Annotated in this window: 107 protein-coding genes and 1 pseudogene (2 of these 108 cut by a window edge); 41 read left to right on the top strand and 67 right to left on the bottom strand. The window is 66.6% G+C overall.

Annotated features, from left to right (window positions below; translation table 11 throughout):
* From secY to ACSQ3O_RS24360, 18 genes are all read right to left on the bottom strand, one after another.
* Window positions 1-194, bottom strand: partial view of a preprotein translocase subunit SecY gene (gene secY / locus ACSQ3O_RS24275; RefSeq protein ID WP_063462384.1) — the 5' end (the start) only. The gene continues 1,126 nt to the left of window position 1, outside the view; 194 of the gene's 1,320 nt are visible here — the first part of the coding sequence; it begins with the start codon at window positions 192-194; the stop codon falls past the left edge of the window.
* A gap of 24 nt (window positions 195-218) precedes the next feature.
* On the bottom strand, window positions 219-650 hold the full coding sequence (rplO, locus tag ACSQ3O_RS24280; protein ID WP_137747545.1) for a 50S ribosomal protein L15: 432 nt from the start codon (window positions 648-650) through the stop codon (window positions 219-221).
* Between the two features lie 10 nt (window positions 651-660).
* The gene (rpmD, locus tag ACSQ3O_RS24285; protein WP_063462383.1) at window positions 661-843 is read right to left on the bottom strand and encodes a 50S ribosomal protein L30; all 183 of its coding nucleotides are present in this window, start codon (window positions 841-843) and stop codon (window positions 661-663) included.
* A gap of 14 nt (window positions 844-857) precedes the next feature.
* On the bottom strand, window positions 858-1,376 hold the full coding sequence (rpsE, locus tag ACSQ3O_RS24290) for a 30S ribosomal protein S5 (RefSeq protein WP_034711783.1): 519 nt from the start codon (window positions 1,374-1,376) through the stop codon (window positions 858-860).
* A 17-nt stretch (window positions 1,377-1,393) separates the two neighbouring features.
* Window positions 1,394-1,759 carry a 50S ribosomal protein L18 gene (gene rplR, locus ACSQ3O_RS24295; RefSeq protein WP_005793639.1) on the bottom strand — a complete coding sequence of 122 codons (366 nt, stop codon included), beginning with the start codon at window positions 1,757-1,759 and terminating at the stop codon, window positions 1,394-1,396.
* An 11-nt stretch (window positions 1,760-1,770) separates the two neighbouring features.
* Window positions 1,771-2,304 (bottom strand): 50S ribosomal protein L6, encoded by a 534-nt coding sequence (rplF, locus tag ACSQ3O_RS24300; RefSeq protein ID WP_137747544.1) that lies wholly within the window; start codon window positions 2,302-2,304, stop codon window positions 1,771-1,773.
* Between the two features lie 25 nt (window positions 2,305-2,329).
* Window positions 2,330-2,725 (bottom strand): 30S ribosomal protein S8, encoded by a 396-nt coding sequence (gene rpsH / locus ACSQ3O_RS24305; protein WP_008906523.1) that lies wholly within the window; start codon window positions 2,723-2,725, stop codon window positions 2,330-2,332.
* A gap of 20 nt (window positions 2,726-2,745) precedes the next feature.
* Window positions 2,746-3,051: a 30S ribosomal protein S14 gene (gene rpsN / locus ACSQ3O_RS24310; RefSeq protein WP_007861712.1), complete on the bottom strand. Its 306-nt coding sequence runs from the start codon at window positions 3,049-3,051 to the stop codon at window positions 2,746-2,748.
* 8 nt (window positions 3,052-3,059) lie between these two features.
* A complete protein-coding gene (gene rplE / locus ACSQ3O_RS24315) occupies window positions 3,060-3,599 on the bottom strand; it encodes a 50S ribosomal protein L5 (protein WP_063462381.1) in 540 nt (179 codons plus the stop codon).
* A gap of 9 nt (window positions 3,600-3,608) precedes the next feature.
* A complete protein-coding gene (gene rplX / locus ACSQ3O_RS24320) occupies window positions 3,609-3,929 on the bottom strand; it encodes a 50S ribosomal protein L24 (protein WP_108618710.1) in 321 nt (106 codons plus the stop codon).
* Window positions 3,930-3,938: 9 nt separating this feature from the next.
* On the bottom strand, window positions 3,939-4,307 hold the full coding sequence (gene rplN, locus ACSQ3O_RS24325; RefSeq protein ID WP_007861702.1) for a 50S ribosomal protein L14: 369 nt from the start codon (window positions 4,305-4,307) through the stop codon (window positions 3,939-3,941).
* Between the two features lie 195 nt (window positions 4,308-4,502).
* Window positions 4,503-6,095: an FAD-dependent oxidoreductase gene (locus ACSQ3O_RS24330; RefSeq protein WP_436140741.1), complete on the bottom strand. Its 1,593-nt coding sequence runs from the start codon at window positions 6,093-6,095 to the stop codon at window positions 4,503-4,505.
* A gap of 183 nt (window positions 6,096-6,278) precedes the next feature.
* Window positions 6,279-8,012, bottom strand: coding sequence for an ABC transporter substrate-binding protein (locus ACSQ3O_RS24335; protein WP_137747542.1), 1,734 nt, complete (start codon window positions 8,010-8,012; stop codon window positions 6,279-6,281).
* A 136-nt stretch (window positions 8,013-8,148) separates the two neighbouring features.
* A complete protein-coding gene (locus ACSQ3O_RS24340; RefSeq protein WP_137747541.1) occupies window positions 8,149-8,457 on the bottom strand; it encodes a DUF2160 domain-containing protein in 309 nt (102 codons plus the stop codon).
* Between the two features lie 12 nt (window positions 8,458-8,469).
* On the bottom strand, window positions 8,470-9,282 hold the full coding sequence (locus tag ACSQ3O_RS24345; RefSeq protein WP_137747540.1) for a carbohydrate ABC transporter permease: 813 nt from the start codon (window positions 9,280-9,282) through the stop codon (window positions 8,470-8,472).
* On the bottom strand, window positions 9,275-10,171 hold the full coding sequence (locus ACSQ3O_RS24350) for a carbohydrate ABC transporter permease (RefSeq protein WP_137747539.1): 897 nt from the start codon (window positions 10,169-10,171) through the stop codon (window positions 9,275-9,277). Before ACSQ3O_RS24350 ends, ACSQ3O_RS24345 begins: the two co-directional genes overlap by 8 nt.
* Window positions 10,168-11,244, bottom strand: coding sequence for an ABC transporter ATP-binding protein (locus tag ACSQ3O_RS24355; protein ID WP_436140742.1), 1,077 nt, complete (start codon window positions 11,242-11,244; stop codon window positions 10,168-10,170). The genes ACSQ3O_RS24350 and ACSQ3O_RS24355 overlap by 4 nt, the downstream gene beginning before the upstream one ends.
* 1 nt (window position 11,245) lies before the next feature.
* The gene (locus ACSQ3O_RS24360; RefSeq protein ID WP_436140743.1) at window positions 11,246-12,337 is read right to left on the bottom strand and encodes an ABC transporter ATP-binding protein; all 1,092 of its coding nucleotides are present in this window, start codon (window positions 12,335-12,337) and stop codon (window positions 11,246-11,248) included.
* Window positions 12,338-12,530: 193 nt separating this feature from the next.
* On the opposite strand from ACSQ3O_RS24360, the gene ACSQ3O_RS24365 reads away from it, so the two are divergent.
* The 3 genes from ACSQ3O_RS24365 (at window position 12,531) to proC (ending at window position 15,978) form a co-directional block, all read left to right on the top strand.
* Window positions 12,531-13,295, top strand: a complete 765-nt coding sequence (locus tag ACSQ3O_RS24365; RefSeq protein WP_137747536.1) for a DeoR/GlpR family DNA-binding transcription regulator — start codon at window positions 12,531-12,533, stop codon at window positions 13,293-13,295.
* A 194-nt stretch (window positions 13,296-13,489) separates the two neighbouring features.
* Window positions 13,490-14,983, top strand: a complete 1,494-nt coding sequence (glpK, locus tag ACSQ3O_RS24370; RefSeq protein WP_436140744.1) for a glycerol kinase GlpK — start codon at window positions 13,490-13,492, stop codon at window positions 14,981-14,983.
* A gap of 158 nt (window positions 14,984-15,141) precedes the next feature.
* Window positions 15,142-15,978 (top strand): pyrroline-5-carboxylate reductase, encoded by an 837-nt coding sequence (gene proC, locus ACSQ3O_RS24375; RefSeq protein WP_436140745.1) that lies wholly within the window; start codon window positions 15,142-15,144, stop codon window positions 15,976-15,978.
* Between the two features lie 96 nt (window positions 15,979-16,074).
* Here proC and ubiA read toward each other — a convergent pair whose 3' ends face one another.
* The 5 genes from ubiA to recG form a co-directional block, all read right to left on the bottom strand.
* Entirely contained in the window at window positions 16,075-16,965 is an 891-nt protein-coding gene (gene ubiA / locus ACSQ3O_RS24380; RefSeq protein ID WP_436140746.1) for a 4-hydroxybenzoate octaprenyltransferase, read from the bottom strand.
* A gap of 118 nt (window positions 16,966-17,083) precedes the next feature.
* Window positions 17,084-17,587 (bottom strand): Dps family protein, encoded by a 504-nt coding sequence (locus ACSQ3O_RS24385; RefSeq protein WP_063462452.1) that lies wholly within the window; start codon window positions 17,585-17,587, stop codon window positions 17,084-17,086.
* A gap of 116 nt (window positions 17,588-17,703) precedes the next feature.
* Window positions 17,704-19,446: a dipeptidase gene (locus ACSQ3O_RS24390; protein WP_436140747.1), complete on the bottom strand. Its 1,743-nt coding sequence runs from the start codon at window positions 19,444-19,446 to the stop codon at window positions 17,704-17,706.
* Window positions 19,447-19,600: 154 nt separating this feature from the next.
* Complete coding sequence (locus ACSQ3O_RS24395; RefSeq protein WP_094290364.1) at window positions 19,601-20,566, bottom strand: LysR substrate-binding domain-containing protein; 966 nt, start codon at window positions 20,564-20,566, stop codon at window positions 19,601-19,603.
* Window positions 20,567-20,607: 41 nt separating this feature from the next.
* The gene (gene recG, locus ACSQ3O_RS24400) at window positions 20,608-22,764 is read right to left on the bottom strand and encodes an ATP-dependent DNA helicase RecG (RefSeq protein ID WP_436140748.1); all 2,157 of its coding nucleotides are present in this window, start codon (window positions 22,762-22,764) and stop codon (window positions 20,608-20,610) included.
* Window positions 22,765-22,864: 100 nt separating this feature from the next.
* Here recG and ACSQ3O_RS24405 point away from each other — a divergent pair, with 100 nt between their 5' ends.
* The 4 genes from ACSQ3O_RS24405 to ACSQ3O_RS24420 all read left to right on the top strand — a co-directional run bounded on the left by ACSQ3O_RS24405 (window position 22,865) and on the right by ACSQ3O_RS24420 (window position 27,318).
* Window positions 22,865-24,142 (top strand): HD-GYP domain-containing protein, encoded by a 1,278-nt coding sequence (locus ACSQ3O_RS24405; RefSeq protein WP_436140749.1) that lies wholly within the window; start codon window positions 22,865-22,867, stop codon window positions 24,140-24,142.
* 51 nt (window positions 24,143-24,193) lie between these two features.
* Window positions 24,194-25,156 (top strand): 1-phosphofructokinase family hexose kinase, encoded by a 963-nt coding sequence (locus ACSQ3O_RS24410; RefSeq protein WP_436140750.1) that lies wholly within the window; start codon window positions 24,194-24,196, stop codon window positions 25,154-25,156.
* 90 nt (window positions 25,157-25,246) lie between these two features.
* Window positions 25,247-26,416, top strand: a complete 1,170-nt coding sequence (queA, locus tag ACSQ3O_RS24415; protein WP_436140751.1) for a tRNA preQ1(34) S-adenosylmethionine ribosyltransferase-isomerase QueA — start codon at window positions 25,247-25,249, stop codon at window positions 26,414-26,416.
* Window positions 26,413-27,318 (top strand): DMT family transporter, encoded by a 906-nt coding sequence (locus tag ACSQ3O_RS24420; RefSeq protein ID WP_436140752.1) that lies wholly within the window; start codon window positions 26,413-26,415, stop codon window positions 27,316-27,318. The genes queA and ACSQ3O_RS24420 overlap by 4 nt, the downstream gene beginning before the upstream one ends.
* A 76-nt stretch (window positions 27,319-27,394) precedes the next feature.
* On the opposite strand, the gene ACSQ3O_RS24425 is transcribed toward ACSQ3O_RS24420, so the two are convergent.
* Window positions 27,395-28,996 (bottom strand): gamma-glutamyltransferase family protein, encoded by a 1,602-nt coding sequence (locus ACSQ3O_RS24425; protein WP_436140753.1) that lies wholly within the window; start codon window positions 28,994-28,996, stop codon window positions 27,395-27,397.
* A gap of 145 nt (window positions 28,997-29,141) precedes the next feature.
* Window positions 29,142-30,125: a Bug family tripartite tricarboxylate transporter substrate binding protein gene (locus tag ACSQ3O_RS24430; RefSeq protein ID WP_436140754.1), complete on the bottom strand. Its 984-nt coding sequence runs from the start codon at window positions 30,123-30,125 to the stop codon at window positions 29,142-29,144.
* Between the two features lie 152 nt (window positions 30,126-30,277).
* Between ACSQ3O_RS24430 and ACSQ3O_RS24435 the strand changes: the two genes are divergently transcribed.
* On the top strand, window positions 30,278-31,228 hold the full coding sequence (locus ACSQ3O_RS24435) for a LysR family transcriptional regulator (protein WP_436140755.1): 951 nt from the start codon (window positions 30,278-30,280) through the stop codon (window positions 31,226-31,228).
* Here the strand turns inward: ACSQ3O_RS24435 and ACSQ3O_RS24440 are convergent.
* The 3 genes and pseudogenes from ACSQ3O_RS24440 to ACSQ3O_RS24450 all read right to left on the bottom strand — a co-directional run.
* Window positions 31,194-31,913: pseudogene (locus ACSQ3O_RS24440) on the bottom strand (HD-GYP domain-containing protein); the annotation flags it as partial. The gene ACSQ3O_RS24435 and the pseudogene ACSQ3O_RS24440 overlap by 35 nt on opposite strands.
* A gap of 21 nt (window positions 31,914-31,934) precedes the next feature.
* Entirely contained in the window at window positions 31,935-32,426 is a 492-nt protein-coding gene (locus ACSQ3O_RS24445) for a DUF3391 domain-containing protein (protein ID WP_436140756.1), read from the bottom strand.
* Between the two features lie 76 nt (window positions 32,427-32,502).
* A complete protein-coding gene (locus ACSQ3O_RS24450) occupies window positions 32,503-34,194 on the bottom strand; it encodes a methyl-accepting chemotaxis protein (protein WP_436140757.1) in 1,692 nt (563 codons plus the stop codon).
* A gap of 504 nt (window positions 34,195-34,698) precedes the next feature.
* Here ACSQ3O_RS24450 and ACSQ3O_RS24455 point away from each other — a divergent pair.
* A complete protein-coding gene (locus ACSQ3O_RS24455) occupies window positions 34,699-35,520 on the top strand; it encodes a helix-turn-helix domain-containing protein (RefSeq protein WP_436140758.1) in 822 nt (273 codons plus the stop codon).
* 42 nt (window positions 35,521-35,562) lie between these two features.
* On the opposite strand, the gene ACSQ3O_RS24460 is transcribed toward ACSQ3O_RS24455, so the two are convergent.
* The 7 genes from ACSQ3O_RS24460 to trpE form a co-directional block, all read right to left on the bottom strand.
* The gene (locus tag ACSQ3O_RS24460) at window positions 35,563-36,279 is read right to left on the bottom strand and encodes a uracil-DNA glycosylase (RefSeq protein WP_436140759.1); all 717 of its coding nucleotides are present in this window, start codon (window positions 36,277-36,279) and stop codon (window positions 35,563-35,565) included.
* Between the two features lie 69 nt (window positions 36,280-36,348).
* The gene (gene trpC / locus ACSQ3O_RS24465) at window positions 36,349-37,149 is read right to left on the bottom strand and encodes an indole-3-glycerol phosphate synthase TrpC (protein ID WP_137747522.1); all 801 of its coding nucleotides are present in this window, start codon (window positions 37,147-37,149) and stop codon (window positions 36,349-36,351) included.
* Between the two features lie 22 nt (window positions 37,150-37,171).
* Window positions 37,172-38,212 (bottom strand): anthranilate phosphoribosyltransferase, encoded by a 1,041-nt coding sequence (gene trpD, locus ACSQ3O_RS24470; RefSeq protein ID WP_298456136.1) that lies wholly within the window; start codon window positions 38,210-38,212, stop codon window positions 37,172-37,174.
* An 18-nt stretch (window positions 38,213-38,230) separates the two neighbouring features.
* Window positions 38,231-38,902, bottom strand: coding sequence for a LysE family translocator (locus tag ACSQ3O_RS24475; RefSeq protein WP_298456139.1), 672 nt, complete (start codon window positions 38,900-38,902; stop codon window positions 38,231-38,233).
* On the bottom strand, window positions 38,899-39,486 hold the full coding sequence (locus ACSQ3O_RS24480; RefSeq protein WP_298456142.1) for an anthranilate synthase component II: 588 nt from the start codon (window positions 39,484-39,486) through the stop codon (window positions 38,899-38,901). Before ACSQ3O_RS24480 ends, ACSQ3O_RS24475 begins: the two co-directional genes overlap by 4 nt.
* Complete coding sequence (locus tag ACSQ3O_RS24485) at window positions 39,483-39,830, bottom strand: chorismate mutase (protein ID WP_298456145.1); 348 nt, start codon at window positions 39,828-39,830, stop codon at window positions 39,483-39,485. The genes ACSQ3O_RS24480 and ACSQ3O_RS24485 overlap by 4 nt, the downstream gene beginning before the upstream one ends.
* Window positions 39,827-41,326, bottom strand: a complete 1,500-nt coding sequence (gene trpE / locus ACSQ3O_RS24490; protein ID WP_436140760.1) for an anthranilate synthase component I — start codon at window positions 41,324-41,326, stop codon at window positions 39,827-39,829. The genes ACSQ3O_RS24485 and trpE overlap by 4 nt, the downstream gene beginning before the upstream one ends.
* A gap of 366 nt (window positions 41,327-41,692) precedes the next feature.
* Between trpE and ACSQ3O_RS24495 the strand changes: the two genes are divergently transcribed.
* On the top strand, window positions 41,693-42,280 hold the full coding sequence (locus ACSQ3O_RS24495; protein ID WP_436140761.1) for a chalcone isomerase family protein: 588 nt from the start codon (window positions 41,693-41,695) through the stop codon (window positions 42,278-42,280).
* Window positions 42,281-42,549: 269 nt separating this feature from the next.
* Window positions 42,550-44,193: a methyl-accepting chemotaxis protein gene (locus ACSQ3O_RS24500; protein ID WP_298456154.1), complete on the top strand. Its 1,644-nt coding sequence runs from the start codon at window positions 42,550-42,552 to the stop codon at window positions 44,191-44,193.
* Between the two features lie 22 nt (window positions 44,194-44,215).
* Here ACSQ3O_RS24500 and gph read toward each other — a convergent pair whose 3' ends face one another.
* From gph to ACSQ3O_RS24520, 4 genes are all read right to left on the bottom strand, one after another.
* Window positions 44,216-44,881, bottom strand: coding sequence for a phosphoglycolate phosphatase (gene gph / locus ACSQ3O_RS24505; RefSeq protein ID WP_436140762.1), 666 nt, complete (start codon window positions 44,879-44,881; stop codon window positions 44,216-44,218).
* Window positions 44,882-44,962: 81 nt separating this feature from the next.
* Window positions 44,963-45,265 carry a putative quinol monooxygenase gene (locus ACSQ3O_RS24510; protein WP_298458179.1) on the bottom strand — a complete coding sequence of 101 codons (303 nt, stop codon included), beginning with the start codon at window positions 45,263-45,265 and terminating at the stop codon, window positions 44,963-44,965.
* Window positions 45,266-45,317: 52 nt separating this feature from the next.
* Window positions 45,318-46,850 carry a hypothetical protein gene (locus tag ACSQ3O_RS24515; protein WP_436140763.1) on the bottom strand — a complete coding sequence of 511 codons (1,533 nt, stop codon included), beginning with the start codon at window positions 46,848-46,850 and terminating at the stop codon, window positions 45,318-45,320.
* A 5-nt stretch (window positions 46,851-46,855) separates the two neighbouring features.
* Complete coding sequence (locus ACSQ3O_RS24520) at window positions 46,856-48,199, bottom strand: SPFH domain-containing protein (protein ID WP_436140764.1); 1,344 nt, start codon at window positions 48,197-48,199, stop codon at window positions 46,856-46,858.
* Between the two features lie 237 nt (window positions 48,200-48,436).
* Here ACSQ3O_RS24520 and ACSQ3O_RS24525 point away from each other — a divergent pair, with 237 nt between their 5' ends.
* The gene (locus ACSQ3O_RS24525; protein ID WP_436140765.1) at window positions 48,437-49,135 is read left to right on the top strand and encodes a response regulator transcription factor; all 699 of its coding nucleotides are present in this window, start codon (window positions 48,437-48,439) and stop codon (window positions 49,133-49,135) included.
* Window positions 49,132-51,318 carry a sensor histidine kinase gene (locus ACSQ3O_RS24530; RefSeq protein WP_436140766.1) on the top strand — a complete coding sequence of 729 codons (2,187 nt, stop codon included), beginning with the start codon at window positions 49,132-49,134 and terminating at the stop codon, window positions 51,316-51,318. Before ACSQ3O_RS24525 ends, ACSQ3O_RS24530 begins: the two co-directional genes overlap by 4 nt.
* Before the next feature lie 29 nt (window positions 51,319-51,347).
* Here ACSQ3O_RS24530 and rpe read toward each other — a convergent pair whose 3' ends face one another.
* Window positions 51,348-52,031 (bottom strand): ribulose-phosphate 3-epimerase, encoded by a 684-nt coding sequence (rpe, locus tag ACSQ3O_RS24535; RefSeq protein WP_436140767.1) that lies wholly within the window; start codon window positions 52,029-52,031, stop codon window positions 51,348-51,350.
* A gap of 88 nt (window positions 52,032-52,119) precedes the next feature.
* Between rpe and apaG the strand changes: the two genes are divergently transcribed.
* The 4 genes from apaG (at window position 52,120) to ACSQ3O_RS24555 (ending at window position 57,070) form a co-directional block, all read left to right on the top strand.
* Window positions 52,120-52,527 (top strand): Co2+/Mg2+ efflux protein ApaG, encoded by a 408-nt coding sequence (gene apaG / locus ACSQ3O_RS24540; protein WP_094290389.1) that lies wholly within the window; start codon window positions 52,120-52,122, stop codon window positions 52,525-52,527.
* Window positions 52,524-54,524, top strand: coding sequence for a site-specific recombinase (locus ACSQ3O_RS24545; protein WP_436140768.1), 2,001 nt, complete (start codon window positions 52,524-52,526; stop codon window positions 54,522-54,524). Before apaG ends, ACSQ3O_RS24545 begins: the two co-directional genes overlap by 4 nt.
* Window positions 54,525-54,696: 172 nt before the next feature.
* Window positions 54,697-55,956 (top strand): cation:proton antiporter, encoded by a 1,260-nt coding sequence (locus ACSQ3O_RS24550; protein WP_436140769.1) that lies wholly within the window; start codon window positions 54,697-54,699, stop codon window positions 55,954-55,956.
* The gene (locus tag ACSQ3O_RS24555) at window positions 55,946-57,070 is read left to right on the top strand and encodes a YbdK family carboxylate-amine ligase (protein ID WP_137747690.1); all 1,125 of its coding nucleotides are present in this window, start codon (window positions 55,946-55,948) and stop codon (window positions 57,068-57,070) included. Before ACSQ3O_RS24550 ends, ACSQ3O_RS24555 begins: the two co-directional genes overlap by 11 nt.
* 41 nt (window positions 57,071-57,111) lie before the next feature.
* On the opposite strand, the gene ACSQ3O_RS24560 is transcribed toward ACSQ3O_RS24555, so the two are convergent.
* A complete protein-coding gene (locus tag ACSQ3O_RS24560; protein ID WP_436140770.1) occupies window positions 57,112-57,510 on the bottom strand; it encodes a tautomerase family protein in 399 nt (132 codons plus the stop codon).
* 56 nt (window positions 57,511-57,566) lie between these two features.
* Here ACSQ3O_RS24560 and ACSQ3O_RS24565 point away from each other — a divergent pair, with 56 nt between their 5' ends.
* The 5 genes from ACSQ3O_RS24565 to ACSQ3O_RS24585 all read left to right on the top strand — a co-directional run bounded on the left by ACSQ3O_RS24565 (window position 57,567) and on the right by ACSQ3O_RS24585 (window position 60,814).
* On the top strand, window positions 57,567-57,755 hold the full coding sequence (locus ACSQ3O_RS24565) for a hypothetical protein (RefSeq protein ID WP_436140771.1): 189 nt from the start codon (window positions 57,567-57,569) through the stop codon (window positions 57,753-57,755).
* 248 nt (window positions 57,756-58,003) lie between these two features.
* A complete protein-coding gene (locus tag ACSQ3O_RS24570) occupies window positions 58,004-58,921 on the top strand; it encodes a LysR family transcriptional regulator (protein WP_137747505.1) in 918 nt (305 codons plus the stop codon).
* A 36-nt stretch (window positions 58,922-58,957) separates the two neighbouring features.
* Complete coding sequence (thiL, locus tag ACSQ3O_RS24575) at window positions 58,958-59,932, top strand: thiamine-phosphate kinase (protein ID WP_137747504.1); 975 nt, start codon at window positions 58,958-58,960, stop codon at window positions 59,930-59,932.
* A 120-nt stretch (window positions 59,933-60,052) separates the two neighbouring features.
* Window positions 60,053-60,256: a YgaP family membrane protein gene (locus ACSQ3O_RS24580; protein ID WP_010466405.1), complete on the top strand. Its 204-nt coding sequence runs from the start codon at window positions 60,053-60,055 to the stop codon at window positions 60,254-60,256.
* A gap of 6 nt (window positions 60,257-60,262) precedes the next feature.
* Complete coding sequence (locus tag ACSQ3O_RS24585; RefSeq protein WP_137747503.1) at window positions 60,263-60,814, top strand: RNA polymerase sigma factor; 552 nt, start codon at window positions 60,263-60,265, stop codon at window positions 60,812-60,814.
* 23 nt (window positions 60,815-60,837) lie between these two features.
* On the opposite strand, the gene ACSQ3O_RS24590 is transcribed toward ACSQ3O_RS24585, so the two are convergent.
* The 3 genes from ACSQ3O_RS24590 to ACSQ3O_RS24600 form a co-directional block, all read right to left on the bottom strand.
* The gene (locus tag ACSQ3O_RS24590; RefSeq protein ID WP_436140772.1) at window positions 60,838-62,154 is read right to left on the bottom strand and encodes a ferredoxin reductase family protein; all 1,317 of its coding nucleotides are present in this window, start codon (window positions 62,152-62,154) and stop codon (window positions 60,838-60,840) included.
* A gap of 152 nt (window positions 62,155-62,306) precedes the next feature.
* Window positions 62,307-63,494, bottom strand: coding sequence for an Acg family FMN-binding oxidoreductase (locus ACSQ3O_RS24595; RefSeq protein ID WP_436140773.1), 1,188 nt, complete (start codon window positions 63,492-63,494; stop codon window positions 62,307-62,309).
* 32 nt (window positions 63,495-63,526) lie between these two features.
* Window positions 63,527-64,567, bottom strand: a complete 1,041-nt coding sequence (locus tag ACSQ3O_RS24600) for an NAD-dependent epimerase/dehydratase family protein (RefSeq protein WP_436140774.1) — start codon at window positions 64,565-64,567, stop codon at window positions 63,527-63,529.
* Between the two features lie 142 nt (window positions 64,568-64,709).
* On the opposite strand from ACSQ3O_RS24600, the gene ACSQ3O_RS24605 reads away from it, so the two are divergent.
* Complete coding sequence (locus ACSQ3O_RS24605; protein ID WP_436140775.1) at window positions 64,710-65,594, top strand: LysR family transcriptional regulator; 885 nt, start codon at window positions 64,710-64,712, stop codon at window positions 65,592-65,594.
* A gap of 127 nt (window positions 65,595-65,721) precedes the next feature.
* On the opposite strand, the gene ACSQ3O_RS24610 is transcribed toward ACSQ3O_RS24605, so the two are convergent.
* Window positions 65,722-66,192, bottom strand: a complete 471-nt coding sequence (locus tag ACSQ3O_RS24610; RefSeq protein WP_298458127.1) for a hypothetical protein — start codon at window positions 66,190-66,192, stop codon at window positions 65,722-65,724.
* A 164-nt stretch (window positions 66,193-66,356) separates the two neighbouring features.
* On the opposite strand from ACSQ3O_RS24610, the gene ACSQ3O_RS24615 reads away from it, so the two are divergent.
* From ACSQ3O_RS24615 to ACSQ3O_RS24630, 4 genes are all read left to right on the top strand, one after another.
* Window positions 66,357-68,003, top strand: a complete 1,647-nt coding sequence (locus tag ACSQ3O_RS24615) for a DUF4139 domain-containing protein (protein WP_436141171.1) — start codon at window positions 66,357-66,359, stop codon at window positions 68,001-68,003.
* A gap of 184 nt (window positions 68,004-68,187) precedes the next feature.
* Complete coding sequence (locus tag ACSQ3O_RS24620) at window positions 68,188-68,706, top strand: phosphatidylglycerophosphatase A family protein (protein ID WP_436140776.1); 519 nt, start codon at window positions 68,188-68,190, stop codon at window positions 68,704-68,706.
* On the top strand, window positions 68,706-69,236 hold the full coding sequence (locus ACSQ3O_RS24625) for a CinA family protein (RefSeq protein WP_436140777.1): 531 nt from the start codon (window positions 68,706-68,708) through the stop codon (window positions 69,234-69,236). Before ACSQ3O_RS24620 ends, ACSQ3O_RS24625 begins: the two co-directional genes overlap by 1 nt.
* Window positions 69,237-69,414: 178 nt before the next feature.
* Window positions 69,415-70,323, top strand: coding sequence for an alpha/beta fold hydrolase (locus tag ACSQ3O_RS24630; RefSeq protein WP_436140778.1), 909 nt, complete (start codon window positions 69,415-69,417; stop codon window positions 70,321-70,323).
* Between the two features lie 16 nt (window positions 70,324-70,339).
* On the opposite strand, the gene ACSQ3O_RS24635 is transcribed toward ACSQ3O_RS24630, so the two are convergent.
* The 3 genes from ACSQ3O_RS24635 to ACSQ3O_RS24645 all read right to left on the bottom strand — a co-directional run bounded on the left by ACSQ3O_RS24635 (window position 70,340) and on the right by ACSQ3O_RS24645 (window position 74,388).
* Window positions 70,340-71,302: a D-2-hydroxyacid dehydrogenase gene (locus tag ACSQ3O_RS24635; RefSeq protein ID WP_436140779.1), complete on the bottom strand. Its 963-nt coding sequence runs from the start codon at window positions 71,300-71,302 to the stop codon at window positions 70,340-70,342.
* Window positions 71,303-71,334: 32 nt separating this feature from the next.
* Window positions 71,335-73,317 (bottom strand): transketolase family protein, encoded by a 1,983-nt coding sequence (locus ACSQ3O_RS24640; RefSeq protein WP_436140780.1) that lies wholly within the window; start codon window positions 73,315-73,317, stop codon window positions 71,335-71,337.
* A gap of 183 nt (window positions 73,318-73,500) precedes the next feature.
* Window positions 73,501-74,388, bottom strand: coding sequence for a LysR substrate-binding domain-containing protein (locus ACSQ3O_RS24645; protein WP_436140781.1), 888 nt, complete (start codon window positions 74,386-74,388; stop codon window positions 73,501-73,503).
* A gap of 137 nt (window positions 74,389-74,525) precedes the next feature.
* Here ACSQ3O_RS24645 and ACSQ3O_RS24650 point away from each other — a divergent pair, with 137 nt between their 5' ends.
* The 8 genes from ACSQ3O_RS24650 (at window position 74,526) to ACSQ3O_RS24685 (ending at window position 82,001) form a co-directional block, all read left to right on the top strand.
* A complete protein-coding gene (locus ACSQ3O_RS24650; protein WP_436140782.1) occupies window positions 74,526-75,275 on the top strand; it encodes an SDR family NAD(P)-dependent oxidoreductase in 750 nt (249 codons plus the stop codon).
* 114 nt (window positions 75,276-75,389) lie between these two features.
* Window positions 75,390-76,382 (top strand): TRAP transporter substrate-binding protein, encoded by a 993-nt coding sequence (locus tag ACSQ3O_RS24655; RefSeq protein WP_436140783.1) that lies wholly within the window; start codon window positions 75,390-75,392, stop codon window positions 76,380-76,382.
* 63 nt (window positions 76,383-76,445) lie between these two features.
* On the top strand, window positions 76,446-76,973 hold the full coding sequence (locus ACSQ3O_RS24660) for a TRAP transporter small permease (protein ID WP_436140784.1): 528 nt from the start codon (window positions 76,446-76,448) through the stop codon (window positions 76,971-76,973).
* Window positions 76,974-76,991: 18 nt separating this feature from the next.
* Complete coding sequence (locus tag ACSQ3O_RS24665) at window positions 76,992-78,251, top strand: TRAP transporter large permease (RefSeq protein WP_436140785.1); 1,260 nt, start codon at window positions 76,992-76,994, stop codon at window positions 78,249-78,251.
* Window positions 78,252-78,279: 28 nt separating this feature from the next.
* Window positions 78,280-79,119: a transketolase gene (locus ACSQ3O_RS24670; RefSeq protein WP_436140786.1), complete on the top strand. Its 840-nt coding sequence runs from the start codon at window positions 78,280-78,282 to the stop codon at window positions 79,117-79,119.
* A gap of 16 nt (window positions 79,120-79,135) precedes the next feature.
* Entirely contained in the window at window positions 79,136-80,143 is a 1,008-nt protein-coding gene (locus ACSQ3O_RS24675; protein WP_436140787.1) for a transketolase family protein, read from the top strand.
* A gap of 11 nt (window positions 80,144-80,154) precedes the next feature.
* Entirely contained in the window at window positions 80,155-81,462 is a 1,308-nt protein-coding gene (locus tag ACSQ3O_RS24680; RefSeq protein WP_436140788.1) for a glycerate kinase type-2 family protein, read from the top strand.
* A gap of 47 nt (window positions 81,463-81,509) precedes the next feature.
* The gene (locus tag ACSQ3O_RS24685; RefSeq protein ID WP_137747495.1) at window positions 81,510-82,001 is read left to right on the top strand and encodes a nuclear transport factor 2 family protein; all 492 of its coding nucleotides are present in this window, start codon (window positions 81,510-81,512) and stop codon (window positions 81,999-82,001) included.
* On the opposite strand, the gene ACSQ3O_RS24690 is transcribed toward ACSQ3O_RS24685, so the two are convergent.
* Both ACSQ3O_RS24690 and ACSQ3O_RS24695 read right to left on the bottom strand, forming a co-directional pair.
* Window positions 81,998-83,509, bottom strand: coding sequence for a SulP family inorganic anion transporter (locus ACSQ3O_RS24690; RefSeq protein WP_436140789.1), 1,512 nt, complete (start codon window positions 83,507-83,509; stop codon window positions 81,998-82,000). The genes ACSQ3O_RS24685 and ACSQ3O_RS24690 overlap by 4 nt on opposite strands.
* Before the next feature lie 306 nt (window positions 83,510-83,815).
* Window positions 83,816-84,670: a UPF0149 family protein gene (locus tag ACSQ3O_RS24695; protein ID WP_436140790.1), complete on the bottom strand. Its 855-nt coding sequence runs from the start codon at window positions 84,668-84,670 to the stop codon at window positions 83,816-83,818.
* A gap of 217 nt (window positions 84,671-84,887) precedes the next feature.
* On the opposite strand from ACSQ3O_RS24695, the gene ACSQ3O_RS24700 reads away from it, so the two are divergent.
* Window positions 84,888-86,630 (top strand): FMN-binding glutamate synthase family protein, encoded by a 1,743-nt coding sequence (locus tag ACSQ3O_RS24700; RefSeq protein WP_436140791.1) that lies wholly within the window; start codon window positions 84,888-84,890, stop codon window positions 86,628-86,630.
* 8 nt (window positions 86,631-86,638) lie between these two features.
* Entirely contained in the window at window positions 86,639-87,466 is an 828-nt protein-coding gene (locus tag ACSQ3O_RS24705) for a hypothetical protein (RefSeq protein WP_436140792.1), read from the top strand.
* Window positions 87,467-87,558: 92 nt separating this feature from the next.
* On the opposite strand, the gene ACSQ3O_RS24710 is transcribed toward ACSQ3O_RS24705, so the two are convergent.
* The 4 genes from ACSQ3O_RS24710 to ACSQ3O_RS24725 form a co-directional block, all read right to left on the bottom strand.
* Window positions 87,559-88,107, bottom strand: a complete 549-nt coding sequence (locus tag ACSQ3O_RS24710; RefSeq protein WP_436140793.1) for a hypothetical protein — start codon at window positions 88,105-88,107, stop codon at window positions 87,559-87,561.
* A 79-nt stretch (window positions 88,108-88,186) separates the two neighbouring features.
* On the bottom strand, window positions 88,187-88,681 hold the full coding sequence (locus ACSQ3O_RS24715) for a putative toxin-antitoxin system toxin component, PIN family (protein ID WP_436140794.1): 495 nt from the start codon (window positions 88,679-88,681) through the stop codon (window positions 88,187-88,189).
* Window positions 88,671-89,963, bottom strand: coding sequence for a THUMP domain-containing class I SAM-dependent RNA methyltransferase (locus tag ACSQ3O_RS24720; RefSeq protein WP_436140795.1), 1,293 nt, complete (start codon window positions 89,961-89,963; stop codon window positions 88,671-88,673). The genes ACSQ3O_RS24715 and ACSQ3O_RS24720 overlap by 11 nt, the downstream gene beginning before the upstream one ends.
* A complete protein-coding gene (locus ACSQ3O_RS24725) occupies window positions 89,960-90,442 on the bottom strand; it encodes an acyl-CoA thioesterase (RefSeq protein WP_436140796.1) in 483 nt (160 codons plus the stop codon). The genes ACSQ3O_RS24720 and ACSQ3O_RS24725 overlap by 4 nt, the downstream gene beginning before the upstream one ends.
* Window positions 90,443-90,669: 227 nt before the next feature.
* Between ACSQ3O_RS24725 and ACSQ3O_RS24730 the strand changes: the two genes are divergently transcribed.
* Window positions 90,670-91,158 (top strand): glutaredoxin domain-containing protein, encoded by a 489-nt coding sequence (locus ACSQ3O_RS24730; protein WP_436140797.1) that lies wholly within the window; start codon window positions 90,670-90,672, stop codon window positions 91,156-91,158.
* Window positions 91,159-91,222: 64 nt separating this feature from the next.
* Here the strand turns inward: ACSQ3O_RS24730 and ACSQ3O_RS24735 are convergent, their stop codons facing one another.
* From ACSQ3O_RS24735 to argS, 6 genes are all read right to left on the bottom strand, one after another.
* Window positions 91,223-92,806, bottom strand: coding sequence for an RNA polymerase factor sigma-54 (locus ACSQ3O_RS24735; protein ID WP_436140798.1), 1,584 nt, complete (start codon window positions 92,804-92,806; stop codon window positions 91,223-91,225).
* Window positions 92,806-93,588 (bottom strand): LPS export ABC transporter ATP-binding protein, encoded by a 783-nt coding sequence (gene lptB, locus ACSQ3O_RS24740; RefSeq protein WP_137747484.1) that lies wholly within the window; start codon window positions 93,586-93,588, stop codon window positions 92,806-92,808. Before lptB ends, ACSQ3O_RS24735 begins: the two co-directional genes overlap by 1 nt.
* Window positions 93,585-94,241 carry a lipopolysaccharide transport periplasmic protein LptA gene (gene lptA, locus ACSQ3O_RS24745; protein WP_436140799.1) on the bottom strand — a complete coding sequence of 219 codons (657 nt, stop codon included), beginning with the start codon at window positions 94,239-94,241 and terminating at the stop codon, window positions 93,585-93,587. The genes lptB and lptA overlap by 4 nt, the downstream gene beginning before the upstream one ends.
* A 135-nt stretch (window positions 94,242-94,376) precedes the next feature.
* Window positions 94,377-95,024 carry a thiol:disulfide interchange protein DsbA/DsbL gene (locus ACSQ3O_RS24750; RefSeq protein WP_436140800.1) on the bottom strand — a complete coding sequence of 216 codons (648 nt, stop codon included), beginning with the start codon at window positions 95,022-95,024 and terminating at the stop codon, window positions 94,377-94,379.
* A gap of 67 nt (window positions 95,025-95,091) precedes the next feature.
* Window positions 95,092-95,745, bottom strand: coding sequence for an SPOR domain-containing protein (locus ACSQ3O_RS24755; RefSeq protein ID WP_298458081.1), 654 nt, complete (start codon window positions 95,743-95,745; stop codon window positions 95,092-95,094).
* Window positions 95,746-95,760: 15 nt separating this feature from the next.
* Entirely contained in the window at window positions 95,761-97,470 is a 1,710-nt protein-coding gene (gene argS, locus ACSQ3O_RS24760) for an arginine--tRNA ligase (protein ID WP_436140801.1), read from the bottom strand.
* Window positions 97,471-97,688: 218 nt separating this feature from the next.
* Between argS and ACSQ3O_RS24765 the strand changes: the two genes are divergently transcribed.
* The gene (locus ACSQ3O_RS24765; RefSeq protein WP_436140802.1) at window positions 97,689-98,033 is read left to right on the top strand and encodes a PsiF family protein; all 345 of its coding nucleotides are present in this window, start codon (window positions 97,689-97,691) and stop codon (window positions 98,031-98,033) included.
* A gap of 90 nt (window positions 98,034-98,123) precedes the next feature.
* Here ACSQ3O_RS24765 and ACSQ3O_RS24770 read toward each other — a convergent pair whose 3' ends face one another.
* On the bottom strand, window positions 98,124-98,570 hold the full coding sequence (locus ACSQ3O_RS24770; RefSeq protein ID WP_298458076.1) for a DUF2214 family protein: 447 nt from the start codon (window positions 98,568-98,570) through the stop codon (window positions 98,124-98,126).
* Between the two features lie 163 nt (window positions 98,571-98,733).
* Entirely contained in the window at window positions 98,734-100,104 is a 1,371-nt protein-coding gene (locus ACSQ3O_RS24775; protein ID WP_137747477.1) for a dicarboxylate/amino acid:cation symporter, read from the bottom strand.
* Between the two features lie 242 nt (window positions 100,105-100,346).
* Between ACSQ3O_RS24775 and ACSQ3O_RS24780 the strand changes: the two genes are divergently transcribed.
* Both ACSQ3O_RS24780 and ACSQ3O_RS24785 read left to right on the top strand, forming a co-directional pair.
* Window positions 100,347-103,022, top strand: coding sequence for a hybrid sensor histidine kinase/response regulator (locus tag ACSQ3O_RS24780; protein WP_436140803.1), 2,676 nt, complete (start codon window positions 100,347-100,349; stop codon window positions 103,020-103,022).
* A 225-nt stretch (window positions 103,023-103,247) separates the two neighbouring features.
* Complete coding sequence (locus ACSQ3O_RS24785) at window positions 103,248-105,896, top strand: hypothetical protein (RefSeq protein WP_436140804.1); 2,649 nt, start codon at window positions 103,248-103,250, stop codon at window positions 105,894-105,896.
* 84 nt (window positions 105,897-105,980) lie between these two features.
* On the opposite strand, the gene ACSQ3O_RS24790 is transcribed toward ACSQ3O_RS24785, so the two are convergent.
* The 5 genes from ACSQ3O_RS24790 to ACSQ3O_RS24810 all read right to left on the bottom strand — a co-directional run.
* Window positions 105,981-107,996: a sensor histidine kinase gene (locus ACSQ3O_RS24790; RefSeq protein WP_436140805.1), complete on the bottom strand. Its 2,016-nt coding sequence runs from the start codon at window positions 107,994-107,996 to the stop codon at window positions 105,981-105,983.
* Window positions 107,962-108,633: a response regulator gene (locus ACSQ3O_RS24795; protein WP_436140806.1), complete on the bottom strand. Its 672-nt coding sequence runs from the start codon at window positions 108,631-108,633 to the stop codon at window positions 107,962-107,964. The genes ACSQ3O_RS24790 and ACSQ3O_RS24795 overlap by 35 nt, the downstream gene beginning before the upstream one ends.
* A 38-nt stretch (window positions 108,634-108,671) precedes the next feature.
* Entirely contained in the window at window positions 108,672-109,316 is a 645-nt protein-coding gene (locus ACSQ3O_RS24800; protein WP_298458244.1) for a response regulator, read from the bottom strand.
* Between the two features lie 6 nt (window positions 109,317-109,322).
* Window positions 109,323-110,246 carry a LysR family transcriptional regulator gene (locus ACSQ3O_RS24805; protein ID WP_298458062.1) on the bottom strand — a complete coding sequence of 308 codons (924 nt, stop codon included), beginning with the start codon at window positions 110,244-110,246 and terminating at the stop codon, window positions 109,323-109,325.
* A gap of 143 nt (window positions 110,247-110,389) precedes the next feature.
* Window positions 110,390-111,427, bottom strand: the 3' portion of a protein-coding gene (locus ACSQ3O_RS24810; RefSeq protein WP_436140807.1) for an acyl CoA:acetate/3-ketoacid CoA transferase. The gene runs 888 nt beyond the window's last position; only the last 1,038 of its 1,926 coding nucleotides appear in the window; its start codon lies beyond the right edge, outside the window — the gene reads right to left on this strand; it ends in the stop codon at window positions 110,390-110,392.

Consider the following 111,427-nt stretch of genomic DNA (forward strand, 5'->3'; position numbering starts at 1 on the left):
AACATGTTGAACAGGTTCAGGATGCCGCCTTGCTGGCCGCTGAAAAGCTGCTGAAGCTGGGCTGGATCGATACCGGGCACAGGGATATGAGCCCCGATGCGATACACGACCAGCGCAAGCAACAGAAAAACCAGACGACGACGCAGGTCGCCGAACTTGCCGGTCTTTGCAATTTGAGCCGCGCTAGTAGCCACAGGTGCTTTCCTTCAGTGTCAGACTCAGGCGACGCTGCCGCCAGCAGCTTCGATGGCTGCCTTGGCACCTGCCGTAGCGCCCACACCGCTCAGCTTGACAGCCTTGGTGAGGGAACCGCTCTTGATCACCTTGACCACCTTGGCCAGCTCACCGATCAGACCGGCTTGCTTGAGCGCCAGGACGTCGACTTCGGCCAGGCCGAGTTGGTCCAGAGCAGTCAGCGTCACTTCTGCATTGAACTTGAGCAGGTGCGACTTGAAGCCGCGCTTGGGCAAGCGACGTTGCAGAGGCATTTGACCGCCTTCGAAACCCACCTTGTGGTAACCACCGGAGCGGGACTTCTGACCCTTGTGACCACGGCCAGCGGTCTTGCCCAGGCCGGAGCCGATACCACGGCCTACACGGCGCTTGGCATGCTTGGCGCCGTCTGCGGGCTTGATGCTATTGAGTTCCATGATCTATCTCTCAGACGATTTTGACCAGGTAGCTGATCTTGTTAATCATGCCGCGCACTTCGGGCGTGTCCTGCAGTTCGCTCACGCTGTTGAGCTTGCGCAGACCCAGGCCACGGACGGTGGCGCGGTGCGATTCCTTGGTGCCAATCGGGCTGCGCACCAGTTGAATCTTGACGGTTTGTTGCGTAGTCATATTCAAACTCCGGTTCAGGCGAAGATGTCTTCGACCGTCTTGCCGCGCTTGGCAGCAACATTCGACGGAGTGGTCGAATTGACGAGCGCATCGAACGTGGCGCGAACCATGTTGTACGGATTGGACGAACCATGGCTCTTGGCCACGATATCGGTCACACCCAGCACTTCGAAGACTGCGCGCATAGGACCGCCGGCGATGATACCGGTACCCTTGGGGGCGGGCGCCATCATCACAACAGCGGCACCATGGTGGCCCGTCACATTGTGGTGAATGGTGCCGTTCTTCAGGGACACCTTGACCATGTTGCGGCGGGCTTCTTCCATCGCCTTCTGCACAGCAGCAGGCACTTCCTTGGACTTGCCCTTGCCCATGCCAACGCGGCCGTCACCGTCGCCAACCACCGTCAGTGCGGCGAAACCGAGAATACGGCCACCCTTCACGACTTTGGTCACGCGGTTGACCGCGATCATTTTTTCGCGCAGACCGTCGTCTTGACCTTCGCTCTGCACTTTGGGTTGAAATTTAGCCATTTTGTATTCCGCTCCGCTTAGAACTGCAGGCCGGCTTCACGGGCTGCGTCGGCCAGGGCCTTGACGCGACCGTGGTAGGCAAAGCCTGCGCGATCAAATGCAACCTTCTCGACGCCTGCTGCCTTCGCCTTTTCAGCGATGCGCTTGCCGATGATCTGGGCTGCAGCGGCATTGCCACCCTTGCCCGAACCGCCGAGCGACTTGCGCACATCGGCTTCGGCAGTGGATGCGCTGGCCAGCACCTTGCTGCCGTCGCCGGAAATCACACTGGCGTAGATATGGAGGTTCGTACGGTTCACGGTGAGACGGGCCACGCCTTGCTGTGCAATGCGGATGCGGGTCTGACGCGAACGACGAAGACGCTGCTCTTTCTTGGTCAACATGTTGCAGCTCCTTATTTCTTCTTGGTCTCTTTGATCGTGATCTTTTCGTCCGCATAACGGATGCCCTTGCCCTTGTAAGGCTCGGGAGGACGAACAGCACGGATCTCAGCAGCGATTTGACCGACGCGTTGACGGTCAGCACCCTTGATCACCACTTCCGTGGGGGTCGGGGTAGCCACCGTGATACCAGCGGGCATTTCGATGTTGACCGGATGCGAGTAACCGACAGCCAGATTCAGCTTGGAACCCGAAGCGGCGGCCTTGTAGCCCACGCCCACCAAGCTCAGCTTCTTCTCAAAGCCCTTGCTGACACCGACCACCATGTTGTTGACCAACTGGCGAATCGTGCCGCTCATGGCATTGGCTTCGCGGGAGTCATTGACAGGCTCAAAGCTGAGCTTGCCTTCATTGCTCGACACCTTCACCAGCACGTTTTGTGCAAGCGACAGGACGCCACCAGAACCCTTGACGGAGATCTGGTCATCTTTCACGGACACATCCACACCTGCGGGGATGGTCACGGGCATTTTTCCTACTCGGGACATTTCAGTTTCTCCTCAATGCCGCGGGTTAGGCCACGTAGCACAGCACTTCGCCACCAACACCGGTAGCGCGCGCCTTGCGGTCGGTCATCACGCCCTTGGGCGTCGTGACAATTGCCACACCCAGACCGTTCATGACTTGTGGAATGGAATCACGGCCTTTGTAGACACGCAGACCAGGGCGGCTGACGCGCTCAATGCGCTCAATCACAGGACGGCCTGCGTAGTACTTCAGGGCAATTTCGAGTTCCGACTTGCCAGCTTCGGTTTTCACCTGGAAGCCGTCGATATAACCTTCGTCCTTCAGCACCTGGGCGATGGCGATCTTCACTTTGGAAGAAGGCACCAGAACCGTGGCCTTGGCGACCATCTGTGCATTACGGATGCGGGTCAGCAAGTCAGCGATGGGATCACTCATGCTCATGTTTAATCTCTCCTGCCTGCTTACCAGCTGGCTTTGGTGACACCAGGGATGTCGCCTGCAAAAGCCAGTTCGCGGATCTTGGCGCGAGCCAGACCGAATTGACGGAAGGTGCCGCGTGGACGACCGGTGATTTCGCAACGGTTACGCTGACGCGTAGGGTTGGCATTGCGAGGGAGCTTCTGCAGGCCCAGACGGGCTGCATCACGCTCTTCGTCGCTGCGCTTGGCATCGCCAGCGATCGCCTTCAGTTCCGCATACTTGGTTGCGTACTTGGCTGCCAGTTTTTCGCGCTTCAGTTCGCGCTGGATCAAAGCTACTTTAGCCATGCTTCGCCTCAGTTCTTGAACGGGAAACGGAAACCAGCGAGAAGCGCCTTGGCTTCTTCGTCGGACTTGGCCGTCGTGGTGATGCTGATATTGAGACCGCGCAGGGCGTCAACCTTGTCGTACTCAATTTCAGGGAAGATGATCTGTTCTTTGACGCCGATGTTGTAGTTGCCACGGCCATCAAAAGCGCGGCCAGAGATACCACGGAAGTCGCGAACGCGGGGCAGAGCCACGGTCACGAAACGGTCCAGGAACTCATACATCTGCACGCCACGCAGCGTGACCATGCAACCGATGGCCTGGCCTTCGCGGATCTTGAAACCGGCGATAGCCTTCTTGGCCTTGGTCACAACGGGCTTCTGACCAGCGATCTTGGTCAGATCGGCCACGGCGTTGTCCATCACCTTCTTGTCCGACACGGCTTCGCTCACACCCATGTTGAGGGTGATCTTAGTCAGACGTGGAACCTGCATGGGCGAGGTGTAACCGAACTGCTTGGTCAGCTCGGGGGCGACTTTGTCGCGGTAAATGTCTTGCAGTCGTGCCATGTTTACCCCTTAGGCCGCCTTGATTTCAGCGCCGCTGGACTTGAACACGCGAACGCGCGAACCGTCAGCCTGCACCTTGATGCCCACGCGATCAGCCTTGCCGGTAGCGGCATTGAAGATAGCCACGTTGGACTGGTGGATCGGCATTGCCTTTTCAATGATGCCGCCGGTCGTGCCCTTCATGGGGTTTGGCTTGGCGTGCTTCTTGACGAGGTTGATACCGTCGATGACGAGGTGAGAGTCATCTTTGCGCAGCGACACAGTGCCGCGCTTGCCTTTGTCACGGCCGGTCAGCACGATGACTTCGTCGCCCTTGCGAATCTTGTTCATGGCGCGTCCTTAGAGAACTTCAGGAGCCAGGGACACGATCTTCATGAACTTTTCGGTACGCAGTTCACGCGTCACGGGTCCAAAGATACGAGTGCCGATAGGCTCCAACTTTGCATTCAGCAACACTGCAGCGTTGCCGTCGAATTTGACGAGCGAACCGTCGCCGCGACGAATACCCTTCGCCGTGCGAACCACCACTGCGCTGTAAACCTCGCCTTTTTTGACGCGGCCACGTGGAGCGGCTTCTTTGATGCTCACCTTGATGATGTCGCCCACGCTTGCATAGCGACGCTTCGAGCCACCCAGCACCTTAATGCAAAGGACGGACTTGGCGCCGGTATTGTCGGCAACCTCTAACCGAGATTCTGTCTGGATCATTTCAATATTCCCAACTTGCACCAGAAGACAACAGCCCCAGAGAACTTCTCAAGGGCTGCAAATCAGCCAGTCAGTCTTGGGCCCGTCGTCCGCACCGCAAACCATTTGCAGCACTTCCCGCTGGGCAGAAACTTCACGCTTTGAACGCGAAGCCCTCGATTATGGCAAAGGACTTTTTCGAAGTCAAGTGCTCTATCACAAAGGAGCGTGCAGGTACTGCTGCGCCAGGGCCAGGAAGGCCTCCAGCTGGGGGTCGCCCCCCAGTTCCTCACGCAGGATGCCCGCCACTGACGGGGCCAGCTGGATGGCTTGGCGCGCATCCAGGAACAACAGCCTGGAGCGGCGGGCCAACACATCTTCCACCGTGCGGGCGTATTCATGCCGGGCGGCAAAGCGCACCATTGCCTCGGTCAAGCCACCGCCCAGCTCCGTCTGCGCCCCCGGAATCTCTTGGACAGCAGCCGCCTCGCTGCCATACGAATGCAGCCCCTGGGCGTCACTGATGCGGTGTTTGACAGGCCCCTGGGGCGTGCCCACCAGGGGCAGGTGGTTGGTTGCCCCCGCTGGCTTTTCCGGCAGCAGGCCCGTGGTGAAGCATTTTTGCAACACATCCTCGGCCATGGCCCGATAGGTGGTCCATTTGCCCCCGGTCACGGTGATCAGCCCGCTGCGACTGGCCAGCACGGTGTGCTCGCGGCTGATCTTCTTGGTGTTGTCGCCATCGTCGTCCTGCGGCTTCACCAGGGGGCGCAGGCCCACCCAGATGCTGCGGATGTCCTCGGCCTTGGGGGCACGGGTGAGATAGCGGGCGGATTCTTCCAGGATGAAGCGGACTTCCTCTCGGAAGGGCTCCGGCTCCCGCACGATGTCCTGGCGCGGACTGTCGGTGGTGCCCAGGATGAGCTTGCCCAGCCACGGCACGGCAAACAGCACCCGGCCGTCGGCCGTCTTGGGCACCATCAAGGCGTGGTCGGAAGGCAAGAACTCCCGGTCCACCACGATGTGCACCCCCTGGCTGGGCGCCACGATGGGCTTGACGGGGCGGCCAATCGCCTCGCCATCCATCTGGCGCAGGGCGTCCACCCACACGCCCGTGGCATTCACCACCGTGCGGGCGCGCACCGTGAACTGCTGCCCGCTGTCGGCGTCCTCGCACACAAAACCGGCGACCTTCCCCGCCTCGTGCACCAGCGCACGCGCCGGGCAGTAATTGACCACCAGGGCGCCCAGGCTGGCCGCCGTGCGTGCCAGCGCCAATGCCAGACGGGCATCGTCGAACTGCCCGTCCCAGTATTTGACCCCACCCTTGAGCCCCTCGGTACGGGCCGTCGGCAGGCATTCGATGGTGCGGGCGCGCCCCAGGAACTGGGTGGACCCCAGCCCGGCCTTGCCCGCCAGGGCGTCATACATCACAAGCCCTGCACCATAAAACGGCGTCTCCCAGAAACGGTACGACGGCATCACAAACGGCAGGGGCTGCGCCAGGTGGGGCGCGTTGTGCAACAGGGTCGTGCGCTCATGCAGCGCTTCGCGCACCAGGGCGATGTTGCCCTGCGCCAGATAGCGAACCCCGCCATGCACCAGCTTGGTGGCGCGGGACGAGGTCCCTTTGGCGAAGTCGTGCGAATCCACCAGGACCACGCTGAAACCGCGTGCCGCCGCATCCAGCGCAACCCCCAACCCCGTCGCCCCCCCGCCGATCACGGCGAGGTCATAGTGGTGCGGCTGGGCCAGACGGGCCAGCAGGTCGGCACGTCGCGTAGGAAGGGGGGCAGAGGCAGTGGTCATGGGGGTGATTGTCCATGGGCGGGGCAAGAATTAAGGGTTTACCCTTGAATTCTTGACACTTCCGGAGAGAAAACCCCCCTCGACGCAGAAACCGTCGAGGGCGGTATGGAGTGAAAAAGGCAGCCAGAGACCTTGTGAGCCCTGGCTGCCTGTGGAGATTGTCAAAACGCGGCGGTCACAGACTCAACGCGTCTTGCCATCCTTCCAAGCCTGCAACAGCGTGCCGTACGCAATCGTCTGGCCCTTTGGCTTCTCATTGGCCAACTTGGCCCATGGCGCCTGCTTGTCGCTCAGCCACTTGGCGTTGTCGCTCTTGGGGTTCAGCTTGGGTGCGCAGTGGGCCATGCCAGCGCGCTCCAGGCGGGCCATCACCTGGTCCATTTCGTCGGCCAGCGTGTCCATGGCGCCCTGGGGCGTCTTTTCACCCGTCACAGCCTGGGCCACGTTCTTCCACCACAGCTGGGCCAGCTTGGGGTAGTCAGGCACGTTGGTGCCGGTGGGCGACCATGCCACGCGGGCGGGGCTGCGGTAGAACTCCACCAGGCCACCCAGCTTGGGCGCCATGTCGGTCATGGCCTTGGACTGGATGTCGGACTCGCGGATCGGGGTCAGGCCCACCATGGTCTTCTTGAGCGAGGTGGTCTTGGCCGTCACGAACTGGGCGTAAAGCCAGGCGGCTGCCGTCTTGTTGGCGTCGTGGTCCTTGAAGAAGGTCCAGCTGCCCACGTCCTGGTAGCCGTTCTGCATGCCCTGCTTCCAGTAGGGGCCGTTCGGGCCAGGGGCCATGCGCCACTTGGGCGTGCCGTCGGCGTTCACCACGGGCAGGCCGGGCTTGGTCATGTCGGCGGTGAAGGCGGTGTACCAGAAGATCTGCTGGGCGATCTGGCCCTGGGCGGGCACGGGGCCGGCTTCGCCGAAGGTCATGCCCGTGGCTTCCTTGGGCGCGTACTTCTTCATCCAGTCCACGTACTTGGTCAGCGCGTAGACAGCGGCGGGAGAGTTGGTCGCACCACCACGGGCCACCGAGGCGCCCACGGGCGTGCACTTGTCGTCAGCCACGCGGATGCCCCACTCGTCGATCGGCAGGCCGTTGGGCGCGCCGATGTCGGCCGTGCCGGCCATGGACAGCCAGGCATCGGTGAAGCGCCAGCCCAGGGATGGATCCTTCTTGCCGTAGTCCATGTGGCCATAGATCGGCTTGCCGTCGATGTTCTTCACGTCGTTGGTGAAGAACTCTGCGATGTCTTCGTAGGCGCTCCAGTTCAGCGGCACGCCCAGGTCGTAGCCGTACTTGGCCTTGAACTTGTCCTTGATGTCCTTGCGGTCGAACAGGTCGGCGCGGAACCAATAAAGGTTGGCGAACTGCTGGTCGGGCAGCTGATACAGCTTGCCATCAGGGCCGGTGGTGAACTTGGTGCCGATGTAGTCCTTCAGGTCGATGCCGGGGTTGGTCCATTCCTTGCCCGCGCCACCCATGTAGTCGGTCAGGTTCATGATCTTGCCGTAGCGGTAGTGCGTACCGATCAGGTCCGAGTCCGAGATCCAGCCGTCATAGATGGACTTGCCCGACTGCATTGAGGTCTGCAGCTTCTCGACCACGTCGCCTTCCTGGATCAGGTCGTGCTTGACCTTGATGCCGGTGATTTCCTCAAAGGCTTTGGCCAGCGTCTTGGATTCGTATTCGTGCGTGGTGATGGTTTCGGACACCACCGAAATTTCCTTCACGCCCTTGGCCTGGAGTTTTTTGGCTGCGTCGATGAACCACTTCATCTCGGCCATCTGCTGGTCTTTGCTCAGCGTGGATGGCTGGAATTCGCTGTCGATCCACTTCTTGGCCTCGGCCTCGCCGGCCCAGGCAGCCTGCCCCATCGCCAGAGCCGCGGCGGCGAAAGCGATCGCCTTGAACTGCATCTTCATTGCTGTCTCCTCTCAGATTGAGACCCCCATTGGTAGACCGGCACCAACCCGGGGGGGAACCAGGCCAGGCCTTCGACACTACAAAAACAATAGCTACAAACGCTTACCCATCAGGCGCAAACGGCCATTTTTTGCATCAACCTTTGCGTAAAATCAGCCCCAGCAGCGCCATCGACACCACAAAGCTGATCCACACCGAGGGCTCGGCCGACAGGCTGAACCACTGGGCCAGCTTGCCGCTGATGCCCACAAAAATCAGATTCACGTAGGCCGCCGACAGCAGGCCGATAAAGAGCCGGTCGCCGCGCGTGGTCTCCAGGGGCAGGAAACCCTTGCGCATCGACGTGGGCGACTTGAACTCCCACACGGTCATGCCCACCAGCATCAACACGATGCAGACAAAGAACACCGCCACCGGCAATGTCCAGGCCATCCACTCGAACATGGCGATATCTCCTTAAACCCGGCCCATCGCGAAACCCTTCGCGATGTAGTGCCGCACAAACCAGATCACGATGGCGCCCGGCACGATGGTCAGCACTCCGGCCGCCGCCAGCGTCGCCCAGTCCATGCCCGAGGCGCTCACGGTGCGCGTCATGGTGGCCACGATGGGCTTGGCGTTCACGCTGGTCAGCGTGCGGGCCAGCAGCAGCTCCACCCAGCTGAACATGAAGCAGAAGAACGCCGCCACACCCACGCCGGCCTTGATCAGCGGCAGGAAGATGGTCATGAAGAAACGCGGGAAGCTGTAGCCATCGATGTAGGCCGTCTCGTCGATCTCGCGCGGGATGCCGCTCATGAAGCCTTCGAGAATCCACACCGCCAGCGGCACGTTGAACAAGAGGTGCGCCAGCGCCACGGCAATGTGCGTGTCCATCAGGCCCACCGTGGTGTACAGCTGGAAGAACGGCAGCAGGAACACCGCAGGAGGCGTCATCCGGTTGGTCAGCAGCCAGAAGAACACATGCTTGTCGCCCATGAACTGGTAGCGGCTGAATGCATAGGCCGCTGGCAGCGCCACGGTGAGCGAGATCACCGTGTTGATACCCACATAGATCAGGCTGTTGATGTAGCCCGAGTACCAGGACGCATCGGTAAAGATGGTCTTGTAGTTGGCCCAGGTGAAGTGCTGCGGAAAGAACGAGAAGCTCGACAGGATCTCCTCGTTCGTCTTGAAGCTCATGTTGACCATCCAGTAGATGGGCAACAGCGCAAACAGCAGGTATGCAATCAGGAACAGCGTGCGCTTTTGAAAACGTTTTTCATTCATGGCCGGCTCCCTCGTCGCTGACGGTGCCCACGCGTTGCATCCAGTTGTAGAGGATGAAGCACAGCAGCAGAATGATGAAGAAATAGATCAGCGAGAAGGCAGCCGCAGGGCCCAGGTCGAACTGGCCGACCGCCTTGGTCGTGAGGTACTGCGACAGGAAGGTGGTCGCATTGCCCGGCCCGCCGCCCGTGAGCACAAAGGGCTCGGTGTAGATCATGAAGCTGTCCATGAAGCGCAGCAGCACGGCAATCATCAGCACGCCGCGCATCTTGGGCAGCTGGATGTAGCGAAACACCGCAAACTTGCTCGCGCCGTCGATGCGGGCGGCCTGGTAGTACGCATCGGGAATGGAACGCAGTCCGGCAAACGCCAGCAGCGCGACCAGCGGCGTCCAGTGCCACACGTCCATCAGCAGCACCGTGAGCCAGGCCTGCGTGGCATTGCCGGTGTAGCTGTACTCGATGCCCGCCTCCTGCAGCATGCGCCCCATCAGACCGATGTCGGCCCGGCCATAAATCTGCCAGATGGTGCCCACCACGTTCCAGGGGATCAGCAGCGACAGCGCCACCACCACCAGCACGGCGGATGACTTCCAGCCCTGCGCGGGCATGGACAGCGCCAGCAGGATGCCCAGCGGAATCTCCACCGCCAGCACGGCCAGCGAGAAGGTCAGCTGGCGCCACAGCGCCGCGTGCAGCTCCTCATCGCGCATCACGGCGGTGAACCATTCGGTACCCACGAACACGCGCCGCTCGGGGCTGATGATGTCCTGCACCGAGTAGTTCACCACCGTCATCAGCGGCAGGATGGCCGAGAAGGCCACGCACAGAATCACGGGCAGGATCAGGAACCAGGCCTTCTGGTTGACGGGTTTGGTGGTTGCGCTCATGCCAGCAACTCCTCATTCTTGTAAAAGCAGGTGTGCTCGCCCAGCACCTGCAGCCACGCCGTGTCACCGGCCGATGGCAGACGGGTCTCGGGCGTGAAGCGCGCCTTGACGGTGTGCTCGCCCACCTTGGCGGTCAGCATCTGGTAGGTGCCGATGTCCTGCACCTGCACCACCGTGCCTGGCAACGCACCGGCCTGTTGCGGCTGGGCCAGCGCCAGATATTCGGGGCGGATGCCGACCTGCAGGGGGCCAGCGGGCAGCGCGCGGCCCACGGGGCTCGCCAGGCGGTTGCCGGCCACGGTGAGGCTGTCGCCCTCGCTGTGCGCCGGCAGGAAGTTCATGCCCGGCGAGCCAATGAAGTGCCCCACGAAGGTGTGCGCGGGCCGCTCGAACAAGGCGTCGGCCGAGCCGACCTGCACCGCCTTGCCGCGCGTCATCACCACCACCTGGTCGGCAAAGGTCAGTGCCTCCACCTGGTCGTGGGTCACATAGATCAGCGTGAGCTTGAGTTCGTGGTGAATCTGCTTGAGCTTGCGCCGCAGCTGCCACTTGAGGTGCGGGTCGATCACCGTGAGCGGCTCGTCGAACAGCACGGCGGCCACGTCGGCCCGCACCAGGCCGCGACCCAGGGATATCTTCTGCTTGGCATCGGCCGCCAGGCCTGCTGCGCGCTGGTTGAGCTGCCCGCTCATCTCCAGCATCTCGGCGATCACGCCCACACGCTGCTTGATCTGGTCCTCGGGCACCTTGCGGTTGCGCAGCGGGAAGGCCAGGTTCTCGGCCACCGTCATGGTGTCGTAGATCACGGGGAACTGGAACACCTGGGCGATGTTGCGCTCCTGCGGGCTGGCACGCGTCACGTCGCGGCCGTCGAACAGCACCTTGCCATGCGAGGGCACGAGCAGCCCCGACATGATGTTGAGCATGGTGGTCTTGCCACAGCCCGAGGGGCCGAGCAGCGCATAGGCGCCGCCGTCCTCGAATTCCATCTTGAGCGGCAGCAGCGCGTAGTCGCTGTCCTGCTGCGGGTTGGGCTTGTACGAATGCGCCAAATCCAGGCTGATGCGGGCCATGTCAGCGCCCTCCTTGTGCGGTAACGGGCCGGGCGGGAGCCCACGCCAGTCGGCCATCGGCGCCAAACACGTAGACCTGGGCGGGGTCCAGGTGCAGCGTGATGGGCGTGCCCAGTTCAAAGTAGTGCACGCCCGTGAGCTGCGCCACCAGGTCGCCCCAGGGCGTGGAGGCATGCACAAAGGTGTCGGAGCCCGAAATCTCGGCCAGTTCCACCACCCCGGCCACGCTCAGGTCCCCGGGGCGTGCGTGCACGCGCAGCGCACTGGCGCGCACACCCACCGTCAGACCGGCCGCCGTGGCCACGCCTTGCGGCAGGGGCAATGCCAGTTCGGCGCCGCCTTGCAGGCGCACGCCCTGGGCCGTGGCCGAAGCCGCCACCAGGTTCATCGGCGGGTCGCTGAAGGCGCGCGCCACGCGCAGCGAGTTGGGCGCGTGGAACACCTCGGCCGTGGGGCCGTATTGCAGCAGCTGGCCTTCGTCAAGCACGGCCGTGTAGCCGCCCAGCAGCAGGGCTTCGCCCGGCTCGGTGGTGGCGTAGACCACGGTGGACTGGCCGGCGGCAAACAGCTGGGTCAGTTCCTCGCGCAATTCTTCGCGCAGCTTGTAGTCCAGGTTCACCAGGGGTTCGTCCAGCAGCATCAGGGGCGCCCCCTTGGCCAGGGCACGGGCCAGTGCCACGCGCTGCTGCTGGCCGCCCGACAGCTCGGCGGGGTAGCGGTCCAGGAACATGTCGATGTGCAGGCGGCTGGCGATTTCGCGCACGCGGGCGTCGATGTTCTTTTCGCCGCGCAGCTTCAGGGGCGACGCAATGTTGGCCGCCACCTTCATCGAGGGGTAGTTGATGAACTGCTGGTAGACCATGCCCACATTGCGGTCGCGCACGGGCATGCCGGTCACATCCACACCATCGACCTTGACCGTGCCCGAAGTGGGCGTATCCAGCCCGGCCATGATGCGCATCAGGCTGGTTTTGCCCGCCTGCGTGGCGCCCAGCAGCACCGTGACGGCGCCGCTCTGGAGCGCCAGGCTCATGTCATACAGCCAGGTCTGCGCCCCCACCTTCTTGCTGATGCTGTCCAATGCCAGCTGCATCACGCAACCTTTCTTTGTCGCCCGAAGGCCTGATGAATGGGACGCTGCTGCCTCATCAGACACAGCCCGCCCTCTCGTTTTCGATTGCGTTCATTTTTGTTCTTTTTTGATCGTATTGAATCAAGGTTTACCCTTAACAGGTTCCTTTTTGTTCGATTTAAAGTATCCATCACCCTACGTTGCCCCCATTCGCGTGAATACGAACCCCCGACAACTGCTGCTTCTGGAAGAAGTCCGTGCGCGCAAGTCCGCCACGGTGGAACAACTCGCCGACACCCTGGGCGTGACGCTGCAGACCGTGCGCCGCGATGTGCAGCGCCTGGCCGAGTCCGGCCTGCTCACGCGCTTTCATGGCGGCGTGCGCGTGCCCAGCTCCACGGTGGAGAACCTGGCCCACACCCAGCGCGAAACGCTCAATGCCGAAGGCAAGGCGCGCATTGCGCGCGCCGTGGCCGAGCAGGTGCCCAACGACTGCTCGCTGATCCTGAACATCGGCACCACCACCGAGGCCATCGCCAAGGCGCTGCTGCACCACCGGGGCCTGCGCGTGATCACCAACAACCTGAACGTAGCCGCCATCCTGAGCGGCAACCCCGAGTGCGAAGTCATCGTGGCCGGTGGCGTGGTGCGCGCGCGCGACCGGGGCATCGTGGGCGAGGCCGCCGTGGACTTCATCCGCCAGTTCAAGGTGGACATTGCGCTCATCGGCATCTCTGGGGTCGAGCCCGACGGCTCGCTGCGCGACTTTGACTACCGCGAGGTGAAGGTGGCGCAAACCATCATCAAACAGTCGCGCGAGGTCTGGCTGGCGGCCGACCACAGCAAGTTCAACCGCCCGGCCATGGTGCAGCTGGCCACGCTGGGCCAGATCGGCCGCCTGTTCACCGACGCACCACCGCCCGAGCCTTTCCCGGCCTTGCTGCAAGACGCAGGGGTGATCTGCACCGTGGCAGCATGAATCGGGACAACCCCCTGTGGCGCTTCGCGCCTTCCCCCTTCTCTCGAATTGCTGCGCAATTCGAGAGAAGGGGGACACCGCCAGCGCGGCGGGGCGGCCCTTGCGCGGCGGTCGCTGGCTTGAGCAGCGCCCGTTCATGGGCCGGCTATCCAACTTAAGGGCCAACCCAACGGCCTGACATAACCTGCTTACCTATGACCTACCTGCTCGCCCTCGACCAAGGCACCTCCAGCTCCCGCAGCATCGTGTTTGACGAACGCGGCCACATCGTGGCCCAGGCCCAGCTGGAGCTGCCGCAGATCTACCCCCAGCCCGGCTGGGTGGAGCACGACCCGCTGGAAATCTGGCGCACCCAGCTCGCCACCGCACGCGATGCGCTGGCCAAGGCAGGCATAGCGGCCAGCGCCGTGCGCGCCGTGGGCATCACCAACCAGCGCGAAACCACCGTGCTGTGGAACCGCCAGACCGGCCAGCCCGTGCACCACGCCATCGTGTGGCAGGACCGGCGCGCCGAGCCCGCCTGCGCCCAGCTGCGCGAGCAGGGCCACGCCGCCACCATCCAGGCCAAGACGGGCCTGCTGGTGGATGCGTACTTCTCGGGCACCAAGCTGCAGTGGCTGCTGGACAACGTGCCCGGCGCCCGCGACGCGGCCGAGCGCGGCGAGCTGGCCTTTGGCACGGTGGACAGCTGGCTGATGTGGAAGCTCACCCACGGCAAGGTGCATGTGACGGACGTGAGCAACGCCTCGCGCACCATGCTGTTCAATGTGCACACCAACGAGTGGGACGACGAGCTGCTGGCGTTGCTGCGCATCCCCAAGGCACTGATGCCCGAGGTGCTGCCGTCCAGCGCCCACTTTGGCGACATTGCGGCCGACCTGCTGGGACACACCATCCGCATCGGTGGCGTGGCGGGCGACCAGCAAAGCGCGCTGTTCGGCCAGGCCTGCTTCACGGCGGGCATGGCCAAGAACACCTATGGCACAGGCTGCTTCATGCTCATGCACACGGGCAGCACCTTCCAGACATCGCAAAACGGCTTGCTCACCACCAGCGCGGCCCAGGCCACGTCCCAGCCCGAATTCGCCATGGAAGGCTCGGTCTTTGTGGGCGGCGCGGTGGTGCAGTGGCTGCGCGACGGCCTACGCGCCATCTCCACCAGCGGCGAGGTCGAGTCGCTGGCCCAAAGCGTGCCCGATTCGGGCGGCGTGATGATGGTGCCCGCCTTCACCGGCCTGGGCGCGCCCTACTGGAAGCCCGACGCACGCGGCACCATCACGGGCCTCACACGTGGCACCACGCTGGGCCACATTGCGCGCGCTGCGCTTGAAAGCATTGCCTACCAAAGCGCCGCCCTGCTGCTGGCCATGAGCCGCGACGCCGTGGCCGCGGGCGGCGCCCCGGTGAGCGAGCTGCGCGTGGACGGCGGCGCCTGCATCAACGACCTGCTGATGCAGTTCCAGGCGGACCTGCTGGGCATCCCGGTGGTGCGGCCTGCGGTCATCGAGACCACGGCCCTGGGCGCTGCCTACCTCGCAGGCCTGTCAAGCGGCGTGTACCGCAGCACGGATGAACTCTCGCAGCTGTGGCGCGCCGACCGCCGCTTTGTGCCCACGCTCAGCAGCGCGCGTGCGCAGGAACTGATGGCGAACTGGGAACATGCGGTGCGCCAGACCACGGCGGCCTGAGGCCCTCGCCGCGCTGGCGCGGCGAGGCGCCTGCCGCACCAGTAGTCTGCCTTTCCACCCATGAGTCCTGCCGCTTTCGCCGTCGCAGGCATGGGCTGACGGCCCGGCGGCGCTACCATCGTGGCCCCTTCTTGTTTGCCACTTTGCCTGCACGCACCATGAGCCAGACCACCGCCTCCCACAACCTCCCCGTCATCGCTTTCATCGGCGGCGGCAACATGGCCAGCGCCATCATTGGCGGCCTGATCGGCCAGGGCCACCCGGCCAGCCAGATCGAGGTGGTCGAGCCCTACGCCCCCACGCGCGAGGCGCTGCTCAAGAACTTCGGCCTCACGGCACAAGCCGAGGCAGGCCCTGCGCTGCAGCGCGCCAGTATCGTGGTCTGGGCGGTCAAACCCCAGACCTTCAAGGACGCCGCCGCGCAGGCCAAGGCACACACCCAGCAGGCCCTGCACCTGAGCGTGGCCGCAGGCATCCGCTCGGACAGCATCGCCCAGTGGCTCGGCACCGAGCGCATCGTGCGCACCATGCCCAACACGCCCGCACTGGTGGGCAAGGGCATGAGCGCGATCTACGCGCGCCCCGCCGTGGCCCCGGCAGAGCGCCAGAGTGTGGAAGCCATCATGGCGTCCACCGGCGAATTCCTGTGGGTGGAGAGCGAAACCCAGCTCGACGCCGTCACCGCCCTGTCGGGCTCGGGCCCGGCCTATGTGTTCTATTTCCTCGAAGCCATGGCACGCGCGGGCGTCGGCATGGGCTTGACCGAGCAGCAGGCGCACCAGCTGGCCGTGGGCACCTTTGTGGGCGCCTCCGAGCTGGCCCGCCGATCGGACGAGCCCCCAGCCGTACTGCGCGAACGCGTCACGTCCAAGGGCGGCACGACCTACGCAGCCCTGCAGTCGATGGAAGCCAGCGGTGTGTCGCAGGCGTTCGAGGCCGCCATGCGCGCCGCCGAAAAACGCGCCAACGAACTTGGCAACGAGTTCGGCGCCTGACCTCGGGTCACCCTGTTCACGGCGCCGCAGGGAACCGTGAACAGTTTTTATAGCTTTTTTGGCCTTCTCCGCGCGTCCATCAAGCGCTGATAGCTATCAATTTGTGAGTATCGACCGCACCAGGTAGCTGCCCGCAATGCCCGCAAACACTGTGGCGCCCAGCCAATGGTTGATGCGGAACGCCTTGAAGCAGCCCTCGCGGGTGCGGGTGCGGATCAGCGTGAAGTGCCACACGGCCTGGGCCAGCGCCACCGCAAGCGCTATATAAAAAGTAGCACCTAGCGCATAGGGGGCCAGCGCTACCGCCCAAATGCCGATGAAGAGCAGGTAGAACAGCACAATGCCCGCCACATCGAAACGCCCCAGCGTGATGGCCGAGGTCTTGATGCCGATCTTCAGGTCGTCATCGCGGTCCACCATGGCGTATTCGGTGTCGTAGGCCAGCACCCAGAACATATTGCCCAGCCACATCCACCAGGCCACGGCAGGCACGTGGCCCTGCATGGCGGCAAAGGCGATGACGATGCCAAAGTTGAACGCAATGCCCAGCACTGCCTGGGGCATGGAAATGATGCGCTTGGTGAACGGGTAGGCAATGGCCACCAGCACGGCGGGCACCGACCAGGCGATGGCCGCGGTGTTGGTGGTCAGCACCAGGCCAAACGACACCAGCGCGAGCACGGCGCCCAGGCCCAGCGCCTCCTTCACGCTCACGGCGCCCGTGGTCACCGGGCGCTGCGCCGTGCGCTTGACGTGTTTGTCAAAATCGCGGTCGGCCACATCGTTCACGCAGCAGCCCGCGCTGCGCATGAGGATGGTGCCCAGCACAAACACAGTGAGCAGGTGCCAGCCCGGAAACCCGTCGGCCGCAATCCAGAGCGCCGACAGCGTGGGCCACAAGCACACCAGCCAGCCTGCGGGCCGGTCCCAGCGGATGAGGTCGAGGTAAAGCGAAAAGCGGCTGCGGGGGGCGGTGGTGGCGGTCATGGCGCGGGATTTTCCCAGATGCAGGTCCGGCATCGACCCGACAAGAAAAACGCCCGGGGCCTTGCGGCTGCCGGGCGTTCGGTTCACCAAGCGGTGAAGTGAGTGACTACTGCACCACTTACTCTTCCAGCAGCGAGCGCAGCATCCAGGCCGTCTGCTCATGCACCGTGAGGCGCTGGGTCAGCAGGTCGGCCGTGGGCTCGTCGCTGGCCTTGTCGGCCAGGGGGAACAGGCTGCGTGCTGTGCGGGCCACGGCCTCGTGGCCTTCAACCAGCACACGCACCATCTCCAGCGCCTTGGGTGGCTTGGCGGGGGCATCAGGCACGGTGGCCAGCTTGCCAAACTCGGCGTACGAGCCCGGTGCCACATGGCCCAGCGAGCGGATGCGCTCGGCGATCGGGTCCACCGCGTTCCACAGTTCGGTGTACTGCGCCATGAACATGGTGTGCAGCGTGTTGAACATCGGGCCCGTCACGTTCCAGTGGAAGTTGTGGGTCGTCAGGTACAGCGTGTAGGTGTCGGCCAGCAGGCGTGAGAGGCCCTGGGCGATGGCGGCGCGGTCCTTGTCGCTGATGCCGATGTTGATGCTGGGGGCGGCGGTGGTCTTGGCGGCTTTGGCCATGGAGGCTCCTTCGTTGGCAGAAAAACAATCGGTGGATCTGCCACGCGGCGCCCCGGCGGATGCCCGGGGGCGCTGCGTGGCGGCTCACGGCCACTGTAGCGCAGCCGCCCCGGCCGTTATTGCATCTGGCTCAAATTCCCGATGCGCACCAGCATCTCGGTGAACATCTGCATGTCGGCGTCCAGGTCCACCACTTCCTTGAACTCCTTGGCGTTGTGGGCCGTGTACTTCTTGCCCGGCATGGCGGGGCCGAAGTTGATGGCGTTGGGCATGAGCTTGGCCGTGGTGCTGCCGGCCGTGGGCACGGGCTTGGCTTCCAGGCCGGTGGTGTCGCCAAAGGTGTTGAGCAGCGTGGCCAGCCAGGCGCCCTTGGGGTCGCGCGCCATCCAGTTGCCTTGCTGGTGGTCCACTTCCACCGCCACACCAGCCTGGGCGCCCCAGGCCTTGATCTTGGCCGACGTGGCCTGCGTTAGCGCCTCGGGCGTGCTGCCACGGGGCATGCGCACATTCACCAGCACATCGACCTTGCCATCCTTCTCGCGGATGAGGTTGGGCGACATCGTGAGCGGGCCCATGAAGTCGTCGCTGTAGGCCAGGCCCAGCGTGCGGCCCAGGTAGTCCACACCGTACAGGTCGGTGAGGTAGCGCACGGCCTGCGTGTAGCCGTTGGGCGCCAGCGCCACGCCGGCTTCCTTCAGGAACAGCGCCAGGCGCGGCAGCGGGTTAACGCCCTCTTCGGGGCGCGAGCCGTGGGCCGATGCGCCCGTCACCTTCACCACCACCGCACCGCTGTCCTGCGCCACATCGATGCGGAAGGCGCCGCCCTGCGGCTGGTACTTCTCGACAAAACCGGCCTTGGCTGCATCCAGCCGCGCGGCCACATCGGCCAGGTTGCCGCCCTGCAGGCGGGCGGTGGCCGTTTGGGGCACGGCATTGGTCGAGGCGGCCCCGGCCATGGCCGTGATCGCCGTCGCACCGGTGCTGGCCGTGGACTGCAGCGGGAAGGATGCGCGCAGCGCGCCCGAGCCCTTTTCGGCCACCACGGCGGGGTACTTGCTGTCGAGCACGATGTTGTACTCGGGCAGTGCGGTCTTGGCGCGGTAGTACTTCATCGCGTCGCCACCGGTTTCCTCGGTGGTCTCGATCATGAGGCGGATGGTGCGGGCCAGGGGCAGGCCGCTGTCCTTCACGGCCTTCATCGCAAACAGCACGGTGGCGATGGAGCCCTTGTCGTCGATGGAGCCCCGGCCATACAGGTTGCCGCCCACGCGGGTCAACTTGAAGGGGTCGAGCTTGGTGCCGTCGTCCAGCACCCATTCGTCGGCCACCACGGGCACCACGTCGGCGTGCGTGAGGATGCCGAATTCCTCGGGGCCGCTGCCGGGCAGCTTCACTTCAAAGATGCGGTTGTCCACATTGCGGTACTGCAGGCCAAAGTCGCGCGCCATGCCTTCGACCAGGGTGCCGAAGGCAATGATGGCGGGGTCTTCATGGGGCGGCACCTTGGCAGACCGCACGGTGGGGATGGCCACCATCTTCGCCGTGGCGTCGATCACGGCCGCCTGGTTGCGCAGGCGGTTGTGCAGGCCCAGCAGGCGGCTGATGTTGACCAGGTCATCGCCCGCCAGGGGCTTCTTCTCTACATAGGCAGCCACGGCGGGCTGCAGCTCGGGCTGCATCTGCGCAGCCAGCGCCAGGAACTGGCGGAAGTCCGCCGCAGCCGCGGCCGTAGGCGCCGCCGCGATGCGGTCGAGCGCGGGCTTCTTGAGCGTGGCGGCCGTGGGTGCCGTGGCGGAGGGGATGGACGAGCACGCCGTCAACGCGGCGGCCAGGGTGGCGGTAAGCCAGAGCTTCTTCATGGGAACCTTCTGTAGAAAGCGGGACGCAGCCGGACGATGGTCCACGGGCACTGCGCCAGATGCATGCCTCAACGCGCGGGGCCAGGTCGGCCAGCACAGAGGCGGCGCGAGTGTAGCGCCGATTCCCCCGGCACCACGCTGCGGCAGGGCGGGGTCAGGACAGGCGGTTCACGCCCGGCAGCTCGCAGGCATAAATGGCATTGCGCAGCGCGGCAATGGCCTCATAGCGGGTGAAGCTGCGCCGCCATGCCAGCACCACGCGGCGCATGGGCGGCGGGCTGCCGTCTTCCTCGCGGATGGGCAGGTAGCGGATGTAGGTCTCGTCGCTCTTGCGGCGGCGCGACACGGTGAGCAGCGCATCGCGCGGCACCGACAGGCGCGGCACCAGCGTCACGCCCATGCCAGCCGCCACCATGTGCTTGATGGTCTCCAGCGACGAGCCTTCGAACGACTTGCGGATGCCCTCGGCGTTGCTCGCAAAGCGTGCGAACTCGGGGCAGACCTCCAGCACATGGTCACGAAAACAGTGGCCCGCGCCCAGCAGCAGCATGGTCTCGCTTTTCAGCTCGGCCGCCGTGACCGAGCGCTGCGCCGCCAGCGCATGGGTGCTGGGCACGGCCGCCATGAAGGGCTCGTCATACAGCGGCGCCATGGCCAGGCCGGTGTCGGGGAAAGGCTCGGCCAGGATGGCGCAGTCGATCTCGCCCGTGCGCAGCATCTCCAGCAGCTTGACGGTGAAGTTCTCCTGCAGCATCAGCGGCATCTGCGGCGTGCGCGTGATGGACTGGCGCACCAGCTCGGGCAGCAGGTAGGGGCCGATGGTGTAGATGACCCCCAGCGTGAGCGGCCCGGCCAGCGGGTCCTTGCCGCGCTTGGCGATTTCCTTGATGGCCGCCGCCTGCTCCAGCACGCTCTGCGCCTGGCGCACGATGTCTTCGCCCAACGGCGTCACCGTGACCTCGCCCGCGCTGCGCTCGAACAGCTTCACATCCAGCTCTTCTTCCAGCTTCTTGATGGCCACCGAGAGCGTGGGTTGCGAGACATAGCAGGCATCGGCAGCGTGGCCGAAGTGCTTCTCGCGGGCCACCGCAACGATGTACTTGAGTTCGGTGAGGGTCATGGTGTGTTCCTGCGGGCCACGTCAGCGTGGATCTGGGCCTCTCATGCCTTGAGATAGTCGGATTTTCCACCCAACCAGCGCGCCACGTGTTTGGCGGCCAAATCCGGGTGGCGGTCCAGCATCTGCGGGGCCAGTTCGCGCGCCCATTCCAGCAGATGGGTATCGGTGGCCAGGTCGGCAAAACGGAGCAGCGCGTCGCCCGACTGGCGCGCGCCCAGAAACTCGCCGGGGCCACGGATCTCCAGGTCGCGCCGGGCGATCTCGAAGCCGTCATTGGTCTCGGCCATGGCGCGCAGGCGCTCCTTGGCGGTTTCGCCCACGCGGCCGCTGTCGTTGGTGGCGTACAGCAGCACGCAGGCCGATGCAGCCGCGCCCCGCCCTACCCGGCCGCGCAGCTGGTGCAGCTGACTCAGGCCAAAACGCTCGGCATGTTCGATGACCATGAGCGAGGCATTGGGCACGTCCACGCCCACTTCGATCACGGTGGTGCTGACCAGCACGCCCATCTGGCCGCTGGTGAAGAGTGCCATCACCGCCTTTTTCTCGGCCGTGGGCATGCGCGAGTGCAGCAGGCCGACCATCACGCCAGGCAGCGCCTCGCTCAGGTCGGCGTGCGTGGCGGTGGCGTTGGAAAGGTCCAGCGCCTCGCTCTCTTCGATCAGCGGGCATACCCAGTACACCTGCCGGCCGGATTCCACCTGCGCGCCAATGCGCTCGATCACCTCGTCCTTGCGGCTGTCGGCGATCAGCTTGGTGACGATGGGCGTGCGGCCGGGGGGCAGCTCGTCGATGACGGACACATCGAGGTCGGCGTAGTAGCTCATGGCCAGGGTGCGCGGGATGGGCGTGGCACTCATCATCAGCATGTGCGGCTCCATGCCATGGGCGGCGAGCTTTTGCCGCAGCGCCAGCCGCTGCGCCACGCCAAAGCGGTGCTGTTCGTCGATGATGGCCAGCGCCAGGTTCTTGAACTGCACCTGCTCCTGGATCACGGCGTGCGTGCCCACCACCAGGGCCGCCTCGCCGCTTTCGACCAGCGCCAGCATGGCGGTGCGGTCCTTCTTTTTCTGCCCGCCCACCAGCCAGGCCACCTTGCGGCCGCGCGCGGCCAGCAACGGCTCCAGCCAGCCGATCATCTTGGCAAAGTGCTGCTCGGCCAGGATTTCGGTGGGTGCCATCAGCGCACATTGCCAGCCCGCATCCATGGCCAGGCAGGCGGCCAGGGCCGACACCACGGTCTTGCCCGAGCCCACGTCGCCCTGCAGCAGGCGGTGCATGGGCGCCTGGCGAGCCAGGTCGGCCGCAATCTCCTCGCCCACACGGCGCTGGGCGGCCGTGAGGTCGAACGGCAGCACGGCCATCAGCTGTTCGTGCAAGGGCAAGGCGCCCTCCGCACCGGGCCGGGGCCGCAGCACGGGCGCGCGCAGCATGTCGCGTTCGCGCCGCGACTGCTGCTGCGACAACTGCTGGGCCAGCAGCTCCTCCGCCTTCAGGCGCTGCCAGGCAGGGTGGCTGTGGTCCTCCAGCGTGGACAGCGCCACGTCGGGCGTGGGGTGGTGCAAAAAAGTGAGCGCTTCACGCAAGCTGAACGCGCGGTGGAGGCCATTTTGACCATGAAAACGCGCCCAGGGTGGCTCGGCCCCCGGCGGCAGCGTGTCCGACAAGTCCACGCGGGTCAGCGCACTGACCACGGCGCGGCGCAGGTACGGCTGGGGCAGCCCGGCGGTGGTGGGGTAGACGGGCGTGAGCGCGGCGGGCAGCTCCCCGCCAGCCAGGCGAAACGCCGGGTGCAGCATCTGCCGCCCCCAGAAGCCGCCTTTGACCTCGCCCCGGATGCGCAGGCGCGCGCCCACTGCCAGGGTCTTCTGGTGCGAAGGGTAGAAGCTGAAAAAACGCAGCTCGCAGCTGCCACTGCCGTCCTCCACCTGCACCACCAGCTGGCGGCGCGGGCGCAGCTGCACTTCACTCGCCACCACCGTGGCCTCGATCTGGGCCATCTGCCCATCACGCGCATTGGCCAGTGGAATGATGCGCGTTTCGTCTTCGTAGCGCAGCGGCAAATGCAGGGCGAGGTCGATGTCGCGGCGCAGCCCGAGTTTCTGCAGCGCCTTCTGTGCCACCGAGGCCCCGCCTTTGGCCGCAGCAGGGGCCGCCGGGGGCTTGGCGCTAGGGGAAACTCTGGGGGCTGCAGACGGCATGTAACGGGTTTTACGAACGACAAGGACGGGGCAAAAAGGCTAACATGGTTACCGTTAGTCACGCCTGACGATGGGCGGTTTTTGCGGGTCCTGCCACAACATGCTCAAGCGCATCCAAATCCAACACCTCACCCTGGGCATGTACCTGCACGAGTTCTGCGGCTCATGGATGGACCACCCGTTCTGGCGCGCCAAGTTTGTGCTCAAAGATCCCAAGGACCTGGCGCGCATCCAGGCCACCGCCATCCAGGAGTGTTGGATTGACACCTCAAAAGGCCTGGATGTAGCCGTTGGCACCACCTCAGTTTCGCGCGAAGAAGTGGATGCCAGGATAGAAACCGACTTTGGCCGCCTTGAAGACCTGCCCCCCATCCAGGTGAGCCTGCCCGTGCCGCCCCCTCCGGTGCGCAATCGCACCCCCACCGACATGCAGGGCGAACTCAAGATGGCCGCCGCCATCTGCGTGAAGTCCAAGAAAGCCGTGGTGTCGATGTTCAGCGAAGCCCGCATGGGCCGTGCGGTGGACTCGGTCGGTGCGCAGAGCCTGGTGGAAGAAATCTCGGACTCCGTCACCCGCAACCCGGGCGCGCTGATCAGCCTGGCGCGCCTCAAGACCGCCGACGACTACACCTACATGCACTCGGTGGCCGTGTGTGCGCTGATGGTGGCGCTGGCGCGCCAGCTCAAGCTCAACGATGAACAGACCCGCCTGGCGGGCATGGCGGGCCTGCTGCACGACCTGGGCAAGGCAGCCATCCCGCTGTCGGTGCTCAACAAGCCGGGCAAGCTCACCGACAAGGAGTTCACCGTGGTGCGCAGCCATCCGGTGGAAGGCTTTCACATGCTCAAGGAAGGCGGCAACGTGCCCGATGCCGTGCTCGACGCCTGCCTGCACCACCACGAAAAAATCGACGGCTCGGGCTACCCCGACAAACTCAAGGGCGATGGCATCAGCGTGATCGCCCGCATGACGGCCATCTGCGACGTGTACGACGCCGTCACTTCCGACCGCCCCTACAAAAGCGGCTGGGACCCGTCCGAGTCGCTGCGCCGCATGGCCGAGTGGACCAACGACCACTTCGACGCGCGGCTGTTCCAGGCCTTCGTCAAGAGCATCGGCATCTACCCCGTGGGCTCGCTGGTGCGGCTGACCTCGGGGCGCATTGGCGTGGTGACCGAACAGGCCCCCACGGCCCTCACCACCCCCATCGTCAAGGTGTTCTTCTCGACCAAGTCCGATCTGCGCATCCCCCCCGAACTGGTGGACCTGGCCGCCCCCGGCTGCACCGAAAAGATCGTGGCGCGCGAAGACCCCGAGAAGTGGCGCTTCCCGGACATCAATGAACTCTGGTCGGGCTTTGCCGAAAAGGCCTGGTAGCCCGGCCCGGTTGCCCTGACTACCGCCCCGTCCTCCTCGCCCGGCCCCTTCGTGCCCGCCCTGATCACCCTGACCCTGAACCCCGCGCTCGACCTGGCCACCACCACCGCCCAGGTTGCGCCCACGCACAAGCTGCGCTGTGGCCCGGTGCAGCGTTTTGCCGGGGGCGGTGGCATCAACGTGGCCCGCGTGCTGCAGCGGCTGGGCGCCGACGTGACGGCCTGGGCGCTGGCGGGTGGTGCTGCGGGCGCGCAGGTGCAACAGCTGCTGGCCGACGAGGGGGTGCCCACGGCGCTGCAACCCATTGCGGGCGACACGCGCGAGAACTTCTCGGTGGTCGAGACCGGCACAGGCCAGGAGTTCCGGTTTGTGTTGCCCGGCCCCACGCTGCAGCCCGCTGAATGGCAAGGCTGCCTGGACGGGCTGGCCCGCCAAACCACACCGCCGCGCTGGCTCATTGCCAGCGGCAGCCTGCCGCCCGGCACACCGGAGGACTTCTACGCCCGGCTGGCCCGCGCGCTGGCCCTGCAGGGCGCTCCCACCCGCCTGGTGGTGGACACCTCGGGCCCGCCGCTGGCCGCCGCGCTGCAGGCCGGGGTGGCGCTGGCCAAGCCCAGCTTGCGAGAGCTGCGCGAGCTGGTGCAGCAGCCGCTGGAGCATGCCACCGACTGGTGCACCGCCGCCCAGTCACTGGTGCGCAGCGGTGCGGCCGAGACCGTGGCCCTGTCGCTGGGCGAACAAGGCGCGGTGCTCGCCACACGGGAAGGCGTGTGGCAGGCCCCGGCGCTGAATGTGCCTGCCACCACCGGCACCACGGGCGCGGGGGACTGCTTTCTGGCGGCGCTGGTCTGGGCGCTGGACCGGGGCGATGCGCCTGCCGAGGCGCTGCGCTGGGGCGTGGCGGCCGGGGCAGCGGCCCTGCTGCATCCGGGCACCACCCTGGCCCAGGCCGACGATGTGCAGCGGCTGGTGCGCAGCGTGCCCGCTCCGGTGGCGTTCACGCCCCAGCCATAGCACCGTACCTGCAGGGCCTGCAGCCCCGTGGGACAATCGCGCCTTCCGCAATTTTTACCTTGGCACGGGCCCGTTCGGCCCTCAAGCACGATGACTGATTTTTCCCCCGGCGCAGCCAGCGCGCCCCACGCTCCCCGCGTGTTCACCCTCAGCGACTTCGACTTCTCGCTGCCCCCCGAACTCATTGCCCAGCACCCCGCGCCCGAGCGCAGTGCCTCGCGCCTGCTCGACGGCCGCGCCATGCAGCCCGTGGACCGCATCTTCCGCGAGCTGCCCGGCCTGCTGCGCGAAGGCGATTTGCTGGTCTTCAACGACACGCGCGTGGTCAAGGCGCGCATTTTTGGCGAGAAGGCCAGCGGCGGCAAGCTGGAGCTGCTGATCGAGCGCGTGCTGCAGGCCGAGGCCGGCAATGACACAGGAGGTACCGCAAGCGGTACGGGCAACGAAGTTGTGGCCCACATGAAAGTCAGCAAGAAGCCCCTGCCCGGCAGCGTGGTGCACATGGCCGGTGGCCGCCAGGCAGGCGGCTTTGACGCGCAGCTGCTGGGCCGCTGGCCCACCGAGGACGGCCCGCTGTTCCGCTTTGCACTGCACGGCCCGGCGGGCGAGTCGCCCTGGGAGCTGATGGACCGCCACGGCCACCTGCCGCTGCCGCCCTACATCGAGCGCCACCAGAACAGCGACCACGACCCCGACGAGGCCGAAGACAGCCAGCGCTACCAGACCGTGTTCGCCCGCAACCCCGGCGCCGTGGCCGCGCCCACGGCCGCGCTGCACTTTGACGAAGGCGTGTTGGCCGACCTGGCCGCGCGCGGCATCGAGCGTGCCAGCGTCACGCTGCATGTGGGCGCGGGCACCTTCCAGCCCTGCAAGACCGAGAACCTGGCCGAGCACCAGATGCACAGCGAGTGGTATGAGATTCCGCTGGCCACGCTGGCCGCGCTGGAGCGCTGCCGCCAGCGCGGCGGCCGCGTGGTGGCCGTGGGCACGACCACCGTGCGCACGCTGGAGTCGTGGGCCAAGACAGGCCGGGCCACGGGCGACACCAACATCTTCATCACGCCGGGCTTTGCGTTCCAGGTGGTGGATGTGCTGGTCACCAACTTCCACCTGCCCAAAAGCACGCTGATGATGCTGGTGAGCGCGTTTGCAGGCTACGCCCACATCATGGGCCTGTACCGGCACGCGATAGCGCAGCAGTACCGCTTCTTCAGCTACGGCGACGCCATGCTGCTGGAGCGCGCACGCGGCACGCCGTGAGCCCGACCAGCCCTGCGTTGTCAACCAGCCCTGCAGCCCGCCGGCGTGCGGCGTTGGTGGGCATCGCCCTGGCCGTGGTGGCCTGCGCGTTTTTTGCGCTGCTGGACACCGCCAGCAAGCTGGTCAGCGTGGGTGTGCCCATCGTCATGGCACTGTGGATGCGCTACGTGTTCCAGTCGCTGCTGACCACGGCCTTTGTGCTGCAGCGCGCGGGGCGCTCGGCGCTGCGCACCACACAGCCCCGCTTTCAGGTTCTGCGCGGCGCGCTGTTCGCCATGACCAGCCTGTTCGGCTTCATCAGCCTCACGGCCCTGCCGCTGGCGGAGTTCACGGCCATCGTGGCCACGGTGCCCTTGTGTGTGACGGTGGTGGCGGCCCTGTGGCTGCACCAGCCTGTAAGCCCTTTGCGCTGGCTGCTGGTGGTGACGGGCCTGGCGGGCACGCTGGCCATCATCCGGCCCGGCGGCGAGGCCTTCACCTGGGCACTGCTGTGGCCGCTGTGCATGCTGGCCTCGGGCACGGGCTACCAGGTGCTGAGCAGCAAGATGGCGGGCCAGGAAAGCCCCGCCACCACGCAGCTCTACACCAGCTGGATCGCTACCGCGCTGGTGTCGCTGGGCGCGCCGTTCTTCTGGCAACCGGTGAGCGATCCGTGGCTGTGGGCGGGCATGTTCACCATGGGCCTGTCGAGCGCGGTGGGCCACATGCTGCTGCTCAACGCCTATGCACGCACCACGCCGGTGACGATTGCGCCGTTTCTGTATTCGCAGATCGGGTTTGCCATGCTGGCGGGCTGGCTGGTGTACCGCCATGTGCCGGATGCATGGTCGATGGCGGGCATTGCAGCCATCGTGCTCAGCGGCGCAGCCAGCGCCTGGCTGACCGTGCGCGAGACGCGGTAGGCGCCAGCTTATTGAACAAAAAGAGGCCTCTGCGCGCGACCAACAAGCGCAGATAGCTCCTATTTTTATAGCGAACTCAGTACGCCGCCGCGCACCCGTCCTTGCGCGGATCGGAGCCTGCGATGTAGCTGTTGCCGCTCTTCAGCACCAGCTGGGCGCCGCCAAAGGCGAACACGCCGTTGCCCTCTTCCACCGTCACCTCGTGCCCGCGCGCGCGCAGCGCGGCGACCACGGCGGGGTCAAAGCCTGGCTCCACGGCCACGCCCTTGCCGCCGGTGATGCGCCAGCGGGGCGCATCGGCCGCCGCCTGCGGGTTCTGGCCGTAGCGCAGCACGCGCAGCGCCATCTGCGTGTGGCCCTGGCTTTGCATGGGGCCGCCCATCACACCAAAGGCCATCTGCGGCGTGCCATCGGCATGCATGGCAAAGGCCGGAATGATGGTGTGCGAGGGGCGCTTGCGCGGCGCCACCTGGTTGGCGTGGCCCGGGATCAGGTTGAAGCCGTGGCCCCGGTTCTGCAGGCTGATGCCGGTGCCCGGCACCACCACGCCCGAGCCAAAGCCCATGTAGTTGGACTGGATGAACGAGACCATCATGCCGGACGCATCGGCTGCCGCCAGGTACACCGTGCCGCCGGGACGCGGGGCGCCGTAGCCGGGGTCGCCAGCGCGCGTGGTGTCGATCAGCGCAGCGCGGCTGCACAGGTAGTCGGGGTGCAGCAGCGCATCGGGCTTCACCGGCATGGCGTCGATGTCGGCGTTGTACTGGTGCAGGTCGGCAAACGCGAGCTTCATGGCCTCGATGCTGGCGTGCACGGTCTCCACATCGTCCACTGGGTGCGCGCCAATGCCATGCGCGTCGAGCATGCCCAGCGCCATCAGTGCGGCAATGCCTTGGCCGTTGGGCGGGATCTCGTGGATGACCGAGTCGCCAAACCGCTGCTGGATGGTGCCCACCCAGTCGGCCTGGTGCGCGGCCAGGTCGGCCATCGTCATGGCACCGCCGTTGGCTTGCGCATGGGCGGCGATGCGCTCGGCAATCACGCCCCGGTAGAAGGCCTCGCCCTCGGTTTCGGCGATCAGCTCCAGCGTGCGCGCGTGGGCTTCGCTGCGGAAGATTTCGCCTGCCTGGGGCACACGACCATTCGGCATGAAGCACTCGGCAAACCCGGGCTGCGTGCCCAGCTTGGCCGCGCCCAGCGCCCACAGGCGGGCGATGGTGGGCGACACCGGAAAGCCGTTGCGCGCGTAGTCGATGGCGGGCTGCGCCAGCTGCGCAAACGGCAGCTTGCCCAGGCGCTTGGACAGCGCCACCCAGGCCGACACGGCGCCCGGCACGGTGACGGCGTTCCAGCCCGTCTCGGGGATGCCACCCAGCTTCTCGAAGTATTCAGGCGTCCACGCCGCAGGCGATCGGCCCGAGGCGTTCAGGCCGTGCAGCTCCTTGCCATCCCACACGATGGCAAACCCGTCGCTGCCAAGACCGCAGCCCGTGGGCTCCACCACCGTGAGCGCCATGGCGGCGGCAATGGCGGCATCCACCGCGTTGCCACCCGCCAGCAGCATGCGCAGGCCCGCCTGCGCCGCCAGCGGCTGCGAGGTGGAGACCACGTTGCGCCCCATGACCGCACTGCGGGTGGAGGCGTAGGGAAGGGACCAGTCGAGAGAGTTGGAATTCATAAAGCGTGTGTCTCCAGGGCCCATGTCCGGTGAGCCAGACGCGGGTAGATCAGGCATGGCGCAGGCGAGAGACGCCGAGGAAGGGCCGCCCCGCACCGAGGGCGTCGTCCCCCTTGGGGGAAGGCGCCAAAGGCGCCTCAGGGGGTTAATCGATATTTATTTTGTGCTGGCGAATCACCGCCGCCCAGCGGTTGCTGTCGGCCTGCACCATCGCAGCGAACTGTGCGGGCGTGCGGGGCGCGGCAGGCTCCACGCCCAGCTTGGCCAGGCTCTCGGCCACTTCGGGCGCCTGCACGGCCTTGGCAAAGGCCTTGTGCACCTTCTCGACCAGCGCGGGCGATGCGCCCGCAGGCAGGTACACGCCAAACCAGGTCACCGACGAATAACCGGGCAGACCGGACTCGGCCAGCGTGGGCAGCTCGGGCGCCAGGGTGCTGCGCTTCTCGCTGGTCACCGCGATGGCGCGCAGGCGGCCGGCCTTGGCGTGGGGCATGCCGGTGGGCAGCGAGTCAAACAGCACATGCGTCTGCCCGGCAATCAGATCAGGGATGGCCAGGGCCGTGCCCTTGTAGGGGATGTGCGTCATCTCCACGCCCGCCTGGGCGCTGAAGGCGGCGGTGTTCAGGTGCACGATGGTGCCGTTGCCGCTGGTGGCGTAGTTGAGCTTGCCCGGGTTGGCCTTGGCGTAGGCGATCAGTTCGCCCACGGTCTTGACGGGCAGCGAGTTGGTGACCAGCAGAACGCTGGGCGCGTCGGCCACATGGGCCACGGGCGTGAAGTCCTTGCGCGGGTCGTAGGCCAGCTTGGGCATCAGGTGGGGCGAGATGGCGTGCGTGCTGCTGGTGGTCAGCAGCAGCGTGTACCCGTCGGGTGCGGCCTTGGCCGCCTCGGCCGTGCCCAAGGTGCCGCCCGCGCCGGGCTTGTTGTCTACCACCAGTTGCTGACCCAGGTCGGCGGCCACGCGCTGGGTGACCACGCGGGCCACCAGGTCGGTCGCGCCGCTGGCCGGGAAGGGCACGATCACGCGCACAGGGCGGTCGGGCCAGTTGGCTTGTGCCTGCGCGGCAGATGCCAGCACCAGCAGGCCGGCCAGGCCCCAGACACCACGGCCCCAGGAAAGTAGACGCATACAGAGCACTCCCGCAAAGAAATTGGACACAACAAAGGATGGAACCATCTTAGGAATCCGCGCATTGCTTGACCACCAGCATTTCAGCAAGCTGCTTTGCCACCACGGCAAACCGGCGCATACTGCCAGCCTCGCTCCCGACTCCGTCACCCATGCGCCCCCACCTGCTGCAAGACACCACCCTGCGCTACTTTCTGGCCGTGGCGCAGAGCGGCTCGCTCACCGAGGCCTCGGCCCGCCTGCATGTGGCCGCCTCGGCGCTGAGCCGCCAGATCGCAGGGTTGGAGGCGCAACTGGGCACGCACCTGTTCGAGCGCCACCCGCGCGGCATGGTGCTGACGGCGGCGGGCGAGATCCTGGCGGTGCATGCGCGCCGCACCCTGCTGGACGCCGAGCGCGCGCTGGGCGAGATCGGTGCGCTGCAGGGCCTGCGTGCGGGGCAAGTGCGCCTGGCCACGTCCGACGCATTTGCCAACGAGCTGGTGCCACGCCTGTGCGTGGAGTTCCAGCGCACGTATGCCGGGGTGCAGTTCAGCGTGATCGCCCTGCCCACGGCCCAGGTGCCCGACGCCGTGCGCAGCGGCGCGGCCGACATCGGCCTGTGCTTCAGCCGCGCGCCGCACAAGGACATCGACGTGGCCTACCGCCAGAGCGCCCCGGTGCTGGCCCTGCTGCCGCCCGGCCACCCGCTGGCCAGCGCAGGCAGCGTGACCCTGGCGCAGATGGCCGCCTACCCGCTGGCCCTGCCCCCGGCCGAAACCACGGTGCGCCAGATGATCGACATCGTCTGCAGCCGCCAAGGCCTGCAGCTCGAAGCCGTGCTCATCAGCAACCACGCCAAGACGGTGGTCAACTTTGTGCAGCTGGGCGGCGGGCTGTCCGTCGCCAGCGAGATCGCCGTGCGCCACCTGGTGGCCGAAGGCGCCATCGTGGCCCTGCCCATCAGCGACCCCGGCATGGACCTGCGCGACATCGAGATCCAGACCCTGGCCGGGCGCAGCCTGCCAGTGGCGGCGCAGGCGTTTCTGGAGCTGCTCAAGGAACAGCTGCCGGGCTCAGCCACGCCCATCACTGCGGCTGCCAGAGGTGGGCCAGCCGCGTGAATCCGTGGACGTGCGGGTCTTCCCGCGCGACGATGTGGTCCGCCTCGCCGGGGCGGGACAGGTCCAGCACCCGTTGCTCGATGTGCGAACCGGAGCGCAGTGAAAAGAACACCCGCACCCGGGGCGCGGTCAGTGCCCCGGGGTTGTGCTCCACCACCACGGCGAGCCGACCCGAGGCCAGGCGCACCAGCGACCCCACGGGGTAGATGCCCACCACCCGCACAAAGGCGTGCAGGACCGACGGGTCGAAATGCCCCTCCCACTGCGCCATGCGTGCCAGGGCCAGGGCCGGGTCCCAGGCGTTCTTGTAGGCCCGCTCGGAAGTCACCGCGTCATACACATCACAGACCGCCGCCATGCGCGCCAGCAGGCTGATCTGCCCCTGTGGCAAGCCATGTGGGTAGCCGCTGCCGTCCATCTTTTCATGGTGGTGCAGGCAGACGTCGATCACGGAGTCTGGCACCTGGCCGCCACGGCGCAGGATCTCGACCCCGTGCTGCGGATGCATCTGCATCACCCGGAACTCTTCGGGCGTGAGCTTGCCCGGCTTGTCGAGGATATGGCCCGGCACCCGCAGCTTGCCCACGTCGTGCAGCAACCCACACATGCCTGCCTCGCGCACCTGATCGGGCGTCAACCCCAGCTGGCGCGCCAGAGCGATCATCAAGGTGCATACCGCCACGGAATGCGCGAAGGTGTAGTTGTCCTAGCTCTTGAGGCGCACCAGCCCGATCAACGCCCCAGGCTGCGTCGCCACCATGGCCGTCAACTCATCCACGATGGCCAAGCTGTGGTCCAGAGAGATCGCCTGCCCCGCACGGGCCTGGCAGAACAGTGCCCGGACCACCTCACGCGCTTTCAGCGCCAGCCGTTCGGCGTGGTGGAGCGAGGCTGCCGAATCGCCGGGGGCCGGGGTGCAGGGCCTCCGTGATGACGCCACGGTGGAAGGGGCGGCTGGCAGTTCTGCCAGGGCGTGCGCGCCTCCCTTGCGCACGGGCGCGGCCCCGGCAGCCACATCCGCGCCACGCGAGATATCGATCCAGCAATGCGCCACGCCGCTGCTGCGCAGGGCCTGCACGTCGCCTTCGCCCTGCAGCGCAAACCGGCTGCGCCAGAACGGATGCTCCATCCACGACGCATCCAGCGCATGGACAAACATGCCCGGCATCGCCTGATCGACCGGAATTCTTTTCAACACATGGGCACTGTCCATTGCGACCTACCTGGCACGGGCAACCCGGTGGGGTTCAGCCCCAGCCACTGCACAGGGTGAATCAGAACCGCGTCCAGCTGGCATCAGCGCCCGGTGCAGCCTTCTGTGCCACGCGGGGCAGTGCCGGGGCCCGCCGCTGTGGCGCCCCGGGCGCAGCATGGCCGGTGGCGGGTGCGGGCCGCTGTGCTTCCGCCCCCAGGCGAAACACGGCCACCGCCTGCACCAGTTGCTGGGCCTGGTGGTTCAGGCTGTCGGCGGCGGCCGCCGCCTCTTCCACCAGGGCGGCGTTCTGCTGGGTCACCGTGTCCAGCTGGGTCACGGCTTCGTTGATCTGGCTGATGCCTGCGGTCTGCTCCTGCGTGGCGGTGGTGATGTCGCCAATCAGGTCGGCCACGCTGCGCACCTGGGCCACCAGGGTGTCCATCACCTGGCCGGCGTCGTTGACGAGCTGGCTGCCTTTTTCGACCCGACCCACGCTGTCCTCGATCAGGCCCTTGATTTCTTTGGCCGCCGCTGCGCTGCGCTGGGCCAGACTGCGCACCTCGCTCGCCACCACGGCAAAACCACGGCCCTGCTCGCCCGCGCGCGCGGCCTCCACCGCCGCATTCAGCGCCAGGATGTTGGTCTGGAAGGCGATGCCATCGATCACGCCGATGATGTCGGAGATGCGCTGGGAGGATGTGTTGATCTCCGCCATCGTGGACACCACCTGCCCCACCACGCGGCCGCCATCGTGGGCCGCCGCGCTGGCGCTGCGTGCAAGCTCGGCCGCCTGGCGCGAGACATCGGCACTGCTTTGCACGGTGCTGGTCAGCTCTTCCATCGAGGCCGCCGTCTCTTCCAGGTTGCTGGCCTGCTCCTCGGTGCGCTGGGACAGGTCGGCATTGCCCACCGAGATCTGACCGGCACCGGTGGCAATGCTGTCGCTGGCCTCACGCACCGTGCCCACCACGCTGCGTAGCGCGCTCTGCATGTCGTGCATCGCGGCCACCACACTGCCCACCCCGGCGCGCGATGTATCGATGGGCAGGGACAAATCCCCGGCAGCGATGGCGTTGGCGGCCAGCGCCACGGCAGCGGGCTCGCCGCCCAGCGCACGTGTGAGGCTGCGGGTCAGGGCCACACCAATTGCGAGCCCCACCAGGGCACCACCGGCCGTCAGGGAAATCAGCAGCACGCGGATGCGGCTGTAGATAGTGTCCGTTTCTTCGTTGAGTGCCTTGGCATCGCCGCGCTTGCGCTCGACCAGCTTGCCCAGCAGGTCGTCGGCCTTGTCGGCCAAGGGGCGCACCGCGCGCATCTTGTCGGAGGAGGCACGCACGTTGGCCAGTTCCTCCTCCTTGAGCAGCGCTGCGACCTGGTCCAGCCCGGCTGCGTAGTCGCGCAGCGCCGCAGCTGCCTCGCGCGCCAGCGCCTTTCCGCCGTCGGAAACGAAGAACTGTGCCGAGCTATCCAGCTCTCCCATCGCCTGCGACACGCTCTGGCTGGCGGCCTGCAGGTGGGTGGCCCTCTCTTGCTCCGACACAGACAACAGCGCGCTGCGCATGGCCCTTCCGGCAGCCACAAGGTTGATGTTGGCTTCGGTGGCATGCAGCATGCCCGCGATCTCGCGCTCATACATCAGCTGGGCCAGATCATTGATCTGGGACGATTTCTGGATACCGTTGATCCCGATCACCGCCCCTACGGCGGCGACTGCGAGAAACCCGCCAATCAGCTTGCTCCCCACCGGAAGCTTCTTGAACCATTCCACGATGTCGTTTCCTTTGCTGTGTTCTTGTCGATGGCAAGACACCGTGGATGCATCGCGCCACAGCCACCCGGCGGCGGCATGCGCCGCCGGGCCCGCAGACCTCCCCCGACTCAGCGAAATTGTCCAGACGACGCCCAACCACCGTCTACACGATTCGCGCAGTTACCTACATGTTTAACGCAAAAGTAACCTACAACCGTTTATTTGACAGCTTTTGAACCAAGAAACAGCTTGTACACTGCGCCACCCGGGAACTCCCTGCAGAGCACGAGGCTCACACCCCGCCACCTCCGGTTTTCTTCCTGCGTTCAGCGGTATCACGCTCTGAACCCCACGCCCGTCCCGTCCCCTTTGCTGTTCGGCAACGACCGTTGCGCCACTTTCTCCGCCCCCGCAGCGTTCGGAGAATCGGTCCTGCCCCTGTGGCCCAAGCTCCAGGATTGCGATGCACAAACACGGGACAACGCCTTTGCGGGCCAATCGGCCTCTGTGGTGCTACCCGGCATGTCGGCCATTGCCGCATCGTTCACGTCGCTGCGTGTGGCCGTGGCAGACAACACGCGCGCCTCCGTGTCCTTCAAGCTCGAAGGCCACAACGAGTTGCGGGTGCAGAACCAGAAGCTGGAGTTGACCGGCCCCCGCTGCGTGTTCATTCCGGCAGGCTCCGGCCCCCAGGAAGCCGTTGGCCAGGGCCAGAACGTGCTCATGCTGCAGCTGGACCCCCAGGGACTGCACATGGCAGCGCGCGCACTGCGGGGCCTGGAAGCGGGGAGCCCGGTCAACCTGGACCACGGGCGCGTCCGCCTCCTGACCTCGCAGATGGGTCCTTCTCTGGAGGCCCTGGCGCGGCACATCGGGGCCACCATCCATCTGCATCTGGACCAGCCGGAGATGCTGCACCGGCTGGGTTTCCAGGACTTTGTCTACCGCCAGCTGGTACTGCTGTTCCGGCCCGACTGGCTGACCGCCGAGTCCCGCCCGCCCCGGCCCGGCAGCCTGCGCGAACGCCTGGCCGTGGACAAGGTGTGCGATGCCATGCTCGCCGAGCCCGGGGGGCGCTTCACCCTCAGCGAGCTGGCCCAGCTGGGCTGCCTGTCGGTCCGGGCGCTGCAGTACGCGTTTCAGCACCGGTTTGGGCAGTCCCCCCTGCAGTGGCTGCGCGACCAGCGGCTGGCGACCGCGCGCCAGCGCCTGCTTCAGGACAGCGCGGACAGCATCGCGCAGATTGCCATGGATTGCGGGTTTGCCAGCGCGAGCAGCTTTTCGGCGTTCTACCGTGAGCGCTACGGCGAGTCACCCGCCCAGACCCGCGCCCGAAGGGTCTGAAACCGGCGGCCCATGCCCCTGGGGCAGCCGCCCAGCAACGGCTCAGTAGCCGTGCTGCTCGCGGAACGCGCGCGCCTTGCCAAAGTGCCCGTTGCCAATGAAGGGCACAGGGGGGCGCAGCGCCGACAGCGGCGAAGGGTGGTTGGACGTGAGCACGAGGTGCCCGCGGTCCTGCGGGATGAAGGCGCGCTTGGATTGCGCGTGCGAGCCCCACAGCATGAACACCACCGGGCGCGGGCCTTCGGCCACATGGCGGATCACGGCGTCGGTGAGCGCCTCCCAGCCTTTGCCTGCATGGCTGGCGGGTTGGCCCTCTTCCACCGTGAGGCCGGTGTTGAGCAGCAGCACGCCGTTCTGGGCCCACTTCACCAGGCTGCCACCCGGCGTGGGAAAGGGCGGAAACGGCACGCCCAGGTCGCGCTGCATTTCCTTGAAGATGTTCTGCAGCGAAGGCGGCAGGCGCACGCCAGAGGCGACGGAAAACGCCAGCCCCTCGGCCTGGCCCCGACCGTGGTACGGGTCCTGGCCCAGGATGACCACACGCACGGCGTCGGGCGGCGTCAGCTCCAGCGCGCGCAGCGGCTGGGGCGGGAAGATCACCGCACCGGCACCCAGCCGATCCTGCAGAAAACCCTGCAGCACCTGGCCCCGTGCGCCCGCAAAGAAGGCGTCCACCAGGGGTTGCCACCCGGGCGCCACGGGCCAGTGGGCCGGGTCCGCACTCTGGAGCTGGGTGGGGGTTTGCACGGATGAATTCATGGTCAAAACGGCCTTCTGCGCGCTACAGAAAAGCGCAAGCAGCTATCAAAACAATAGTATTCAACACATTCACGCAAACAGCTTGGCCAGGGCGAGGCCCGGGTCGTCAGCGCGCATGAAGGCCTCGCCCACCAGGAAGGCGTGCACGCCCGCATCGCGCATGGTCTTCACATCGGCAGGCTTGAGGATGCCCGACTCGGTGACCAGCAGGCGGTCTTGCGGCACGTCTTTCAGCATGGAGAGCGTGGTGTCCAGCGTCACCTCGAACGTGCGCAGGTTACGGTTGTTGATGCCGACCAGCGGGGTCTTGAGTTTCAGCGCGCGCTCCAACTCGGGGCGGTCGTGCACTTCCACCAGCACAGCCATGTCCAGACTGCGCGCGATGGCCTCGAAGTCGGCCATCTGGGCGTCATCCAGGCAGGCCGCGATCAGCAAAATCGCGTCGGCGCCCATGGCCCGCGATTCGTAAATCTGGTACGCGTCCACCATGAAGTCCTTGCGCAGCACCGGCAGCAACGTGCTGGCGCGGGCTTGCTTCAGGTAGTCGGGCTGGCCCTGGAAGAACTGCCGGTCGGTCAGCACCGACAGGCAGGCTGCGCTGACCTTGCCGTCGCCTTCCATGTAGCTCTGGGCAATGTCGGCGGGCTCGAAATCTGCGCGCAGCACACCCTTGCTGGGGCTGGCCTTCTTGACCTCGGCAATCACCGCCGCCTGGCCTTTGGCGATCTTGGCGCGCAGTGCGCCTTCGAAGTCGCGCGTGAGCACGCGGCTCTCGGCATCGGCGCGCATGGCGGGCAGCGGCAGGCGCTTTTTGGCGGCGGCCACTTCTTCGTGCTTGACGGCCACGATTTTGTTGAGGATGTCGCTCATGGGGAAACCTTGGTTGTTGTGATCACGCGGCGGCGCCAGCCAGCGCGTGCGTGCGCGTGACCATCTGCTCCAGCTTGGCCAGTGCGGCACCGGAGGCAATGGCAGCGCGTGCCTTGGCAATGCCGCCAGGGATGGAATCGACCACATTGGCGGCGTACAGCGCCACACCGGCGTTCAGGCAGACGATGTCCTGCGCGGCGCCAGACTCGCCCTTGAGCACGCCGATCAGCATTTCGCGCGATTGTTCGGGCGTTTCGACCTTGAGGGCGCGGTTGCTGGCCATGCTGAGGCCAAAGTCCTCGGGGTGGATTTCGTATTCGGTGATCTGGCCGTTTTTCAGCTCTCCCACCAGCGTGGCGGCGCCCAGGCTCACTTCGTCCATGCCGTCGCGGCCGTAGACCACCAGCGCATGTTCGGCGCCCAGGCGCTGCAGCGCACGCACCTGGATACCGACCAGGTCGGGGTGGAACACGCCCATCAGGATGTTGGGCGCGCCAGCAGGGTTGGTGAGCGGGCCCAGGATGTTGAAGATGGTGCGCACGCCCAACTCCTTGCGCACAGGGGCTACGTTCTTCATGGCCGGATGGTGGTTGGGTGCGAACATGAAGCCGATGCCGACGTCTGCCACGCACTGTGCGATCTGCTCGGGCTTGAGGTTGATGTGGATGCCCAGGGCCTCCATCACATCGGCGCTGCCGCTTTTGCTCGACACGCCGCGCCCGCCATGTTTGCTGACCTTGGCGCCCGCAGCGGCGGCCACGAACATCGAGCAGGTGGAGATGTTGAAGGTGTTGGCACCGTCGCCACCCGTGCCCACGATGTCCACCAGGTGTGTGCTGTCGGGCACATGGACCTTGGTGGAGAACTCGCGCATCACCTGCGCGGCGGCGGTGATCTCGCCAATGGTTTCCTTCTTCACGCGCAGGCCGGTGATGATGGACGCCGTCATGACGGGCGACAGCTCGCCGTTCATGATCATGCGCATCAGGTGCAGCATCTCGTCGTGGAAGATTTCGCGGTGCTCGATGGTGCGCTGCAGCGCTTCCTGGGGGGTAATGGGCATGACGGTGTCTCCAGTGATTTATGCGGAGGGCTGGTCCGTCAGGGCCAGCTTGAGTCCGAAGCCGATGAACATGGCACCCGCCACGCGGTCCAGCCAGTGCATGCCGCGCTGGATGACGCCAGCGCGGCGCGCCATCCACGAGGCGGCCAGCGCCCAGCCCACATTGACGGGGATGGCGTTGAGGTTGAACAGCACGCCCAGCAGCACAAAGGCCAGCGCCTTGTTGTCCGCGCCCGGCGCGATGAACTGCGGCACAAAGGCCAGGAAGAAGATGGCGACCTTGGGGTTGAGCACATTGGTCCAGAAGCCACCGAGGAACACCTTGCGCAGCGAGACGGGCTGGCCCGAGGCCGCCTGGGCTGCCGCCAGAGCGGAGCTGTTGCTACCGTGTGCGGAAGGTTTGGACAGCAGCATGCGCACGCCCATCCACATCAGGTACGCCGCACCGATCCACTTGAGCACAGTGAAGGCCGTGGCCGAAGCGGCCAGCAGTGCACCCACCCCCACGGCGGCGGCAAAGATGTGCACAAAGCACCCGGCCGTGATACCCAGCCCCGCCACGATGCCTGCGCGGGTACCGGACTTGAGCGCGTTAGTCACGATGTAGAGCACATCCGGCCCGGGCGTGAGGTTGAGCAACCAGCCTGCGGCGATGAACATCACCAGCTGGTGGGCGTCGATGAAGTTCATGCGCGCTGCTCCAGAAAGTTCTTGAGCATGGCGTGGCCATGTTCGGTGAGGATGCTTTCGGGGTGGAACTGCACGCCTTCGATGGGCAGCGTCTTGTGGCGCACGCCCATGATTTCGCCGTCATCCGTCCACGCCGTCACTTCCAGCACGTCGGGGCAAGTAGCACGCTCAATGGCCAGCGAGTGGTAGCGGTTGACGGTGAACTTCTCCGGCAGGCCCGCAAACACTCCCTTTTGCGTGGTGGTGATGACGCTGGTCTTGCCGTGCATCAGCTCCTGCGCGCGGATGATGGTGCCGCCGAAGGCTGCGCCAATGGCCTGGTGACCCAGGCACACGCCCAGGATGGGCAGCTTGCCGGCAAAGTGCTGGATCGCGGCGACCGAGATGCCTGCCTCGGCGGGCGAGCAAGGGCCGGGAGAAATCACCAGGCGGTCGAGTTGGCCAGCCTTCAAGCGCGCTTCGATCTCGGCCACGGTGATCTCGTCGTTGCGGAACACCTCCACATCGGCGCCCAGTTCACCAAAGTACTGGACGATGTTGTAGGTGAAGCTGTCGTAGTTATCGACCATCAAGAGTTTTGTCATGCGGCGCTCCCGGCAAGGGCGGGCTCGCGCAGACGGGCGAACTCGCGGTGTTCATAGGCAATGCAGGCTTCCATGAGGCTGCGGTAGATGGCTTCCATCACGTCGGCGTCGCCGCCTTCGGCCTGGGCGCGTTCGCGCACGCGGGCCACGATGGCTTCAATGCGGGCTTCGTCGCGCACCTGCTCTGCGCCTTGCTTGATGCGCGCGGCCTGGGTCATGTAGCCCACGCGCTCCACCAGCAGGGGCACCAGCACATCGTCCAGCGCGTTCACTTCGCGGCGCACGTCCTGCATGGTGTTGCAGGGTTTGACCTTCTCGATGGCTTTGGGGGTGCGGGTCGTCATTCCAGGCCCTCCTCGACCAACTCTGCAGCGCGCAGCAGCGCGCGGGCCTTGTGCTCGGTTTCTTTCCATTCCAGCTCGGGCACCGAATCCGCCACCACGCCGGCCGCCGCCTGCACATACAGCGTGCCGTTCTTGATGATGCCGGTGCGGATGGCAATGGCCACATCCATGTCGCCCGCGTAGCTCAGGTAGCCACAGGCGCCGCCATACAGGCCGCGCTTGGTGGGTTCGAGCTGGTCGATGAGTTCCATGGCGTGCACCTTGGGCGCGCCGGTGAGCGTGCCTGCAGGGAAGGTGGCCTTGAGCACGTCCATGCTGGTCATGCCGTCGTTGAGGATGCCCTCCACATTGCTCACGATGTGCATCACGTGGCTATAGCGCTCCACCGCAAAAGCCTCGGTCACCTTCACGGTGCCGGTCTTGGCGATGCGGCCGATGTCGTTGCGCGCCAGGTCGATCAGCATCACGTGCTCGGCGCGTTCCTTGGGGTCGTTGATGAGTTCGACCTCGGTGGCCTTGTCCTTTTCGGGCGTGGCGCCGCGCGGGCGGGTGCCGGCCAGGGGGCGGATGGTGACCTTGGTGCCTTCGTCGGTCTTCTCCTGGCGCACCAGGATCTCGGGGCTGGCGCCCACCACGTGGAAGTCGCCAAAGTCGTAGAAGTACATGTACGGCGACGGGTTCAGCGAACGCAGCGCGCGGTACAGGCTCAGGGGGCTTTCGGTGTAGCGCTTGTGGATGCGTTGACCCACCTGCACCTGCATGAAGTCGCCTGCGGCGATCAGCTCCTTGGCACGGTCCACGGCAGCCAGGTAGTCGGCCTTGGCAAAGTCGCGCTGGGCGGGGTGGCTTTCGGTGGCCTTGACCACCGGGGCGCTCACCGAATACTTGAGCTGGTCTTTCAGCTCGCGCAGGCGCTTCTTGGCCTTGGCGTAAGCCTCGGGCTGGGCCGGGTCGGCATACACGATGAGGTAGAGCTTGCCCGAGAGGTTGTCGATGACCGCCAGTTCCTCGCACTGCAGCAGCAGGATGTCGGGGCAGCCCAGGGTATCGGGCGGGCAGGTGGTTTCGAGTTTTTTCTCGATGTAGCGCACCGCGTCGTAGCCGAAGTAACCGGCCAGGCCGCCGCAAAAACGCGGCAGGCCGGGGCGCAGGGCCACCTTGAAGCGTTTTTGGTAATCGGCAATGAAGTCGAGCGGGTTGCCTTGGGCGGTCTCGACCACCTGGCCGTCGGTCACCACCTCGGTGCGCGCTGCGGCCCCGAAGCCGCTGGCCCGCAGCAGGGTGCGGGCGGGCAGACCGATGAAGCTGTAGCGCCCGAAGCGCTCACCGCCCACCACGGATTCGAGCAAAAAGCTGTGCTTGCCGCCGTCCTTGGTGTGCGCCAGCTTCAGGTAGAGCGAGAGCGGGGTTTCCAGGTCCGCAAAGGCCTCGACCATGAGCGGAATGCGGTTGTAGCCTTCGCTGGCCAGGCTTTTGAATTCAAGTTCTGTGATCACGGGGAGGGCTCCCAGCAGTCGCAGCGCGTGTCCCTGTGCAGTAAAAAAGGGGCGCTGCGGTCCATTCAATCGGCCCGCCCCGCATCACAGGGGGAGGCCACGGGTGCACGCTGGGGCGCAGGCCCTGCGTGCCATCAGGCGTTCAGACAGACAGGCTGACGCCAGGGCCAGGCTCCCCGGTCGCTGCAACCTGTGATGAACACGTGGTGAATGAACATGGGCCAAAGTGTAGCAAAGCTTTTTTGGCGGCCCGATTTGATGGGCCGCAAGGCCGTGATCGCACAACCACTCGAAAACCCTGTTGCGGGCAGCCGAGAGCGCTGCAACAATTAGAAACGAACGACCGTTCTTTTTTAGGAGCTGTGCATGAATTTCCTCCAGCGATGCGCTTTGATGGCCGGTGCCTGCCTGCTGGCAGCCACCGCCACCGCCCAGCCCATCACCGTGTCCGACGTGAAGTACGAAGAGAGCGCCAGCCTGAGCGGCAGCACCCTGCAACTCAACGGCGCAGGCGTCCGTTACAAGGCCGTGTTCAAGGTCTACACGGCGGGCCTGTACCTCGAAAAGAAGGCACACACGACCCAGGACATCGCAGCCCTCAAGGGCCCCAAGCGCATGAGCATCACCATGCTGCGCGAAATCGACTCCACCGAGCTGGGCAAGCTGTTCTCGCGCGGCATGGAGGACAACATGGACCGCGCAGCGTTCTCCAAGCTGATCCCTGGCGTGATGCGCATGAGCCAGATTTTCTCGGACCACAAGAAGCTGGTGGCTGGCGACCAGTTCCAGATCGACTGGATCCCCGGCACGGGCACGGTGATCACCGTCAAGGGCAAGCCCCAGGGCGAGCCGTTCAAGGAGCCTGAATTCTTCAACGCGCTGATGGGCATCTGGCTGGGCAATACACCAGCCGACTGGAAGCTCAAGGACGCCCTTCTGGGCAAGCCCGCCTGAGAGGGCGTGACCCCCATCAAGCCCGGACGCCCCGCTACGGACAAACCCTCACGCCCACAGGCCCCTGGCTGTCGCTCGCTCGACACCAGCAAGCCGGGCCGGGGCTTACGCTGAAGCTTGTCCGCAGCCTCCCTTTTTTCTCCGCCGCACGTCCCTTTTCCTTCTGCCACCCGCCGCCACGCAGGCGCCCGTACCCGGGCACTTCGCAACGCGCGCTGCGTAGTCGCCCTCGCCCCCAGCTCCCTGCCCTTTCCGCGCCAGACATGACCATGAAACTCAGCAATCTCTCCGTCGGCCTGCGCCTGGGCGCCTCGTTTGGCGCCATCCTGCTCATCACCGCCCTGATCGCCGCAACGGGCATGTGGCGCATCGCCAGCCTGCAAAGCGCCAGCGAGCGTGTGGCCACGCAAGAAATCGAGCAACAGACGCTGGTGGAAGACTGGGCCTCGGACATCCGACTGAACTGGGTGCGCACGGAGGCCTTCCTCAAGGCCATCGACCGCGACTACATGGACAAGCTCACGGCCGACACCCAGGCGACGGCTACGGGCATGGAGGCCAAGGTCAAGCGCATCGAGGCCCTGGTGCAGGGCGAGCAGGCGCGGGGCCTGCTGGCCGCCATTGCCACGGCACGCCAGGCCTACAACGACAAGCTCGCAGAAATCCGCGAACTGCACCGGGGCGGCGAGCCCAACGTGCCAGCCATGGTGGACAAGGACTTGCGCCCGCTGGCCGACAAGTACCTCAAGTCACTGGACGACCTGCGCCGGGCCATGGGCACCCAGCTCGCCGAGAGCCAGGCCGACACCTCGGCCCTGGCCCGAGCCAGCCAGGTGCTGCTGGGCGTGGGCACGCTGATTGCCGTGGCGCTGGGTGCGCTGCTGGCCTTCACCGTCACGCGCTCCATCGTGCGCCCCGTGCAGCAGGGCAAACAGGCTGCCGAGAACATCGCCGATGGCGACCTGACCCACCCCATCAACGCCAGTGGCAATGATGAAACCGGGCAACTGCTGCAGGCGCTGGCCACCATGCAATCGCGCCTGGCCTCCATCGTGGGCAATGTGCGCCACAACGCCGAGGGCGTGGCCACCGCCAGCACCGAGATCGCCTCGGGCAACAACGACCTCTCGGCCCGCACCGAGCAACAGGCCAGCGCACTGCAGGAGACGGCTGCCTCAATGGAGCAACTGGGCTCCACCGTGCGCCAGAACGCCGACAACGCGCGCCAGGCCAACCAGCTGGCCATGAGCGCATCGACCGTGGCCCAGCAGGGCGGCGATGTGGTGGCCGAAGTGGTGGACACCATGAAGGGCATCAACGACAGCAGCAAGAAGATCGCCGACATCATCAGCGTGATCGACGGCATTGCCTTCCAGACCAACATCCTCGCGCTGAACGCTGCGGTGGAGGCGGCGCGCGCGGGGGAACAGGGCCGGGGCTTTGCGGTGGTGGCGGGCGAGGTGCGCAGCCTGGCCCAGCGCAGTGCCGAGGCAGCGAAAGAGATCAAGGGCCTGATTGGCACCAGCGTGGAACGCGTAGAACGCGGCACGGCCCTGGTGGACAAGGCGGGCGCCACGATGAGCGAAGTGGTCGCCTCCATCCGCCGCGTGACTGACATCATGGGCGAGATCAGCGCCGCCAGCAGCGAACAAAGCCAGGGTGTCTCGCAGGTCGGCGAGGCCATCACCCAGATGGACCAGGCCACGCAGCAAAACGCCGCCCTGGTGGAGCAAAGTGCCGCCGCCGCCGACAGCCTCAAGACGCAGGCGGGGCAACTGGTGGATGCCGTGGCGGTGTTCCGCCTCTCGGACAGCGCCGCCCGCCACAGTGGCTCCGTGCCTGTGCCGGGCAGCGCCCCCGCAGCATCGCGCCTAGACTACCGCAGCGTGGCGCCGCGCCAGCTGACTGCCTGAACGCCTGCCCGCAGGGCGGAACTCAGGTCAGCTGCACCAGCGAGTCCACAAAACCATCGGCATCGACGGCCCGCACGGGTTGGCCGTGGTTGTAGCCGTAGGTGACCAGCACAACCGGGCACCCTGCGGCCCGCGCCGCCTGCGCGTCGTTACTGGAATCGCCCACCATCACGGAGCGTGCAGGGGCGGTGCCCAGCGCCTCGCAGGTCTTGAGAAGGGGCAGCGGATCGGGCTTCTTGCGCTCAAAGGCGTCGCCCCCGAACACACACTCGAAATACCCGGCCAGCCCCTTGGACTCCAGCAGCGGCAGCGCAAAACCCGTGGGTTTGTTGGTCAGGCAAGCCAGGCGCAGTCCTTGGGCGCGCAGCGCCTGCAGGCCCGCCACCACACCGTCATACACCCCGGCAAACTGGCCATTGATCGCCAGGTAGTGGCGCTGGTAGCTGGACCAGGCCGATGGGTACATTTCTTCAACTTTGATAGCAACATTATCAATACCATCGCGCGGGAGCACGTGTTTCAGCACCGATCGCAGCAAATGCTCCGAGCCTTTTCCCACCATGGACTCGATGGAGCCCGCGTCGATGGGCGGCAGGCCCAGATCCTGCAGCATGCGGTTGAGTGCTTCGCTGAAGTCACCCAGTGTGTCCACCATGGTGCCGTCCAGGTCGATGATTGCGGCGTCCACACGGGACGGGGAAAGCGGAATAAGGTTCACAACAGGCGGATGAAGGGGTTTGGAATGCCCTGCATGGTAAAGGCGCCACCCTCATCCACCCGTGTGGATGGCATCCGCCTGGTAGATGGCCATCTGCGGGCTGGCGTCGCAGAGTCCGGCAATGGCATGCGCAAACTTCCGCGAGGCCTCCAGCCGGAAGTGGGCTTGCAGCGTGGCCATGTCGCCCCAGCGTTCTACAAACACGAAGCGCAGCGGCTGCAACACGTCGCGGCTGACTTCGTGGGACACACATCCAGGCTCCGCACGGGAGCGCAGGACATGTTCCACGGCCAAGTGCTCCACTTCAGCTTCCGTGTCTGGGCGTGCGATGGCGTGGCCGGTAACGATGATCATGGTCTTGCCTTGTGGTGGGTGAGGATGACCGGATTATTCCGCCAAGCCCCAATCACCGCAGACTCAGCGTCTGCCGCTTCCAGGCCGGGTCTTGCCAGCGCTGGAACAGGGGCAGCGCGGTCACATCGCCGGTCACGCGCTCGGTGGTCAGGCCATCCAGCCGCACCACTTCAAAGCTCTTGCGGTAGCGGCCCTGGCCCCGGGCTTCGCGGGCCACCAGCATTTGCTGGCCGCCGGGCACCCAGCCCGCCCATTCAGCCACGCCGGTCTCGGGCGTGGTGGCAGCGGGGGGCAGCACATCGGCCAGCCAGCCGCCTTCGGTTTTGCGCAGCACCCACAGCTCGCGCCAGCCTTCCATGGGTTGCACCGCCAGGGCCACGGCCGTGCCTTCGCGGTTGGTGCTGGCCGACGCGGCCCACACCACGCCGTAGGTGCAGCGGCGCAGCAGCGGTGCCTGGGCGCCGTGCTGTGCGTCTACCAGCAGCACGCAGGTTTCACCGGGCGCACCGGGTTCGGTGAGCAGTGTGGGTCGGGTGCCGGAGGCAAGCACGGGCGCTGCGGCGGGCACCAAGGCCCAACGCACAGCGCTCACGCGCATGGCGGCGTCGTTGTAGGCGGCCTGGTCTTCGTCGGGCAGCTCGGCTTTGCTCACGCCACTGAGTTCCGTCAATGCTCGGGCAGCGGCAGCGGCAGCGGCAGCGGCCACCGCTGGGTCGGCCGCATTCTTGCGCGCCTGCTGAAAGGCTGAGGCACCCCACACGCTGGCGCGGCGCATTTGCACGCGGTTGCGCAGGTAGCCGGGCAGATTGGTCACGTCCACGCGCTCCAGCACGTCGGCCTGCCAGGTGGTGACCTTGGCGCGCTCATGCGCAGGCAGGTCGGGGTTGATGCACTCGGGGCGGGTCAACGCAAGGGCGGCGCGAGCGCGCTGCTCGGCATCGGCCACAGGCATGGCCAGCAGGCGGCGAAAGGCCTCGCCCTCGTAGCAGACCTGCATGCGGCCTTCGACCTCGTAGGTGGCAAAACGCATGCCGTAGCCGTTGGCCACATCCAGGTGCGCCGACAGCGTGGCGCCCGAGGCCTTGCCCGGCACGGCCACCGAGGCGCGGCGGGCCAGCCGGTCGGCAAAAGTGCCCAGCGCGTCGAAGGCCTGCGCGCCCTCCACGCCAGCCAAAGCCTTTGCGGGCGCGGCTTGCAGGTAGGCGGCCGTCAGGCCAATGCCCAGCGCCTCGGCGCCGGGCGTTTCTTGCACAAAGCGCATGACGGCCAGCAGCGCAGGGCCTTCGGCCTCGGTCAGGGCCACGCGGCGCACATCGCTGGCGCGGATAAAGCCACCGCGCTCCCGTTTGTGGTCCCACACCTGCAAATAGTCGAGGCGCTCGCCGCGCACTTCCAGCACTTCGCCCTGCCAAAGGCTGGCCTGCTGCTGGGCGCCGTCGCGGGGCACGGCGCGCAGGCTGGCCTGGTCTTGCACCACGATGGCGCTGCCCTGGGCGCTGGGCGATGGCTGTGGGGCGGCCTCAGCCGCTACGGTCACTGCGGCGCTGGCGACGGCGGCCAGCAAGGTAGCGAGGGTGGCGTTCATGTTCACTACTCCACGGCTTGGGTGGTGGTGGCGTCGTCGGCCACGGCCGCAGCCTGGGCTGCACTGGCCTGGGCGTTGCGGTTACCGCCCAGCAGCGCGGCACCGATGAAGTCACCATTGGTGGGCGGGGGCGCGATGATGACCTGGATCTTGTCCGAGAGTTTGTCGGCCAGCGTCTTCTGGATAAGCAGCGGGTGCTTGGTCACCAGCGCGCCTTCGCGGGCCATTTGCTCGGCGTTGACCTTGCCCACGCGGTCCATGCGGTAGGCCTCGGCTTCGGCCAGCTTCTGGCGGGCGTCGGCCTCGCCGTTGGCTTCGATGCGGCGGGCCTGGGCGGCGCCTTCGGCGGCCTTCACACGGGCCACGCGCTCGGCTTCGGCCTCCAGCTGGCGCTGCTCGATCTGGCGCTGCTTGAAGGGCAGCACATGCTTCATGGCCTCTTCCTGGGCCTTGGCGGCAATGACCTGCTCGCGGGCGGCGGCTTCGGCGGCCACTTCGCGGCGCACCTTGTCAGCGTTGGCGTCCAGCTCGGTTTCACGCACACGCTTGTCCTTCAGCTCCAGTGTGTAGCGCATTTTTTCGGAGGCCAGCTCTTCGGCCAGCAGGCTGTCCATGCCCCGGCGGTACTCGGCGGGCAAATCCACCTTACCAATCTGCAGGCTGCGCAGGGTGACGCCATCGGCCGCCAGGCGGGCGCGCAGTTCGGTTTCGATGATCTGCGCAATCTCGGCGCGCTTGGACGAGAAGATTTCACGCACCGTGTAGCGGGCAAACACCTTGTAGACCAGGCCTTGCACAGCGGGCTCGACGATGTCGGCGCCCACGTTGTCGGGCAGATTGCCAGCCTTGACGGCAGGCGAGTTGGGGTCCAGCGCATAGCGCACGCTCAAATCCAGCCCCAGCGACAGGCCTTCGACCGACTGCAGCGGCGCGCTGCCCGTGGCTTGGCGCATGGCCTCAGGGCGGTAGCTTTGGTCGCGCAGCGAGAACACGCGCACCGTGTGCAGGCCGGGCACCACCCACACGCTGCCATCGCGCCACAGGCTCACCGCGCCGGTGAACTGGTTCAGGCGCACACCCAGGTCGCCTTGCGCCAGGTGCTGCACGGGCGGGTTGCGGTACACCATCAGGCCCGCCGCAGCCACCACGGCACCAGCGGCCAGCCAGCGCACCGTGCGGGCCGTGGGCAGCAGGTAGGCCCAGTTCAACGGGGCCGCCGACGCGGGGGCCGTCGTGGGGGGGATGCCTTGCAGGTCAGCGTCCATCACAGGTTCCGTGCCCGCTTCGGGCAAGGGAGTGGAGCGACGGCCCTTCAGGGTCTGCACGATGCGGTTCCAGGTGGCTTTCATGGTGTTTCTCTCTCGGTTGGTTCGGTGTTGTTGTCGGTTCTGAGCCGCCAAAGTGGCTGGCTCATTGAGGACCGATTGTTCGAATCCACCCCGGAAGCAACAATGCAGCGCAGCCCCCAATGCGCTCACACCGCCCGCACGAACCTTCCGGCCCCGGAAGAAAAACTCACACCGCCCGGCGCGAGCCGCCGGGATAATCCGCCCATCCCACGAACCCCTCCACTGCCCGCCCTGCTCATGACCCGCATTGCCGTGATCGAAGACGACCTGCCCACCAGCAACCAGTTGGCCGGGTGGATACGCAGCGCCAAGAGCGGCATCGTCATCGACCAATGGTTCACCCGCGACGAGGCCGAGGCCGCGCTGGCCCGCGAGCACTACGACGCGGTGGTGCTGGACATCGAACTGGGCCGCGAGCGCCATGCGGGCGTGGCCCTCATCAACGCCATCAACAAGCTGCGCCAGGGCACGCCGGTGCTGGTGGTGTCGGCCATGCCAGCGGCCATTTACCGCAGCATCATGAAGGCGCTGGACGCGTGGGACTACCTGCAGAAAACCACGTTTGAAGAGGCCGATTTCATCGAGACCTTTCTCGACATCCTGCGTACCACGCAGGCGCAGGCCCCGGTCAGTGCAGCCCCTGCCCACGTGGGCGACGCCCTGGTGCTGGACCCACTGTGGCAACGCACCCCCACCTGGCGCGGCGAGCGCATCAACCTGCCCCTGACAGCCCAGCGCATCCTGGCCACGCTGCACCAGCGCAGTGGCGAAGTGGTGTCGTACGACGAACTGTTCGAGGTGGTGAAAAGCGGCCGCAACCGCGACAACGTGCGCAAGCACGTGAGCACCATCCGTGAGGCGCTGCGTGAAGTCGATCCTGGATTTGAAGGCATAGAAAACGTGCCCATGCGCGGCTTCCGCTGGGTCAGCAAATGAAGCGCCTGCTGCGCCCAGCACTCGACATCCCCCGCCTGGGCCTGCCAGCTTTCCGCCTGCGCATTCTGGTGCGCAGTGTCTTTGTGTTGCTGGCCTTGGCCACGGTGGCGCTGAGCGTGGTGGTGCTCAAGGACGAAAAGGAGCGCGCCTGGCAGGCCTACCAGCACGGCTTTGTGCGCAGCCAGGCCGAGGTCATGGCACGGCTGCGCCATCCCTCGGGCCAGTTGGCGCTGCTCAATGCCAGCCACCTGGGCCAGGGCGTGACGCCGCTGGCACCGCTGCTGCTGCCCTACGCAGCCATCGACTTTGACGACCCGCAAAAATCGCAGCAGGCGGTGGAGATGGCGGGCTGCTCGGTGCAGTATCCCGACGGTGCCTCGGTGTGCGCGGCGATTGGCAACAACCCCTACGCGGGCGGCTTCATTTACCTGGTGGGCAGCTTTTATGCGGGCGAGCTGACGGCCCGCGAGCGAGGCGCGCTGGTGCCTGCCGAGGCGCACCGTGCGCGCATCAGCCTGGACATGCGCGGCGCCACCTACCGCTGGATTGCGCCGTACGAGGCCATGCCCCCGCAGGGCAGCGCGGCGGTGCGCGGGCGGCTCACGGGGTTTGTGGACAACGGCGCGCCGCAGCTCGATGCCCGTGCGCGGCCCGTGCGCGACTTTCGCGGCTGGCTGTGGCAAAACGGCCAGTGCCGCGACCTGCCACCGCAGCCGACCAGCAAAGTCCCCGCCAGCACTACTGCAGGCGAGACGGCAGCGACGGACTGCCTGCGCCGCACCCACTACTCGATCCGCCTGCCCGTCGAGCTGTTCCGCGAGGCGCTGTTCCGCAAAGACGAGCGCCTAGTCTGGCCGCCTGAAGACTTAGGGCAAATGCGTGTGCGCGTGGAAATGCTGGCGCCGGGCGAAGACTCCAGGCCGCTGTTTGACAGCAACGCGCCCGGTGCGCAATTGGCCGCATCTCTGGGCGACCTCTCGCGCAGCCTGCTGCCGGGCGAGCGTGTGCAGATCCGCAAAATGGGCAGCGATGAGGCCAGCGCCATCACCCTTAAGGGCGTCGAAGTGCAGGCCGAGCCCTCAGCCCCCTGGCTGCTGCGCCTGATCCGCTGGCTGCCGCTGGAGGCCGCAGGCGTGGGCCCTGCGGCGGTAACGCCCGACGCCCCCACGGCCCTGGACATTCTGGACACGCCTACCGGCAACTATGTGGTCAATTTCACCGGCCATCTGCGCGGTGTGGAGCAGGGCCTGGCGGCCGTGGCCACGCGCCTGTCGTGGTACCTGGGCGCCATGCTGGCCGCGATTGCACTGGCGTGGCTGGTGGTGGAAGTGGGCCTGATCCGCCGCGTGACGGCGCTCACCCGCCGCGCCGCTGCGGTGTCATACAACGTGCAGCCCGGCCACACCGGGCCCCGGCTGGGCGACCTGGATGTGTCGGACCTGCGCGGCTCGGACGAGCTGGGCATCCTGGCCGGGGGCCTGGCTGACCTGCTGCAGCGTGTGAAGGACGACCTGCAACGCGAACAACTGCGCGCCCAGCAAGAGCGCGACATGTGGCACGCCGTGGGGCACGAGATCATGTCTCCCTTGCAGTCGCTGATGGCGCTGAACGGCCCCCAAGACCCCGGCCACCGCTACGTGCAGCGCATGCAGCAGGCCATCCATGTGCTCTATGGCACGGCATCGCCCGCCGAGGCGCTGCAGGCCGCCGATGTGCCCGAAGGGCGGCTGGACCTGGATGCCTTCTTGCGCAACGTGGCCGACAACGCGCACTTTGCGGGCATCATGAATGTGGTGTATGCACCAAGCACTGACCAGCCAGGCCCGGTGATCGTGCGCGCCGACGAGTTTGCACTCGAAGACGTGGTGACCCACATCCTGCGCAACGCCGACCGCTACCGCCCCACGGGCAGCCCGATCACGCTGACGCTCACCGCATCAGAATCCACCGCCAGCGCCACGCTGCACAACCAGGGCTCGACCATTGCCGAAGACCTGCTGGATCGGATTTTTGAACTGGGCGTATCAGACCCCACCAGCCCCACACCTCTGGGTGAGGGCGAACACAGGGGCCAGGGCCTGTTTGTGGCCAAGACCTACATGGCAAAGATGGGGGGCACCATCAATGCCCGCAACACCGAGGGGGGGGTAGCGTTTGTGCTGACGTTTCAAAGGCTGGGGTAGCCCCACCGGCGGCGGGCCACCCCGGCCCCTCAAGCAGCCAATTGAACGCGCATGGCGTCGATCACACCCTTGTAGTCGGGCTTGCCAAAAATTGCGCTGCCAGCCACAAAGGTGTCCGCACCCGCATCGGCCACGCGGCGGATGTTGTCGGCCTTGATGCCTCCATCCACTTCCAGGCGGATGTCCTTGCCCGAGGCGTCGATGCGCTTGCGCACGGCTTCGATCTTGCGCAGGGCCGAGTCAATGAAGCTCTGGCCGCCAAAGCCAGGGTTCACGCTCATGATGAGGATGAGGTCGATGTCGTCGATCACCCATTCCAGCACATCCAGCGGTTCGGCCGGGTTGAACACCAGGCCGGGCTTGACGCCCTTGGAGCGGATGGCCTGGATGCTGCGGTGCACATGGCCAGAGGCGTCGGGGTGGAAGCTGATGTAGTCCGCACCCGCATCGGCAAATGCGGCGGCCAGGGCGTCCACAGGCTGGATCATCAGGTGCACGTCGATCGGCACGGCCACGCCCGCAGGGGTTTTGGCATGAGGCTTCAAAGCCTGGCAGACCATGGGGCCAAAGGTGAGGTTGGGCACGTAATGGTTGTCCATCACGTCAAAGTGGATCCAGTCGGCGCCAGCGGCAATGACGTTGCGCACTTCTTCACCCAGGCGGGCAAAGTCGGCAGAAAGGATGGAGGGGGCGATTTGGAATGTGCGGCTCATTCCCCAATTGTCGCAAAGCGCAGAAAGCGTGGGGCTTTGGGGGCTGCAAGTCCCCAGAAAATGGGCCTGCAGCGTTACCATTCGCCCCATGCCAAAGCACCAGTTTGACGTGGAAGTGCTGCCCGAATACCTGCCCGAGCAGTCTGCGCCGGACTCCGGGGTGTTCAGCTTCGCCTACACCATCACCATCACCAACTCCGGGGAAGAGCCTGCGCAGCTGATCTCCCGGCACTGGATCATCAGCGACGCCCGGGGCCACACCGAAGAGGTCAAGGGCCTGGGGGTGGTGGGACAGCAGCCACTGCTCAAGCCCGGCGAGTCGTTCCAGTACACCAGCGGCTGCCGGCTGCGCACCGCCAGCGGCACCATGCATGGCACCTTCCACTGCGTGGCCGAAGATGGCGCGCCCTTCAACACCCCTGTGCCCCTGTTTGTGCTCGAAGCACTGGGCCATGGACCTTCGGGCAACCCTCTGAGCGGACGGGTGCTCCATTGAGCACGCCCAAAGACTTGGCCAGCCTGCTCGCAGCGCTGGACCCTGCAGCCGAGCTGGCCCACCGCCACCTGTGGCTCATCAATCTGCTGGACTGGGTGCGCGGAAAGCGCGACTCCGTGCCCGCATCCCTGGAGCGGGTGCAGCTTTTCCTGGACACGGTGGCTGCCCGCCCCGACACCCAGCAGCGGCTGCAGGCCTGGTGGGCCACGCTGGTGGACCAGGTGGACATCACCACCCTGCTGGCCGATTTTGGGTTTGCACCCCGCACCGCTCTGGCCAGCGAGGTGGCCGAGCGGCTGCGCACCAAGCTGCTGCCGGGCAGCCCCGAGACCATCGATGCGTCCGAGCTCTTCATGCTGGCGTTGCCCAGCGCCTTTGACGCGCAATGGCTGGCTGCACTCGACGAAACCCAGCTCAACCGCCTGGTCGGCCTGCTGGCACCCGCCGACACCGAAGGCCCCACGAGCGGCGCCACGCTCTGGCACCGGGCCTTGCTGGATGCCATCACCTACTGCGCAGGCCAGATCCTCTCGACCGGTTTCGCCCCTGAGCTGCGGCTGCGCATGACCGAAGCCGCGCGCGAAGGCCAGCCTTTTCACGCCCTGATCCGTGACGTGGAAAGCCTGCGCGTGGAAGTGCTGCACGCTCTGCGCACACCAGACCGCCTCAACGAGTGCGCCCAGCGCCTGCGCGAGCGGCTGGAGGCCTGCCGCGCCGCAGCAGCCACCGTGTATGCACACTTTGAACAGAACGGCATCTCGGTGGGGCTGGTGTTCCGCCTGCGCCAGCTGCGCGAGCGCATCCTGCGTGTGCGCGAGTTGCTGGACTGCCTGCTGTCGCCCAAACCAGCGGTCACCGCCGCGCGCCTCATGGCGCACCTGGTGATGGTGGGACAGGAGCGGCGCAGCCTGCGCGCGCTGTTTGCCGCCAACTCCTCCCTGCTGGCGGCCAAGGTGGCCGAGCGCAGCGCAGAAACCGGCGAACACTACATCACCCGCACCGGCGCCGAGTACAGCTCCATGCTCAGAAAGGCGGCAGGCGGTGGTGCCCTGATGGCCTTCACCACCATGGCCAAGTTCGGCCTCTATGCCCTGGCGCTTTCGGCGTTCTGGGGCGGGTTCATGGCGGGCGTCAACTACGCCGTGAGTTTTGTGCTGATCCAGCTGCTGCACTTCACGGTGGCCACCAAACAGCCCGCCATGACAGCACCTGCCATGGCGGCAAAGCTCAAGGAGCTGGGCACGGGCGATGCCATCGAGTCCTTTGTGGACGAGATCACGCACCTGGTGCGCTCTCAGGTGGCGGCCGTGCTGGGCAATGTGCTGGTGGTGTTCCCGGCCGTGCTGGCATTGGCCACGGCAATTGCGCTGGCTACCGGAGGCCCGGCCATCAGCGAGAAGCAGGCCGAGCATGTGTTCGAGTCCCTGCACCTGCTCGGCCCGTCGCTGTTCTTTGCAGCCTTCACCGGGGTGTTGCTGTTTGCGTCCAGCATCATTGCGGGCTGGACGGAGAACTGGTTCGTGCTGCACCGCCTGGACTCGGCCATGCACTACAACCCGCGCATCACGCGGCTGCTGGGGGCCGAGCGCGCCACACGCTGGGCCCGCTTCCTGCGCGAGAACCTCTCGGGTTTTGCGGCCAACATCTCGCTCGGTTTCATGCTGGGACTGGTGCCCGTTTTTGCTGCATTCTTCGGGTTGGGGCTGGACGTGCGCCACGTCACGCTGTCCACGGGCCAGGTGGCTGCCGCCAGCGCCACGCTGGGCCTGCAAGTGCTGCAGATGCCCGCCTTCTGGTGGGCCGTGGCTTCGCTGCCGTTCCTGGGAGCGTTGAACGTGTCAGTGAGCTTTTACCTGGCCTTCCGCCTGGCACTGCGCGCCCAGAACGTGAGCGGCGTGGACCGCTCGCGCATCTACGCAGCCATCCGTGCACGCCTGCGCACAGCGCCACTGAGCTTCTTCAAACCCGAGCGCAGCACACCTGCGGTCGCTGCATAGCGGCAGTCCGGCCGCAGCAACCACCGCCCCTGTCCTACACGGGCGATGTGTTTCCGCCTGTAAATTCGGGGGCCTATCCCAAGCACACCCCCTCCCATTGGCGGAGGGCTTGTGTGCCTGTCCTTCACACCACCGGGCACCCGTTGCCCGTCTGACGCAGAGGTCCCATGACATGAATGAAATCCTGAGCTTTTGGGCGCAGTGGCTGCGCCCCTCGGCCGGGCTGCCTACGGTGCAATGGTCGCTGCTGCTGGCCGTAGCTGCCATGACGGGCTATCTCACCCAGCGCCACACCGGCCTGCCCAAGGTGGTGGGCTACTCGCTGGTGGGCACGGCAGCGGGCCTCGCGGGCTTCAGCGGCGCCGTGTGGCCGCTGCAGGGCATCGGCCTGTTCCTGCTGGAGCTGGGCGTGGCCATCGTGCTGTTTGAATGTGGCGGGCGCATTCCGCTGCGCTGGTTCCGCCACAACCCCATGGTGCTGGTGCAGAGCATTGCCGAGTCGGTGCTGACCTACTTTGCCGTGTACTGGGTGCTGGTGTGGCTGCAGCTGCCCACGCAAGTGGCCGGGCCGCTGGCGCTGGTGGCGCTGGCCGCATCGCCCGCTGTGCTCACCCGCGTGGTGGCAGACACCCGTGCGGCAGGGCCTGTGACCGAGCGCGCGATTGTGCTCACCACGCTCTCCACGCTGTATGCCCTGACGCTGGGCAGCGCCAAGGCCGAACTCATCAACCGCCAGAGCCTCACGGTGCTCGAAACCGTCTCGCCCGTGGTGGTGGTGCTGGGCGTGTCGATTGTGGTGGCAGCCGTGCTGGCCCTGGTGCTGCGCATGGCCCTGCGCTTCATGAGCCCCACGAGCGAAAACACCTCCATGCTGTTCCTCGCCCTGGTGGCGGCGGGCACGGCCGTGGCCGCGCACATGGGCGGCTCGGCACCGCTGGCGGCATTGCTGGGGGGCATGCTGCTCAAGCAGCTCAACCCCCGGCCCTGGGCCTGGCCGCGCCAGCTAGGCAATGCCTCGTCGCTGCTCACCATGCTGATGTTTGTGCTGGTCTCCACCGTGGCCGCACAGGCCGACTGGAGCGCCCCCGTCGCCGGTGTGGTGCTGGCCCTGATTGCCGTGCGCCTGCTGGCCAAGGCCCTGGGCGTGGCCCTGGGCAACGTGGGCAGCGGCGCGAGCTGGAAGCAGGCGCTGTGGGTGGGCTGCGCAATGACTCCCATGTCGTCCATCGCCCTGCTCATCGCCTCGCAGTTCGTGCTGGCGTCGCCCTCCACCGGCCATGTGATCGCCGGGGTGGCGCTGCCTGCGATTTTGTTGATGGAGGTGTTTGGCGCGGTCATCGCCACCGTGGCCATCTACCGTGCGGGCGAAAGCTCCAAACCCTGGGCGCCGCTGACCCGTGCCAACCATGGAGACAACCACCGTGAGTCTTGAAGCCTTCAACCATTCTGAACCGCTGACGCTGGGCGTGGAGCTGGAGCTGCAGCTCGTCAACACCAACGACTACGACCTGGCGCCCTACGCCGAGGACATGCTGCGCCTCATGAAGAAGACCCCGCTGCCTGGCAGCGTGGTGCCCGAGATGACGAACAGCATGATCGAGATCTCCACCGGCATCTGCCACTCGGCCAGCGAGGTGCTGGGTCAGCTCACGCCTATCCGCGATGCGCTGGTCAAGAGCGCCGACAAGCTCAACATTGCCGTGGTGGGCGGCGGCACGCACCCCTTCCAGCAATGGCACGAGCGCCGCATCTACGACAAGCCACGTTTTCGCGAGCTGTCGGAGCTGTATGGCTACCTTTCCAAGCAGTTCACCATCTTCGGCCAGCATGTGCACATCGGCTGCCCCGATGCCAATGCCGCGCTGCTGATGCTGCACCGCATGAGCCGCTACATCCCGCATTTCATTGCACTGTCGGCCTCCAGCCCCTATGTGCAGGGGCAGGACACGGCGTTTGATTCGGCGCGGCTGAACTCGGTGTTTGCGTTCCCGCTGTCAGGCCGTGCGCCCATGGCGCTGACCTGGGACGACTTCACGCACTACTTCGACAAGATGACCCGCACGGGCGTGGTCAAAAGCATGAAGGACTTCTACTGGGACATCCGCCCCAAGCCCGAGTTCGGCACCATCGAGATCCGCGTGTTCGACACGCCGCTGACCATCGAGCGCGCTGCGGCCCTCGCAGGCTACGTGCAGTCGCTGGGCGCCTGGTTCCTGGCTGACCAGCCCTTCATGCCCGAAGAGGACGACTACCTCGTCTACACCTACAACCGCTTCCAGGCCTGCCGTTTTGGCATGGACGCGGTCTATGTGGACCCGGCCACGGGCGACCACATGCCGCTGCGCGAACACATCCTGCGCACCATGGACAAGATCGCAGGCCACGCGGCCGTGCAGGGCGCATCCAGCGCCATGCACATGCTGCGCACCGAGGTCGAGGCGGGGCAGAACGACGCCCGCTGGCTGCGCCAGCGCCAGAGCGAAGAGCAGCTGCTGGCCGAGGTGAGCCGCCAGGCGGCGCAGCGCTTTCGCGGCGCAGCGGTCTGATCCACGCCCCGGCGCTGGTCGCCTCACGCGCACTCGCCATCTCACGCAGCCAGCGCCAACCTGCGCGCTTGCTGCGTACGCCCGCCATAGCCCCAGTCGCTGGCGGGCAGCTCCCGCACCACCACATAGCTGGCCGCAGCCAGCGCGCCATCACCCGCCAGCTGGCGCTGCAGCTCGGCAAACGCGGCGGCGATGAAAGCGGCCTTCTCCTCTTCGGTGTTCGTGCCCTGGGTGATGCTGATCTCCAGCAAGGCCGTGGGCTGCGCCACGGGCGCACCATCGATATGCCAGCGCGCAGCGGGCAGGTCGTCGATGACCACGGCCGTCACCTCACGGCGCTTGCCGAGCAGCTGGACCGTGAGGTCGGTCAGCGCACTGGCCAGCGCCTGGTAGCGCTCGGGGTTTTGCAGCGGGGTCAGTTTCAGGACAAGGGTGGGCATGGTGTCGCAGTCTCCGGGATGGATGGGTTGGCGGGTGCGGACCGGGTCCGCAGCGCATGAAGAACCCGTCGGGTCAAGCGCACAAGCCCCCGCGCTACCCAGGCATGGACATCGCGGATCGCCTCCTGGCGCAATTGCAAGGCGTGGCGCTTGGCGGCATCGCGCAGGCGCTGGTAGTCATCGGGATGCAGGTGGGAGTGCAGGTGGGGGTTCATGGCATTCCTTTCGGGGTGAAGCCACTGTAGGCAGCGCAGGGCGCGGCGGAAACGGCCCGCGGGGCAATACCGTTTTGCGCGGACTGCAAGGGATGTCCTGCATCACCCTCGCGCGTTGGTGGTAGTGCGGATCGGGAGGGGCCGCAAGGCGTCTTTTTGCAGCCAATAGCGGGACTATTGGCAAAAAAAGCAACGCAGCGGACCGCCCGAGGCCGCGCTATCACCGACCGCAGGGAGTGATGCAGGACATCCCAAGACCCCGCCGTTACCATTGCCCGATGCGCGACATCCGCTTTGAAGACATGCACCTGTTTGCCCGCGTGGCCGACCTGGGCTCGCTGTCGGCCGTGGCGCGCGAGCGCGATGCACCGGTGAGCCAGGTCTCGCGCACGCTGGCACGCATCGAGCAATCCTGCGGCGCGCGACTGGTCCACCGCAGCACGCACGGCCTCACGCTCACGGCCGAGGGGCAGACCTTTCTGGACTACTGTCGCCGCATCACCGGCACGCTCGACGAGCTGGAAGGCGAGTTCGCCCAACAAAGCGGCCAGCCCAGCGGCTGGGTGCGCGTAGCCTCCAGCTCGGTGGTGGCCGAGCACCTGCTCATCCCCAGCTTCGAGAGCCTGCAGCAGCAACACCCGCAGCTGCGCGTGGAGCTGGTGGTGGACGACCGCATGGCCGACATGGCGCGTGACGGCATCGACATCGCCATCCGCACCGGCCCGCCGCTGACCGACACCGTGGTGGCGCGCCCGCTGGGCATGCTGGCCCGTGCGCTGTACGCCACCCCGGGCTATCTGCAAGCCCGGGGTGTGCCGCAGCAGCCGGGCGACCTGCGCCAGCACCGGCTTATCACCAACAGCGCGGTGGCTTTTCTGAACCACTGGCCCTTTCTGGTCGATGGCGCGCCCCAGGTGCTGGTGGCCGAAGGCCATTGGCGCTCGGGCAGCACGGCCATCACCGCGCGCCTGGCGCTGCAGGGCCTGGGCATCGCGCGCCTGGCCACGGTGGTGGCCGATCCCCTCGTGCGCCAGGGCCTGCTGGCGCCCGTGCTGGCCGAGTGCGTGGACCTGCAGCCCACGCCCATCCACGCCATCACCCTCACGCGCAGGCACCGGCTGCCCAAGATCCAGGCCTGCATCGACCACTGGGTGCAGTGGTTTTCTCCGCAAGTCAACGGTGCTGGATACCCATGACCCTTTTTGACCTTTTCTGGATTGCCGAGCATTGCCATGGGTGAGTTCGACCTGATTGCCCGCTACTTCACCCGTCCCGTGCGCAAGGCGGCCCTGGGTGTGGGCGACGACTGCGCGCTGATCGCGCCCGCGCCCGGCATGCAACTGGCCGTCTCCAGCGACATGCTGGTAGAAGGCCGCCACTTTTTTGCCGACGTGGACCCCGAAGCCCTGGGCCACAAGGCGCTGGCCGTGAACCTGTCGGACCTGGCGGCCTGCGGCGCCAAGCCGCTCGCTTTCACCCTGGCCCTGTCGCTGCCCCGGGTGGATGAAGCGTGGCTCGCAGGCTTCTCGCGCGGGCTGCTGGCGCTGGCCGATGCCCATGGCTGCGAACTGGTGGGCGGCGATACCACGCAGGGCCCGCTCAATATCTGCATCACCGTGTTTGGCGAGGTGCCCACCGGCCAGACCCTGCTGCGCAGCGGCGCACGGCCCGGTGACGACATCTATGTAAGCGGCACGCTGGGCGACGCCCGGCTGGCGCTGGAGGCGCTGCTCGGCCATATCGCCCTACCCGCCGAGGTGCTGGCCCGCGCGCGAGAGCGGCTGGAGCGCCCTACGCCGCGTGTGGCCCTGGGCCTGCAGTTGCGCGGCGTGGCCAGCAGCGCCATGGACCTCTCCGACGGCCTGCTGGGCGACCTGTCGCACATCCTGAAGGCCTCGGGCGTGGGCGCGCGCATCGATACCCACATTACTTCCAATTTGATAGTTGAAAAGGCATGTCCATCGCGCGGAAACGGCCATTTTGACCTTGAATTTTTCCGCCAATGCACCCTGGCGGGCGGTGATGACTACGAACTGGCCTTCACCGCCCCGCCCGCACGGCGCGATGCCGTAGCCGCCGCCTCGCAAGCCAGCGGCACGCCCGTCACGCGCATCGGCACGGTGCTGGCCGAGCCCGGCCTGCAGCTGGTGGACGCACAGGGACAGGCGGTGGAAAACCACTATGCCTCGTTCGACCATTTCCGGTGAGGGATGGTGGCCAGCAAAAATTTTTTGCAAACCATGAATCCTTTTGCGCAACCGGCTGCTCTTGGTGGGGAAGGCGCCCTGTGCTGGCGCCTTCGTCACCCCACCAAGGAGCTAATCACCATGCTGTACCGCAAGAACATCACCCGCCCCGAAAGCCTGCTGCGCGTTGTGGGGGGCGTGGCCCTCATCGCCGCCGGATTGTGGTGGCTGGCCGCATCGCCGCTGGGCCTGGCGCTGGCCGCCTCGGGCGTGGGCAGCATCCTGAGCGGCGCGTTCGGCTACTGCCCCGCCTGTGCCATGGTGGGCCGCAAGCCTGTCGAGTGACCTCCCATGGCCACCACCCACCCAGCCCCCACCGTGGCCCAGCTGCTGCCCGCCGCACGCAGCGGTGACGCAGCGGCCATGGAGCAGCTGCTGCGCCTCACCCGCCCCGACATCCGCCGCTATGCGCTGCGCCACTGCGCGGCCACCACCGCGACGGACGACGTGGTGCAGGAGGCCCTCATCATCGTCTACCGCCGCGTGGGCGCACTGCGCGAGGTGGCGGCATTCGGCGGCTGGGTGGTGCGCATCGTGCAGCGGCTGTGCATGCGCCCCATGCTGGCCTGGCTCAAGGGCGAGCCGCTGGCGCAGGTGGAGGACAACCTCGCCTGGTCGCACCGCCCCGACCACGAGCTGCGCCACGACCTGGCCCTGGCCATCGACTCGCTGCCGCACATCTACCGCGAGGCGCTGCTGCTGCGTGACTTCGAGGAGCTGACCATCGAAGAGATGAGCGAACGACTGGGCGTGACGCGCGAGGCCGCCAAGAGCCGCCTGCACCGTGCGCGGGCGCTGGTGCGGGAGTACCTGGTGCCCACGGACCGCGCGGGCGCCACATAGCGCTGCGGCGCAGAGAACCTACCTCAGCGCATCTGAAACAGCTCCTGATGGAAGCGCGCAGATGGGCGCCCCAGGTGCTCCATGCCCTGGCGCACGGCTTCGGCAAACCCCTGCGGCCCGCAGAACCACACACTCGCCGCCGGGCTGGTGCCCGCCAGCAATGCAGCCGGTGTCACGGGTCCTGCGTCGTCGCTGTAGTGAATCTCCAGCGTCACGCTGGGCAGGTGGGCGCACAGCGCAGCCATGCGCTCGGCAAACACCGCCTCACCCACATGGCGCACGCAGTAGTGCAGGTGCACCCGGGGCGCCAGCGCGGGCGTGGATTGCAGCGACTCCAACCAGGCCATGAACGGCGTGGCGCCAATGCCCGCAGCCACCCACACCTGCTCGGGCGCGCTGTCGCTGCGAAGGTCAAAACAGCCATACGGCCCCTCGATGTCCACCCGCTGGCCCGGCTGCACTTGCAAAGGCAATTGCCCCGTGTGATCGCCCAGCGCCTTGATCGCAAAACGCAGCGTGCCGTCGCCCTGGTCGGCGTTGAGCAGGGTGAAAGGGTGCGCGCCTTCGGCCTTGCCAAACGTGACAAACGCAAACTGCCCTGCCGTGTGCCGCCAGGCGCTGGCGGGGCGGACCAGGCAAGTCACCTCCAGCACGCGGGCCCCTTGCGGCGACACGCTCACCACGCGGGCCACATGGCGGCGGCTGCGCCCGATGGCCCCGGCCAGCGAGCGCACGGCGCACAACACCCCCACCAGCGTGCACAGGCCCACCAGCACACCCGCAGGCTGCGCCCACCAGGCGGGCGGCGTCAGCACCACGGCATGAAACGCCAGCACCAGGTACACCACCGCGAGCAGCTTGTGCAGGTAGCGCCACACGTGGTACGGAAACCGCTGCCACAGCGTGATGACCAGCATGGCCGCGAGGAACCACACCGCCCATTCCCCCATCTCCTCGGCCAGGTGGCGAAAGGTGTTGAGCCACCAGTCCGCACGCGGCGCGCGCACCGGGCGCCCCACCCAGGCGGCCAGCAGGCTGCGCGACAGTTGCAGCCCATAGTGCAGCAGCGCCAGCACGATGGCCCCGATGCCCGCCCACTTGTGCAGGCGGTAGCTCTTGTCCAGGCCGCCAAGCGGCTTCTCCAGCCACGCGGGGCGCACGGCCAGCACCATGATCAACGACATCAGCGCCCAGGCCGCCACCCCGGTGAGCAGGATCAGCTGGTTGCGCCACCACCACACATCGCCCCACGCCGGCGGCGCTGGCTGCGGCCCCCACAGTGCCATCAGCCAAGCCGCACCTGCCAGCGCCAGGGCGCCGCCCAAAACCTTCTTCCACATCGCCAGTCCACCATTTGTTGCAATGCAGCAACTGTAGAAATCTGCGATGAACGCCACCTGAACGGCGTGTGAAGCAGCGGCAAAGCGCCGCCCCCTGTCGCCGAAGGTTGATCTGCATCAGCCCTCAGCGCAGAGGACAGCCGGACTCGAACTCACGTCCGTACAAATTTCGCAAGCGCCCTGCGCGGCGTGGCAGGCGCCGGGTCGGGTGCATAGCCCATGCGGCAGAACATCTGCACCGTGGCATCGCGCGGCGTGCGCGGCGCGGGCTGGCCCAGCACCAGCTGGTGCACCCGTTCGTAGTGCGGCGCCATCTCGGCAAACTCCTGCAGGGCCTGGCTCATGGGGTGCATGCCTACGCCCAGCGCGGTGGCCTGCAGCTGCAGGCGCACATACGCCCGCCCGGCCTGGACCTGGTCGCTGCGCGTGTTGGGGCCGGTGATCCACACAAACCCCATAGCCGTGCGGCTGTGGCCCTCAAAACGCCCCATGGCGCTTTTGTAGGCGGCGCTGCCTTCGGCCGGGGGCTGGGTGCGGTCGAACATGCCCAGCGCGGCCACGGCGCGCACAAAGGGCGAGTTGATCGAGATGCCGTCGCGGTGCTGCAGGATCTCCGCCGGGCCCACGCGGGTGAGGTGGATGCTTTCCATCATGGTGCGCGGCGTGAGCAGCTCGACCTGGGCAGACTCCCAGCACAGCATGCGCAATGCGGGCAATTGCTCGGCCGACACGGTGCCGCCCACGCGCAGCGCGGTCTGCCCCGAGGCCGAGGCGCTGACCAGCAGGCGGGCCAGCAACTCAGGCGCCACGGGGCGGGTGGTGTCGAAATCGGTCTTGGGCGTGCGACGCTGCAGCACCTGGGCAAACAGCGGGTCGGGCTGACCGCCGGGCTGGAGCGTGATGCGCGCCACAGGGCGCTCGTCCCAGTCTTTCAGCGCCGTGGGCAACTCGCCCTGCGGCCACAGTTGCACCTGGCTGGCCACGCCCTGCTGGGCCAGTGCCATTACCAGCAGTTCCAGAAACGCGCCGTGGCCGATGAGGATCTGGCGGCCCAGAGGGTCGGTGTGGGGCAGCACGCGCTCGCGGTCGGTGCGCAGGGTGATCACGCCCTGCTCGCGCAGGTCCACCAGCCAGGGCTGCAGGTTGTGCGGGTTGGGCGCGGTGATGGCGTAGGCCACGGCGCGGCGGCGCAGGTCGGTCTCGCCCACCGGGCCGTTCCAGGCCTCCACCGCCTCGGCGGGATAGTGCGAGCCCAGTGCGCCACAGGCGGCCAGCGAGCCCGCCGTGGCAGCGGCAATGGTGCCGCCACCGGCCAAGCGAATGAAGTTGCGACGGTTCATGAGAGTGCTCCAGTGATTCAACGGTTGTGTTGTCAGGCCAGCGCGGCGCGGGGCGTACGAATGGCCACCAGCCCTAGGTCTGCCAGCGCCTGGCGCACGGCCTGGTCGAACGGGGTGTGGGGTTCGTCGCCGATCAGGGTGCGCAGGCGGGTGTTGTCCAGTCGGTGCGGCGTGATCCACAGGTAACGCATGGCCGCCAGCGATGCGAATGTGGGTGCCACCACGCCGGCCAAGCGCAGCACAAGCCAGGGCAACTGCCCCACCCGCAGCGCGCCGGTCGCGGGCAGCCAGCCCTGCTCTGCCGCAATGGCCGTGAAGCTGCGCAGCCATGGCTGCGCGGTGACTTGGTGGCCTGCGAAGTGCAGGCACTCGAAAGCGGCCAGACGGTGCCGCTCCTGCGCCACGCGCACCAGCGTGCGGGCCAGGTCGGGCAGATAAGCCCAGGGCGTGGCAACGTCCAGCGGGCCGGGCCAGGTGACGCGGCCCCGGGGCAGGTCCTTGGCGATGGCCTGGTCGATCCAGCTGCCGGTGCCGCTGCCAAAGAAGTCCCCAGCGCGCAGCACCACGGCGCGCATCTCGCCCCCTTGCGTGGCGGCTTGCAGGCGCTGCTCCAGCTGCACCCGCATGCGGCCCTTGAAACCGGTGGCGGCCTGGGGTGTGTCCTCGCGCAGCACGGGCGGCATGGCTTCGCCAAAGTTGTAGACGTTGCCCGGCAGCACCAGCGTGGCGCGCAGCTGGCGGGTGACGGCGATGGCCGCCTCCATCAATGCGGGGGCCTCTTCGCGCCAGGCCTTGTGGGTGTAGGCGGGGTTGAGCGCATGCACCACCACCTGCGCGCCCCGCGCCTGGGCGGCCAGCGCAGCAGTGTCATCGACCGCCACGGGCAGCCACCACACCCCGGCGATGGCGGGCAGGGTGGCGCGCTGCGCGCCGGGCCGCACTTGGGCCAGCACCTGCCAGCCTGCTTGTGCAAACGCGCGGGTGGCGGCCAGGCCCAGGCGGCCGCGGGCGCCCAGGATCAGCACGGTGGGCGGCTGTTCACCAGCGGTGGGAGAAAAGGGATGAGGGGTCATGCCGGGGCTCCATTCACAAGGGATGGAGCGATTGTGAAAACGCAGGCACCGTTACACAATTGGTCAATCATTCATACCAGCAATGCAAATATGAATATATCTAACCACCCCGCTGTGACCCTTTCGCAGGCACGCTATCGCCATGAACCAGACCTTTGACTGGAGCCTCGTGCAGTCCTTCCTGGCCGCGCTCGACCAGGGCAGCCTGCTGGGCGCCGCACGCGCACTCAACGCCAGCCAGCCCACCATCGGCCGCCACATTGCCGAGCTGGAATCGCAGCTGGGCGTGGTGCTGTTCGAGCGCACCGGGCGTGGCCTGCTGCCCACCGCCACGGCGCTGCGGCTGGCCGAATCGGCCCGCGCCATGGAGATGGGCGCCCACCAGCTGGCCCGCAGCGTGTCGGGCGCCGAGGAGGGGGTGAGCGGCACCGTGCGCATCACCGCCAGCCAGCCCGTGGCCTGCGTGCTGCTGCCGCCCGTGCTGGCGCGCATGCGCCAGGCGCTGCCCGAGGTGCAGGTGGAGCTGGTAGCCAGCAACCAGGTCACCAACCTGCTGCGGCGCGAGGCCGACATTGCGCTGCGCATGGTGCGCCCCGACCAGGCCAGCCTGGTGGCCAAGCGCATCGGCGCCGTCACGCTGGGCGCCTATGCCCACCGCGACTACCTGCGCCGCAAGGGCACGCCCCGCCAACCGCCCGACCTGCTGCAGCACGAGCTGGTGGGCAACGACCGGCACGAAGACATCCAGCAAGGTTTTGCCGCCATGGGCTACCCCGTGGAACGCCAGCACTTTGCGTTTCGCACCGACGACCTCATGGCCTACTGGGAGGCCGTACGCGCCGGGCTGGGCATTGGCTTTGTGGGCAACTACATGGCCCGCACCGACCCGAACGTGGTGGCGGTGCTGCCCCAGTTGCCGCTGCCTGATCTGCCCATCTGGCTGACAGTGCACCGCGAGATACGCACCAGCCGCAAGATCAGGGCGGTGTATGACTTTTTGGCGGCGGAGGTGCCTGGGGTGCTGTAGGCGCACGCCATCACCAGGACAGCCGACCCCGGGTGTTCAGGCAATGAGCACGCAAAGGTCAAGCGCAGAAGACCAGAGCGACAAGCCACTTGTCGAACATCCAGCCCCCGGACGGAAGCGGTCGTCGTCAGTCAAAAAAGGGCACGGCCAGGTAGGCCATGAACGAAATAGCCAACCCCACTCCGACCATCCAAAAGACGGCAAGCCGCCAGCGCCCCCATGGAACCGGCAACGCCACCAGAGCGAGCCCAACACACGCCACGCCAGCCCCTTGCAGTTGAGCACGAAGGCCCTTCTCACAGCCCGTAGCCCCGCCACGGTTGCGCCAGCAATATTCACCGCTATACATGGCATCCAGCCCCACATACAGTGCGAACAATCCCGCTATTGCAGATAACCAGGGCAAGAGCTTGTAAAGCACCTGCTCTCGCGGCGTCGGCCGCAGGAGTTCCAGCTTGTCGATCAGTAGGTCCAAGGAGTCGCGCAAGCGCTGATCCGCGCGTTGGGCTTCATCCAGCATCGCCAGCGCTTGCAACTTTTGCGGAGAATCTGGAAGCATTTCCAGCTCTTTCCTTGTACGGTCAGTGTCTATCGCCAAAGGCGTCTCCCTCTTTCACTCACGGTAGCGTGAGGTTCGCTGCGGCGAATATCGCATGACACGCTGATGGCCCGAAAACCAGCAGCGGCCGCTGTGGCTATCGCTGCTAGCATGGCGTCCCCATCCCTCACGCGCCGAGGAACTACGTGATCCACCGCTCTTCAATCCGGTTCTTACCCGCGACTGTCGCAACATTGCTGCTGGTCTGCGCCACGCCCGCCGCCCAAGCCCAAGACACCTCCCGCATCGCCCGCGTCACCGTCTACCCCGGCAGCGCCACGGTGGAGCGCGTGGCCAAGGTGGCCGCTGGCGCGCGCAGCCTCACGCTGGCCTGCCTGCCCGCGTCACTGGATGTGCAGAGCCTGCAGATCAATGCCGACCCCGCCGTGCGCGTGGGCGAGTTCAATGTGCTCACCGAGGACCGCGATGTGGCGGCAGGCTGCGCCAGCCCGCTGGACGGCCGCATCCGTGAGCTGGAGGACCAGATCGCCGGGGTGAAGGCCGAGGCCTCGGCCCTGCAGCTGGTGGATGGCTACCTGCGCAGCGTGGCCCAAACCGGCGCGGGATCGGAGGCGCCAGCGCCTGCCAGCACCGCCCCCCGTGCCGCCACCCCAACGCCCGCACAGATCACCGCCACCGCCGAGGTGCTGCGCAAGTCCGGGCAGGACAGCGCTGCACGCGCGCACCAGCTCCAGCGCAAGCAGGAGGCATTGGAACTGGCACTCAAACCCCTGGTGGCCGAGCGCGACCGCGTGGCCAGCCAGCGTGCGCGGGTGGTGTCGGTCAGCATCAACCTGGCCGCCGAGCGCGAGGCCGAGTTGCGCCTTTCCTACCAGGTGCGCGGCCCCGGCTGGCAGCCCAGCTACCGGGCCACGCTGGATGCGAACAAATCCACGGTGCTGATCGAGCGCCAGGCGCTGGTGGCGCAGAACAGTGGTGAAGACTGGGCAGGCGTGCAGCTCACGCTCTCCACTGGTCAGCCCGGGCGCGCCACGCAGGGGCAGCTGCCACGCCCCTGGTGGCTGAATGTCGCGCCGCCGCCGCAAGGCGCGGGCACTCAGGCGGCCGCCGTGGCCATGATGCCTGCACCAGCGCCTGCCATGGCGCCACTGTCCCGGTCCCGCAATGCCGCCGAAGAGGCCATGCCCACGTTTGACGTGAGCGCCCTCGACAAGGGATTTGCCACCGAGTTCGCCGTGCCCCAGCGCATCACCGTGCCTTCCAGCGGCCAGCGCGTGACGCTGGCGCTCGGCAGCCACAGCGCCCCCGCCACGCTGATCACGCGCACGGCACCCGCCATGGAAGAAGCGGCCTATCTGGTCGCGCAGATTGCACAGCCGCCCGGTGTATGGCCCGCAGGTGCAGCGGGCCTGTACCGCGACGGCGCCTTTGTGGGCAACGGCCGCATCGACTTTGGCGCGCCCAGCGCGGGTGCCCCGGCGGGCAGCACCAGCCTGTCGTTCGGCCGCGATGAACTGGTCGCCGTGCGGGCCGAACCCGTGCAGGATCTGACGGGCAGCAGCGGCTTTACCGGATCGCGCGTGGAACGCAAGACGCGCCGGGCCTACAGCGTGGAAAACCGCCACAAGACGGCCATCACGCTGCAGGTGCTGCATGCATCGCCGGTCTCGCGCAACGAGAAGATCGAGGTCGAGTCGCGCTACCAGCCCCAGCCCGCCGACACCGTCTGGAACCGCACGCCCGGCACCGTGTCCTGGCAGCAGCCGCTGGCGGCGGGCGCCACGGCGCAGTTCAGCGCCGAGCACACCATCCGCTATCCCAAGGACATTGAGCTGCTAGAACGCCAGTAGATGAAGCGCCCCCCTGAGGCGCTTCGCGCCTTCCCCCTCTCTCGCTGCGCGGGAGGGCCCTCCCCCAGCGCAAAGGCTGGATACGCCGCCTTCGCGGCGGGGCGGCCCTTGCGCGGGGGTGCTGGCCTGGGTCGCGCCAGTTGCATAAGCTAGTGGATGACGCGACGTCCCGTTGATTGTTGATATGCCCATTGTTTCACCCTCCTCCGCCCCCCGCCGCCCCACCGTGGCCTTCCTGCTGGGCCACCCGGCCCACTTCATCGCCCTGGGCTTTGGTGCGGGGCTGTCGCGCAAGGCGCCGGGCACCGTGGGCACGCTGTGGGCGTGGCTGGCCTACCTGGTGTTACAGCAATGGCTGTCGCCGCAACACATGGGCTGGCTGATTGCCGCCAGCACCGTGGTGGGCTGGTGGGCCTGCACCACCACGGCGCGCCACATGGCGGTGGCCGACCCGGGCAGCATCGTGTGGGACGAGGTGGTGGCCTTCTGGCTGGTGCTGTGGCTGGCCATGCCCATGGGGTTCTGGGGGCAGCTCGTGGCCTTTGCACTGTTCCGCTTTTTTGATGCGGCCAAGCCCGGCCCCGTGGGCTGGGCCGACAGCCTGTTCAAGGGCTTTGGCTGGCGCGGCGGTTGGGGTATCTTGTGGGACGACTTTGTGGCAGCCTTCTGTACCTTGCTGGTCATTGCAGTGTGGAGGTTTTGATGACGATCAAATCGCTATCCAATCAAGAGCAACTAGCGCTGGATACATCGGCGCTAGAGGCCAATCTGACCCAGATTTCTCTGCAACTGGTGAAGCAGCGGCGCATGCTGGCCACGGCTGAAAGCTGCACCGGCGGCATGATCGCTGCGGCCTGCACCGACCTCGCGGGCGCAAGCGACTGGTTCGAGCGCGGCTTCGTCACCTACTCCAACGCCGCCAAGACCGAGATGCTGGGCGTGCCCGCCGCGCTCATCGAGCAAGAAGGCGCCGTGAGCGAAGCCGTGGCCCGCGCCATGGCCGACGGCGCTCTGGCCCACTCGCGCGCCCATGTCAGCCTGGCCGTGACCGGCGTGGCAGGCCCCACGGGCGGCAGCGACGCCAAGCCCGTGGGCACCGTGTGGTTTGCCTGGTGCGTGGGCGGCGAAACCCACAGCGAGATGCAGCACTTTGCCGGGGGCGACCGCGCCGCCATCCGCGCGGCCACGCTGCGCTATGCGCTGCAGCGGCTGCTGGGCCACCTGCTCGCTTGATTCCGTCTCCCAATCATCCGTGTCGTTGTTGCTTCGCCTTGCCGTGCTACAGCACTGTCTGCGGCTTCGCGCCTAGACACGAATGATTGGGAAACGGAATGAGCCCGGCGGAGGCGCCAACGCGGCGCGACACCCCATCCGTCCCATCCGTCCCATCTCTCCCTCACCTCCTCACCGCATGACGACTGCATCTCCCTGGTTTGAAGGCTTCGCCACCCACCGCATCGCCACCACGGGCGCCGAGATTTTTGTGCGCACCGGCGGCACCGTGGGTGCACCCCCGCTGCTGTTGCTGCACGGCTTTCCGCAAACGCACGCGCTGTGGCACCGCGTGGCGCAGCAACTGGCGCGCGACTACTTTCTGGTGCTGCCCGATCTGCGCGGCTATGGCGACTCATCGCACGCGCCCGGCCAACCCGACCACAGCAACTACAGCAAACGCGCCATGGCGCAGGACATGGCCGAGGTGATGACCGCGCTGGGCCACGACAGCTTCTACCTGTGCGGGCACGACCGGGGCGGCCGTGTGGCCCACCGCCTGGCGCTGGACCACGCCGCGCGCGTGAAGAGGCTGTGCGTGATCGACATCGCCCCCACGCTCGACATGTACGCCCGCACCGACATGGAGTTTGCGCGCGCCTACTACCACTGGTTCCACCTGATCCAGCCCGCGCCCCTGCCCGAGACCATGATCGGCGGCAACGCGCTGGCCTACCTGCACGCCAAGCTGGGCGGCTGGGGCAGCGCGGGCCTGGGCCACATCGAGCCCCAGGCCCTGGCCGACTACGAGCGCTGCTTCTGCACGCCCGAAGCCATCCACACCGCCTGCGAGGACTACCGCGCCAGCGCGGGCATCGACCTGGACCACGACCGCGAAGGCCGCGCGCGCGGCGAGAAGATCGCGTGCGACACCCTGGTGATCTGGGGCGAACACGGTGTGGTGCACCGGTTGTTTGAACCGCTGGCACTGTGGCAAGCGCAGTGTGCGGGCGTGGTCACAGGCCAGGCCGTGCCTGCAGGGCATTTCATCCCCGAGCAATTGCCCACAGAAACCGCTCAGGCGCTGAGCCAGTTTTTCAGCGCCTGAGCTCTCTTTCGCAGGCTCAGGCGCGCGGCAGCACCACGTTCACGGGGTTGCCCGCCACACAGGCTTCGATGTTGCCGATGAGCTGATCGGCCAAGGCCTGGATGGCTTCGGCGCTGGCCCACGCCACATGGGGCGTGAGCACAAAGTCGGGCCGGTCCAGAAGGGCCATGAAGGGGTGATCGGGCGGTGGCGGCTCCACGCTCGTCACGTCAAAGGCCGCGCCGATGATCTGCCCCGCCTGCAGTGCAGGGCCCACGGCCTGTTCATCCACCAGGCCGCCGCGTGCGGTGTTTATGAGCAAAGGGCGCCGCTGCATCAGTGCGAACTCGGGCGCGCCGATCATGTGGCGGGTGTGCGCGTTGAGCGGACAGTGCAGCGTGAGAACATCGGCCTCGCGCAGGGTCTGCTCGAAGGGCGTGTACAGGCTGCCCTGGCCGCTGCGCCCTTTGTGCGCTGCCATCAGCACCCGCATGCCCAGCGCACGCCCGATGGTGGCCACGGCCTGGCCCAAAGCGCCATCACCAATCACTCCGAGCGTGGAACCCGCCAGATCGCGAATGGGGTGGTCAAAAAAGCAGAACTGCCCGGCCTGCTGCCAGCGCCCGGCGCGCACCGCGTCGCGGTAGGCACACAGGCTGCGGCGCAGGGCAAAGATCAGCGCGAAGGTGTGCTCGGGCACGGTGTGGGTGGCGTAATTGCGCACGTTGCTCACCACCACGCCCCGGGCCTGGCAGGCCGCCAGGTCCACGTTGTCAGTGCCGGTGGCGGCCACGGCCACCAGGCGCAGGCGCGGCGCCTGGGCCAGCGCCTCGGCGGTGATGCGCACCTTGTTGGTGATCACGATGTCCGCCTCGCGGATGCGTGCGGCCACATCGGCTGGCGCGGTGGTGGCATGCTCCGTCCAGGTGTGCTCAAAGGCAGGGCGGCGCAGCTGGGTGGTGGGAGAAAGGGTGTCGCGGTCGAGAAAGACGATGTGCATGGGAGGTCTCTGTCTGGGATGGTTCGGGCCGTTCATGCGCAGCGGAGGCGGCGGGCCTCTGCGGCCACGGCCTCGGCCGTGATGCCAAAGAGCTGGTACAGCGCAGGCGCGGGGCCAGATGCGCCAAAGCCCCGCATGCCCACAAAGCCGCCCCGCTCCCCCAGGTAAGCGTCCCAACCCATGCGACAGGCAGCCTCCACGGCCACGCGCACACCACGGCCCAGCACGGCCTGGCGGTAGTCTTCGGGCTGCTGGTCAAACAGTTCCCAGCAGGGCAGCGACACCACGGCGGTGCCCACACCGCCCTGCTCCAGCAGGTCGCGGGCGGCCACGGCGAGTGCCACCTCCGAGCCGGTGGCCAGCAAAGTGACTTCGCGCGGGCCGCAGGCGGCTTCGTGCAGTACGTAGCCGCCCCGTGCGCTGAGGTTGCCAGTCTCTGCGCCCGTGCGCACCAGTGGCAAGGTCTGGCGTGCAAACACCAGGCTCACCGGGCCCGTGGTGTGGGCCATAGCGGCCTCCCAGCATTCGGCAGCCTCCACCCCATCGGCCGGGCGCATGACCCACATGTTGGGCATGGCGCGCAGCGACGCGAGGATTTCCACCGGCTGGTGCGTAGGCCCGTTCTTGCCAATGCCGATGGAGTCGTGGCTGAACACGAACTTCACCGGCAGGCCCATGAGGGCCGCCATGCGCATAGCGGGCCGCTCGTAGTCCGAGAACGCGAGGTAGGTCACGCTCAGCGGCACAATCCCGCCATGCGCGGCCATGCCATTGGCCATGGAGCCCATCACATGCTCACGCACGCCGCAGTGCACGTAGGCACCGCCTGGGTCGGCGGCGGTGAAGGCGCGCAGGCCGCGCTTGTGGCTGGTGGGCGCTTCCAGGTCGGCACAGCCCACCATGCGCTCCGGCAGCACAGGCGCCAGCAGGTCATTGATCTCGGCCGACAGCAGGATGCCGCCCTGGCCCTCGGGCTGGGTCCGCGCGCAGGCCTTGTAGTCGTGCAGCACCTGCTGCCAGCCTGTGGGCAAACGCCCTTCCATCACCCTGCAGAACTCCTCGCGCTCTTGCGCTGACAGTACCTGCAGGCGCTGCTGCCAGGCGGCGTGTTCCGCAGTGCTGCGCTGCCCGGCGTTGCGCCAGGCCTGCAGCACATCGGGCGGCACCACGAACGGCGCATGGGGCCAGCCCAGCAACGCGCGCGCCTCGTCAGCGTCCTGCTCATACAACCGCGCGCTGTGGCCACCACGCTGGCCCTGCACACGTGGCAGGCCCTTGCCAATGACAGTGCGGCAAGCCAGCAGCGAGGGGCGTGGGTCGGTGCGAGCCAGGGTCAGCGCGGCCGATACGGCGTCGATGTCGTGGCCATCCACCTCCTCCACATGCCAGCCCGCCACACGGAAGCGGTCGGGCACGCTTTCGCTGATGGACAGTGAGGTGGCGCCGTCATCGGTGATGAGGTTGTCGTCCCACAGCAGCACCAGATGGCCGAGCTGCAGGTGCCCGGCGAGCGAAATCATTTCCTGCCCCACGCCCTCCTGCAGGCAACCGTCGCCCACGAAGGCATAGGTGAAATGGTCCACCAGACTGCTGCCGAAGCGGGCGCGCAGGTAGGCCTCGGCCACGGCCATGCCGAAGGCGTTGGCAATGCCCTGTCCCAGTGGGCCAGTGGTGACCTCGATGCCGTGCTCGGGGCTGCGCTCGGGGTGGCCTTCGCAAATGGCACCCAGCTCGCGAAAGCGCTGGATCTGCTCCAGCGTGATGGCCTGGTAGCCCGTGAGGTGCAGCAGCGAGTACAGCAGCATGGAGCCGTGGCCATTGGAGAGCACCACGCGGTCACGGTCCCACCAGGTGGGGTCGGCGGGGTGGTGCTTGAGGTGCTGGGTGTAAAGCGCCGTAGCGATTTCAGCCATGCCCAGGGGCACGCCCTGGTGGCCCTCGGTGGCACGCACGATGGCATCGATGGACAAAAAGCGGATGGCATGCGCTAGGGGCTGCAGGGGGTAGGCACTCATGGGGTGCGCGGCATGCCAGGGGCTGCCGCTTGTCTCCGGGTGGTTGTGGCAAAAGAATGAGCCCGGATTCTTTGCCCCCGAATGCATGAAGACAAGCGACGTTTATTCAGGGATACATGAATTCAGCTCATCCACGCCACGCACTGCACCACCCGCAGCGCGTCAACCCCAGGTTGGGCGATCTCAGCGCCCCTGGGACTGCAGCGCCTCCTCACGCACCCAGTCCAGAAACCGCCGCACCTCGGGCCGGGCGGCGTGGCGCCCTGGGTAGACCAGGAAGTGGGCCTGCACCTCCAGCTCCACCTCGGGGCCGAACACGGGCTGCAGGCGGCCGGTGGCGATCAGGGCCTGGCCCAGGCTGGTGCTTTCCAGCGCCACACCCAGCGACTGCACGGCAGCGTCCAGGCTCATCATGGCGCGGTCGAACCGCAGCGCAATGCGCTCGGGCCGCTGGCCTGGCAAAAACCGCGCAAACCAGTCAGGCCACTGCGCCACGTTGACCACCGACTGGATCAGCGGCACGCGCAACAGGTCTTGCGCCGTGTGCACGGCGTGGGTGCGAATGAACTCAGGGCTGGCCAGCGGCATGACCTTTTCGGCAAACACCGCTTCGACTTCCAGGTGGGGCCAGTTAGGCAGGCCATAGCGGATATCGATGTCCACCAGGCCGAGCTGAAAGTCCGAATGCACATGCGAAGCCGACAGCGACAGCGCAATGTCGGGGTGCCGCCGCGTGAATCGGGAGATGCGCGGCATGAGCCACAGGCTGGCAAAGCTGGGGCTGCAGTGCAGGTGCAGCGTGTCCTGCATGCCGTGGCGCAGGCTTTCGGTGGCGGTGTTGATGGCCCCCAGCGCGTTGGCCACGCGCTGCAGGTAGCTTTGCCCCGCCGGGGTCAGCTCCACACCGCGCGCAGAGCGCTCGAACAGGCGCACGCCCAGCAGGCCTTCGAGCTTGGCCAGTTGATGGCTGACGGCCGAAGGGGTGAGGTGCAACTCACCCGCCGCCAGCGAAAAGCTCTTGCGGCGCGCAATGGCTTCAAACGCCTGCAGGGCGCTCAGGGGAGGAATCATGTGGATGACAGTTGTTCATTTATTGCATCGCAACATGAACAGAATTAAATCTTGGGTGAGTTTATATCGTTTGTTTTCAAAGACCCCGGCTTCCAGAATCCAGCCCATCGCAACGCAGTACACCCAAGGAGACACAAATGCTGCTCAAAGACAAGGTCGCCGTCATCACCGGCGGCGCAGGGCTCAACGGCCTGGGATTTGCCACGGCCCGCATGATGGCCGCACAGGGCGCCAAGGTGGTGATCCTCGACCTGGAGGGCGCCAACCCGCAAGCCGCCGCCGCCCAGTTGGGCAGCGAGCACCTGGGCCTGGTGGCCAACGTGACCGACAAGGCATCGTGCGAGGCAGCGGCGGCAGCCATCCAGGCGCGCTACGGCCGCATCGACATTCTGGTGAACAACGCCGGCATCACGCAGCCGGTGAAGTTCCTGGACATCACGGGCGCCGACTACGACCGCATCATGGACGTGAGCCTGCGCGGCACGCTCTACGCCTCGCAGGCCGTGCTGCCGTTCATGGTGGCGCAGAACAGTGGCGCCATCGTCTGCATCTCGTCGGTGTCGGCGCAGCGCGGCGGCGGCATCCTGGGCGGCCCCCACTACTCGGCGGCCAAGGCGGGCGTGCTGGGCCTGGCCCGTGCCATGGCCCGCGAATACGGCGGCAACAACATCCGCGTGAACTGTGTCACGCCCGGTCTGATCGCCACCGACATCAACAAAGGCAAGATTCCTGAAGACAAACGCCAGGGCATCCTGGACGGCATCCCGCTGGCCCGCATTGGCGAGCCCAACGACGTGGCGGGCTGCGTGGTCTTCCTGGCCAGCGACCTGGCCAAGTACTGCACGGGCGTCACGCTCGATGTGAACGGCGGCATGTTGATCCACTGACCGCCCTGGCGGGCGCTGGCATGTCGCGGGGGCGGCAGCTGGTGCTCCGCCTCCAAAAAAACTTTGCTTTTCCATCAGGCCCGCAGAGGCCCGCAATATCACCGGAGACAAACCATGCAAGCATTCAAACTCCTGCGCCGCACCGCGCTCGCATCGGCCCTGCTGGGCGTAGCCCTCTCGGTCATGGCGCAACCCGCCATCAAGCTCACGCTGGGGCATGGCGCCGCCGCAGGCAACCCCCGTCACGAGGCCTCCGTCCGGTTCGCCGAGGTCGTCAAGGCCAAGAGCGGTGGGCGCATCGAGGTCAGCATAGCCCCGTCCGCGCAGCTGGGGGATGATGCGGCCATGGTGACTGCCCTGCGCACGGGCGCACTGGATATCTCCGCCAACTCGCAAGGCGCAGTGGCCAACACAGTCCCCGAATACGCCGCGTTTGGCATGCCCTTCCTGTTTGCCGACCTGCCACAGGCCTGGAAAACGCTGGACGGCCCCATGGGCAAGGCGCTGGCAGCTAAGTCTGCAGAAAAAGGTCTGGTGGTGCTGGGCTACTGGGACAACGGCATCCGCCACATGAGCAACAGCAAGCGCCCGCTGCTCAAGGCCGAAGATCTGCGCGGGCTGAAGATGCGCACCCCGCCCGACACCGTGACGGTGGACATCATGCAAAGCCTGGGTGCCGAGGCACAACAAATCAAGTTTGCCGAGCTGTATGTGGCCTTGCAGCAAGGGGTGGTGGACGGGCAGGAGAACCCGCTGATGAATGTGCACGCCAGCAAACTGTTTGAAGTGCAGAAATTCATCTCGCTCACGGGCCACAAGTACGAGATGACGCCCTTCCTCATGAGCAAGCGCACATGGGACCGCCTGACAGAAGCCGACCGCAAGCTGGTCCAGGAGGCCGCCAACGAAGCCACGGCATTGCAGCGCAAGCTCTCCAAGGAAAGCGACGACATGCTGGCCGCCGACCTTAAGGCCAAAGGTGTGCAGATCGATACCGTGGACAAGGCCTCGTTCCAGAAAGCCACCGCCAGCGTGGTCGCCAAGTGGGAGCAGAGCCCCATCGGCGCATTCGTGAAGCAGGTAGTCGCCACTGCCCGCGCCCAGTAACGAACGCCATCTTGCCCCTTGCGCCATGGCCGCCCGCTCGGGCGCCATGGCAGGAGACCTCTCATGTCCTTGCCCAACGCCCCCGGCGTGATGGAGCGGGTGATTGCAGCCGTGTGCCAGCTCGTGCTGTGGATCACCTCCACCATCATCTTTCTCATCCTCACCGCCAACACATTGCTGCGCTACAGCACTGGCGCCAGCCTGCAGTGGGCCAACGAAGTGCCCGAGCTGCTGTTCCCCTGGCTGGTGATGGCTGGCGTGGTGCTGGCCGCACTGCACGGCTCGCACATTGCCACCACCTTCCTGATGGAATCCTTGCCCGCCGGTGCGCGGCGGGCGCTGGGCACGGCAGGCTGGCTGGCGGTGTCTGGCCTGTATCTCGCACTTTCGAAGGCGACCTACAGCCTGCTGGAGATCGTGCATGACGAAAAATCACCCATCCTGCAGGTGCCGTCGTCGGTTACCTACGGCTGCGTGATGTTCGCCATGCTGCTGCTCGCCCTGCTCGCCCTGCAGTCTGCATGGCGTTGCGCCAGGTATGGCGCCGATGCGGCCACCGCCCACAGTGGTGTTTCTACCGCCCAGGGCTGACCGCCCAAGGAGATCACCATGAGTGCACTCATTCTTGTCGTCTTTCTCGTTGGCGCTGTGGCCGCCATTCCCATCGCCCACGCCCTGCTGATTGCGGCCCTGGCGGCAGCGCTCAGCTCGGACCGGGTTCCGCTGGACCTGCTGGTGCAGCAGATGGTGGCCCAGGTGCAAAGCTTCCCGCTGATCGCCATCCCGTTCTTCATGCTCACCGGCGCACTGATGATGGGTGGACGGCTGGGCAATGCGCTGATCAGCGTGCTGTCGTCCACCGTGGGCCGCTGGCACGGGGGGCCAGCCCAGGTGAGCGTGCTGTCGTCCACGCTGTTTGGCGGAGTCTCGGGCTCGGCCGTGGCCGATGCCTCGGCCATCGGCTCGCTGATCATGCCCTGGCACCGCAAGCTGGGCTACCCGATGCCTTTCTCGGCAGCGTCTCTGGCATCGGCTGCCACCATCGACATCATCATTCCACCCTCGATCCCGCTGATCCTGTTTGCGCTGTCGTCCAACACATCGATTGCGGCGCTGTTCTACGCAGGCATCCTGCCCGGCTTGCTGCTGTGCGGCGGCTTCATGGTGGCCTGCTGGTGGGTGGGCAAGCGCAAGAACCTGCCCCGCGAAACCTCGACGCTGCGGCGCGCCGAGATGGTGCGCAACCTGTGGCTGGCCTCGCCGGCCGTGCTGCTGCCGGTGTTCATCGTGGTGTTTCTGCGCTTCGGGGTGGCCACACCGACCGAGGTGGCCGTGCTGTCTGCACTGTATGCGGGCGGGGTGTCGGCCCTGCTTTACCGCGACCTGAGCTGGCGCCGCCTGAACGCCGCCATCGTCGAAGCGGGCGTGGCCACCGGCGTGGTGCTGCTGGTGATCATGGCGTCTTCGGCCATTGGCTGGCTGCTCACGTTCGATGAGCTGCCCCAGGGCATCGTGGGCTGGGTCAGCCAGCATGTGACCACCGGCTGGCTGGTGATCCTGCTGATGAACCTGATGATGCTCTTCGTGGGCATGTTCATCGACCTGCCTGCCGCCGTGCTGCTGCTCACCCCCGTTTTCCTGCCGCTGGCGCACAGCATCGGCATGGACCCGATACAGCTGGGGATCATGATGGTCGTGAACCTGGCGATTGGCCTGTACACACCGCCCGTAGGCACCACGCTGTTCATCACCAGCTCTCTGGCCCGGGTCAAGGTGGGGCAGACGGTGCGCGCCATGGGGCCGTTCTACCTGGTGGCCCTGGGCGTGCTGCTGCTCGTTTCCTACATCCCCGCCGTGATCCTCAAGTGACGCACGCCTTTCATTCGGAGTTCAAAGCATGTCCATTACCCAGGAAAAAATGACCGCCATCGCGCAAGCCGCATGGCGCATCCGGCGCTACGCTGTACGCATGGGCGAGGTGCAGGGGCAGGGCTACGTAGGGCAGGCCCTCGGCTATGCCGATGTACTGGCTACAGCCTACGCCCACGCGCTGAACCTGCGCGCCGACGATCCACAGTGGGACGGCCGCGACCGGTTCCTGCTCTCGCATGGCCACTACGCGATTGCCTTCTACGCAGCACTCATTGAGGCAGGGGTCATCCCCGAATCAGAGCTGGAAACCTATGGCAGCGACGACAGCCGCCTGCCCATGTCTGGCATGGCCACCTACACGCCGGGCATGGAGATGTCGGGCGGCTCGCTGGGCCAGGGGTTGCCGATTGCCGTTGGCATGGCGCTGGGCCTGCGCCACCGGGGTAACCCCGCGTTTGTCTACAACTCCATGTCCGACGGCGAACTGGACGAAGGCTCCACCTGGGAGGCCGCCATGTCTGCCAGCCACCACCGGCTGGGCAACCTGATCTGCATCGTAGACATCAACAACCAGCAGGCGGATGGCCCGTCGAGCAAGGTCATGGGCTTTGAGCCGCTGACCGACAAGTGGGCGGCCTTTGGCTGGCATGTGCAGCGCGTGGATGGCAACCACCTGCCAGCCGTGGTGCGCGCATTTGATACGGCACGCCAGCTGACAGAACCCAAGCCCCGGGTGATTTTGTGCGACACGCTCATGGGCAAGGGCATTCCCTTCCTGGAGGCGCGCGACAAGAACCACTTCATCCGCGTCGATCCGCCCGAATGGCAGCAGGCACTCGATGTGCTCGATGCCCACCGTCCATGAACCCGGGGTCCCCACCATGAACACTGCAGCAACCGACAAAAAACCCCGGCTGACCACCTCAGCCATGATTGCCTCCATCGCCGCCGAAGGCCAGCGCGTGAAGGCAGCCCCCTTTGGCAAAGCCCTGGTGGAATACGCCGCCACGCACCCCGAAGTGGTGGGCATGACCGCCGACCTGGCCAAGTACACCGACCTGCATCTGTTTGCGCAGGCCTACCCTGAGCGCTTCTTCCAGATGGGCATGGCAGAGCAACTGCTCATGGGCGCAGCAGGCGGCATGGCCAAGGTTGGCCTGGTGCCGTTTGCCACCACCTACGCGGTGTTTGGCACACGCCGCGCGTATGACTTCATCCACCAGGTCATCGCCGAGGAAAACCTGCCCGTCAAGATCTGCTGCGCCCTGCCCGGCCTGACTACCGGCTACGGGCCTAGCCACCAGGCCACCGAAGACCTGGCCATGATGCGCGCCATCCCCGGCCTCACGGTGGTGGACCCCTGCGACGCACTGGACATCGAACAGGCCGTGCCGCAGATCGCACAGCACCCCGGCCCCGTTTACATGCGCCTGCTGCGTGGCAACGTGCCGCTGGTACTGGACGAATACGACTACTCCTTCGAGCTGGGCAAGGCCAAGCTGCTGCGGGGGGGGGCCGACGTGCTGGTGATCAGCAGCGGCTTTATGACCATGCGCACGCTGGAAGTTGCCAAGCAACTCGCCAACGACAACATCGGTGTGGCCGTTCTGCACTGCCCCACGATCAAGCCCCTGGACGATGCCACCATCCTGGCCGAGGTGCGCAAGCCCGGCCGCCTGGTTGTGGTGGCTGAAAACCATTCCACTGTGGGTGGGCTGGGTGAGGCAGTCGCAGGCCTGCTGCTGCGCGAGGGCGTCACGCCATCCCGCTTTCGCATGCTGGCGCTGCCCGATACGTTCCTGGACGCGGGCGCCTTGCCCACGCTGCACGACCGCTACGGCATCTCGGCCGAGAAGATTGCCGCCCAGTTCAAGCAATGGCTGGCATGACGCCAGGGGGCATGGTCTCCATCGCTGATCCTGCGGGCTTTCTTCGGGGTCTGTTCGATACAGCGGTGCAGCACGCCCTGCCCGCTCACGGCATGGCGGCGGCGTTGCCGCCGCCACCCAGGGGCCGCACGCTGGTGCTGGGCGCGGGCAAGGCCGCTGGGGCCATGGTGCATGCGCTGGAGGCCCTGTGGCCGCCGCATGCAGCGCTGTCAGGCCTGGTGGTCACACGCTACGGGCACACACCACCCCGCCCGCCAGGGGTGCCCGCACGCGTCGAGATTGCCGAGGCCGCGCACCCCGTGCCCGACGCAGCGGGCCTGCGCGCTGCAGAGCGCATGCTGGCCCTCACCCAGGGCCTCACGGCCGAGGACCTGGTGCTGTGCCTCATTTCTGGCGGTGGTTCGTCCCTGCTGACGCTGCCCTGTGAGGGCCTCACGCTGGAGGACAAGCAGGCCCTGAACCGCGCGCTGCTGCACAGCGGCGCCAACATCACCGAGATGAACTGTGTGCGCAAGCACCTGTCACGCATCAAGGGCGGGCGCCTCGCTGCTGCCTCCGCCCCTGCGCAGGTGGTCACCCTGGCCATCAGCGATGTGCCGGGCGATGACCCCGCCGTCATCGCCAGCGGCCCCACCGTGCCAGACGAGACCACCTGTGCCGACGCACTGGCCATCCTCTCCCGCTATGGCATCGCCCTTCCGCAAAGCGTGGAAGCCGCGCTGCGCCGGGGCGACCTGGAGACCCCCAAGCCTGCAGACGCACGACTGCCAGAGCACCCCGTACATCTGCTGGCAACCCCTTTGCAGTCGCTACAGGCTGCAGCAGAAAAAGCCAGCGCGGCAGGCCTGGCAGTGCACCTGCTGGGCGATGCGATCGAGGGCGAATCGCGCGAGGTGGGCCGCATGCACGGCGGTATGGCCCGCGCCATTGCCCTGGAGCGCAGCAGCCTGCAGCGGCCTTGTGTCTTGCTCAGCGGTGGCGAAACCACCGTCACGGTAACGGCCCATATCCCCGCTGACCAGCGCGGTCGCGGCGGGCGCGCCGGTGAGTTCTGCATGGGGGTGGCCGAAGCCCTGCAAGGACAGCCCGACGTGTGGGCGCTGGCGGCAGACACCGATGGCATCGACGGCATGGAAGACAACGCGGGCGCACGCGTATCCCCCGACACCCTGGCACGCGCCAGCGCACTGGGCCTGAGTCTGGCGAGCCACCAGCAGCGCAACGACGCCTACGGATTCTTTTCCGCGCTGGGCGACCTGGTGGTTACCGGCCCCACGCACACCAACGTCAACGACTTTCGGGCCATCCTTGTGCTGTGAGTGCATGAACGCACGTGTAGCATGGACACCCCCGAGGAGGAGACCCCATGCACCCCAACGCCCAGACCCTGCAGCGCTTCTACACCGCCTTTGCCCAGCTCGACCATGCCACCATGGCCGCTTGCTATGCGCCCAATGCCACGTTTGACGACGAGGCCTTCTCCCTCAAAGGCCGCGACGAAGTGAGCGGCATGTGGCGCATGCTGTGCACTGCCACCCAAAAGCCCGGCGCCGCCGAACACTGGAAGCTGGAGTTCAGCGGCATCGACGCCGATGCCAACGGTGGCAAGGCGCACTGGGAGGCGCACTACCGCTTCAGCGCCACGGGGCGCCAAGTGCACAACATCATCGACGGCACCTTCACCTTCACGCCCGAGGGGCTGATCGCCACGCACCGCGACCGCTTCAACTTCTGGAGTTGGTCCCGCCAGGCGCTGGGTGCACCGGGGCTGCTGCTGGGCTGGTCGCCGTCACTCAAGCGCAAGGTGCGGAGTACGGCGGCGGGGAATTTGAAGAAGTTTCTGGCGCAGGGCGGCTAGGAGCCAGCAGGAGACTTGGCTAACGCTGCGTCGCCCGCCAGGCGGTCGATCAGCACCGCACTGGCCTCGTTCAGACCCAGCACTTGCACCGTGCAGCCGTGGTGGCGCAGGCGCTCCACCACCTTGTCGAGCGCAGCCACGGCAGTGATGTCCCAGAAGTGGGCGTGCGTCACATCGATGACCACCGGGCGGCCTTCGGCCCCCAACACGTCAAACGCCTCGATGAACGCATCGGCCGAGGCAAAGAACACCTGACCAGACACACGCCACATCCGTTGGCCGGACTGGTCATCGTCGTGCATGCGCACTTCCAGCATGTGCGAGACCTTGAATGCAAAGAACACACCGCTGAGCACCACGCCCACGGCCACACCGGCGGCGAGGTTGTGCGTGGCGATGGTGACGGCCACGGTGGCCAGCATGGCGGCGCTGGACAGGCGCGGGTGGCGCACCAGCGCGCCGAGCGACTTCCAGTCGAACGTCTCGGCCGACACCATGACCATGATGGCCACCAGCGCAATCACCGGCACCTGCGACACCCAGGGCTTGAGCGCCACCATCAGGATGAGCAGAAACACCCCGGCAAACAGCGTGGACAGGCGCCCGCGCCCGCCGTACTTCACGTTGCCCACCGCCTGACCAATCATTCCGCAACCCGCAATGCCGCCAAAGCAGCTGGCTGCGATGTTGGCCACGCCCAACCCGGCGCATTCGCGGTTCTTGTTGCTGGGGGTGTCGGTCAGTTCATCGACCACGGCGGCGGTGAGCACCGATTCGAGCAGGCCCACCATGGCAATCGCCAGCGCGGGCAACAGTATGATGCGCAGGGTGTCGAGCGACACGGGCACCTGCGGCAACGCAAACACGGGCAGCGCATCGGGCAGTTGGCCCAGATCACCCACGGTGGGCAGCTTCAGGCCCAAGGCCGACGCCAGCACTGTGAGTACCACCACACAAATGAGTGGTGACGGGATCACAGACAGCGCAGGCCACGCCAGCCGCTGGCCCAGCCATGGCAGGCCGTAGATGAGCGAGAGCCCCAGCGCCAACGCGCCCCAGGTGGCCGCGCTGGCCCCGTGCAAGTGCGGCAGCTGCGCGGCAAAGATCAGGATCGCCAGCGCATTCACAAACCCGGTGCGCACCGAGCTGGACACAAAGCGCATCAGCACACCCAGCTTCATCAACCCAAACGCCACCTGCACCGCCCCGGCCAGCAACCCGGCTGCCAGCAGGTAGCCCAGCCCGTGCGACTGCACCAGCGGCGCGGCCACCAGCGCCACCGAGCCCGCAGCGGCAGACACCATGGCGGGCCGCCCTCCGGTGAAAGCGATCACCAGGCTGATGACAAACGAGGCAAAGAGCCCCACCGACGGATCGACTCCCGCCACAAACGAGAAAGCGATGACTTCGGGGATGAGCGCAAACGTGGCCACAGCCCCGGCCAGCAGCTCGCGCGGAATGCTGGGCGCCCATTCAGCGCGCAGTCGGGTCAGGGTGGAAGAGTTCATATGGGCCGCCAGGCAAAAAGCAAAGCGCGCCCGAAGGCGCGCCGCGATGGATTTCAAACAAAAACAGGGGCTACCGCGCGTCTATCAATCGAATATAGCTACAGATTTAATAGCAAACAAATGCAAGGCAACGTCCTCCCGCTGGAGGCCACGCGTTCGCACCGATTCTGATCTCTGCAGCGCGCGGGCCCTTACCAGCGGCCACCGCGCAAGGGCCGCCCCGCCGCGCTGGAGGCGTCCCCCTTCCCGAATCGCATAGCGATTCGAGAGCAGGGGGAAGGCACGCAGCGCCTCAGGGGGTTGTACTCACGCCCCGTGGCACTTCTTGTACTTCTTGCCGCTGCCGCAGTGGCAAGGGTCGTTACGCCCTGGCTCGGGCGCCTTGCGCACGGTCTCAACACGCGGTCCCATGCTCTTCCATAGCTGGCGCAGGTCGTACACGGCCCAGATGGCTTCGCCGAAGGCTTCGACGCGCGCCTGGCTGGTGCTGGGGGCGCCGTCTTCGTCGTACATGCAGACTTCGGGCTTGCCAGTGTCGTCTTCGGTCAGGGCGACGATGCGGTCCAGCGCATCGTCCAGCCACTTGGCGGCTTCCTTGTCGCGCGGGGCAGCCCAGTCCTCGGGCCAGTTTTCGACAGCGAACATGAAGCCCAGCGCCCAGACCTGGCCGAAGGACGGGATCTCCTGGTCGTCGTCCATCTCGGCGCGTTGCTCGTCGGTCAGGCTGGCCACGGCGCCGCGCATGTCCATGGCTTCGGGCTGGAAGGTGCGGTCGTCGTCCAGCGTCTTCACGTCGGTGTCGAGCTGGGCCACGATCTCGTTCCAGCGGCGCATCCACAGGTCCATGAAGCGGGCTTGCTGGGCGGCGTCGGCAAACGCGGGCAGCAGGGGCAGCGGCTCGCCCTCGGCCACATCCAGCTCCGCGCCGTCGCCCAGCAGCATGGGCAGGTACTCGGCCGGGCCGATGGGGCGGCGGCTGCAGATCAGCGCGGTCATGAAGCCGTCGCAGAACTCCCACTGCGGGATTTCCTCGCCGCGCGCGCGCAGGTCATCGAGGATGTTGTCCATCTCCTCCAGCTCGTCGGGGCCCAGTGCGGCAGCCGGTGCAGCAGAGGTGTCGAGGTCGTCGTTGGCGGGGGTGGGCGATGTGGGTTCGGTCATGGGAGGCTCCGGTCGTCAAGCGAGAAAGCGGGGGCGGTAAAACAATGTTTTACTTTTATGATGCGCTGGCCTTGTGCCGTTGCGCTGGTGCAGCGGCGAATGCAAGACAGCCCAGGGAAAGGCCAGGGCGTGAAAAAGAGCCGCGCGCAACATGGCAACCCGATAAAAAGGCGGTCAGTGTAGCCCTCCCGCGCCACCGCCCAGAACCAGGACCCCCATGATCCACCAACTGAACTCCCTGTACCCGGTGCGCTACACGGCCTTTGCGCTGTGCGTGTTCGGGCTGCTGCTGTCGCTGTTTGCGCTAGTGGCTTTTCAAGTGGGCCTGCCCGTGGTGCTGGTGTTTGCGGCGCTGGTGGCCCTGGGCGTGTACGACCTGCAGCAGACGCGCCACGCCATCCTGCGCAACTACCCGGTCATCGGCCACATCCGCTTCATGCTCGAATATGTGCGGCCCGAGGTGCGCCAGTATTTCATCGAGAGCGACAGCGAGGCCGCACCGTTTTCGCGCGCGCAGCGCTCGCTGGTCTACCAGCGCGCCAAAGGCGATCCGGACAACCGCCCGTTTGGCACGCACCTGGACGTGGGGGCGCATGGCTATGAATGGGTGAACCACTCGCTCGCGCCCACACAACTGCCGTCGCACGACTTCCGCGTGTGGATCGGCGGCAGCCCCGATACGCCATCACCGTCCGCATCGCCCTGCACCCAGCCTTACCACGCGAGCGTGTTCAACATCTCGGCCATGAGCTTTGGCGCGCTGTCCGCCAACGCCATCCTGGCGCTCAACCAGGGCGCCAAAAAAGGCGGCTTTGCACACGACACGGGCGAGGGCAGCATCAGCCAGCACCACCGGGTGCATGGCGGCGACCTGATCTGGGAGATCGGCTCGGGCTACTTTGGCTGCCGCAACTCAGACGGCACCTTCAGCGAAGAGCGTTTTGCGGCCAATGCCACCGACCCGCAGGTCAAGATGATCGAGCTGAAGCTCAGCCAGGGCGCCAAGCCGGGCCACGGCGGCGTGCTGCCCGGCGCCAAGGTGACGGCCGAGATCGCCGCCGCACGCGGTGTGAAGGAGGGCGAGGCCTGCATTTCGCCCGCCAGCCACAGCGCCTTCCGCACGCCGGTCGAGATGATGCATTTCATCGCCCGGCTTCGCACCCTGTCGGGCGGCAAGCCCACGGGCTTCAAGTTCTGCCTGGGCCACCCTTGGGAGTGGTTTGCCATCGTCAAGGCCATGCTGGTCACGGGTATCACGCCGGATTTCATCGTGGTCGATGGTGCCGAGGGCGGCACGGGCGCGGCGCCGGTGGAGTTCAGCGACCATGTGGGCGCGCCGCTGCAAGAAGGCCTGCTCTTGGTGCACAACACCCTGGTGGGCGTGAACCTGCGCGACCGCGTGCGCATTGGCTGCGCGGGCAAGGTCATCAGCGCCTTCGACATCGCGCGCATGATGGCGCTGGGTGCCGACTGGTGCAACGCGGGGCGCGGCTTCATGATGGCGCTGGGCTGCATCCAGGCGCAGAGCTGCCACACCGGCCACTGCCCCACCGGCGTGACCACACAAGACCCGCTGCGCCAGCAGGCGCTGGTGGTGCCCGACAAGGCCACACGCGTGGCGCAGTTCCACCGCAGCACGCTGCACGCGCTGCAAGAGCTGGTGCAGGCCGCCGGGCTGCGCCACCCCAAGGACATCACGGCCCACCACATCGTGCGCCGCATCACCGACACCGAGGTGCGCCTGCTGTCCAACCTCATCACCCGCATGCAACCGGGCGCGCTGCTGGGCCCGCTGGATGCGCAGCACAACGTGTTTCGCCTGTACTGGCCGCTGGCCAACGCCCACAGTTTCCAGGCCAGCGAGCCTGCGCTGGAGCCCTCCATCCCCCACCATGTCGAGCTGGTGCACGCCGCAGCCGTCGGCACCGCCGCCGCAGTGGCTGGGGATGCCCCCGTATGACTTTGATGATGGACAGCACCACCACCACCGCCCCGGACTACGTCGCCTTTTTGCAGCAGCAACTGACCACCCAGCCGCACAACGTGATGGCCCATGTACTGGGCCACGAACAGATCTGGATCAAGCGCGCGGGCGCCCCGCACGGCACAGGCCGCTACCGTGCCATGGCCGTGCTGGCCGCCCTGCTGCGGCTGGACGCCCTGCGCCCCGTGCCCAACCCCGGCGGCCCCACGGCCATCGCCACCGAAGTGCAGCGCCTGCGTGACCTGGCCGCACGCGGCATCCGCGTGCCCGTGGTGCTGGCCGCATCCACCGATGGCTTTGCCATGCGCCACCTGGGCCACACGGGCGAAGAGATCCATTCGCTGGGCAACGAGATCGACCACGCTGTGCAGGCGGGCGACACGGCCACCGTGCTGGCGCTGTGGCAGCAGGGGCTGGACACGCTCACCCAGGTGCACCGCCAAGGCACCTGCCTGAGCCAGGCGTTTGCGCGCAACCTGGTGCGCTGCCCCGATGGCGAGGTGGCCTGCATCGACTTTGAAGACGACCCCGCCGCCGTGCTGCCCCTGGCGGTGTGCCATGTGCGCGATGCGCTGTGTTACGCACACTCCACCGCGATCTACCTGCACACCAGCGGCACGCTGGCCGAGGGGCGCGCGCGCTGGGCGGCGTGGGTGGCGCAGGGCAGCGCGGAGATGCGGGAGGTGCTGGCGACCAGCGTGCGGCGGATGGGGTGGATGCGACATCTGCCCGCAAGCCGGAGGTTCGGGCGGGACTTGCAGCGGGTAAGGGCGGCATATGACTTGCTGGTCAGAGACCCGATCAGCCAGTAGCCCGTAGGTCGGGTTAGCCGCAGGCGTAACCCGACAGGCCGTGTCCGAACAAAAACCGTCGGGTTACGCTGCGCTAACCCGAGCAACGGAACTCATTGCTCATCCTCAGGCCTCAGCGGCGAGTATGTCCAAGGCCAGTTTCCCAGAAGCTCTTTGGCGTCATCATCAAACTCCTTTCTGTAGTGGTGCTGATGCGGAAACGAGATGGCTGCATCGCCATGAACAAACCCAAGTTCATCCAACAATGAACAGTACTTTGCAAGAGGACCGTAGGCAAAAAGTTGGTTGTGCCTATCCCAGACCACCGTACCCTGACTTGCAGCGGAATGGGCCCAGAGATCGAATCTCGCATCAGATGACAAGTACGAGCTGAACCGACGTACGAATCCGAGGAACTCTTCTTGAGACAACGCAGGGCTTTGATAACGGCCAGGCTCCCCCTCGCTCCGTGGCGTATGCAGTACGTACAGCAGAAAGTACGGAGGCTCAAGGTTACTGACCAAGCCCACAAATGCTGCGGACTCCCCGTTTGGAATACCTGCCAGAACCCGCTCACCGTGTTCCAAAGGCACAACGCTGTAAACCGCAGCATGTGAATGCGGCGCCCAGCCATCCGCTACCGCATAAGACAACTTGTGCATCTCAGACCCTTAAGTACCGATGAGAATCGCTACTGCAAACGCGGATCGCGCAAAAGGTGGCAAGTTTGCTGTACGCAATTCAAGCCAAGACAGAAGCAGCAGCTTCGTTCGCAGGCGCCCAAACCACCTCCGTCGCCACATCCGCCCCCAGGTTCACCAGCCGCTTGCGCATACAGATCACCGCCTTGTCCTTGCTCAGCAAGATCGCCCGGTGCGCCGCCGCCAGGTCGATGAACTTCTGGTCGTCTGCGTCCTTGCACACATAGGCCACCTTGGGAGCGATCTCCACCAGGCGCGCCTGCGCATCAAATGCCGCCAGCACCTGCTCGGCACTCACGCGGTAGTAGTTCATGCGCTCAACGATGTGCGGGTAGGCCAGCACGCGCTCCAGCTCGTCGCGCATGACTTGGGTGGCGATCCAGGCCAGGCGCCCTTGGGCCAGCAGTGTGCGCAGGGGGGCAGTGCGCGGGTCGCTGAAGATCAGCAGGTCCAGCGCCACATTGGTGTCCACCACCACAGGGCGTGCGGGCTCGTTCGCTGGTGCCTCGGCGGGCAGGCGCAGTTCAACCTTCATGGCGCGGGCCGCCGTCGGGGGCGGACTTGGCGGCCCGGTCGCGCACGGCGCCCTTGATCATGTCGAAGCGGAACATGCGGCATTCGATGGGGCCGTTCCACATGGGCACGCGGCGCGATTCCTTCAGGCGCATCTTGCCGGGCAGCTTGAGGTCGGGCGTGAGCATCCAGGCCGTCCAGCCGCTGTAGTTCTTCTTCCAGTGCGTGGCCAGCTGGCTGAAGAACTCGCCGCCGTCTTCGGTCTGCGCCTCTTCACGGCCCACGGCCAGGCCCTGGGCGCGGTCGGCCGCGCGCTCGCTGGCGTTGCGGCCGGCGCTGCCTGCGGCGGCAATGCGCTCGCCATAGGGGGGGTTGAGCAGCATCACGCCGGGCTGGTCGCAGGGCGGCATGCGCTGCAGGGCATCGCCGCCGCGCAGTTGCACGGCCTCGGCCACGCCTGCGCGCTCGGCGTTGCGCTGCGCAAAATCAACCATGCGGAAGGCCACATCACTGCCAAAAATGGGCACTGCGCTGGTCTGCATTGCGCTTTCAGCTTCGTTTTTGATAGCGGACCAGACGTGTGCCTGGAAGGGCAGAAGCTTTTCAAACGCAAAGCGCCGCAGCATGCCTGCCGGGATGCGGCAGGCGATCTGTGCGGCCTCAACCACGATGGTGCCGCTGCCGCAGCAGGGGTCGTACAGGGGCTGGGGGTTGTCGCCGTGCGGGTCCCAGCCGCTGGCGGCGATCATGGCGGCGGCCAGGGTTTCCTTGAGCGGTGCGTCGCCCTTGTCTTCGCGCCAGCCGCGCTTGAACAGCGGCTCGCCGGAGGTGTCGATGTAGATCGTGGCTTCGTCGGTGGTCAGGTGCAGGTGGACGCGCACATCGGGCCACTGGGTGTTCACATCGGGGCGCACGCCGCTTTTGTGGCGGAAGCGGTCGGCCACGGCGTCTTTCACCTTGAGGCCCGCAAAGTTCAGGCTCTGAAGCGGGCTGTGCTGGGCCGTCACCTCGACCTTGAAGGTCTGGCGCGTGGTGAACCAGATCTCCCAGGCCACCTCGCTGGCCATGTTGTAGAGGTCGTTTTCAGACCGGTATGGGCGGTGGGCCAATTGCACCAGCACGCGCTGGGCCAGGCGGCTGTGCAGGTTGAGCTGCATGGCCTGGCGCCACGAGGCGCGCAGCAGCACGCCACCCCGGCCCACCAGCAGGTCTTGCCCCGTAAGGCCCGTGATGCCATGCACCTCGTCGGCCAGAAAGCCCTCGACGCCCGCGGCGCAAGGGAGGAAAAGTTGGAGTTGGTTCATGTCGATGGGGAGGATACGCGCTCGGGCACGGCGGGGAAACCGGGCTCACCCGCGCGGGCCAGCAGCAGCTGGCGGATGGATTCAGGGATAGCCGCCACCTTGCGGTCGGCCTTGCCGATGAAGACGATGCCGATCTTGCCGCGTGCCACTTCGCGGCCTGAGGCCTTTTCGGTCATGCAGAACACCAGGTCGAAACCGTAGCGGTTGAAGTCCGCAGGCGCCATCTCCACGCGCATGGTCTCGCCATGGAAACCTTCGGACTTGTACTGCGCCACGATGTCGCCCACCACGATGGACAGGCCGCCCACATCCGCCTCGGGGTAGCCCAGCGACTGGAAGAAGCGCACGCGTGCTTCAGACACCAGCGTGAGCAGCTGCGCATTGTCCAGGTGCCCGCCCTGGTTCACGTGGCTGATGTAGATCTGCAGCTCGGTGGCAAAGCCGAAGTGCGGGGGGAGGTTGAAGACGATGCGGGCCATGGGGCGGACAGGGGTAGGAAAAACAGGAGGCAGAGAGCGGGAGCGCGTGCAGGAATGTCACGCGGCGAGGGTTGCTGGGGCTTGCGTAACAACCGGCCGAGGGGCGGCATGCACGCCCAGGAACCACGGATCGCGCCGCAAGGGTGTGTGCAGCACAGGGGTACTGCAGATGAGGTGTGCCCCTTGTCTCTTATGCTCTCGGGCAGCGGATTTTACTGGAGCCCCCTATGCGCCCTTTCCATCGGACCCTGCTGACCGTGCTGGTGCTGGCCGCCGTGCCTTTGGCAGCAGGCGCCCAGACGCTCTACAAATCGGTGGGCACGGACGGCCGCGTTGTCTACAGCGACAAGCCCCCGGTGACAGGCGCCGTGGAAAAGACCATGAAGCTAGAGAACCTGCCGGTGAGTGTGGTGCCGGGCGCATCGCCCGCACCCAGCCCAGCGCCCCCAGACACCACACAGACCGCACAAACCACAGCCCCCAGGGGCGATGTCGTGCTCTACATGGCCACCTGGTGCGGCTACTGCAAGGCGGCGAAGGCCTACCTGGCGGGCAAGGGCATCGCGTACCGGGAGCTGGACATCGACACGCCTTCGGGCAAGGCGGCGTTCAAACAACTGGGTGCCCGGGGCGTGCCCGTTTTGCTGACCAACGGGCAGAAGATCGCGGGATTCACGCCGCAGGCGTATGACGCGGTGTTCGTGGCGCGCAAGTAATCGGACACCATCCCGCCACCTTCAGCGCGCCCAGGCAACACGCACGCCCCTCAAAGCAGCAGCGCTACAGCGCCTTGCGCAGATTCGCTGGCGCGATCTTGAGCGCCTCGCGGTACTTGGCCACGGTGCGGCGTGCGCATTCGATGCCCTGCTCCTTGAGCATCTCGGCGATCTGGCTGTCGGACAGCGGCTTGGTAGGGCTTTCGGCCGACACGAACTGCTTGATGAGCGCGCGCACGGCGGTGCTCGATGCGTTACCGCCGGTTTCGGTGCCCAGGCCCGAGCCGAAAAAATACTTCAGCTCGTAGGTGCCAATCGGCGTGGCCATGTACTTGGCAGTGGTCACGCGGCTGATGGTGGACTCGTGCAGGCCCAGCTCGTCGGCGATGTCGCGCAGCACCAGGGGACGCATGGCGAGTTCGCCATGGGTGAAGAAGTTCTTCTGCCGCTCGACGATGGCGCGCGAGACTCGTAGGATGGTGTCAAAACGCTGCTGGATGTTCTTGATGAACCAGCGCGCCTCCTGCAGACGCTGCTGCATCCCCTGGTGGCCTTCGCCGCCCTTGTGGCCGCGCAGCGCACCGGCGTAGATGTCGTGCACGCGCAGGCGCGGCATCACATCGGGATTGAGTTGCACGATGAAGTTGTGCTGGCCATCCCGCCCGTTGGCGCGCCCGGCCTTGCGCACGATGACGTCGGGGATGACGATGTTGCGTTCCACATCCGCAAAACGGCGGCCGGGGCGAGGCTCCAGGCGGGCGATGAGCGCCATGGCGGCGCGGGTGCGCTCCTCGCCATCACCACAGGCCTGGGTGAGGCGGCGCACATCGCGGCGGGCCAGCATCTCCAGCGGCTGCTGGCAGATGCGCAGCGCCGTCTGCACGGTGTCAGGGTCGGCCTCTTCGTCGGCATCCAGCGCCTTGAGCTGCAGCGTGAGGCATTCCGCCAGGTCGCGCGCGCCCACGCCCGTGGGTTCCAGGCTTTGCAGCAGGCGCTGGGCCACCGTAAAGCGGTGCACCAGTTCCTCGATCTGCTCCAGGTCCTCGGGGCCTGCCAAGGCGGCGGCGAGTTCTTCGAGCGGCTCTTCGAGGTAGCCATCGTCGTTCAGCGATTCGATCAGGAACCGCAGCGCGGCGCAGTCCACCTCGGACAGGCGCAGCGACAGCGCCTGGCGGTGCAGGAAGGCGGTGAGCGATTCGTGCGAACGGGCCAGCTCGGTGGCGTCGGCCTCGTCGCCTTCGGCACCGTTGTGGGTGCGTGCCGGGGCATCGCCGCCCCACTCGGCATCGTTGGGCGCCATCTCCACGGTGCCGTCGCCGCTCCAGTCGGGTTCGTCGGCGCCAGCGCCCAGCGTTTCAGCATCATTTTGGGGCTCTGCGCCTGCTGCGCTTGCGCTGGATGCTCCTGAAAATATAGCATCGTCTGCACTGTAGTCATCGGCCTGGGCGGGGGTATCGGCAGCTTCCAGGCCAAACTCCTCGCGCGGGGCTTCGTCGGCATTGCGTTCGAGGAACGGGTTTTCGTCGAGCATCTGCTCGACTTCCTGCGAGAGTTCGAGCGTGGACAACTGCAGCAGCCGGATGGACTGCTGGAGCTGGGGGGTCAGTGCGAGGTGCTGCGAGACGCGCAGCGACAGTCCAGGCTTCATCACATCCTGAAGTGTTCGCCCAGGTACACCCGGCGCACTTCGGCGTTGTCCACGATCTCGGACGGCGTGCCCTGCGCCAGCACACGGCCGTCGCTGATGATGAAAGCGTGGTCGCAGATGCCGAGCGTCTCGCGCACGTTGTGGTCGGTGATGAGCACGCCAATACCGCGCGCCTTCAGGAAGCCGATGATGCGCTGGATCTCGATCACGGCGATGGGGTCAATGCCCGCAAAGGGCTCGTCCAGCAGGATGAAACGCGGCTGGGTGGCCAGGGCGCGGGCGATCTCCACCCGGCGGCGCTCGCCCCCCGACAGCGCCATGGCAGGCGAGGCGCGCAGATGCTGCACGCGCAGCTCTTCCAGCAGAGCCGTGAGGCGCTCTTCGATGGCGTCGCGCGAGAGCGGCTGGCCGTCGTCGCCACGCTGCAGTTCGAGCACGGCGCGCACGTTTTCTTCGACCGTGAGCTTGCGAAAAATCGAGGCCTCCTGCGGCAGGTACGACAGCCCCAGGCGCGAGCGGCGGTGGATGGGCATGTGGGCCACCGAATGGCCGTCGATGCGGATGTCGCCCGCATCGCTGCGCACCAGGCCGACGATCATGTAGAACGACGTGGTCTTGCCCGCGCCATTGGGCCCGAGCAACCCCACCACCTCGCCTTTTTGCACCACCAGCGACACATCCTTGACGACCTTGCGGCTGCCATAGGACTTGGCCAGGTTCTGCACCTCCAGGCGGCTGCCGGCCTGGGTGTCAGGGCCGGGATGAACGGGCACCGCGCTCACTTGGAGCCGCCACCAAGGTTGCTGCTGGGGCGCAGCACGGGTGCCGCGCCCGGTGTGGAGGGTGCGGGCGCCGCAGCGCCTGCGGGCGGGTCCTTGGGCGCCAGCACCGCACGCACGCGGTTGCCGGGGGCTGGGGCATCGCCCGCCGCATTGGTGGCGGGAGCGCGCTGGCCGTCCACGGTGAACACGTCGGTGAGGTTGTTGTAGACGATCACAGCGCCAGTGATCTCGTCGCTGAGCGCTGCGCCCCGGTAGCGGCGCAGCTCGGCGCGGGTGATGAAGCGCACGTTGTCGGCCTTGCCGTCGTATTCGATGACCTCGCTCTCGCCCTCGATGTATTCATCGGGCGCGCCAGGCAAGGTGTCGCGCTTCTGGCGGAAGAAGGCGCGTTTGCCCGCCTCGGCCGTGACCACGCCGAACTGGTAACCATCGGCGTCCTGGCGCACATCCAGCCGCGCACCGCGCAGCACGATGGTGCCCTTGGTCATGACCACGCGCCCCGAGAACACGCTGGTCTGCTTGAGTTCATCGTGGCGCAAAGCGTCGGCCTCGATGTTCATGGGCTTGGCGCGGTCGGCTTTTTCAGCATGGGCCACGCCGTGAAGGCAGGCCAGGGCCGCGAGCAGGAGGGTCGGAAGGAGGCGGTGGTTCATAGGGCACGAATCTTGCAGTTCATTGTAGCCATCCCCACACGCCCTCCATGAAAAAAGCCCGCATCAGCGGGCTTTCTTCGCAGGGTATCCAGGGCCTTTGGCGCGTTGCAACCAGCGCCCAGGTCGGCCTGGGGCTTACTTTTGCTTGACCAGCGCTTCCACCACCTGCAGCACGTTCTGCATGTTGCCTGCCATGGTGCCGTCGGTGTAGAACTTGCCCGCCACGCCCATCGAGGGCACGCCTTCCACGCCATAGGCGTCCTGCAGCTGCGAAGCGCGGCGGACCTGGTTGGACACGGTGAACGAGGTGTAGACCTCCTTGAACTTGGCGGCATCCACACCCTGTTGAACCACCCAGGCAAAAATCTCGTCGTCCTTGGCGAGCTTGGCCTTTTCTACATGGATCGCGCGGAACACCTTGGCGTGCAGCGCTTCGAGCTTGCCCATGCCTTCCAGGGTGTAGAAAAGCTTTTGCTGGGGCACAAAGCTGGCGTTGAAGGCCACGGGCACGCGGCGGATGAACAGGTCCTTGGGAGCGGCCTTGACCCAGGCGTCCAGCGTGGGTTCAAAAGCATTGCAGTGGGGGCAGCTGTACCAGAAGAACTCGATCACATCGACCTTGCCAGCAGGAGCATCGGGTGCCACGGGCTTGTCCAGCCGCTTGTAGTCCTTGCCCTCCTTGAACTGGCGGGCCTGGGCCAGCGCAGGGGTGGCGACGGGCAGCGTCAGGGCGGAAGCGGCAACTGCCGAAGCAGCGGACAAAGAAAACTCACGGCGTTTCATGGCAAAGACTCTCCTAGTTCAGGTCTGGGGGATGGGAGCCGGGCCCCCGCAAAAAGTTCACGCAGCGTCAGCGCTGCACACGCACCAGGGCAGACTCCAGCCCCGCGCCGTCGAGTTTTTCCTTGAGCTGCTCGGCATCGTCCCGTTTGGTGAACGGGCCCACGCGCACACGGAAGACCGCGCGGCCGTTTTGTTCGCGCTCGCTCACACGGGCCTCCCAGCCCATCATGGCCAGCTTTGCGCGCTGGGCATCGGCGTCGGCCTGGGTGCGGAAAGCCCCGGCCTGCACGAAGTAGTCAAACGGGTCCACGTTACCCTTGGCAGCCGCCTTGGCCACGGCCAGATCGCCCAGCGGGTCGGCACCCGGCTTGGTTTCGGCCTTGGCGGCCTCGGGTTTGCTGGCGGCGGGCTTGGGGGCAGATGCCGCAGCGCGCACCTCGGGCGCTGGCGCAGCGGCCGAAGCGGGTGCAGACGCGGCAGCCGCCACGGGCGGCGTTGCGGGCCGGGCCGGGTTCTTGCCGTACAGCGGCGAGTTCGGGTCCCAGTTCTTGTTCTTCTGCGACTCGGCGGCGTCCATGTCTGCCGTGCGCCCGCCGCCCTTGTTCAGAAAAGGCACCGGCACCTTGGTCACATACACGGCCACCGCCAGCGCGGCGCCCAGGCCCACGATGACGCCGACGATAAAGCCGATGATGGTCCCGCCCGTCTGTTGCTTTTTCATATTGGTAGTAACTGCTTACATTCTGGCTGGAGCCGACACGCCCAGCACGGCCAGCCCATTGTGCAATACCTGCGCGGTGGCGGCGACCAGCGCCAGGCGGGCCTTCTTCACCGCTTCGTCGTCCACCAAGATGCGCTCGGCATCGTAATAGCTGTGGTAGCTGGCGGCCAGGTCGCGCAGATAGAAGGTCACGTCGTGTGGCGCCTCGCCGTCGGCGGCGGCCGTGAGCATCTCGGGGTACTTGGCCAATTGCAGCATCAGGGCCTGGGCCTGGGGGCCTTCCAGCGCCGACAGGTCCACATCCTTGAGCGACGCTACATCACCCCCACCCGCCTCTTGCCAGGCCCGCAGCACCGACTGGATGCGCGCATGCGCGTACTGCACGTAGTACACCGGGTTGTCGTTGTTCTGCGCCACGGCCAGGTCCACGTCGAAGGTGTATTCGGTGTCGGGCTTGCGGCTCAGGAGGAAAAAGCGCACCGCGTCCTTGCTGGTCCACTCGATCAAATCGCGCAGCGTGACGTAGCTGCCCGCGCGCTTGCTGATCTTGACTTCTTCGCCACCCTTGACCACACGCACCATGGTGTGCAGCACGTAGTCGGGGTAGCCCTGCGGGATGCCCACATCAGCCGCCAGCAGGCCCGCGCGCACGCGGGCGATGGTGCCGTGGTGGTCCGTGCCCTGGATGTTGACGACCTTGGTGAAGCCGCGCTCCCACTTGGCGATGTGGTACGCCACGTCGGGCACGAAGTAGGTGAAGCTGCCGTCCTGCTTGCGCATGACGCGGTCCTTGTCGTCGCCGTAGTCGGTGCTCTTGAGCCACAGCGCGCCGTCCTGCTCATAGGTCTTGCCGTTGGCCACCAGCTTGTTCACCGTGGCCTCGACGCGGCCGCTGGTGTACAGGCTGGACTCCAGGTAGTACTCGTCGAACTGGAGGTTGAACGCCTGCAGGTCCTTGTCCTGCTCGTTGCGCAGGTAGGCCACGGCAAACTGGCGGATGTTGTCGTAGTCCTCGACATCGCCATTGGCCGTGAACTCGCGGTCGTCGGCCTTCACGGTGGCCTTGGCCTTGAAGGCCTCGGCAATGTCGGCGATGTAGTCGCCGTTGTAAAAGTTCTTGGCCAGCGGGTTGTCGCTGTCGGTGGGCCAGCAGTCGTCACCGGGCTTGAAGCCCTTGGCGCGCAGCTGCGTGCTCTTGGTCAGGGTGTCGATCTGCACACCCGCGTCGTTGTAATAGAACTCGCGGTGCACCTTCCAGCCCTGGGTGCTGAACAGGTTGCAGATGGCGTCGCCCAGCGCGGCCTGGCGGCCATGGCCCACGTGCAGCGGGCCCGTGGGGTTGGCCGAGACGAATTCGACCAGCACCTTGGCGCCGCGGTCGGCCTGGTAGCCGAAGCGCTCGCCCGCGCCCAGCACTTCGCGCACCACCTCTTGCTTGGCAGCGGGCTTGAGGCGAATGTTCAGAAAACCGGGCCCGGCAATCTCGATGGCATCGACCCAGCGGGTGAATGCAGGCGTGGCCTCCAGGGCCGCCTTGAGCTGTTCGCCCAAAGCGCGCGGATTGAGCTTGAGCGGCTTGGCCAGCTGCATGGCCGCCGTGCAGGCGAAGTCGCCATGCGCGGCCACCTTGGGGGATTCAAAGGCCGCCTTGGCGCCAGCGCCGGGGGAGAGTTTGTCCAGCTCGGCCGCAAGCGCGGCCAGCAGATCGTGTTTGACAGAAAGCATCGGGGGATTTTACGGGCCGGGCCGCCCCCGCCCCTGCGGGCTGGTGCATGGCGCATTTGCCCGGCACCCGGCGCCATGCCGCGCGCAGCCAAGACGCAACAGATTGTCAGGAATTCTTTCCGCCCGTATCGCCGAGTCAGCCACGCGTGTCCCCGGTACGTTGTAATCGGGCAATCCGACGCGGGTTGCGTCTGATGCCACTACCCAATGGAGCCAACATGAAGAAGCTTCTCACCCTGTCTGCCCTGAGCCTGGTCCTTTCGTTCGGTGCAGCGCACGCTGCCGACGCCCCCGCCAAAGCGGCCACCGCCGCGCCCGCTGCCACGGCGGCATCTGCCGCACCGGCGGCCGAGCCCACCAAGCAGCAGTCCAAGATGGGCACCTGCAACAAGGAGGCAGGCGACATGAAGGGCGACGAGCGCAAGGCCTTCATGAAAACCTGCCTGAGCAACAAGCCCGCCACGCAGCAAGACAAGATGAAAACCTGCAACGCCGACGCCAAGGCCAAGACCCTCAAGGGCGACGAGCGCAAGGCCTTCATGAGCGAGTGCCTGAAAAAGTAAGACACGCCCCGCACCCTGCCACCGGGGTGCAAAAGCAGAAAAGCCCGCAGACCACCGGCCTGCGGGCTTTTACTTTTTGAACGCATGGGCTTACCAGCCGCGCGCCCAGAACACCGCAATCACCGCCACCACGGGCAGCACATGCGACTGGATCATCACCAGGCGGCGCACCTTGGCCACCTCGTGTGCGGGCGGCAAAGCCCCCGTGCTGTGCAGGTTCTGGCGCCAGCGGCGAAACGCGGCCGAGGGCACAAACGACAGCAGGATCATGGCCACCACGATGGTGATCTTGATGTGGAACAAGGGCTGCGAGAGGTACCACGACGCACCCTTCACGCCCCAGATCACCCGCGCCAGGCCGCTGCCGATCATCACCGCCCCGGCCACGCCATAGATCACATCCAGCCGGGCCAGGCGCTCGACCACGGCAGCGTTGAGCCATTCAATGCGGCACAGCGCCGCCTGGCTCGACAAGAAGACCACAAAGGTCAGGATGGCCAGCAGGTGGAGGGCGGCCAGAACGGCTTCGAGGGTCATGGTCAGATTCCTTGGGGACTGGGTTGCGCGCAGTGAGTCACACAGGCAACGGCGTGTTCAGCCACCATTGTCCACGGTGGCCGAGGACATCTGACCCGGCCCAAAAGAAAACGGCGCAGACCGGAGGGCCTGCGCCGTATCGAGCGGAATTCTGAAAAAAGGGTCAGGCCACGGTGCGGGCCACAGCCCCCACCGGCACATCCGCAGGCACCACGGGCGCAGCGGCGGCCGGCACAGCCACCGGCAGCGGGTGGCCGTTGAGCGCAGCATCCAGGCGCTCATGGTCCAGCGCGTTTTCCCAGCGCGACACCACCACGGTGGCCACCGCATTGCCGATGAAGTTGGTCAGCGAGCGGCATTCGCTCATGAAGCGGTCCACGCCCAGAATCAGCGCCATGCCCGCCACCGGCACCTCAGGCACCACGGCCAGCGTGGCGGCCAGGGTGATGAAGCCCGCGCCCGTCACCCCCGCCGCGCCCTTGGACGACAGCATCGCCACCAGCAGCAGCGCCACCTGGTGGCCCAGCGTCAACTCGGTGTTGGTGGCCTGGGCGATGAACAGCGCGGCCAGCGTCATGTAGATGTTGGTGCCGTCCAGGTTGAACGAGTAGCCCGTGGGCACCACGAGGCCCACCACCGACTTGCTGCAACCGGCCTTTTCCATCTTTTCCATCAGCGATGGCAGGGCGGATTCGGACGACGAGGTGCCCAGCACCAGCATCAGCTCGGCCTTGAGGTAGCGGCACAGCTTGAACACCGAGAAGCCGCACAGCCGCGCCACAAAGCCCAGGATCACCACCACAAACAGCAGCGAGGTGATGTAGAACGAACCCACCAGCCACGCAAGGTTGACCAGCGAGCCCAGGCCGAACTTGCCAATGGTGAACGCCATGGCGCCAAACGCACCGATAGGCGCAGCCTTCATCACGATGCCGACCACCTTGAACACAGGGGTCGTCAGCGCGTCCAGAAAGTTCAGCACCGGACGGCCTGCCTCACCCACCATGGCCAGACCCACGCCGAACAGCACGGCCACCAGCAGCACCTGCAGGATGTTGTCGCCCACAAACGGGCTCACCAGCGTCTTGGGGATGATGTCCAGCGCAAAGCCCGTGAGCGTCATCTCGTGCGACTTGGCCACATAGCCCTTCACAGCCGTCTGGTCGAGGTCGGCCACGTTGATGTTCATGCCCGCGCCGGGCTGCACCACGTTGGCCACCACCAGGCCCACCACCAGGGCGAGCGTGGAGAAGAACAGGAAGTACGCCATGGCCTTGCCGAACACGCGGCCCACGGTGGAGAGCTGCGACATGCCAGCGATGCCGGTCACGATGGTCAGGAAGATCACCGGGGCGATGATCATCTTGACCAGCTTGATGAACGCGTCGCCCAACGGCTTGAGCGCCTCGCCGTAGGACGGCTCGAAATGGCCCAGCAGCACGCCCAGCACGATGGCGAACACCACCTGGAAGTACAGTTGCCGATAAAAGGGCAGCTTCAAGGTCGAGGCTGCGGGAGCGGAATGGTTATGCATGGAACGGGTCTCCTGGGGTCACGGGTCTGCACCACCGGGGTGCTTCCGGCGCGCGTCAAGGGTGCCGTTTGTACCGCTGCACTTTGTTTCAGCCGATAACCTATTGGTATTAGTCGCAAGCGGCCTCATAGGAGAACGCGTGCACCAAATCAGGGTAACTACTTAGTCCCCAGCCTGGTGCGGCACACTCCCACTCGCGCCCAATTGGCCTTGCTGCCGCACAACCACCCCGCCGGATTTCCATGCCCACGCCCCGCCTTCGCCAGTTCTGGACGCTGCTCCTCCTGCTTGCAGGCACAGCGGCCAGCATGTTCGCGGCCGGTCAGTGGGCTTGGCACCGGTCCTTGCTGGACGAGAGCGAGAGCGTGCAACGCCAGTTGGCCCTGTACGGGCAGACGCTGGCCCAGCGCATCGACCGCTACCGCACCCTGCCCGAGGTGCTGGCCCTGGACGCGCAACTGCAAGACGCCCTGCGCCGCCCCCTGAGCACCGACGAGGTGGCGCAGCTCAACCGCAAGCTGGAGCAGGCCAACGGCGCCAGCCAGTCCTCCACCCTCACCCTGCTCAACCGCGACGGCCTCGCCGTGGCCGCCAGCAACTGGCGCACGGCCACCAGCAACGTGGGCGTGGACTACAGCTTTCGCCCCTACGTGCAGCAGGCGCTGGCGCAAGGGCGCGGCAGCTTCTACGGCATTGGCGTCACCACGGGCGAGCCGGGCTACTTCCTGTCGCAGGCCATCCGCGACGACAGCGGCCACATCCTGGGCCTGGTGGCCATCAAGATTGCGCTGCAGGAGCTGGAGCGCGAGTGGTTGCAAACCACCGACATCGTTCTGGCGTCGGACGCACATGGCGTGGTCTTCCTCGCCAGCCAGGACGCCTGGCGCTACCGCCTGCTGGAGCCGCTGGATGATGAGGAACGCCGCGAGCTGAACGCCACCCGCCAATACTCCGACCAGCCCTTGCGCCCGCTCGACTACCGCGAAGACGACCGTCTGGACAACGGCGGGCGGCTGGTGCGCGTGCAGCCCTCTACCGACATGCCCGTGCCCCCAGGGCGCATGCTGTGGCTGAGCCAGCCCTTGCCCGGCACGCCCTGGCAACTGCACCTGGTGCACACCACCCACAGCAGCATTGCCGACAGCCGCTGGGCGGCCGCAGCCGGGGGCGGCGGCTGGCTGGCCCTGTCGCTGCTGGTGCTGTTTGTGCGCCAGCGCCAGCGCCTGGCCCGCCTGCGCCAGCGCAGCCGCCAGGAGCTGGAGACCGTGCTGCAACAGCACGCGCAGGAGCTGCGCACCGCGCAGGACGGCATCGTGCAGGCCGCGCAGCAAGCCGACATGGGACTCTCCCGCAGCCTGGAGCACCTGCCCCAGGGCGTGGTCATCATCGACGCCGACCTGAAGCTGGTGGCCTGGAACTCGCGCTACGTGCAGCTGTTCCGCTACCCCGCCGACCTGATGCAGGTGGGCCGCCCCATTGAAGACCTGATGCGCCACAACGCGCGCCGGGGCCTGCTGGGCCCGGGCCCGGTGGAAGAAGCCATCGAACGCCGCCTGGCCCACCTGCGCAGCGCCACGCCCCACCTGCACGAAAGCGCCAAGGGCGACGGCACGGTGCTGGAGATCCGGGGCAACCCGCTGCCCGAGGGCGGCTTTGTGACCAGCTACGCCGACATCACCAGCTACAAAAACGCCGCGCGCGAGCTGCGGTCCCTCGCCGATGCGCTGGAGCAGCGCGTGGCCGACCGCACCCGCGACCTGGACGCCGCGCGGCGCGAAGCCGAGCAGGCCAACCGCTCCAAAACCCGCTTTGTGGCCGCCGCCGTACACGACCTGCTGCAGCCCCTGAACGCCGCGCGCATGTTCACCTCGCTCTTGCGCAGCCACCTGCCGGGCGACGCCGAGCGGCACGCGGTGGACAGCATCGACGGCGCCCTGGCCGCGCAAGACGCCATCCTTAACAGCCTGCTCGACATCTCGCGCATGGAATCGGGCCAGTTCGACGTGCACATCCACGACGTGGCGCTGGGCCCGCTCTTGCAGGTGCTGGGCCACAACTTTGGCGTACTGGCCGAAAGCCAAGGTTTAACACTGCGCTGCGTGCCCACGCACGCCGTGGTGCGCACCGACGACAACCTGCTGCGCCGCATCCTGCAGAACTTTGTCTCCAACGCCATCCGCTACAGCCGCCACGGGCGCATCGTGGTGGGCTGCAGACGGGTGAAGCGGGCGGCGGGCGACCACCTGCGCATCGAGGTGCACGACCAGGGCCCCGGCATCCCCGAGGCGCTGCAGCGCGAGATTTTTGAAGAATTCCGCCGCCTGGACGAAGGCCGCGCCGACGACCGGGGCGCAGGCCTGGGCCTGGCCATCGTCGAACGCCTGGGCCGCCTGCTGGGCCACGAAATTGGCCTGCGCTCGCAACTGGGGCGCGGCAGCGTGTTCTGGGTGTGTGTGCCGCTGGGCAACCCGGCCGCCGCGCAGCAGGCCCCGGCCCCCGCCACTGCGCAACAACCCGCCGACGACGCCCCCCTGCAAGGCAGCAGCGCCTGGGTGATCGACGACGATGGCCCCACCTGCGCCGCCACGCAGGCCCTGCTGCAGCGCTGGGGCTGCGCGGTGCCGCTGGCCGCAGGCGCGCCCGAAGCACTGGCCACCGCCCAGCCCGGCCAGGCGCCACAGTTGGTGCTGCTGGACGTGCACCTGGGCGCAGGCCTCCACGGTCCCGAAGTATTCGCGCACCTGTGCCAGCGCTGGGGCCAGACGCCCGCCGTGATCCTGGTCACGGCCGAGCGCGATGCCACCCTGCGCCGCCAGGCCGCCGAGCGCGGCTGGGGCTTTCTCGCCAAGCCGGTGCGCGCCCCTGCGCTGCGGGCGCTGGTGAGCCAGACGCTGCTGCGCTGGCGAGAACAAGCCTGATGGCAGGCCGCCCAGGGCGGCCGCAGAACATCAAAAACGATAGCTATAAAGGCATGCTAGTTGCGCGGCAGGGCCTTTTTTTACCAAAAATTTAGTTCACCACACACTGGCAACGCCCCCCCTCTCCCCAGCCCCCATGTCCTCAGTTCTGAGGACATACAACCCTCGGCGATTCCGGTAGCTTCAGCGCGCCAGATTCACAAGGACACGAGGAGAAGCGACAGCATGATGGCCAAGACAGCAGCGCAGGCGCCCACGCCCCACCCGCCCACCGCGCCCGGCGCAGCAACGCGCACCCTGTATGGCCTGGCCCGCACCTGCCTGCTGGGCGCCGCCCTGGTGCTGGCCGCCTGCGGCGGTGGCGGTGGTGGTGACGAAGCCCCGCCCGCTGGCACCCCCACCTTCCGCGTGGGCGGCCAGCTCGCCGGGCTGGGGGTGGGCAAGACCGTGGTCATTGCCGATGCCAGCGGGCCCAGCGCCGCCGTCTCGGCCAACGGCAGCTACAGCCTGCAGCTGCCCGCAGGCACCGCCTACAGCCTGCGCATTGCGGCCCAGCCCGTGGGCCAGACCTGCACCCTCACCAACGCTGCGGGCACCGTCAGCGCCGAGGTCAACAACATCAGCGTGGCCTGCCTGGACAACGCGGTGCCTTCCAACGCACGCACACTGGGCGGCAGTGTGGCGGGCCTGGGGGCGGGCAAAAGCCTGGTGCTGCAGCTGAGCGCTGGCGGCGCCACGCAGGAGGCCAGCGTGGCCGCCGATGGCCTGTTCGTGTTTGCCCAGCCGGTGGCCGGGCCCTACCGCATCACCGTGCGCAGCCAGCCGCTGAACCAGACCTGCACGGTCTCCGGTGGCGAAGGCGTGGCCGATTCCAATGGCCCTGCCCCGTCCATCAGCGTGGCCTGCGCAGCCACGGCCTTCCGGCTCTCGGGCACCGTGCGCGGCAACATCGGCGTGGTGGCGCTGCGCAACACGGCCAATGGCGACACGGTCACCGTGGGCGGCAATGGCGCGTTCAGCTTTGCCCAGCCGGTGCTGGCGGGCACGGCCTATTCCGTCACGGTGTTTGACATGAGCGCAGGCCAGACCTGCAGCGTGGGCGGCGGCACGGGCTTTGCCATGGCGGATGTCACGCAGATCACGGTGGGGTGCGAGGTGGACGCACCACCACCCCCTGCTCCGGTGGCCGTCCCGGCCATCCCCACGCTCACGCTGGCGTATGACGTGAAGACCTTCAAGCTCAGCTGGGGCGCCATTGCGCCGCCAGCGGGCGGCGGCGCCGTGACCTACCGCGTGACGGAAGACCCCGATGGCGCGGGCCCGGCAGCAGCCACGCAGATTGCCATAGGCCTCACGGGCACCAGCTACGACCGGGTGGTGGCGGGGTTGCTGCACACGCGGCTGAATGCCACGTACCGTGTGCAGGCCTGCAACAGCGGGGGGTGCAGCGCGTTGTCGGCGGCACAGGTGGTGGATTTGCCGAAGGCCATTGGGTACTTCAAGGCTAGCAATACCAGGGCGGCTGGTGGGTTCGGTTACGCCGTAGCCCTGTCGGGGGACGGCAGCACCCTCGCAGTGGGGGCAAGCGGAGACGGTAGCAGCGCCACAGGCATTGGCGGCAACCAGGGAGACAACGCTACCCCCGGCGCGGGCGCTGTGTATGTGTTCACCCGCACCGGTGGCGTGTGGAGCCAGCAGGCCTATGTGAAAGCCAGCAACACAGGTGCAGGTGACGGATTCGGGTCCAGCGTTTCTTTGTCATTGGACGGCAACACTCTGGCGGTAGGCGCGCGCTTTGAGGGCAGCGCGGCTATCGGTATCGATGGGAGCCAGACGGACAATTCAGCTCCCGGGGCTGGCGCTGTTTATGTGTTCGTCCGTAACGGCGGGGCTTGGAGCCAGCAGGCCTATGTAAAAGCCAGCAATACAAATACAGCAAATTCTGATTTCTTTGGTTACAGCGTTGCGCTATCAGGCGACGGCAGTACTTTGGCAGTGGGCGCCATTTGGGAAGCCAGTAGTGCCACCGGCATTGGAGGGAACCAGGCAGACAATTCGACAGGGGTGGCCGGAGCTGTGTATGTCTTTGCGCGGAGCGGTACTACATGGACCCAACAGGCCTATGTGAAGGCCAGCAATACTGCGGCATTTGACCACTTTGGCAACAGCGTGGCCCTGTCGGGCGACGGCAATACCCTGGCCGTGGGGGCGTTCGGGAAGGACAGCGGTGCAGGCGCCGTCTATGTCTTCACCCGTAGCGGCGGTGTCTGGAGCCAGCAGGCCTACGTGAAGGCCAGCAATACCCAGGGAAGTGACGAGTTTGGCCGGAGCGTGACCCTGTCGGGTGACGGCAATACCCTGGCCGTGAGTGCGTACGGAGAGGACAGCAGTGCCACGGGCATCGGCGGCGACCAGGCAGACAACTCGGCCAGCAGTGCAGGCGCCGTATATGTCTTCACCCGCAGCGGCAGCACCTGGAGCCAGCAGGCCTATGTGAAGCCCAGTAGCACCGATGCAGGTGACCGCTTTGGCTACAGCGTGGCACTGTCGGGTGACGGCAATACCCTGGCCGTAGGGGCGGACGCCGAGTCCAGCAGTGGCACTGGCATCAACGGAAACCAGGCGGACAACTCGGCCAGCAGTGCAGGCGCCGTCTATGTCTTCACCCGCAGCGGCGGCACCTGGAGCCAGCAGGCCTATGTGAAGGCCAGCAATACCGAGGCGATTGACAACTTTGGCTACAGCGTGGCCCTGTCGAGCGACGGCAATACCCTGGCCGTGGGGGCGAACGTGGAGGACAGCAATGCCACGGGCATCGGTGGCAGCCAGACGGACAACTCAGCCAGCAACTCTGGCGCGGTGTACGTGTACTGACGTCATGCCCCACCAAAACCTCAAGCCAAATAAGCCCCTGCCGCGCACTGCACAATCGCCAACAGCTATACAAACAATAGCAATCTAACTACGCCCGCGCACCAGCGGCAACCCCAGGCGGAACTCCCCCCCGCCCTCCCACGCGGCCCATTGGCAGTACCCGCCCAGCGCCTCGGCCCGATAGCGCACGTTGGCCAGGCCCAGGCCTGCCTTTGCGGCGTGCGGTGCATTGGCAGTGGGCACAAACGCACTGCCGTTGTCACGAATGCGCACCACCACGCAGGCTGGCTGCGCCCCCTCTGCGGGGCGGGCCTCGGTGGCCAGGTCGATGGCGGTGGCCTGGCTGTGCTTGAGGATGTTGGTGAGCACCTCTTGCAGGATGCGCAGCACATGCAGGGCGGCCTGCGGGTCGAGCCAGGGCAGCGGGGGCAGGTCTTGCACGCTCCAGGTGAGGGTGATGCCTGCGGCCTTGAGCCGGGGCGCCAGGCGAAACCGCAGGGCGGCCAGCAGCGCCAGCAGGTCGGCGTCGGCGGGGCTGAGCGAGTCGATGGCGAGCTTGAGGTCGTCGATGCAGTCCTTGAGCACCAGCGCCGTGTCGGCCGTGCTGGCCTGCCCGCGCTCGACCATGCGCAGCGCGCTCATGAGGGACGAGCCGATGCCGTCGTGCATGTCCTGCATCATGCGCTGGCGCTCGGCGGCCAGGGTTTGCTCGCGCTCCAGGGTGCGCAGCTGCTCGTGGCTGGCAGTGAGTTCGCGCTCGCGCGCGGCCAGCTGGTTCTCCAGCCCGGCGTTGACCAACTCCACCGCATGGATGGCGCCCACGTAGCGGCGGTAGACGATGGCCAGGAAGATGGCAAACAGGCCGATGGACAGGTAGGGCGCCAGGTACACGCGCTCAATGTTGATGCGGTAGTTCTGCAGCAGCAGGTCGTGCACCCCGGCGGGGATGTTGAGCGAGATCCAGGCAAACAGCACCATGCCTTCGCCCGAGCGCGCTTGCCAGGAGGCCCACAGGCCCGAGATGGCCACCACCGCCGTGAGCACCGCGATGGCGATGTACACCAGCGGCAGGATGGCGTTGAGGTGCGGCAGCAGGTGCGGCACGGGCAGGGTGAGCACGGTGCACAGCCCCACCAGCGTGACGATGCCCAACGCCAGCCGGGGCATGCGCTTGCGGTGCACGCGCAGGGCGAAGGCAAAGGCGGCGACCATGGCCCAGCCCAGCGCGTTGACGGTGAGCCAGCCAAACCAGTCGTCCGGCACGGGCAGGGGCCGGTCGTCCACCACGTAGTGCAGGTTGCGCAGCCCGCAGGTGACGGCGACAGCAAAGAACAGCAGGTAAATGGGCTCGCGGCGGCGCACCAGCCCCACGGCCAGCGCAAACAGCCCGATCACCAGGAAAGCCGCGCTCGCATGGCTGATGAGGTCGGTCTGTACAAACCGGCGCAGGTTGTAGCGCCACAGCAGCGCGTCTTCGGCGCCCACCCAGGCACTGGAGAGGGCCCCGCCCACGCCCTGCTGGCTGGCCATGCGCACCCAGACGGTGTGGGGCAGCTCGCCACCAGCACTCCTGTTGCCATTGCCGTTGCTGCCGCCGAGGGGGACCCACAGCGGCCGGTTGAAGCTGTTCCAGACGCGGCTGCCCCGCGTGCGGTAGACGATGCGGCCATCCACATACACCGCCACGATGCCAATGGTCTGCCAGCGCGGCAGGTACAGAAACAGCTCCTGCTCCGGCAAGCCCGGCGGCAGGGTGAGCCGGTACCAGGCCACCTCTGGCGCAGCCTGCAGCGATGCGTTGCCTTCTGCGAGGCTGCGGGGGCGGGCGTGGGGCAGGGGCACCTGGGCCCAGCCGTGCGGGTCTTGGGGGGCTTGGGCGCCTTGGGCTTCTTGGGTGCCTTGCGCCTCTGGCTCGGAAAAAGGCAGCTCGGGCGGTGGCTCCCAGCCCGCATCGGCCTGCAGGCGAAAGTCCGCCTGCTTCAAATGCAAGGCCGCACCGGCCTGGCCCTGGCCCTGTCCGCTGCAGGCTGCAAGCCATGCGGACAGCAGCCACAGGGCAGCGACCTTAATCAGCCAGCAGGCCCTGTTTGTAGGCGGCATGGATGGCTTCGGCGCGGGTGTTGACCTGGAGCTTGGCATAGATGCGCCGCACAAAGGTAAGCACGGTGGTGCGGGACACGCCCATGGCGCTTGCGGTTTCTTCGGTGGTGAAGCCCTTGCTCACGTAGCGCAGCACCTCGTGTTCGCGTGCCGACAGGAGGGTGGACGGTTCGCTGGCTGGGGCCAGGCTGGCGGCGGCGCGCGCCAGGATTTTGCGCGCCACCATGGGGCTGATGGGGCTGCCGCCCGCGTGGAGGTTGCGGATTTCTTCGGCCAGCTCGGCGGCATCCACGTCCTTGAGCAGGTAGCCCATGGCCCCGGCCTCGATGGAGCGCAGCACATGGTCCTCATCGCCAAAAATGGTGCTGACCAGGATGCTGCAATCAGGCCACTGCACGCGTGCGGCGCGGATCACGTCCAGGCCCGAGCCGTCGGGCAGGCCCAGGTCCACCAGCAGCACGTCCATGGGCGCGTGGGGCAGCAGGGCCAGTGCCTCGGCACGGCCGGTGGCCACCAGTGCGAGCGCCAGGTCGGGCTGGGCGGCAATCATGGCCACCAGGGTCTCGCGGCTGGCGGCATCGTCTTCCACCACCCCGACGCGCAACGTGGGCGGGGACGAAGGGGCGGGCGTGGGCATGGCGCGATTATCACCACGCGCCTGTGCGCAGAAGGTTCTCAGCCTGTGCCGCCGTCCTCGGCCTCCAGGCTTTTCACCAACACCGCCGCCTGCGTGCGGCTGTAGCACGCAAGCTTTTTCAGGATGGCGGTGACATGCACCTTGACGGTGTTCTCGGCCAGGCCCAGCGCGCTCGCGATCTGCTTGTTGAGCAAACCATCGGCCAGGCAGAGCAGCACGCGGAACTGCTGGGGCGTGAGCTGCGCGAGCCGGGCGGCTAGCTCCGCATCGGCCTCGGAGCGCTCGGCCGCCATGGGCGGGAACCAGCTGCCGCCGTCCAGCACGGCCTGGATGGCTTCGCCCATAGCTTCGGCCGGGGCTGATTTGGGGATGAAGCCTGCCGCGCCAAACTGCTGGGCGCGGCGGATGACCCGCGGGTGGTCGTTGGACGAGATGATGACCACCGGCAGCTCGGGGTATTCGCCGCGCACATGCAGCAGGGCCGAAAAGCCCCGTGCGCCGGGCATGCTCAGGTCCAGCAGCACCAGCTCGACCTCGGGGTGGTCCTGCAGCGCCTGGCCCAGCGTGGCGGCGCTGGCGGCTTCCAGCGTGCGGAACTGCGGCAGCCGCTCGCGCAGCACGTGCAGCACGGCGGCGCGGAACAGCGGGTGGTCGTCAGCGACGAGGAGCGTGGGCTCGGACATACCGCGTCATTCGCCTTTCCAGAACGCGGGCTGCGCGTACTGGTGCTTGAGGTGCTCGATCCACAGCCGCACGCGCAGGGGCAGGTGTTTGCGCTGGGGGAAGACCACGTAGATGCCGTTGGGCGGGGCGGCAAAGTTCTCCAGCACCGCCACCAGGCGGCCTGCGGCGATCTCGGCCTCGACCTCCCAGGTGCTGCGCCAGGCGATGCCCCAGCCGCCCAGGCACCAGTCGTGCAGCACCTGGCCGTCGGAGCAGTCCAGCGGGCCGCCGGGCTTGAGATGCATCACTTCAGTAGAGCCATCGGCGTGCGGCACTCTGAATGCCCAGCCGCGCGTCTGCGAGGCGTCGCTGGAGAGCGTGAGGCAGTCGTGCTGCACCAGCTCGGCCGGCGCGCGCGGGGTGCCGCGCCGGGCCAGGTATTCGGGCGTGGCCACACACAGGCGGCGGTTGTCGGCAATGCGCACGCTCACCAGCGACGAGTCGGGCAAATCCCCCACGCGCACGGCGCAGTCAAAGCCTTCGCCCGCGAGGTCCACCACACGGTCGCTGAGGTTGAGCGAGATGGTCACGTCCGGGTGGGCCGAGCGAAAACGCGGCACCAGCGGCGCCACATGGCGGCGGCCAAACCCGGCGGGCGCGGTGATGCGCAGATGGCCCGTGGCCTTGACGCCGCCTTCGGACACGCTGGCTTCGGCATTGGCCACGTCGGCCAGCAGGCGCTGGCAGTCTTCCAGAAACGCGCTGCCCTCGTGCGTGAGGCTGATGCGGCGCGTGGTGCGCACCAGCAGCTTCACGCCCAGGTGCTCTTCGAGCGCATCGAGCCGCCGCCCCATGATGGCGGGCGCCACGCCCTCGGCCTTGGCCGCTGCCGTGAGGCTGCCGCGCGTGGCCACCGACACAAAGGATTCGAAGGCCTTGAGTTTGTCCATGGGCGGTGATTATGGAGACATCCACGCCAGGGCCCGCGCCTGGCCTTGGTGGCACAGCACTGCCCAGTGGCAGAGAAATTTGAAGCAAAAACAGGCCCCTGCGCGCGACCACATTGCCTTAATAGCTATATTTTTAATAGCAATCAAATCAGACGAGACTTGAGGAACCCCACCGTGCCGTAGCGCTTGACTTCGGCATAGTGGTCGCGCGTGAGGCCCTGCACCATGGCTGCGTAGGCGTCGGCCAGGTCGGGTGCGATGCTGAAGTGGTCGTAGTTCACGATCACGCCCACGCGCTCGCCCTGTGCGGCGAGCGGTGCGAGCAGGCGGCGCACCTCGTGCTCGATGGCGTCGATGGTGCTGGCGGTGTTGATCTGCAGGCCCGAGAAGTCGATGTGCAGCAGCTGGCGCGCGGCGTCCAGCTCAAAGCGCTGCACCAACGGGCGGTTGAGCAGTTGCTCGCGCAGGCCCAGCGGGCCGGGCTCGAACAGGCGCAGGTCCATGGTCTGCAAGCCGGGGCTAATGCGCGGCGTGAACGCCATGTGGGCCAGCACGTCGCGGTGCAGGTCGATGCCGGGCGCCAGCTCGATCAGCTCCAGCGCACCACCACCATCCAGCTCGCCCGAGGGCACCAGGCGGAACACGCAGCGCTCCGTCACATACAGCACGCGCTGGCCGCGCCGCAACGCCTCGGCGCCGCTGAAGGTGCGGTGCTCCACCGCGCGCACCAGCTTGCGCGCGCCGCCCTCGTGCAGGATGTGCAGGTGGCCGTCCACCGCCTCGACCTGCAGATCGCCCGCCGTGAAGGTGCCGACAAACACCACGGTCTTGGCGTTCTGGCTGATGTTGATGAAGCCGCCCGCACCCGCCAGGCGCGGCCCGAACTTGCTCACGTTGAGGTTGCCGTGCTGGTCGGCCTGCGCCAGGCCCAGGATGGCGATGTCGAGGCCACCACCGTCGTAGAAGTCAAACTGGTTGGGCTGGTCGATGATGGCCTGCGGGTTCACGGCCGCGCCAAAGTTCAGCCCGCCTGCGGGGATGCCGCCGATTACGCCGGGCTCGGCCGTGAGCGTGACCAGGTCGATGATGCGCTCCTCGGCCGCGACGTTGGCCACGCCCTCGGGCATGCCGATGCCCAGGTTGACCACTTGGTGCGGGCGCAACTCCAGCGCCGCGCGGCG

It is taken from the genome of Acidovorax sp. LjRoot74, assembly GCF_964254355.1.
In the GTDB taxonomy this organism is placed as follows: Bacteria; Pseudomonadota; Gammaproteobacteria; order Burkholderiales; family Burkholderiaceae_C; genus Acidovorax.

Bases quoted from the DNA above. Each gene is read 5' to 3' on its own strand.
- rplO (WP_137747545.1), bottom strand. From the start codon at position 650: ATGGAACTCAATAGCATCAAGCCCGCAGACGGCGCCAAGCATGCCAAG.
- rpmD (WP_063462383.1), bottom strand. From the start codon at position 843: ATGACTACGCAACAAACCGTCAAGATTCAACTGGTGCGCAGCCCGATT.
- rpsE (WP_034711783.1), bottom strand. From the start codon at position 1,376: ATGGCTAAATTTCAACCCAAAGTGCAGAGCGAAGGTCAAGACGACGGT.
- rplR (WP_005793639.1), bottom strand. From the start codon at position 1,759: ATGTTGACCAAGAAAGAGCAGCGTCTTCGTCGTTCGCGTCAGACCCGC.
- rplF (WP_137747544.1), bottom strand. From the start codon at position 2,304: ATGTCCCGAGTAGGAAAAATGCCCGTGACCATCCCCGCAGGTGTGGAT.
- rpsH (WP_008906523.1), bottom strand. From the start codon at position 2,725: ATGAGCATGAGTGATCCCATCGCTGACTTGCTGACCCGCATCCGTAAT.
- rpsN (WP_007861712.1), bottom strand. From the start codon at position 3,051: ATGGCTAAAGTAGCTTTGATCCAGCGCGAACTGAAGCGCGAAAAACTG.
- rplE (WP_063462381.1), bottom strand. From the start codon at position 3,599: ATGGCACGACTGCAAGACATTTACCGCGACAAAGTCGCCCCCGAGCTG.
- rplX (WP_108618710.1), bottom strand. From the start codon at position 3,929: ATGAACAAGATTCGCAAGGGCGACGAAGTCATCGTGCTGACCGGCCGT.
- rplN (WP_007861702.1), bottom strand. From the start codon at position 4,307: ATGATCCAGACAGAATCTCGGTTAGAGGTTGCCGACAATACCGGCGCC.
- ACSQ3O_RS24330 (WP_436140741.1), bottom strand. From the start codon at position 6,095: ATGACCACTGCCTCTGCCCCCCTTCCTACGCGACGTGCCGACCTGCTG.
- ACSQ3O_RS24335 (WP_137747542.1), bottom strand. From the start codon at position 8,012: ATGAAGATGCAGTTCAAGGCGATCGCTTTCGCCGCCGCGGCTCTGGCG.
- ACSQ3O_RS24340 (WP_137747541.1), bottom strand. From the start codon at position 8,457: ATGTTCGAGTGGATGGCCTGGACATTGCCGGTGGCGGTGTTCTTTGTC.
- ACSQ3O_RS24345 (WP_137747540.1), bottom strand. From the start codon at position 9,282: ATGAATGAAAAACGTTTTCAAAAGCGCACGCTGTTCCTGATTGCATAC.
- ACSQ3O_RS24350 (WP_137747539.1), bottom strand. From the start codon at position 10,171: ATGAGCGCAACCACCAAACCCGTCAACCAGAAGGCCTGGTTCCTGATC.
- ACSQ3O_RS24355 (WP_436140742.1), bottom strand. From the start codon at position 11,244: ATGGCCCGCATCAGCCTGGATTTGGCGCATTCGTACAAGCCCAACCCG.
- ACSQ3O_RS24360 (WP_436140743.1), bottom strand. From the start codon at position 12,337: ATGCAGCTGGCATTGGACAGCATCAGCAAGAAGGTGGGGGCGCAGACC.
- glpK (WP_436140744.1), top strand. From the start codon at position 13,490: ATGACCTACCTGCTCGCCCTCGACCAAGGCACCTCCAGCTCCCGCAGC.
- proC (WP_436140745.1), top strand. From the start codon at position 15,142: ATGAGCCAGACCACCGCCTCCCACAACCTCCCCGTCATCGCTTTCATC.
- ubiA (WP_436140746.1), bottom strand. From the start codon at position 16,965: ATGACCGCCACCACCGCCCCCCGCAGCCGCTTTTCGCTTTACCTCGAC.
- ACSQ3O_RS24385 (WP_063462452.1), bottom strand. From the start codon at position 17,587: ATGGCCAAAGCCGCCAAGACCACCGCCGCCCCCAGCATCAACATCGGC.
- ACSQ3O_RS24390 (WP_436140747.1), bottom strand. From the start codon at position 19,446: ATGAAGAAGCTCTGGCTTACCGCCACCCTGGCCGCCGCGTTGACGGCG.
- ACSQ3O_RS24395 (WP_094290364.1), bottom strand. From the start codon at position 20,566: ATGACCCTCACCGAACTCAAGTACATCGTTGCGGTGGCCCGCGAGAAG.
- recG (WP_436140748.1), bottom strand. From the start codon at position 22,764: ATGCCGTCTGCAGCCCCCAGAGTTTCCCCTAGCGCCAAGCCCCCGGCG.
- ACSQ3O_RS24405 (WP_436140749.1), top strand. From the start codon at position 22,865: ATGCTCAAGCGCATCCAAATCCAACACCTCACCCTGGGCATGTACCTG.
- queA (WP_436140751.1), top strand. From the start codon at position 25,247: ATGACTGATTTTTCCCCCGGCGCAGCCAGCGCGCCCCACGCTCCCCGC.
- ACSQ3O_RS24425 (WP_436140753.1), bottom strand. From the start codon at position 28,996: ATGAATTCCAACTCTCTCGACTGGTCCCTTCCCTACGCCTCCACCCGC.
- ACSQ3O_RS24430 (WP_436140754.1), bottom strand. From the start codon at position 30,125: ATGCGTCTACTTTCCTGGGGCCGTGGTGTCTGGGGCCTGGCCGGCCTG.
- ACSQ3O_RS24435 (WP_436140755.1), top strand. From the start codon at position 30,278: ATGCGCCCCCACCTGCTGCAAGACACCACCCTGCGCTACTTTCTGGCC.
- ACSQ3O_RS24455 (WP_436140758.1), top strand. From the start codon at position 34,699: ATGTCGGCCATTGCCGCATCGTTCACGTCGCTGCGTGTGGCCGTGGCA.
- ACSQ3O_RS24460 (WP_436140759.1), bottom strand. From the start codon at position 36,279: ATGAATTCATCCGTGCAAACCCCCACCCAGCTCCAGAGTGCGGACCCG.
- trpC (WP_137747522.1), bottom strand. From the start codon at position 37,149: ATGAGCGACATCCTCAACAAAATCGTGGCCGTCAAGCACGAAGAAGTG.
- trpD (WP_298456136.1), bottom strand. From the start codon at position 38,212: ATGCCCATTACCCCCCAGGAAGCGCTGCAGCGCACCATCGAGCACCGC.
- ACSQ3O_RS24475 (WP_298456139.1), bottom strand. From the start codon at position 38,902: ATGAACTTCATCGACGCCCACCAGCTGGTGATGTTCATCGCCGCAGGC.
- ACSQ3O_RS24480 (WP_298456142.1), bottom strand. From the start codon at position 39,486: ATGACAAAACTCTTGATGGTCGATAACTACGACAGCTTCACCTACAAC.
- ACSQ3O_RS24485 (WP_298456145.1), bottom strand. From the start codon at position 39,830: ATGACGACCCGCACCCCCAAAGCCATCGAGAAGGTCAAACCCTGCAAC.
- ACSQ3O_RS24495 (WP_436140761.1), top strand. From the start codon at position 41,693: ATGAATTTCCTCCAGCGATGCGCTTTGATGGCCGGTGCCTGCCTGCTG.
- ACSQ3O_RS24500 (WP_298456154.1), top strand. From the start codon at position 42,550: ATGAAACTCAGCAATCTCTCCGTCGGCCTGCGCCTGGGCGCCTCGTTT.
- ACSQ3O_RS24510 (WP_298458179.1), bottom strand. From the start codon at position 45,265: ATGATCATCGTTACCGGCCACGCCATCGCACGCCCAGACACGGAAGCT.
- ACSQ3O_RS24515 (WP_436140763.1), bottom strand. From the start codon at position 46,850: ATGAACGCCACCCTCGCTACCTTGCTGGCCGCCGTCGCCAGCGCCGCA.
- ACSQ3O_RS24520 (WP_436140764.1), bottom strand. From the start codon at position 48,199: ATGAAAGCCACCTGGAACCGCATCGTGCAGACCCTGAAGGGCCGTCGC.
- ACSQ3O_RS24525 (WP_436140765.1), top strand. From the start codon at position 48,437: ATGACCCGCATTGCCGTGATCGAAGACGACCTGCCCACCAGCAACCAG.
- ACSQ3O_RS24530 (WP_436140766.1), top strand. From the start codon at position 49,132: ATGAAGCGCCTGCTGCGCCCAGCACTCGACATCCCCCGCCTGGGCCTG.
- rpe (WP_436140767.1), bottom strand. From the start codon at position 52,031: ATGAGCCGCACATTCCAAATCGCCCCCTCCATCCTTTCTGCCGACTTT.
- apaG (WP_094290389.1), top strand. From the start codon at position 52,120: ATGCCAAAGCACCAGTTTGACGTGGAAGTGCTGCCCGAATACCTGCCC.
- ACSQ3O_RS24550 (WP_436140769.1), top strand. From the start codon at position 54,697: ATGAATGAAATCCTGAGCTTTTGGGCGCAGTGGCTGCGCCCCTCGGCC.
- ACSQ3O_RS24560 (WP_436140770.1), bottom strand. From the start codon at position 57,510: ATGCCCACCCTTGTCCTGAAACTGACCCCGCTGCAAAACCCCGAGCGC.
- ACSQ3O_RS24565 (WP_436140771.1), top strand. From the start codon at position 57,567: ATGAAGAACCCGTCGGGTCAAGCGCACAAGCCCCCGCGCTACCCAGGC.
- ACSQ3O_RS24570 (WP_137747505.1), top strand. From the start codon at position 58,004: ATGCGCGACATCCGCTTTGAAGACATGCACCTGTTTGCCCGCGTGGCC.
- thiL (WP_137747504.1), top strand. From the start codon at position 58,958: ATGGGTGAGTTCGACCTGATTGCCCGCTACTTCACCCGTCCCGTGCGC.
- ACSQ3O_RS24580 (WP_010466405.1), top strand. From the start codon at position 60,053: ATGCTGTACCGCAAGAACATCACCCGCCCCGAAAGCCTGCTGCGCGTT.
- ACSQ3O_RS24585 (WP_137747503.1), top strand. From the start codon at position 60,263: ATGGCCACCACCCACCCAGCCCCCACCGTGGCCCAGCTGCTGCCCGCC.
- ACSQ3O_RS24590 (WP_436140772.1), bottom strand. From the start codon at position 62,154: ATGTGGAAGAAGGTTTTGGGCGGCGCCCTGGCGCTGGCAGGTGCGGCT.
- ACSQ3O_RS24595 (WP_436140773.1), bottom strand. From the start codon at position 63,494: ATGAACCGTCGCAACTTCATTCGCTTGGCCGGTGGCGGCACCATTGCC.
- ACSQ3O_RS24600 (WP_436140774.1), bottom strand. From the start codon at position 64,567: ATGACCCCTCATCCCTTTTCTCCCACCGCTGGTGAACAGCCGCCCACC.
- ACSQ3O_RS24605 (WP_436140775.1), top strand. From the start codon at position 64,710: ATGAACCAGACCTTTGACTGGAGCCTCGTGCAGTCCTTCCTGGCCGCG.
- ACSQ3O_RS24620 (WP_436140776.1), top strand. From the start codon at position 68,188: ATGCCCATTGTTTCACCCTCCTCCGCCCCCCGCCGCCCCACCGTGGCC.
- ACSQ3O_RS24625 (WP_436140777.1), top strand. From the start codon at position 68,706: ATGACGATCAAATCGCTATCCAATCAAGAGCAACTAGCGCTGGATACA.
- ACSQ3O_RS24630 (WP_436140778.1), top strand. From the start codon at position 69,415: ATGACGACTGCATCTCCCTGGTTTGAAGGCTTCGCCACCCACCGCATC.
- ACSQ3O_RS24635 (WP_436140779.1), bottom strand. From the start codon at position 71,302: ATGCACATCGTCTTTCTCGACCGCGACACCCTTTCTCCCACCACCCAG.
- ACSQ3O_RS24640 (WP_436140780.1), bottom strand. From the start codon at position 73,317: ATGAGTGCCTACCCCCTGCAGCCCCTAGCGCATGCCATCCGCTTTTTG.
- ACSQ3O_RS24645 (WP_436140781.1), bottom strand. From the start codon at position 74,388: ATGATTCCTCCCCTGAGCGCCCTGCAGGCGTTTGAAGCCATTGCGCGC.
- ACSQ3O_RS24650 (WP_436140782.1), top strand. From the start codon at position 74,526: ATGCTGCTCAAAGACAAGGTCGCCGTCATCACCGGCGGCGCAGGGCTC.
- ACSQ3O_RS24655 (WP_436140783.1), top strand. From the start codon at position 75,390: ATGCAAGCATTCAAACTCCTGCGCCGCACCGCGCTCGCATCGGCCCTG.
- ACSQ3O_RS24660 (WP_436140784.1), top strand. From the start codon at position 76,446: ATGTCCTTGCCCAACGCCCCCGGCGTGATGGAGCGGGTGATTGCAGCC.
- ACSQ3O_RS24665 (WP_436140785.1), top strand. From the start codon at position 76,992: ATGAGTGCACTCATTCTTGTCGTCTTTCTCGTTGGCGCTGTGGCCGCC.
- ACSQ3O_RS24670 (WP_436140786.1), top strand. From the start codon at position 78,280: ATGTCCATTACCCAGGAAAAAATGACCGCCATCGCGCAAGCCGCATGG.
- ACSQ3O_RS24675 (WP_436140787.1), top strand. From the start codon at position 79,136: ATGAACACTGCAGCAACCGACAAAAAACCCCGGCTGACCACCTCAGCC.
- ACSQ3O_RS24680 (WP_436140788.1), top strand. From the start codon at position 80,155: ATGGTCTCCATCGCTGATCCTGCGGGCTTTCTTCGGGGTCTGTTCGAT.
- ACSQ3O_RS24685 (WP_137747495.1), top strand. From the start codon at position 81,510: ATGCACCCCAACGCCCAGACCCTGCAGCGCTTCTACACCGCCTTTGCC.
- ACSQ3O_RS24690 (WP_436140789.1), bottom strand. From the start codon at position 83,509: ATGAACTCTTCCACCCTGACCCGACTGCGCGCTGAATGGGCGCCCAGC.
- ACSQ3O_RS24695 (WP_436140790.1), bottom strand. From the start codon at position 84,670: ATGACCGAACCCACATCGCCCACCCCCGCCAACGACGACCTCGACACC.
- ACSQ3O_RS24700 (WP_436140791.1), top strand. From the start codon at position 84,888: ATGATCCACCAACTGAACTCCCTGTACCCGGTGCGCTACACGGCCTTT.
- ACSQ3O_RS24705 (WP_436140792.1), top strand. From the start codon at position 86,639: ATGGACAGCACCACCACCACCGCCCCGGACTACGTCGCCTTTTTGCAG.
- ACSQ3O_RS24710 (WP_436140793.1), bottom strand. From the start codon at position 88,107: ATGCACAAGTTGTCTTATGCGGTAGCGGATGGCTGGGCGCCGCATTCA.
- ACSQ3O_RS24715 (WP_436140794.1), bottom strand. From the start codon at position 88,681: ATGAAGGTTGAACTGCGCCTGCCCGCCGAGGCACCAGCGAACGAGCCC.
- ACSQ3O_RS24720 (WP_436140795.1), bottom strand. From the start codon at position 89,963: ATGAACCAACTCCAACTTTTCCTCCCTTGCGCCGCGGGCGTCGAGGGC.
- ACSQ3O_RS24725 (WP_436140796.1), bottom strand. From the start codon at position 90,442: ATGGCCCGCATCGTCTTCAACCTCCCCCCGCACTTCGGCTTTGCCACC.
- ACSQ3O_RS24730 (WP_436140797.1), top strand. From the start codon at position 90,670: ATGCGCCCTTTCCATCGGACCCTGCTGACCGTGCTGGTGCTGGCCGCC.
- ACSQ3O_RS24735 (WP_436140798.1), bottom strand. From the start codon at position 92,806: ATGAAGCCTGGACTGTCGCTGCGCGTCTCGCAGCACCTCGCACTGACC.
- lptA (WP_436140799.1), bottom strand. From the start codon at position 94,241: ATGAACCACCGCCTCCTTCCGACCCTCCTGCTCGCGGCCCTGGCCTGC.
- ACSQ3O_RS24750 (WP_436140800.1), bottom strand. From the start codon at position 95,024: ATGAAACGCCGTGAGTTTTCTTTGTCCGCTGCTTCGGCAGTTGCCGCT.
- ACSQ3O_RS24755 (WP_298458081.1), bottom strand. From the start codon at position 95,745: ATGAAAAAGCAACAGACGGGCGGGACCATCATCGGCTTTATCGTCGGC.
- argS (WP_436140801.1), bottom strand. From the start codon at position 97,470: ATGCTTTCTGTCAAACACGATCTGCTGGCCGCGCTTGCGGCCGAGCTG.
- ACSQ3O_RS24765 (WP_436140802.1), top strand. From the start codon at position 97,689: ATGAAGAAGCTTCTCACCCTGTCTGCCCTGAGCCTGGTCCTTTCGTTC.
- ACSQ3O_RS24770 (WP_298458076.1), bottom strand. From the start codon at position 98,570: ATGACCCTCGAAGCCGTTCTGGCCGCCCTCCACCTGCTGGCCATCCTG.
- ACSQ3O_RS24775 (WP_137747477.1), bottom strand. From the start codon at position 100,104: ATGCATAACCATTCCGCTCCCGCAGCCTCGACCTTGAAGCTGCCCTTT.
- ACSQ3O_RS24780 (WP_436140803.1), top strand. From the start codon at position 100,347: ATGCCCACGCCCCGCCTTCGCCAGTTCTGGACGCTGCTCCTCCTGCTT.
- ACSQ3O_RS24785 (WP_436140804.1), top strand. From the start codon at position 103,248: ATGATGGCCAAGACAGCAGCGCAGGCGCCCACGCCCCACCCGCCCACC.
- ACSQ3O_RS24790 (WP_436140805.1), bottom strand. From the start codon at position 107,996: ATGCCGCCTACAAACAGGGCCTGCTGGCTGATTAAGGTCGCTGCCCTG.
- ACSQ3O_RS24795 (WP_436140806.1), bottom strand. From the start codon at position 108,633: ATGCCCACGCCCGCCCCTTCGTCCCCGCCCACGTTGCGCGTCGGGGTG.
- ACSQ3O_RS24800 (WP_298458244.1), bottom strand. From the start codon at position 109,316: ATGTCCGAGCCCACGCTCCTCGTCGCTGACGACCACCCGCTGTTCCGC.
- ACSQ3O_RS24805 (WP_298458062.1), bottom strand. From the start codon at position 110,246: ATGGACAAACTCAAGGCCTTCGAATCCTTTGTGTCGGTGGCCACGCGC.